The sequence below is a fragment of the Bacillus sp. AFS029533 genome (assembly GCF_002585125.1).
GTDB lineage: Bacteria > Bacillota > Bacilli > Bacillales > Bacillaceae_G > Gottfriedia > Gottfriedia luciferensis_B.
On the sequence record NZ_NUQC01000022.1, the window covers coordinates 1 to 115343 of the forward strand.

Genomic DNA, 115343 nt, shown 5'->3' on the forward strand with positions numbered 1-115343 from the left:
GCGGGGTCTCAGCCTTCCCGCATATCCCATAGGAGTCGAGCATCCCTTCTTTCCAATCAACTTATTCATCAAAAAATGACTACGATAAACCCTAATCAAATAGCCTTTACTTAGAGTAATCTAACTGTTTTATATTCATCAGATGTAGGTCAATTAAGATCGAAACTAATATTAAACTAAACAATCGAATTTGTTAAAAAAAGCTCAAAAAAAATAATTTTAACTTCTAAAAAAATCACTTCTATTGTTATTAAAATAATGAAATTGCTCTAACATATTAACTTTTAGAACCATTAAAAGGCCATACAAAAAATGCTATTTATCATAATTAAATGTTCCCTAAAAGTCCATTTTCTCTATTGAAAATTTTTATATTCCACCACTCTGTAAGACTCTCTAATTATTTTAGAGAGTCTAAAGAAGCAATCTATTTCGTTTACGACTAGTGAAAAACATACAAAGTATTACTAGTAGTTTCGAAATAAAGCCTTATTTATTCACTTTTTCAACGCATAGTTTTAATACAGCATTAAGTAAAACATTCGCACCTTTAGTACAATCTTCATATGAAGTTAACTCATCTTCACGATGACTATATCCATTTACACTTGGTACAAAAATCATAGCAGTTGGAATATATGATGCAATAAATTGAGCATCATGGCCGGCACCGCTATACATACGATTTTCTTTATATCCTAACTCTTTGCAAGCAGATTCCACAGCATTTACGACTTCTTCATCAAAGTTAACTGTGTCTCGATCCCATAGGCGTGTGGATTTGATTGGACAGCCACTTATATTTTTTGGCAGTTCTTCCACCATTCGTGTAACTTCTGCAATAACACTCGGATCCTTATGTCTCGCCTCTAAAGTAAAGATTACTTCTGAAGGAATGACCGTGTGAATATTTGGATATGCATTTATACGACCGATTGTGTAAACGAGTTCTGAATCTAGTCTTTGTAATTGCTTTTGTAAATCGACCACAACATTGGCAGCAGTGAACATTGGATCTTTGCGCATGCTAATTGGTGTCGTACCTGCATGGTTGGATTCTCCAAATACAGAGATTTCATAGCATACCATTCCTAGTACACCTTCTACTACTCCGATTTCTAAGTTTTTCCGTTCCAGTACAGGACCTTGTTCAATATGTAGTTCGATATACGCGCTAGCTTCTTTTAAGCGATTTGCATCAGAACCTTCGAAACCGCTTTCATTTAGTGATTTTTCGAATGTAATTCCATTTTTATCAGTAGAAGCAATCATTTTCTTTTTATCAAATTTACCTGATAGCACGCCAGAAGACATAAGAGATGGCTCAAATCTTGCTCCTTCTTCATTTGTAAAATTGACAACTGTAATTGGATAATCTAATTCGATCTTTTCATCTATTATTGTATAAACAGTCTCTAAAGCTGTGAGTACACCTAGTACGCCGTCGAAACGTCCTCCCTTAATAACTGAGTCTAAGTGTGAACCAATTACAATTGGAGGCAAGTTTTGTTTCCCCGGTAAAGTGGCATACATATTTCCCATATCATCATGCTTTACTGTCATTCCCACTTCTTCACATAACGCCTGAAATTTCCTCCTTGCAGCAAGATCTTCAGGAGATAATGCTAGTCTAGTTACTCCATTGTTTTCCGTTTTACCATACTCACTAAACAACTCAATTAATTTTTGAAGCCGATTAGCATTCGCCTTGATCATATGAAGGCCTCCTTTAATTATTGGGCAATTTCTTCTGCTCCTTGCTCAGCTTTTTCTCTTTCAACCAATGTGTTAGTTACTAAACTTACGCCAACACTGATGATAATATTAATGCCAATTGCTACAAATCCAATGTTAATATCATTAATTGAACTTGGAATATTAGGGAAAATATTGACTAATTTAAATGAAGTTATTGTATTAAATAATACGATAGAAACCCCTGTAATAATACCTGCAATCGCACCATACTTATTCATTAGTTTTGTGTTAAAGAAACCAAAGATCAGAGCGGGCACTAATTGAGTAATTAAACCATATGACATAATGTTTAAAACAGCCAGCGCTTCTCCGCCCGTAATAGTAAATACATACGCTACTAAAATAATAAATAAAACAAATAATTTAGATACATTCAGTTGCTGACGATCACTTGAGTTCGGCTTAATTAATTTGTAAAATCCCGTCATTAACCCTACTGCTCCTGACATAACCATTACAGATACAGGAACTAATGCAGTTAAAAGTCCTGCTCCACCAACAATTCCTACAAACCAAGGATCAAATGTTTTCATTGTAAGACGTAAAAGAGAAAGATCACCTTCAGGGCCTTGTAATCCTGGCACTTGAATGATTGCGGCAAATCCAATAAAGAAGGCAAATAAAATTAAGATTGTGTACAAAGGCAATGTGATCGCATTTTTCTTTAATGCACGTTCACTTTTAGCTGCTAATACGACACTAAAAGATTGTGGTAAAAGGTAAAAACCAAACGCATTTAGAACAATCGTCGAAATAAACCAAGTCATACTATACCCTTCAGATGCGAATGTTAAAGCTTCTGGCTTAGCTGTTTGGACAGCTTCAAATAATGGTCGAATACCACCAAAATAATGATAAGGAATATAGATCCCTAAGAATACAATGACAAATAAGATTAAAATATCTTTTAATACCGCATTCCAAGCAGATCCATGGATACCTGAGTTAATAACATAAATAGTAACAATAACTGCACCGATTGTAGAAGCAATTAATGGCGAAATCACACCATAAGAAGCTTCGGATACGATAATCCCTAATCCTTTTAACTGGATTACGATGTACGGTACAAGTGCGATTAAACCGATGAAAGCGACAACCATACCTAAAGCCTTACTATTATAGGTTTTCATAAAGTATTGGGGCTGTGAAATAACATCATTCTTCTTTGCGAAACGCCAAATTTTTGGGATAATCCAATAGGAAAGTACATATGCCAAGCAAATATATGCCGGCACATAATAAGCTGCCGCACCATTTGAATAGGCCCATCCGCTGCCACCTAAAAAAGTAAAAGTCGTATAAACTTCACCAGCAATTAATAAGAATACGAATATTGTACCGAATCCTTTATTCCCTACCGCAAACTCATTTACATTCATTTCTTTCCCGCGACTTGCACGAATCCCTAAATATAATGCAACGGCCCCAATAAAAAAGATAATCAGTAAGGCAACATTCATTCAAATTCACTTCCTTTATTGGTAGGATCTAATATATAAACGATCAACAGAACGATAGACGATAAAATCATCCATAATACAATCCAAAATAATAAGAATGGCACTCCTAAAATAAAAGGCTCTATACGATTAGCTAAAGGCAGAAGGACACACATTCCTATGAAGGGAATAATCAGTAATAATTTAAAATAATTTCTCACTTACTACCCACACTCCATTCCTCAAATTGATTTGCATACACTATTTCACCATTTAAGATTGTTGAATCTACTTTTACTTCGAGTAAATCTTCCACGTGACAATCTAAAATGGAAGTATTTAAAATTACTAAATCAGCCAATTTTCCTGGTTCTATGCTTCCTTTCGAATCTTCATCAAAGCTTGCAAATGCTCCGTTATACGTATACATTCGAATCGCATCCATTAGGGATACTTTTTGTTGTTGTCCAAAAGCTGTGTTTTGTCGCGTTAAACGAGTAACAGCTGTGTATATGCCAACTAATGGATTAACTGTCGTGATTGGAGCGTCTGAACCAGCCGCTGTAATGATGCCTTGGTTCAATAAATCACTTGCCGCGTACATATAATTGATTCTTTCACCATAGTTACGAATATAACTTTCTCCGAATTCATAAGGGAATGAAGGGTTGAGTATAGGAATGACATTTAGTGCCTTGGCTTTTTCTTGCAAATCTGGTGGACAGACTCCTAAATGTTCAACACGATGACGATGATCATCACGTGGAAATTCATTTAAGACTTTTTCTATGACACTCAAATATTGCTCAATCGCCCGGTCACCTTGAGCATGTACTGTTATTTGATAGCCATTTCGATGTGCTGGGGAAAAGATAGAATAAAGTTCTTCTTCTGTATACTGTAAATAACCGTAATTATTTCCATCGCTTGTGAATGGTTCACGAGTAGCAATTGTCGGGCCTGTACTACTGCCATCAGTGAAAAGTTTAGCTGGTCCAATTTTGAAAAAGTCATTTCCTGTATTAGTCATTACCCCAGCCGCTAACATATTTTTAGTAAAATTCTCGCAATCGTTCAAACTGCCGATTAATGCATAAACTCGAGCTTTTAATTGCTTATTATTTGAAGCAATTTGCATAATTCTAAAGCTATTTTCATCGAATCCACCAGCATCATGAACACTTGTAATACCATAAGCAAATAATTGTTCCTGCGCTTTCATTAGCGCATTATATAATTCTTCATTACTATAAGTCACATTTTGATTAAATTCTAAAAAGGCATTTTCAATGAGGCGACCAGTAAACTTGCCGTTATTATCTTTTTCAATTGTTCCGCCTTTTGGATTAGGAGTGGTTGAATCAATGTTGGCGACCTTTAAGGCAGTTGAATTAACAATTCCAATATGCCCACAAGTGCGGGTAATGACAATTGGGTGTTCCTGTGTAAGTTCATCAAGTTCTCCAATTGTAGGATATCGTTGTTCCTTTACCATTAACTCATTAAATCCAAATACACGTATTATTTGTCCATTTTTAGTATTTTGAACAATGTCAGCTAATTTATCTTTTAGCTCTTCAATCGAATTAATTGTGGGATTTTTACAGTCGAGGTGCATTAATGTATTACCGTATAAAAAAAGATGCATATGAGCATCAATAAAACCTGGTAATACAGATCTTCCATGCAAATCAATGACTTCCGTTGAGGTAGTTATATATTTTTTTATTTCTTCTGTTGTTCCTACGGCTGCAATTTTATTCTCCTCGATCAGACATGCCTCAAAGACTTCGTTTTTACTGTTTACTGTAATCACTTCACCATTTAATAAAGCCGTCTTTTTCATTCCCACACCCTCTTTATCCAAATTTTGTGAATATACAAAAAAATATACCATAGCTTTTTAATTGCTCGATATAAACATAATGTAAAAAAGTTCCCTTTGTCGTTTTACATTATGTTATATTTTCTGTATAAAGCATTGATAAACCTTTTTCTAAAGAGGAGGCTATATATTGTCTTATTCACTTAGAGTTCAAGATTTATTTGATAAAAAACATTTCAAAAAGGCTAAAATTCTAGCTGGTCATAACGGGGTTTTGAATGCTATTAAGTGGGTTCATATACTGGAGTCGAAAGAGATTGGTACCTTCATTAAAGGCAATGAATTAGTATTAACGACTGGTATACAACTAACTCACGAAAAGACGCTTTTCGAATTTGTAGAGCAACTAATTAGTAAAGAAGCAGCCGGATTATGTATTGAATTCGGTGAACATATACAAACTGTACCGAATAATGTCATCGAGTTGGCCAACTTGTATAATCTCCCAATTATCGTGTTTAAAGAAATCATCCCATTTATAGAGATCACACAAGAAATACATAGTATGTTAATTAATCAACAATACGAAATGATTAAACGGTTAGAAAACTATTCGCAAGAAATTAACAAATTAACTTTGAAAATAACTCACTACGAACATATTTTAATGAGGCTTTATAAATATTTAAACATTAACGTTGCATTTATCATTAACGGTCAGCAACCTTCCTTTATACCAAATGAAAAACAGCATATGTATATGAACTTAAGAGACAAATACGAAAAGAAAAACGAAAGAAAACATTTTGCAAAATGTGAAGTAAATATACTAGAGGAAAGCTATGGTGAGGTATGTATTTTCACCGAAAACCGTACAATAAATGAATTCGAGTTATTAGTATTAGACAGAACTGTAACCGCTTTATCTCAATATTTGTTACGCAGTCTATACATAGAGGAGAAACAAAATATATACTCCCGCGTATTATTAGAATCTTGGTTAAATGGATCATTTGAAGATTCCGTCATTACCTCCTTCTTACAAGAACAAAGCTTTCATAATTTAGTAGATTGTTCTTATTTCGTCTTAATCGATCACATAAAGAATTCAAAAAAAGAATACGATTTAAATTATTATAAATTATACTCCCGTAATGTTTTTGAAAATAAGGGCTTCGTTATATTTTTATTGGAGGAAAAACAAAGACTGATTTATATCATTGCAGATATTTACGGATACGATACAAAAAAGCGTATTTTAGACTGCATTGAAAAAATCAAGAACTTCAGAAAGAATAATAATTATATAGACTTAACTGTCACTTCTGCTGTTGGGCAGATTGTAAATGATTATAAATTAGTGCACCAAAGTTTCGAAACTGCACAGGATACATTATTAATCCGCCAAAACGCTCTTCAACTTTCTTATTTTTATGAAGATCTCTACTTACATCAATTAATTCTTCAAATGCAAAAAAATAAAGCAATTATGGATTTAGCAAAGAACTATTTATATCCCCTCTATGAATATGATGCAAAAAATAATGGAAATTTAATAGAAACCTTACAAGTTTATTTGCAATGTAATTGTTTAAAAAATGAGACTGCTAAAAAGCTGTATATTGTCCGTCAAACGTTATATCATCGCTTGTCCAAAATTGAAAGCTTAATAGGAACTGATTATATGCTTCCACCAAAACGACTCGCTGTTGAATTAATGTTGTTGGCTACTCAAGATAATTTCCAAATTACAGACTTAGAAAAACTTTCTTTGTAAAAAGATTTCAAATCCCCTTTCTTTCTCTCAAGTCAATTTAAGTTTGCTTGAATGAAAAGAAGGGGATTTTTTTACTTAACAAAGTGTCAATATGTGAAACAGGTTTTAGTTAACATTTTACATTCTGTCTGATGCTAATCGCATTAAAAAACTTCACAATAAAGACAGATAAACAAATTACTAAAGGAGTGACTCAAATGGAAAACGTTCGTATTGCTGAAAATTTGGTTACAAAAGATGAGAAATATCTATGGCATGCAATGAAGCCTTATAACCCGCAAGCTACAACCATTATTCAAAAAGCAAAAGGAGCTTGGCTAACAGATATTGATGGTAATCGCTATTTAGATGCAATGTCTGGATTATGGTGTGTAAATGTTGGCTATGGAAGAGAAGAAATTGCAAAAGCAGCATATGACCAGCTTCTAGAGAACAACTATACACCATTATCGCTTAGTCATCCTTCTGCAATTTTACTTGCCGAAAAAATCAATGAATTACTAGGCGGAGATTATGTAGTCTTCTTCTCTAATAGCGGCTCAGAGGCAAATGAAACAGCATTTAAAATTGCCCGTCAATATTTTCAGCAAAAAGGACAAGGAAATCGATATAAGTTTGTTTCGCGCTACCGCGCATATCACGGGAACACTATGGGAGCACTCGCTGCAACAGGGCAAGCCGAGCGAAAATATAAATACGAACCTTTAGCACCTGGGTTTATTCATGTGAAAGCACCGGATCAGTATCGCTACAATGAGGATGGCTTTAAGAAAGCTAGCGAATTACCTTCCGTTAAAGCGGTAGACGAAATCATGACATGGGAACACTCTGAAACAATTGCGGCTATGATTTTAGAGCCAATTATTACAGGTGGTGGTGTCATTATGCCTCCTGAAGATTACTTAAAAGGCGTCAGAGAAGTTTGCGATAAACATGGCGCACTATTAATTGTTGATGAAGTAATTTGTGGCTTTGGACGCACAGGAAAAGCCTTCGGTCATCAACATTACGGAGTGCAACCTGACATCATTACAATGGCAAAAGGACTTACGAGTGCATACATGCCCCTATCAGCAACTGCAGTAAAGAGAGAAATTTATGAAGAGTTTACTAAAAATGGAAACTATGACTATTTCCGCCATGTAAATACATTCGGGGGTTCACCAGCAGCATGCGCAGTTGCCCTAAAAAACCTAGAAATTATGGAACGTGAAAATTTATTTGAACAGTCTTCGAAAATGGGTGCGATTCTAATTGATGAATTAAAAGAGAACATTGCACACCACCCACACGTTGGCGATATTCGTGGAAAAGGCTTACTAATCGGAATCGAGTTAGTAGAAGATCACTATACAAAAAATCCTTTAAATATAGAGAAGGTCAATCAAGTAATTGCTAAATGCAAAGAACGAGGACTAATTATTGGTAAAAACGGTGTAACAGTAGCAGGATATAACAATGTATTAACGCTATCACCACCCTTAAACATTACAATGGATGAAAAAGATTTCATTCTATCTGTCTTAGCGCAAGCAATTACTGAAACTTTATAAAATCAATAGTAATCGAAGTGAACTCTAACCGTGCTTTATTGAAATGATAGCTGAACATTGAAGGGAGAACTAGAAGATGACAAACATTACTGAAGTAAAAGAACTTACACATTATATAGATGGAAAAATGATTGCTGGCAAAAGCGGTCGTTTCCAAGAAGTATTCAATCCTGCGACTGGAGAAGTTATTGCCAATGTTCCATTAGCTTCCGTAGAAGAAGTGAAATATGCAATTAAAAAAGCAGAAGCTGCCTTCCCTGCTTGGCGTGACCTTTCAGTTGCTAAACGAGCAGAAATTGTAATGGCATTTCGAAACTTGCTAATAGAAAATAAAGATAAAGTAATCGAATTAATTTGTACGGAAAGCGGAAAAACAGAAGAAGACGCATTAGGCGAAATTACTCGAGGTATTGAATCCGTAGATTTAGCAATTAATGCTCCCCACTTGATGAAAGGAGAATATTCAGTAAATGTTGGCGGACAAATTAATGCTTATTCTGCTAAATACCCACTTGGTGTAGTAGCAGCAATCTCTCCATTCAACTTTCCAATTATGGTGCCGCTGGCGCAAACATGCATGGCAGTAGCAGTTGGAAATGCTGTCATTTTAAAAGCTTCTGAGCGTGTACCTATGACAGCTTTATATATTAGTGAGTTATGGACTAAAGCTGGTCTCCCAGATGGAATTTGGACAGTAATCAATGGAGATAAAGAAGCAGTAAACGAATTACTTGAAAACCCCGCAGTACAGGCAATTTCATTCGTTGGTTCTACACCTGTCGCACGTTATATTTATGAAACAAGCGCTAAGTATGGCAAACGAGTTGTTGCTTTAGGCGGTGGTAAAAATAATATGGTCGTCATGCCAGATGCCGACTTAGAACAAGTAGCCAATGCCTTCATTAGTGCTGGATATGGAGCTGCCTCCCAACGCTGTATGGCAATTTCAACATTAATGCCTGTAGGACAAGAAACAGCTGATCGTTTAGTAGAAATTTTAGAAGAAAAGATTAATAGATTAAAAGTCGGAGCCTACACTCAGGGTGCCGATTATGGACCAGTTATCTCGCAACAAGCGAAAGAGACTATCCTAAAAGCGATTGATCGCAGTGAACAAGAAGGCGCGAAAATAGTATGTGATGGCCGTAATAAAGACATTACTAAAAATAGCAAAGGCTTCTTCCTTGCCCCAACTTTACTAGACTATGTAAAACCAGGAATGGAAATTTATGATGAAGAAGTTTTCGGCCCTGTACGTAATATTGTACGTGTGGATTCATTAGAAGAAGCAATTAAATTAATCAACCAGCATGAATTAGGAAATGGCGTAACGATTTTTACAAACAATGGTTTAGCCGCTAGGAAATTTACGACTGAAATTGATGTTGGGATGGTCGGCGTAAATGTACCAATTCCAATTCCTGTGGGATACCATAACTTCGCCGGTTTTAAAGGCTCAAAATTTGGCGACGGACAAATGTTTGGTCCTGACCAAGCGCGCTTCTATACAAAGACGAAGATGATTTCGGAGCGTTGGTTGACTCCTAGTGAAAATAGTAGTTTATCGTTTGCGTTTCCAAGTAATAAGTAACTATCTAGTTTAATAGACACAAAAAGACGCGGTCCCAGTATTTTAATTGGGACCGTTCCTTTTGTGTTTGAGGTATGAATGCTCTCCTCTAAGCTTTTACAGTCATATCGTGTGCAAACAATTTCTCTACTCCACTCCAAACCGAAAACACGAAATAGGAAAAATGCTCCCCCACTCTACTACTTCTCTAATATCATCTATTTTGATTAGTTGGTTTACAAAATCACTATTCCATAAATCTACTATCGCTTCATTTACGATTATCTCCCTTTATACTTTAGTTCCCTTAAGCACATATGAACCTTATCTTGAATTGACATTAAGTGTGTTTAATTCAGAAAATTTGTATTATTTTGCTATTTTTGATTGATTTGTGTTAATAAACAGTTATAATTATTTTGAAAACAATTTGTGCAAACGCTTGCAATAAATAAGCATTACCTACATACATATTTTTATTGCATCTTTGTATAAACGTTTTCCTAATTAAAAAAGAGAAAGGGGTTTTTTCATGAGGAGAAAACAGAGAACATTTTTATCGCTCGTCACTATATTCGGATTAATTTTCCAGATGTTTCCGGGACTTTTTACAAATGCAGCAAAAGCAGCAGAAACAACAACTAGACAAGTTGTACTTGTAGGAAGCATGCAAAAATTATTTGGAAATTCTGGGGATTGGGACCCATCCTCGCAACAAACAGAAATGGTGTATAAAGGTAATGGTCTCTATACATTTACTGGTACTTTACCGGCTGGTGAATATGAGTACAAAATCGCCATTGGTGGAAACTGGTCAGAAAATTACGGTGAAGGCGGAAATCCTGGAGGCAACAACATTAAACTAATACTATCCGAACAAAAGGCTGTCACTTTCTACTATAATGACAACACTCATTCAATTACTGATAGCACTCATTACACCCCTATAGCAGAGGAAAAACAACCTCGTCTTGTTGGAACGATCCAACCTGCAATTAATGCAGGATCAGCTTGGAGCCCAGCAGAATCAACAGCCTTTTTAAAAGATGATAATTTCAAAAATATCTATTTCTTTACCACAAAAGTGCCAAGTGGTACATATGAATACAAGATTGTACTAGGAAAAGATTGGACCGAGTCCTACCCTACTTCCAATCTGAAGTTAACTGTACTCTCTGAATCTACTATTACATTTTTCTATAATAGTGAAACAAAAGAAGTTTATACAGATTATAAACCAGCAGGCTCTGATGGCCTGATTGACCAGAATACCCTCTCTCATGATTCATGGGACGAAGTATACAAAAAGCCATTCGGGGCTGTTCCAGAAAAGACACCTGTCACCTTACGGATATCGGCTAAGAAAGGAGATTTGACAGGTGCGAGCCTTTATGTAAAAAATTATAATTCTGGCACAACAAAGGTCTTGGCTATGAAGAATGTAGGCTGGTCAAATACAAATGGCAAAGGTGACCTTGAGTATTGGGAAGCTACGTTTACGCCAACAGACAAAGGGGTTCATGGGTATAAGTTCATTGTCAGGGATCAAGATACAACAGCTGAATATGGAGAAGACACACAAGAAGGTCATACTGGAAAAGCAGTAGATAAAAATGCAAGCCTTTTCCAACTGACAGTATATGACCCTAGTTACCAAACGCCAGATTGGATGAAAGAAGCTGTAGTTTATCAAATCTTCCCCGATCGCTTTTTTAACGGAAACAAGACAAATGACAATGTAAAAGATAAAATTGGTGCTCGTGGTAATCAGCCAATCGAACATCCCGCTTCTTGGTCAAGCTTACCTGATAATCCTTATGAACAAGGAACTGGATCATATACTGGAGACGGAGAGTTTAGTAATGATTTTTATGGCGGAGACATCGCTGGAATCAAATCTAAACTTGATTACCTTCAATCACTAGGAGTTAACACACTCTATTTAAATCCGATTGCTCTTGCACCATCTAACCATAAATATGATGCAACAGATTACAAATTGGTTGACCCGATGTTCGGCTCAGAAAAAGAATTTAAGGATTTCACTAAAGAATTAGCAAAACGTAATATGCATTTAATTTTGGACGGTGTTTTTAATCACGTATCAGACGATTCCATCTACTTTGACCGCTATAACAAATACAATACCGTCGGTGCATATGAATATTGGTCTCGTATTTATGATTTGATGAATAATGAAAAATTGTCCGAGGCTACTGCCAAAGAGAAAGCGAAAAAGCAATTTATCTCCGAAGGCCAATCTTTTAGTCCGTACGGTTTTGAAAACTGGTTCCATATTGAAAATGTTAAAGTACCGAATGAAAAAGTCAACGGTGTTTCAAATGGAGAACATTACAAGTATGAAGGTTGGTGGGGCTATGACAGTCTCCCAGTATTTGAATCAAAAGAAGGTTCAAAGGTTGATCACCCTAGTGAACTTAACAACACTGCATTTGCTAACTATATAATGTATGATAAAGACTCTGTGAGCAAATCATGGATTGATCGAGGTTCTTCCGGTTGGCGTTTAGATGTAGCGAATGAAGTAGACAGCTCATTTTGGCAGGAATTTCGAAAAGAAATTAAATCCAAGACGATGACCGGTGCAGGACAAACTCTTCAAAAAGATGAAGAACCACTTATTTTGGGAGAAATTTGGGATGATGCTTCCAAATACTTCCTCGGAGATCAATATGACTCTGTAATGAATTATCGTTTCCGAGGTGCCATACTAGATTATTTAAAGAATGGTAATGCAGAAAATGCACAAAACTCACTCCTTGCAGTACAAGAGGATTATCCAAAGGAAGCTTTCTATGCTCTAATGAATTTAATGGGATCACATGATACCGCACGAGCTATATTCCTGTTAGGCAACGGGACAGATACTTATAACAGAGCTGAACAGGATCCGAACTATAACTACAATGAAGGTGTAAAACGATTAAAGCTAGCCTCTATCCTTCAAATGGGTTATCCTGGTGCACCGACCATTTATTATGGAGATGAAGCAGGGCAAACAGGTTCAAAAGATCCAGATGATCGCCGTACGTATCCATGGGGAAATGAAAACCAAGATTTGATTAAACATTATCAAACGATTGGTCAAATTCGTAGTAAAAATACCGATTTATTTAGTCATGGAGATCTTCACCATATTTATGCTAAAGACGATGTATTAGCTTACGTTCGTACTAAAGGAACAAAATCAGCTCTTATCATCATCAACAGAGGAAAAACTGCACAAACTGTTGAAGTTGACACTAAAAAAATGATTGCAAACGGAATTCGTCTAGAAGACCAACTAGATAAAAAATACGCTGCTACAGTGAAGGATGGCAAGCTGACATTGACCATACCTGCTGAATCAGGAAGAATGTTACTTTCTAGTAATGACGTGAAAAATCCACAATCAGTTAAAAATGTACTCGGTACTGTAGGCTCTAAACAAATTACTTTAAATTGGACAGGAACTGGCACAAAATTTAACGTTTATCAAACAACTGTTGCTGGCGGATTATGGACAAAAGTAAAAGAAACTAAAGACACTAATGTAACCATTTCAGATTTAAATAATGGTCGTAACTACTATTTTTCTGTAACTGCTGTAGATTCAAATGGGAATGAATCTGAACCTGCTGTCTCAGTTGGTCTCGTGCCTCATTACGATGTTAGCAAAGCTAGCGTGTCCAACATGACAGCCTTAGCTAATCAGGAGCTGAATTTAGCACTTGATTCAACTGTTAAAGCAACTTTTTACTTGCCAGGTGCAACAGAAACAGGTCCAGCTGAAGGAATTACCGCTGAGCTTCAAGTAAGAATGAAAGGCCAAACTGCTTGGGAATCATACAAAGCTCTATATAATGGTCAATCTCAGGAAAATCAAGCTAATGAGTTCCAAGGCAGCTTCACTCCATTAGAGGCTGGCATATATGAATACCGAATGGCCTTTACACCTGATTTAGGAAATACTTGGGTATACTCTGAAACAGGAGAAGTGAATTACACACGTAGCACTTTAGATACTACTCCCCCTGCTAGTAAGGTCACTTTGGAGACACCAATTCAAGAATCTGGCCAGGTTAACTTGAACTGGAAACTTACCCAGCCAGATCAGCCATATAAAACGGTCATTTACCGTGACGGTCATATCCTTACTTCAGTAAACGGGGACACTACTACCTTCCGTGATTATCAGGTCACAAACGGTACAACATATACCTACCAAATCCGCGTCTTTGATCAAGCAGGAAACTATGTGGATTCAAATAATGTAAATGTCACACCTGATATTGTCATGGTACAAGTCACATTTAAAGTACATGCACCAAGTGACACTCCATTGTCAGCACAAATGAATATACCAAACAGCTTAAATGGTTGGAATACAGGTGCATGGTCAATGAGCCGAAATGGCGCAGTTACACCGGATTGGGAATATACAGTTGAGCTTGAAGAAGGAACTGAAATTACCTATAAATATACGAGAGACAACACATGGGATCATGAAGGATTAGCAGACCATACACCATCTGACACATCAGATGATGATATCAGTTACTATGGTTACGGTGCGACTGGAACCGATATGAAAATAGTTGTTTCAAATCAAGGTGGCAACAAAATGACAGTCCAAGATACGATCTTACGCTGGATTGATAATCCACTTGTTGTAAGCCAAATTGATGTGAATGGTTCAACTCTAACTGTCAAAGGGAATGCTATTAAAGGAGCTAACCTCACAATCAATGGGGAAAAAGTAACTGTAAATAATGAGATGAATTTCACCCAATCTTTTAATCTAAAAGAAGGTCAGACACAAGTACCAGTTCACATTGAACCAACAGATACAACCAAAACCACAATTTTTAAAGGTGATGGTGGTTCGATTAATAAAAACACTAAAAACTATGTGATTGATGTTATTAATAAAACGATTAGTGAGTCCAAATAAATAGAAAGAAGAAGGTCTACCGATTTTGGTAGACCTTTTTTTGAATTATTTTTGCCGTCATTTAAATTATTCAATTAATCCTAAAAAGTTTTTTCCGAGTATGTATTCCTTTTCATTATCTGGAATTAGAAGGGATTCCACCCATCTCTTCTTGTCCGAATAGTCATATTCATTAAATGTCTTCATTCCATATGGACCATCACAGCCAAAAAGAACTTTACGGTAACCTAAAGCCTTTACTGCTTGTTTTACAATTGACGGATCGAGATAATCACTAGATGTATCAACATATACATTTGGTTGATCCTTAACGTATTTCCATAGTTTTTCCCAAAATGGAAGACCAGCATGAGCATAAATTAATTTAAGTTTAGGAAAATTTTCAGGTAGATATTTATAACTGTCAATTTCTGAAGAAAGATGAATAATCATAGGTACACCTCTTGATTCACATAAAGCAGCAACTGGTTCAAGAGCTTTAATACTATAACCATGCATGAATGGATGAGCCTTTACACCAATAAAACTAGGGTTTTTAAGATAGAATTCTATTTCTTCCATAAAATTAGGAATCATAGGGTTCACTGCTACCCAACCTAGAAAACGATCTGGAAATCTTGCAATTGCAGTAGCCACGATATCGTTGTTCGGTTTAGTAAAAATCTTATATGAGTTACCATAAAGTTTTAAATAGCCATCTTTCACAAGGCCATCGTAAATTTTATGCCCAATTTGAGGTGTATTAAGTATTAGAAAACGGAATAATTGTTGGATATGATACTGAATGGTACTATCCGATTCAAACATTGTTTCACTCATTGGGGGGATCAGAGCAGTTTTTGCTATATTATTTTGATCCATCCCCTCTATCATTTTTTCTAAAGTCAACATGGATTCATCAACATGAAAATGGCAATCAATAATTATATAAATCTCCCCTTTTCTACTCTATTATTTTCTATTTATTGCTTTATCAACTTTTAAATGATTCACTATAAACTGTTTTTACTATTATCATATATATGCTATGAAAAAACGTTATTAAATTAAAGGCTTCTGAGCAGCTTCAAGACACCTTTAACAGCAAAAGAATTGCTCTTTCTTTTTTACGAATAAATTTAGAAGCTCTCTTTAGGGGATTTTTCAGCTATTCAGTGTGGGATTAAGAATTGGGATACATAGTTTTACGAGACATTATGTACTGTGATCCAAAAAAAATCAGCAGAACCGCTAGTAGCCGAGTGAAATACAGCTACTAAAATAAGAAGTTTCGTATTTTATGAGACTAGTTCAACCCAATAGCTTAAAAAAGAAAAAGGCTTATACAATTTTTTTATAAGCCTTTTTTGTAGTTAGGTTATCTATAGTCTTTTAATTGAATTGAGTGGTATCTAGTAGTTTTACTAATTAATTTAGTACGTTTGCTTTCTGAGTATGAATAATAATTTATTTTACTCCTTTTGTAATAAGCGTCATTCTTCACATAAATTACCGCTTTTAGATATTTAGGGGTATAGTTACCAAATCCAGGGAAAACTAATATACCATTCCAAACAGCTTTTACTTTATTAATATAATAACCTCCTGGTAATCCATTAATCAGAGTAGTTTCTTTTTTGGTTTGTTTTTAATTTGTTTTTCTATCTTTCAAAAAACAAATTAAATCTGTCATCCGACACAGCTTGCATTAAAATTGTATTTCTATCAGTTTACATTTTTTTATTACTTTATTTTCTTTTTTAAATTCTTCAACAGGTCATTTGTAAACTTCAAATGCTCCAATATTGTATCAAGTTTTTCGTTCATTATAAAAGCTGTTACAGGATTATAAAGGCTAACTGAAGCTCCCTTTAATAACTTGTTTAACAGCTTCTTCTACCTTCATAACTTCTTTTAATATAATTGACTGTTCAAAACAATCCATATCTTTAGCACTAAAGGAGTCTAGAGCCACTTTCTCGATCCGTTTTATATTCATAATCGTACCCTAACAAACAACAAAGAAAAAATAGGGAAAAGGGTAGAGGTGACTACTTCAATCCCTCTACCCTTCCCCCTACTTAAGCCTACGTTCAAAACTGAACAAAAAATCGCCTTTTTTTGTTTTACATATGTTTGATGAGACTGGATAGTTCAACAGACTTTTGCGTACAACGCTTTATAGCTGAAATGATAGCTGTTCTTAAGCCTTTTTCCTCTAATATTGCTACAGCTTCTATTGACGTTCCACCTGGGGAACAAACCATGTCTTTCAATTCACCTGGATGAATTCCCGTTTCCAGTACCATTTTTGCAGAGCCTAATACAGCTTGAGCTGCGAATTTATATGCTTGATTTCTTGGCATACCATCTAATACAGCAGCATCTGCCATGGCTTCTATAAACATAAATACATATGCTGGCGAAGAACCACTTACAGATGTTACAACATCCATTAATTTTTCGTTTACTATCTCTGTTTGGCCAAAACTATTAAAAATGTTCAGTATATCCTCTAAATCTTTTTCTGTAACCATTTCATTAGGACATAACGCAGACATTCCTTCTCCAACAAGAGCCGGTGTATTAGGCATTACTCTTACAACCTTTAATTTTTTATTAAAAGCTTCCTCAGTACTTTTAATGCTTTTTCCTGCAGCGATAGTTACGACTATAACATCGTTTTTTATCTGTTCGTTTATTTCGTTAATTACTGATGAGTATAGGTCTGGTTTGATAGATAAAATTAAAATGTCAGCATTTTTAGCTACCTCATTGTTGTCAGTAGTTGTAGTTATACCATATTTTTTACTAGCATTTTTTAAATTTGAATGGTTTAAATCAGAACAAATTATTTTATCCGAAGGCACTATATTTTTGGTTATCATCCCACCAATCATAGCTATCCCCATATTTCCGCATCCAATGAATCCAATTTGTTTATCCATATTTACTCAATTTTGCTCCTTCTAAAATAAATTATATCGGTTCGAAATTATTATTCTGAAAAAACTAATAATATCCCATACAATATAAAAAACCATTTTAAGAGAGTACATTGTTTTTTGCAATATAAAAAAATATAGAAATCAGTTTTATTCTGAAAATTAATTTAACTTTAAAAATGCCTCTTGACATAAAAACGCGCTATATTGCATAATGTATAAAAATCAAATTGAAAATCGTCGAAGGGAACTAGTACATATATCTTCTTGCGAAAGAGAGTGGAATTCACCGGCTGAAAGATTCCTCGTATAGAAAGTATGGAACCTATCCCTGAGTCTTAAACGAAAGTTTAGGCGTATACCTTCGTTATAGGTGTCAAGCGGATATATATATTTATATCAATAAAGGTGGTACCGCGGAACAATGACCGTTTCGTCCTTTTTATTAAGGGCGAAGCGGTCATTTTTATTTTGCTCTTTATTGCTAAATAGCATGTTAAAAGTTTAATTTACAAAAAAATTCGCATTTAGAATAGGAGGTACAAAAGTGAAAAAACAACGAATTGTCGTGAAAATTGGAAGCAGTTCCTTGGCAGTTGATCATGGAGGTATCTCTGAGGAACAGCTTTCTGATCATGTTGCTGCTTTGGCGAAATTGAAACAGGAAGGACATGAAGTGTTGCTGGTTACATCTGGGGCAATTGCTGCAGGTTTTTCTGCTCTTGGGTATCCAAGTCGACCTGTAACAATTAAAGGGAAGCAGGCTGCCGCGGCTGTAGGACAAAGTCTGTTAATGCAGGCGTATACGGAGGAATTTCGTAAATATGGTATCGTTACCGCGCAGCTTTTGCTGACGAGAAGTGATTTTTCTAGAAAAGATCAATACAGTAATGCATATGCCACTTTAGGAGAGCTACTTAATCGTTCCGCTCTTCCAATAATCAATGAAAATGATTCAATTTCTTTAGAGGAGCTGACTTTTGGTGATAATGATATGCTGTCAGCTTTAGTGAGTGGGCTTGTTTCGGCGGATATGCTCATGATTTTTACGGATGTGAACGGCTTATATGACCAAAACCCTCAGAAAAATGCGGACGCGAAAAAGTATTATTTCCTCCCTGAGGTTACGGAAGAAATTACTTCTCTTGCTGAAGATGCGGGCTCAAAACTTGGGACTGGCGGTATGAGATCAAAAATCGATGCTGCAAAGACAGCACTATCTCTTGGAGTGAGTGTATTTATCGGAACAGGACGTGGACAGGAGAAGTTTTTAGATGTTTTGAAGGGTAAAGGTGATGGAACGTATATCGGTAATGCTCCTCAAAAAGTGATTAAGATGAACAAGCAATGGATCGCGCTACATTCACTTGTTAATGGACAAATTGAAGTAGATGCTGGGGCAGCCTCTGCCATCATTCATCATGGAAAAAGTCTTCTTCCTGCTGGTGTTACTAATGTGTCTGGATTCTTTCGAGCGGGCGAAGTTGTGGAGGTCATCACACAACAAGGACTCTTGATAGGGAAAGGTCTATGTAGATATAGTGCAGAGGAACTACAGGATATAAAAGGGATGCAGAGTCACTTCATTCAGGCTCAAGGCGTAAGACATAGCTATGAAGTCATTCATAGGGATAATTGGGTTTCATTTTAAGAAGAAAGAGGATCCGTTCACGTAAAGAGGGCGGAATCCTCCGTCCTAAATCTGATAGATTCACCTAATATCTATGTAGAAGAGTCTTGGATGATCGTTCCAAGTTATCAAAGTTAAACATGCCTCAAGTTTTTATATTTTGAATCTTTAAAAGGGGGAAATGAAGATGAATGAAGTATTAGAAAAGGGACAAAAAGCGAAAAAGATAGCTGGAGAACTTGTTCTAAAATCCACAGTTCAAAAAAACAAGGCACTTGCTGCGATTGCGGATCAATTGATAATAGAAACACCTTATATTTTGGAGGAGAACAAAAGAGATATTGAAGTAGGTAAAGCAAAAGGAATGTCCGCTTCTATTCTTGACCGCCTTACGCTGAATGAACAGCGCATTATTGATATGACAGAGGGTATCCGGCAGCTAATTGATTTGCGTGATCCTGTTGGAGAATGTGTAACCACATGGGAAAGACCGAATGGATTGTCTATTCAAGAAATGCGTGTGCCACTAGGTGTTGTCGGGATGATTTACGAAGCGCGACCGAATGTAACTGTGGATGCGGCCACAATTTGCTTGAAAACAGGAAACGCAGTTATCTTGCGTGGCAGTTCTTCCGCTACTTATTCTAACAAAGCCATCGTAGCTGTCATTCACCGAGCCCTTAAACAAACAAGCTTGCCTCCAGAAAGTGTACAGCTCATTGAAGATACGTCACGATATAGTGCAAAGCAGCTGTTTACATTAAATGAGTATTTGGATGTTCTTATCCCAAGAGGTGGCAAACAGCTAATAGATACTGTAGTTAGAGAAGCGTCTGTTCCTGTATTGGAAACAGGTGCGGGAAATTGTCACATATTCATTGATGAAACAGCGGATAAACAGATGGCATTTGATATTATTATAAATGCAAAAACACAGCGACCATCTGTATGTAATGCAATTGAAACAATTATACTTCATGAGGAGTGGGCGCACCGATTTGGTACAGAGCTCTTTTCTTCCTTAAAGGAAAAAGGAGTAGAGTTACGTGGAGATAAGAAGGCACTGGCTATCGATTCTTCTATTGTACCTGCTTCAGAAGAAGACTGGGGAACTGAATTTTTGTCTCTCACGCTGGCAGTTAAAATGGTCTCCTCTGTTGAAGAAGCTATTAACCACATCAATACTTATGGATCCATGCATTCCGAAGCGATTATTACAGAAAGGGAAGAAAGTGTGAACAAGTTTTTCACGTCCGTAGATGCCGCGGCTCTCTACCATAATGCTTCGACTCGCTTTACTGATGGTTTTGAATTCGGCTTTGGTGCAGAAATCGGCATCAGTACGCAAAAGCTACATGTAAGGGGACCAATGGGACTTCCTGCATTGACTTCTACAAAATACGTGATTCGTGGAAATGGACAAATTCGGAGATAAGGAATGTCATTTGTTCACTAATGTATTGTTCTGTGAAAATTGCCAAAAAGGAATGTGGTACAAGGCAAATCAAAAAGTGTATAGATGCGGAGGTAATATTAAGTACGGTGATCCTTTCTGTTTAAATAGAGTAGTTATCCGTGAGAAAGAGCTAAAACACATTATCCTAGAGGATCTACAGGAGTTATTCCATTCCATTCAAGATGATGAGTTTATAAAGAGTTTACACAAAAGATTGGATCAAAAGAAGGTTTCGATTTCAAACGAACTAACAAAAATCAAAAATAAAGCAAATAAATTACGTTCTAGAAAGAGAGATTACCTTGATGATATGTACGCTGACCAAATTATATCTCGAGAAGAACTGGTTGAATATAGAAAGCAGATAGACCAGGAAGTAGCTGAACTCGAAACAGCCAAGATTGAGTATCAAGAAAAGCTTGAAGAGTGCGAAAGTGAGAACTATGCAATTGATTTAGGAAAAAAGCTTAAAGACGTTTCATTACTAGATGATTTAACTCCTCAAATCTTGTACTCTTTGGTGAATAAAATAACCTGTAGCATTGAAGGTAATCTACGTATTCATTACAACTTTGTAAATCCTTTCGAAGAACAAGAATAGGCAACAACCGCAAGGGTTAGTTGCCTTCTTTTAAAATGAGTTGCGAGATACACTCCACGTCCGCAGTACGTAATTGACAATACATGAGATGATGTTGAGTTTACATCTAATCTCTAAATATAAAGGACATTCGACCGTTAGTATGAATACGAATTGGTGCCAAGTACTACAAGATCAGTTTATTGGTATCTAAATTATTAAGTACTCATACCGCTCTTCCCTAAAAGCCGTAAAGCTTTTAAATAACTGATTTATTAACTGATCTAACTCTTGGCTACATTGAATGGTATTAGAATGAAGAAATCCATACTGCTTACAAAAATTATATAATTCATTTCTCTTTTTCTCTACCTCAAGTTTTGCTTGTTGTTGTAATAAAGTAGCCATCCCTAAACCCCTCCACCCGGTTCTTGCTATCATGTAAGTCAACTAGGATCTATCAGTAGTTACACATATGATGTCAAAGCATACCAGTTGCTGTACTTGTTTCTTTTTTAGGTCAAGACCAATCAAACGAATGGAGTAATCTAAGACTTTTTCATTTGCATTCTGAATGATCGTATTGAACCTAATTTATTTTTTCACTACAACTTTTTTCGCTTTACCTGTATTCCCTGCTTTATCTTTTGCATAAACGTAAAGGACTGTTCCCACTTTTTGTTTTTTATAAGAAACAGTATAAATTCCTTTACTGTTAGCAGTACTAGAACCAATGATTACTTTTCCTTTTTTCACATAAACTTTAGCACCTGGTTCGGCTTTCCCTGTTACTTTTGTATTAGATAAACTTTTAACAGAAGGAATTGCTGGTGGTGTTATGTCTTTTATTACTACCTTTTTTGCCACTCCAACATTCCCCGATTTGTCTACTGCGTATACATTAATGATTGTTCCTACTTTTTGACTTTTGAAGGTAATAGAATAAATTCCTTTGCTGTTTACAACTGAGGAACCTATGATTAATTTGCCTGCTTTAGCGTATACTTTGGAACCTATCTCAGCTTTTCCAGATATTCCTGTATATGTCACCTTACTTACCAAAGGAATACTCGGTGCTGTTTTGTCTGGAACAGGCTTAGGAATTGGTTTGCAATTTACATATAGCTTTCCTGCTGCCGTGGAACTTAATGAATTTCCATACATATCTTCAACTTTTACCACTATTTGTGCACCGTTTAATGTAAGCTTCTTAGTTGCTGTCCAGTTGCCCTTATAGTGTCCAGTGCCATTTCCTTTTGCATCCTTTACTTCGGTCATAACTACCTCAAAGTTGTTTAAACTTGCTGTTGGCACATATACTGCACTTGTTATGCCGTTAATCGGAGCGTTAATTGTAAATACTGCCTTTTTTAATCCAGGCTCACTGTCGAACTCGACCTTTAATGTTTGATCTGCCTTTAATATTACATCACTCGATGGCATTATATTTTTAATTTCATGTATTGAGTATTTTACATTAACTGTTATGCTCTTTGCAGTTTCATTTCCTGCCTTGTCTCTAGCAACAATATTTATTACATTTTCCCCTTCCTTGGACATAAGCTTTACTGTCCAATTCCCATTTGAATCTATGTCTGTCTTTGTTCCGTTAACTTCAACATAATCTAAATAATCATCTTTAGCTGTTCCTGTTACAGTTATAACCTGATCATTTATATTTGCGTTATTTTGTGGGCTTGTAATTTCTAAAACTGGTTCTGTCTTGTCTACTATAACCTTTATCTCCTTCGAATAAGGAGTAGATCCGATTTCTGTAATAGTTTTCGCCTTTAGAATATTAACTCCCTCTTGAAGTACAGCATCAATTGAGAAACTTCCATCATCATTTGTCTTTCCATTTGCTATATCTTTATCACCGCTAAATAGATGAACGTCCATTCCTGGAGCTGCCTTACCTTTTATTGTTGCGTTTTCATTATTCAAATATGAGCTGTCCGCTGGTGATGTTATACCTGGAGCTAGTGCTTCCTGTTTAACTGTTGCTCTAATCATCATATTTCCAAAATCTTTATTTGCTAAAGTGAATGGACCACCCTTTACAAACCACCATGATCTTTGTGCTACTATTGGGTTATTTTTATCCAATGAAATTTGTGGGCTTTGAGGAGCAAACTTATCCTGTATAAAAACCATATAAAAATCACCTGTTACCACTATTTGCTCTGAGGTTAAATCAACAACTGTCCATTTTCCTGCCTCCCTAGTAGTAGTTGCACTAAATGGTCCTGCTACCATTTTTCCAGGGGCGCCATCCTGTCCACTTGCATCATAAACTGCCACCTTAAATGTATTTCCACCTGATCTTGGATCAATCATAAATAATCCAGAGGTTACTATTGCTTTGGTCTGTCCTTCCGGAAGTGACATTCTTACTGCATAGCCACCTCCTGCTTCCCATTGAGCCACTGAATATTCTGGTGTTCCATCATCATAGCCTATCTCTCCTAGGAAATTTATAAATGGTTTTAGCTGAATATCATGCGACACATGTTCATTACCCGTAATATCTACAGTAAATCTCTCATCAAAATAATTCTCAGCAATAACCTGTACTGTATATTTACCTTCATATCCAGTTATTGAGTAGTTACCCTCTGCATCAGTCGTAACTGGTGCTACTGCTGCATCCTCAATTAAGTAAATTTTTGCGTTTTTAACTGGTTTTCCCGTTTGGGCATTAATGATTTTACCTGTTACTGTTCCCTTAGGTATTGGAGCCATTGTAATGTTTGTATTTTCAAGAACTTGGTTAGCTGCTACTTGAACCTGCTTATCCTGTGGATAGTATCCATACTTTTCAGCTCTTAGTGTATACTCTCCTTCTTTAACCTTAAAACTATATGATCCGTCTTGCGGATTTGTTTTTGTTGAACGACCATTTTCAAGAATAGATACTGTAGCTGATAATGGAATTTTCGTTATCTCAGCATTTGTCTCCGCAGAATTTATTATTTGTTCTTTTGGGCTGTTGCTTAAAGCGGATGTATCACCTGATGCTGCAAACAGGTTTGTTAAACTAAACTGTTCTTTAGGTCTGCTTCTTAAAGCTGATGTGCCACCTGGTGCTAAAGATTTGTTTGTTAATCTAACATCATCTATAAACCATCCCTGCTTATTATTGGAGTCATTAGATATAAAGGCAAATGCGATATTTATTTTCTTTCCTGCGTATTCGCTAAGATTTATTTCCTCATTTGAATATCCTTCTGTCTTAGTGCCTCCATATGATGCTAATATATACCAATTATCATCGTCATCACCTTTAGCCAGAACAAACGCACGGTCATTATTTTCTTCTACATCATACCAATTTTTAAACTGTAAATAAGCACTTCCATTTGGCAGGACAATAGGAGGTGATTTTATTAGCATTCTTTCATTTTCTGAATAAGTTCCTTCAAGATTAGTAGCTAAAACTTTTTCTCCTGAGACTGCTGCATTAGGTCCTGTTGTTGGTTTTCCCCAGTTCCATTGATCCTTAAATGGAGCCTCCAAGACGTTTTCCCATCCTGTTATATTTGCTTCAAAATCATTAAAGTATCCTATTGTAATTGCAGGTTTAACAAGTATTGTATAGATATCACTTGTAACCTCGTTCTTTCCAAAGTCAACAATTCTCCATCTGTAAGATAGATTTGATACTACTCTATCAGCTGGAATTACAGCTTCATAGCTTCCTGACTTGTAGTCCCCACTCTTCCTATCAGCTGCCACTGTTGTCCACTCATCTGCAGAATTTCTATATTGAAGCTCAACTGACTCAACACTTACATTATCCTGTACATCTATTTTTAATTTTTGTTCCAATCCTTCGTATGTCACTGTAACAGGTGTATGGTTAAATGTTGGTGGAACTGTATCCTCTGCATCTTGTAATACCTGGCCTTTAATCTCAGAAATTCCTTGCATAACTGATGTTACAGCCTTAAATGCATTAATAACACCATATCCATATCCATTGTTAGGATTTGTAGGATATTCAGAGTTAGTACAAGGAGTTGCTGTTTCCTTTATTATTTTTTCAATTTCACTAACTGTTAAAGAAGAATTGGCTTGAAGTAATAATGCTACAAGTCCTGATGTATGTGGACCTGCCATCGAGGTTCCATTCCATCCACCCTCATATTTACTTCCTGGAACTGATGATCTTATATTAACTCCAGGTGCTGAAATATCTGGCTTAAGTATTCCACCATATGGTGATGGTCCCCTTAAAGAAAAGCCAGCTAAATTGTTGTTTATGTCAGTCGCTCCTGTTGCAAAGGATTCTTGATAGTTTGCAGGATTAGCGACTGATCCTGGTCCACCAGAATTGTAAGGGGTTGTATTTCCTGCTGAAAATTCCGGGAATATATCTGCTGCTCTCCAATTTGTTATAATAGTTTTATACCAATCATCTATTCCAGGACCGCCTCCCCATGAGTTATTAATTACATCAGGAGCCATTTCTGGATGTGGTACTCCATTTTTATCTTTAGGAGCAAGCATCCATTCACCAGCTTCTATTAAATCTTCATCTGTTCCACCATCTTTTGTAAATGCCTTAGCAGCAATCCACTTTGCTCCTGGTGCAACACCTATCTTATTTGTACCATTTGGTTCTGAACCAACCATAGTACCTACTGTATGGGTTCCATGACCTACATTATCGTATGGTGCTGAACCGTTATTTTCAGTTGCATCAAACCAATTGTATTCATTATTTGGATTATCTGGATTAGCTGGGTCAAATCCTCTATATTTTGTCTTTAATGCAGGGTGATCCCACTGAACTCCTGTATCTATGCTACCAACAACTATTCCTGTTCCATCTATTCCCAAACTCCAAACATCAGGCACTCCAATTTTTTCAAGGTTCCATTCTACATTATTAGCCGCTGTAATAGTAGCTTCAGTAGTTTTTGCAGGCTCAATTAACTTTGTAATTCCATTAGGTCTTATACTTTCAACCTCGGGCATATCTGCTATGTTTTTCATAACTGCCTCTGTTGCTGTAACTACCATACCATTTACTATATAAAATGAATTAAAATCCTTTACATTTCCGTTATTCTTTTCTTTTTCAATATACTTCCTCAAATTTCTCTGTGATGAATCTGCTTTAATTTTTAATTCAGAAACGATTGATGAACGTACTACTAACTCTTTTTTCACATTTGATAGATTTTTATTCTTAGCCTTAACTTCCTTAGCGACCTTTACTGTATCTACCTGATCCTTAAATTTTACAAGAAAGGTAGTTTGAGAGTTATTCGCAAATTCTTTTATAAGTTCTGGACTTATTTTATTCTCTATTACTTCTTTAGCTTCGGGGTTATAGCTTGTCTCAATATTGTCCTTTGCATAAGCTTTAATATAATTTCCAGCTGGTGCAGCAAATGAACTTACGGTAACTATTAAAGCTGTCGACAATGTAAGCAATTTTTTGGTGATTTTTATCATGTTTATCCCTCCATATTTAGATTGAATTTACATAAATAATCCTTTAGTCTCCTTTCCATTAACTTTAAAATAGGTTTTGCGATGGGTATTACAACATTAACTGCATTTTCATCAATTAGTGAAGCAAGGATAGCCGTGGATCATGTTGCAGCTAGTAACGTCTTCAATTTCTTTTTTTACCAAACATCCTCTTAGTGGATATAAATTAAGATACAAATGGTAAGAAATATCTTAAAATATGATTCATAGTTGAATAGGGTAAATTAAAAGATTGCTAACAAGATGAAAAGGGCACCTCCTATACCAATTACCGATTCTGTATTAGAGTTATGTAGTTTCTAGCTGTGTACTAAATGAATAGGTAACATTGAATTTAAAAGAATTATATATTTGCTAGATTGGGATGACAAATGGGGTTTTTACGAGGGAACCGTCCTATATTTTTACAATTTTTTACAATTTTTTAATCTTTTTAATATTTCGACAAATAATGACATTGCAAATCTATATTCAGCGTACGATTAATATAGATTTTGACTTAGGGCTATAATTTAATAGATTGACTTGGGGTTTTAAATCAGTTTGTTGACAATTAAGGTATTTTGTGATTAAGGGTATAAGAAGTGTAAATATGGAGCAATGGAAAGTATAAAAAAGAAGAGGATGCTTTTTTCTGCGTGAAAAACATATTCTCCTCATAAACGAATGTATAAGTGTTGTTACCACCTATTATTAAATCTTTCCGTGCCGTTTCATGAAGAGAACGATTTCGCTTTTCTTTAGGCTCTTTTTGCATTAATAATTGTTTTTGACTATATAGTTTGTCCGCTGATTTCAACTACAGGCAATTACTTTCCACAGGGAGGGATAGAGTTCCTCAGTGCTACCGTCTGCGGGGTTTAATGATCCCTTACGTGAATCATTTAACTAGGTTTCCCATTTCCCGAAGGAGTAAAGTGCCTACGCTACAATCAACTCCCATGATTAAAGCTACAAACTTTTCGAAAACAGCCTTTCTTTAAAATGTACGTAGTAACATGACTTCCTTAAAAGGTATTAGTTTAAAAATCAAGCAAATTTATCGTTTCTACGGTATTTTTCCACGAGATACGCTGCGTATTGATTTGCTTCTTCGACATTGCCTTTTTCCATATGATAGTCGAACAACTTTATCCCATAATGTTCAATCAAGCGAACATGTTCCATTTTCTGGTAATAAGGAAATGCTTCTTTTTCAAGGTAATGGTAGTAAAGCTCTTTTTCGTTTTGAATATTATATTTATGTAAATAAAAGAAATGTATATAGATTGGATCGCTTATTTCTTCAGAAAGAGCAATACCCTTTTCGACCAATTGGAGCAATTCTTCGGTTGATTTCGATCCTTGTTTCGTTAATGCATTTATATAGCCTTCCAAAGAGGCTATATGAAGGGCTGTATGAGGATCTTTTATGTCCATAGATTGTTTATAGTATTCACAAGCTTTATCATAATTTCCTTGGCGAACTTTCTGGTATGCAAGATTGTGAGACAGCATTGCTCTTTGATGGTCTAATCCAATGTTTTCGGTCATCTCGATTAATCTTTGGTATTCCGTATTTTTTGGATCGTAAAACTCGTCCTGCTCTACTTGTATCAGCATAAGCAATTCTGCTTCAATCATTCGCGTAAGACTGCGCACTTCTGTGAAAAAGCGCAGGGACTTTTCGGCAAAATAATAAGCCAATACTCGTGAATTCAGAGAATGATAGGCAAAAGCCAAATGATAATAGTACTCTTGGTTGTTGTAATAGGTTATATCGATTCCTTGAAAATATGAAATTGCCTTATAATATTCCTTATTCATCAATGCATTGATCCCTTTAATGTGAAGAAGCATGTTTGTTTCATATGGTGAAAGATTAGACCATTTGTCCATTTCATCAATTTGAGACTTAGCTTCATGCCCCTGCCCTATCAATAAATAATATCTTGTGAGTACGAGCGTATAGGAACGATAAATAACCGGCATTTGTAGAAGAGCAATAGCCTCTAATTGTTTCTTAATTCTATCAGCCTTTTTATTCAATTTTAAAATAATCGATTCATGCCATTTTTTTAAAAGGGAATCTAGACCAATGTAAGTTTTAATTTCTGTTTCCATATCAATACAAAGGCGCTTTGACAGCAAGTTTATCGTTTCTTTAGAAACTTCTGTTAATCCCCGTTCAATTTTGCTAATATGTGTACTCGAACAGATTCCAATTCCTAAATCCTTCTGCATCATGCTCTGACGTTCACGATAGAATTTGATTATTTGTCCCTCAAGCATGGTGATCACCTCACTTAATCCCATCAATATTAATTTTTTTGGTTTTATTTTATTAAAGAAAACCCCACTCAAAATAATACATTTGAGTCTCTATGATTAAAATAACACAAAGAGAAACGACTGCGACTTACCATTTTCTTCCAATTAACAACTTCAGACTGAAGTAGTCCAATGCTTGATTAACATCATAGATACCATCTATTTATTTCTCTAGACAGAATTAATTAAGCAAATCGTAGGTTTCACTATTGGATAATGAGTAACTGGTAGAGCTTAAGAGTTTGTCTGTTTCTGTTTTGCTGAGCTCAGGGGGAAAAGGAAAGGACTATAATGGTATTCTTCCCTGGTCAGTAGTTTATGTTTTGGATATAAATATTCAGCAAGAAAATACTGCCATTCGATCTGTGAAAGTTGCAGGAATAGAATTTATTTGATTCAAATATACGTGAACAAAGCCACACTCTTCCGTTCCCATATTTCCTATTCAATATAAAACCTTGCTACAAAACCCGCTTTTTCTCATTTTTCATTCTACTTTTTTTAGCAAATTATTATTTTTCGAATAAAGTCTTGATAAATAAAAAAAGGAAAAGGCTTGAGGTGACTGCGATTGTCCCTTTTTCCTTTTCCCTGTTCGTGCCTTTTGTCAGTTGTCTATTCTGATTTTGGCAAAGGCTTTTTATTTTAATACAAGCTCAGCCACACATTCAACATGTATAGTCTGCAATTGGCACTACATGAGATGATGATGAGTTTACGTATAATCACTAAATACTAGAATAAAGTTACTTCAATTTGTAAGAAAAACATCAAAAGAAGCCTTTACAATTGATAAATTTTGTATATAGGTTGGCTTAAAACCACATCCCAACATGCCTTTCTTTGAATAACTGATTTAATAACTTATCTAGCTCTTGACTACATTGAATGGTTTTGGAATGAAGTAATCCATACCGCTTATTAATATCAAATAATTCATATCTCTTTTCTTCTATCTCTTTTGTTATCTGTTGTAATAAAGTAGCCACCCCTATACCCCTCCATCCAAATAACTCTCCAGTAAGAATTCTATCTTGATATGACTGCCGAATTTAGCTGCCCCGTTATTATCTTTTGCATATGTTACAGTGTAATTGGCAAGTAGATGAACGTCCTTGATTTTTAAAGTAATTTTATGATTAATTGGAAGCCGCGCTCCATTGTGCCACTTTGCTTAATTTCGTCAACTCTCATCACAACTGCTGGTCGACGCTCAAATCCAAAGTATCATCTGCAACCCCTTTTCTCCGCTTATTCCTAAAGAATAGAAATATAAAGCGTAAAAAACCAGCAACGTCATAATGAAGCGTCACCGGTTCTTGGGAATCATGAAATTATCTAGGATCTAACTATAGTTTGCACAACAGAGGTTTTTACGTACCATTTGCTGTACCTGCTTATGATCATTACATTACTCGTATAAAGCACATCGTCTTTTTGTTTAGCTATTACAGATAGATTAGCAGAGTATGTTACACCTTGATAATCATTTGTTGCTGACTCATCATGCTTTACGCCAAACGAAATATCAATGTATTCATTTTTTTCTAAATTCCAGAATTTGTTGCCTTTCCTGATTCTTGCACCATCACCCAACAGAGTTTGTTTTTCGCCGACAGCTGAAGCAACTTAACTACTATAGAAGTAGCTGACTTTGCTGCTACAAAAGCATTCAGGAAGCCAGTTACTATTTCTATACCTTCTGTACCAACTGCTCCTTTCTTAAAATTCTGAATTTTCCATACCGACCATACCTCATTTTTAGAGTAATATTATCCATATGTCCAAGAGTTAGAGATTCATTGCAAGTGCTTTGAAGTTCTGCACAAGAACCAAATAAATAATATAAGCTGCTAAAATTAGTGTTCTTGGCTACTGCATCTTATATTAAAACTTTAAATTTTTACACGTTTTTTGTAAAATCATGAAATATTATGGTAATCATAACATTATTTTATTGATATTCAGCACAATACTAATCTGCACAATCCAAAAAATCTGGTTATATTACAAGTGGTCTGGCAACATACGAAAAAGCTAAGTTTTTTTTCAAAAAAGCGCTTGGCTGATTTGGCATCCCTCACTAAGGAAAAAGTCAATGGTATTTCCTCTTGAATTGACTGCACGATGTAAATACATCCATTATCCTTGTTTGAGTTGACGAAAGATTCTCTTATTCAGTTCAGGACAGTATTGATGTTCCCATCGCATAATAATTGTGTGAGTAATGGATAGGCCTCGTTCCCCATCATTTCCACCTAATCACGAAAACCGTAGATAGCATCTCACCGTTAAAAAATAATGTCAGCTTGAATACTTCCATTTGAAAAAAATTTTGTTTTTCCATACCAATTACCCAGCATTTTAGAATAATTGTATCAGTATGTTCAAGAGTTAAAGATTCATAGCAATTGTTCTAAAGTTATTGCATCCGTTCCGTTCCACTTGTCATAACTCAACTACTTCCCCAGTAATATCAGTGTTATATCACAACTAAATGAATAGCGTTAGGCTTTTTTACCCAATTGTAGAAATGCTGTTCCAATTTTTTTGAATTAAATTAATAAAAGATTGAATTATTACTAAATTTTCTTTTTCCTTCAACGAAATGATAGAGGTTTTTATTTTCACCTTTTTATTAGTAACTAAGATTGGGATTAAATCACCATTACTAATTTCTTTTTTTATGCACCCATTGGTTCCCAGCCCTACTCCAATATTATTTAATACGGCCTTTTTGATCCCGTCTAAACTTCCAAATTCTATAACATTTTGCTGTGAGAGTTTCAATTGTCTCAAATATTTCTCTATCATAGATTCATAATATCCGTCATCTCGATATTTAATTAAAGGAAATTTCGTCAGTAATTGGTCCTCCGGATAATTATCATATAAATCTTTAGAAGCCACTAAAACTATGTCTTCCTCAGCAATCACGATATTTGAAAATCCATTTTTACTTAGTTCACCTGAAATAATCCCTATATCGTATTTTTTGGATTCTACCCCTTTTATAACTTCATCCCTTTTACAGGAAATCAATTTTATTTGTACATGTGGGTATAGCTTTAAATATTCAGAAATAACATAGGGAAAATAATTTGTGCAATAGCTTTCACCAGCAGCAATCGTTACACTTTCAGACGAATTTGAAAGTTCAGCGAATGATGATTGAATCTCCTCTACTATGGAAAAAAGCTGATCCGCATATGTTTTAAGGATTTCACCTTCAGGCGTTAAAAAAGTCTTTTTTCCTATTCGTATAAATAACTCCCGTTTCAATTCTTGTTCCAGCGTCTGAATTTGTGCGGTTACAGCAGGTTGTGTGAAGTTTAACTGTTGCGCAGCCTTTGTAAAATTTAAGTGCTCTGCTACGAATTTGAAACTTTTCAGATGTCTTAATTCCATAATAGCTACTCTCCATCTATCAAAATTTTTCGTACTGGTAAAATAAGATAATGTTACGGTTACCATAATGTCTTTTAATTTTACAAAAAGTCCCCTTTAAAGGTTCAACAACGTGAGTTTCTTTTCCATTTCTGTATCAGAGTTTTGTAGTTTCTAGCTGTATATGAAATGAATGGGTAACATTGAATTTTAAAAGAATTATATATTTGTTAGACTAGGATGACAAATGGGGTTTTGTAAGGGGGAGCGACCTATTTTTTTACAATTTTTTATATTTTTAATAATTTTTAATATGATTACATTGTAAATCTATCAATCAACTATTAATATAGATTTTGACTTGGATTTATAAATGAATCTATTGACAATTAAGATATTATGTAATAATGGGTTTATAAGAAGTATCAAAAAAGGCATATTTATCATGCATTTTCAGGAGCTATGTAACTGCTTTTTATTAAATTGAACTACCCGTTAGGGTAATAAAAAAAACCGCTTTAGCAGTCATTGTAATTCATCTAACGTTTGCGTTAGTTGCATAAGAAAGCCTTTTAACTAATTTCAAAATCTCTCCATAACCCAACTCCATAAACTTCATATTTTTCCTTTTTCACTCGTTTAACCATCAATTCATTTGCATTTATTATCTTTTTGCCAGAAGCAGATTTTTTGTATTTTGCATATTAGTATAGTGCCGAATATCAATAAAATATTGTTATGGTTACCATAATATTTCATGATTTTACAATAAACTCGTAAAACCATAAAGTTTTTAATATAAGATGCAGTAGCCAAGAACTTGAACTAAAGCAGCTTATCAACACTTGCAATGAATCTCTAAATCTTAGACTTACTGAAACTATTACTCTAATAAGAGGCAAAATCAGTATGGGAAATTCAAAATTTTAAGAAAGGATAGTTGATTACTAGTATTCTGAAAAGTTTATCAAAATTATTCATTAATGAAGAAAGCAACTTCTATGGCATTTTTCAGCAGCCTCAATATTCATTCGGTACTTTCCACTAAAGTAATAGCAAAAGAGCAAAAAGATATACAAATCTATTAAATTCGATGTTACCAATTTATTTCATATACAGCTAGAAACTACATATCTCTGATACAGAATCGGTAATTGGTCCAGAAGGTGTTTCTTTTAACCTGTTAGGAATCTCTTAATGTACACTATTCAATTCTACTTTAAGATATTTCTCAACATTTGTAACATATTCATATCTACTAGGAGGATGTATGATGAAAAAAATGAAATTGAATACGTTTTTAGCTGCCTCTTTATCTACGGTTGTTTTTGCTTCTTCGTCTTATAACGTAAAAGCCTATGATAAATCGTCATTAGACAAAACACTTAATAGTGCTGCCCTTGTTAACGCTTTGAGCGGTTCCGACGAGCATACCATTACCTTAATTACGGGTGACGTCGTTAAGGTTAAAATGATTGAAGACGGTAAAAGAGCTATAGACGTGGAACCTGCCGATCCGAACGCAGGCGTACAAATGTATACAATTGGTGAAGATTCGTATGTCATACCAGATTCAGCTATACCTTATCTGGCTGCTGACAAACTGGACGAGGATTTGTTTAATGTAACGAAATTAATAGCGGAAGGCTATGATGATAAAAGTCTCTCTTCCCTGCCAATTATCGTAGAATACACAAAGTCCACAGCGAGCTCCGTCCAAACAAAGAAGGAATACACAGAGTCCACAGCAAGCTCCGTCCAAACAAAGAAGGCCCCAAAAGGAGCAAAAAAGGTTCGAGTGTTAGAAAGTATTAATGGTGCCGCTCTTGCAACATCTAAAAAAGAAGCGGAGACGTTCTGGAAGGATATCACACCTGAGGCTACCCAAAACCCAAATTCTAAATCAGTATTATTTGATGAGGGTATTGAAAAGATCTGGCTTGATGGTCGTGTGGAAGCCACATTAGAACAAAGCGTACCTCAAATTGGTGCCCCAACGGCATGGGAATCCGGTTATACAGGTAAGGGGGTTAAGGTAGCAGTGCTTGATTCAGGCATCGATCTTAATCATCCCGATCTTGTAAATCAAATAGAAGAGGCAAAAAGCTTTGTACCTGGAGAAACGGTTGATGATTTTCACGGGCATGGTACACACGTTGCTTCAACGGTATTAGGGACAGGTGCTGCTTCTGATGGCAAGAACAAAGGAGTTGCTCCTGAAGCACGTTTGCTTGTAGGTAAAGTGTTAGACAAAGGAGGACGCGGTTTCGAATCATGGATTCTTGACGGTATGGAATGGGCTGCACACAACGCCAAGATTGTAAGCATGAGTTTGGGAGGCGGGAAAAGTGACGGAACAGACCCGATGTCCCAAGCCGTAAATAACCTAAGTGAAGAAACAGGTGCACTATTTGTTATTGCAGCCGGTAACGATGGTAGCGAAGGATCCATCGGTTCACCAGGAGCTGCAGATGCTGCTTTAACGATCGGTGCTGTGGATAAGGCAGACAAAATTGCTCCTTACTCATCAAGAGGACCTCGTCTTGGAGATGGTGGATTGAAACCTGACCTATCTGCACCAGGTACTGGGATTGTTGCTGCTCGATCTGGACTAACAAAAGGAAGCGGATCTTACATAAGTATGAGTGGTACATCCATGGCAACCCCACATGTGGCGGGTGCTGCTGCGATCCTTCTTCAGAAGCATCCTGAGTGGAATGGCACTCAGCTAAAAGAAGCGTTGATGAATACCTCTAAAAGATTAGATTACTCGCCTTATCATATCGGTACGGGTCGATTGGATATACCTGCAGCTCTAAACAGCACTGTTCGTGCAACGGGTTCTCTGTCGTTCGGCTTCCTTCAGTGGCCATACGATCATGCGCAGCCTATACAAAAAACAGTCACGTATACAAACGACAGTGACTCCGCTGTCACTCTAGATCTTCAAGCGGAATTTAAGAGTACAAAAGGTGATGCTGTACCAAATGGTATGTTAACCATTTCTGAGAGCAAGATCACGGTTCCAGCTAATGGTACAAAGACAATAACAGTTACAGTAGATCCGAAGCTTGGTAACTGGGGTCGTTATGAGGGGCACCTAACAGCAACTGATTCTGAAGGCAAGCAAGTGACTCATACTTCAATGGGAATAGAGAAAGAAGATGAGAAGTATCCGCTAACGTTTAACGCTAAGGACTTTAATGGAGAGCAAAAATATGCGAGAGTCGGAATCGTTGGCGAAAACATGGAACCTACATTTATAGATGTATACGGAACAGAAACAATTCGTGTATCACCTGGTACGTATTCAGCCATGGCCTTCCTAGCAGTAGGCGGTGGTACCGATGATGTTAGTCAAGTATTAGTCGGTAATCCTGAATTCAAGGTAGACGGTCCTCAAACCGTGGAACTTGATGCACGAAATGCAAAAGAAATTTCAGCTGAAGTACCGAAGAAGACAGAATCAAAATTTCGTCGCGTTCAATACCACCGTATCATTGGTGACAATGAAATGACCGCTTCATATATGGTTGGTTTTAACGTTAATAAAATATATGCTGTCCCAACAGAGGAAGTTAAGACAGGAGAATTCGAATTTCTGACTCGCTGGCATTTAATAAAACCTCAACTTGAGATCCAATTTAAAGAAAAAGTGTTGGATGATATGCTGGAGTATGGAACTACACCTCTTGAAGGTAAATATAACTTAGAAACGGTTTATGCGGGAAAAGGAACACCAGCCGACTATGAGGGTCTGGACGCAAATGGCAAAGTAGTTGTCGTCGATCGTAGCACGAAAGGTAAGCCTTCAGAGTATATCCCTGAGACACAAGCACAGGCCACTACGGCAATTGCCGCTGGTGCAAAACTGATGATTATCGTAAACTATGAAGATACGGAATTCCAACCGTTAATGTCAAATTCACCAGGAAATCCAAGTGGCACGAACATCCCACTTACCGTTACTGGAATCAGTAAGAGTAAAGGCGATGAAGTGATTGCAGCAGCACGTTCCGGTAACCTGCACCTGCTTGTTGAAGGTGTACCATATTCACCATATGTATATGATTTGGTGGATGTTCACCAAGGCCAGATTCCAGAGAATTTAAAATATAAACCGTCTAACAATGAACTCGTTAAGATCGACATGAGTTACAAATCAGATAGTGGTACAGTTGCTGAAGATGTCCGTTATGATTTACGTCCGTATCAAAAGGACACTTGGAATATAATGTATAAAGACTTACTGCAGTTGCCTTCTAATCGAACAGAGTGGGTTTCAGCAGTGAAGGATACAAGCTGGTCTCACACAGCCAGAGTACTACAAGCATATCCATTCCGTCCATGGCAAATTCAGCCTTTAGTTACTTATGAAAAAGGACAAAAACTTCAGGAAGACTGGATTCTCCAATAGTTCGTCCGCGTTTGGGTCAAGGCTATTGGACATACCGCCAAGGGAACAATTTACAATTTGATATTCCTGCTTCGGCAGATTCAGGAAATGGCTCTACAGGTCGGGTCACATCTGCGGAATCTGTAAAAAATTTCAAACACTTAAATTATACCAAGGAAATACTCTTCTTATAGAAGTAAAAGGACAAACTATTTTAAATAAACGAGTCCCAGAAGAAAAAACACAATACCGTCTAGTAAGTGAGGCGAAGCGAGATCCGAATCGCTGGAAAACATCATTAAGTATGCATCATACCTCTTTGACTTATTAAACTTGGTTTGCCGATCGGGTTTAAGTAGATCAAGGAGGTTTTATTTTTTTCATGGGTATATAAGCCTTTTAACATTACATTTAATCAAGCTACCCATTGGGCTAAGCAATTTTTCTTCGAATCATGTCAACCACCAACAACAGCAAGGGAATCCCTAGCTCATAGACGGGAAATGCAATTGGGATCACGAAAAACATGTAATAATAATGGGTAAATATCTGGATATTTTTAATCGACACAGCCATGATTAACGAAATAGGAGCAACAAACCAAGCTACTTTTCGCCAATCCTTTAGGTGAAACATTTGTGCTGTTCCATAACAAGCGAGAAACATATATAACGCCAGTTTAACAAAAATACTGAAGAACCAAATAATAACAATCAGAATATCCACATTTTGAATGAATCCCATTACAGATATGTACCGACTCAAATCGTAAACTGGATAAAGAAACCTTGAAGGCAAATTCGGACCGAATGTTAAAATCACTGCTAATGTTCCAATTGTTACAATGAAAACTGCCAGTCCTACTCCCCACATCGCTCTTGATGACGCTTTGTCCGGTTTGTCCATAAAGAAGACGAACATTGTCATCATGACAGACTCTCCAAAAAAAGCGGCTACAGGGGTATAGGATCCTTTAAGGATTGGAAGCCATCCAGAATCTTGATAAATAGGTAGCATATAATGCCAATTCATATTGCTAAGATTCAAAATGATTACAGACAATATCATTAAAAGCACCATCGGTCCAAAGATTTCACTTAAGCGTCCAATGCCTTCCACACCACCTTGGTATATGATAAAAATAAGCAGTAACATGGCAGGAAAGACAATGACCCACAGAGGTGTATTATGAAACAACGATGTAATAATAAAATCACCAAATTCACGGACTGTTATCCCATTAATCCAGTACCATGTAAGTAAATAGGGAATCACCATCAGCTTTCCTAGCCATTTGCCGAGAAGTGTTTGACTAAATTCAATCATGGTTTGATTCGGATAAAGCGAACTGAGTTTGGTTGCTAGAAAAGTAATGGCAATCCCAGCAAGCCCTGCAATCACCATCGAGATCCACGCATCTTGTTTGACAGTACGAATCGTAGATGGGATGATCAGAAGAATTGTTTGTCCCACTTCTAATGTGAACATCATCCAAAAAATTTGCGTGCCAGAGATTTTCATTGAATTTCTCACAATCCATTTGCCTCCTTATTTTTTTATTTCATTTTGCTTTACCTGCAAAGATGGCCCGGTCAGACCTACTCGCCGAATAGTCAGTTTTGCATGGACAGAGACCTGTACTTTTGAAAACTGTTTGTCCCACTCCTTCTTTAGTACTTTCCATTTGGATGGATTACTTTGATGAATAGCTTCTCCCAAGCCAAAGATATCGGTTCCGAATTGTTTTTGAACCTTTCCGATTGTCTGGAGAGCTTGTTTTTCGACCTTTTTTTCCAATACATGTTCTAAAAAGGTAAGGTTTTTAGGCTGCGTAATATCTAAATTCGTATTGTTCTCCTGAATGGTTCCTTCACCAGAAAGAACAATGTCACACTTGATGGTGTTCCCGTGAATACTGGGCTTTATTTTACTAGCAATTTTTGTCATATATAAACTGGCATTTCCATTCCCCTGTGGGACAGTTTCTGTAATAGTCTGTTTACTTAAACGATTAGCCACCCAAAGTGTGATTGATTCTTCCTGATTATTTAAATATCCTATCAATTTAAGGTCTTTATTAAAAACCGCTCCACCTACATATTGAAATTCTTTGACACCCGGTTGATCTTGGTCATTAGAACTAGAGATCAATTTAATAACGGGTAGGATAGGGTTGATTCCATCACTAGCACCGGCAATAAGAAAATTTACTAAAGAACTGTCTCCTAATCCACCCGATTGCGCATGTTCTTTTTGTGCCCCAATTGCCGGGATATTTTCTAAAGGGGAAGATGCTTCCAGAAACTCTTTTGCAGAACTTCCTTTTACTACGAGCGCATCTGCTCGTAATCTAATATCAGGATCGCGGCTATAGTTATCTAATACATTAGCAAGACCTTGTCTAGCTAATGGTTCTCCAATCAAAATCACACGATGATGCCCTCGAAAGACTTCTCTTGACAATTTTGTTTGCATCTTTTGTACAGCTTCAAGTGTGTCTCTTCCAGTACCCGATTCTATAAAAAACGGTTTTCCTGAATCACTTCTTCCACTCTGGCCCATCCCCATCATTGAAGGTATGATAAATTGAGCGCTGACTTCAAGCTTGTTATTTTTCGCTTGATCAAGCCCCAAACCTAACTCTATTGCCAGGTCGTTTAACTCGGTACGATCCCAACAGCCCGTCAAGAAAAATAAAGAAACGATCAACATCATACAAAGTAACTTGTGCTTGCTCATTCTGTCTCTTTCCCCCGTTTTGGACCTGGTTGTTGTCCATCTGGAATACGCGTTTTATCCTCACCCGAAATCATTAATGGACGACGAGTCATATTCCACCGAGGTGTTCGGAGTAAAACGTCCTTCAAATCGCGAGTAATCTGAGGAGCAACCGGACTTAGATAAGGAATACCAAAAGAACGAATGTTTGTAAGATGGATCACAATCGCAATGGTGCTTATAGCAATGCCATACAGCCCAAGCATCCCTGCCAATAGCAGCATCGGAAAGCGTAACATACGATAGGCTGTTCCCAAGTTGTAGCGTGGAAAAGCAAACGACGCAATACCAGTTGTAGCCACAACAATGACCAATGGTGCCGAAATAATGCCTGCTTGCACGGCAGCTTGTCCGATGACAAGTGCTCCCACGATACTAACTGCTGATCCAATCGGCTTTGGCAATCGAACGCCTGCTTCCCTCAAACCCTCAAACAAAAATTCCATCATCAGTGCTTCTATGACAGCCGGGAAAGGTATGCTTTCTCGCGCCGATGCAATACTAATAAGTAGATTTGTTGGGATCAATTTCGGATGAAAGGTTGTAATCGCAACGTAGAGGGAAGGAAGAAATAAAGAAACATTGATTAAAATAAAACGTATCCATCGAACAAAGGTTGTGTAAATGGATCGTTCATAATAATCCTCCGCTGCTTGTAGACCTGTCCAGAATGTCATAGGAACGATCAGAACGAATGGTGTGTTATCTACTAAAATAGCGATTTTCCCTTCTAATAGGCTTGCACACACTACATCCGGCCGCTCGGTATTCTGAATTTGAGGAAAGGGAGAAAAAGGTTGGTCCTCGATAAACTCTTCAATGAAGGCTGACTCTAATACCCCATCAATTTTAATTCGCTCGACCCTTTGTCGTACTTCCTCCAATACCGAATCTGGAGCAATTCCTTCAATGTAAGCAATAACCACATCTGTCTGAGATAAATCCCCAATCGTATAGGGTTCCATTTTTAGTCTTGGGCTCCGAATTCTTCGACGAATAAGACTCGTATTGACTCTTAACGTTTCTGTAAAACCATCACGAGGCCCACGAACAGAGATTTCGGCAGATGGTTCTTCAATACTACGTTTTTCAAACCCTTTTAAATCAGCAACTAGAGCTTGATTCTCCCCGTATGTTAGAACGACGATATTAGCTTTCATTATTTCATCTATAACCTCACGAACCTTTGAAACCGTCTTTATTTGAGAAACAGCGATAAGCCGATCATGCATGATATCCCCTATTGAGTCCACACTCTTTAGTCCATTAGGCATTCCTTCGTACATCATTGGTTTTAAAACAACCTGATCCAATGTTTTTGTATCCACTAATCCATCTATATAAATTAGAAGCATTTTGGTTTGCCCATTTACGAGGATTGGACGAAAAACAATATCGGAACAATTCTCAAAAACTTGTTTCAAAAGCTCTTCATTCACGTATATATTCTGTTCGAGTTCACAATCTTGACCATTTTGGAGCAGTATGTCGGAGGACTCAAGTTCTTGAATATCCTTTTTTAAACGCTTTATATTACGATTTTTTTTCATCATACCACCTCAAGACATATGTTTTATAAAGGATGTCTTCTTATTTTGCTATTTTGAATATGTTAGTTGATTACAACTCCAGGTGGCTCTTTAAAGGTAAAATTATTTATTTAAAAAATTTCAACAAGAAAATACACCCTAGACATCCTTCTTATTGTCCCCACCTACACAAGAAAATTATTCAAGTATTTCTGTAAGTTAGTTACCTACAAATTGGGAACCTAACCTTGCTGTTTCTTTAATTTAAGTAACTTTGAAATAGTGTTTGGTCAACTTTTTATAATGTCCTAAACAACAAATAAACCACCTTTCCTTAGGTGGCTAAAACATATCTTTCGATTAGTATTCTTCTCTTCATAACTAAACAAAACAGCATTACTCTCACTCTGCTACCCAAAATGAACAGCATTACCTTTTCAACATACTTTATTTAGGGCCTGCTGCCTTTTTTTTGTTCAGAAATAATAAACTCTTGCTATTTATCCACCCTCTCACCTTTTTAGCAAAACATCATAATTTTCAGAGTAAAGGATTGTTAAAAAATAGGGAAAAGGATTGAGGTGACTACGTACGCCCCTTTTTCCTTTTCCCAACTCTTTCCTTTTATCAGATGTTTATTCTGATTTTAGCAAAGAATTATTTAATCTATCAAAAATTTTTTTGTTGGTTATAACTTTAAAGTGAGTTGTGCCACGCACTCAACGTGCGCAGTATGCGGAAACATATCAACAGGCTGTAAATACTTCACATCATAATTCTTACTCAATACCTTTAAATCCCTAGCTAAAGTAGAAGGATTACAAGAAACATATACTAATTTCTTCGGTTTAATCTTTAATACAGTATTTAAGAACTCCTCATCACAGCCAGTTCTCGGTGGATCAGTTATGATAACATCTGGTTTCCAGCCTTCGTTTAACCATTTCGGTAATACTTGTTCAGCTTTACCTGCTTCGTAATGAGTATTTGTAAATCCATGGCTTAGGGCATTTGTTTTCGCATCGATGATTGCTTCTTTCGTTACGTCCATGCCTCGAACTTCTTTTGCGTCTTTCGCTAGCCATAGTCCGATTGTCCCTACTCCACAATAAGCATCTACGACTTTTTCTGTTCCAGTAAGTGCCGCTGCTTTTTTGACTTCATCATATAGCTTAACTGTTTGTTCAGGATTTAATTGGAAAAACGCTCTTGCTGAAAGTTCGAATGATAAATCTCCAAGCTTTTCTTCAATTACTTCTTCACCTGATAAATAGACAGTTTCACGCCCAAAGATTACTGAAGTCATTTGATTATTAATGTTTTGCATTAAGCTTGTTACTTCAGGAATTCGCTTTTTAATTTCACTGATTAGTTCATTTTTCTGAGGAAAATCTTTCGTTCCAGTTACTAGTACTAATTGGATTTGACCTGTACGTAAACCAACACGCGCAACGATTGTTCGGATTACCCCTTTATTTTTTCGTTCATTATAAACAGGGATATTTAAACGAGTTAAAATTTTCTTCACTTTACCTGTGATTTTATTTAAATCCTCATGTTGAATTGGGCAATGGCCAATATCAACAACATTATGAGAGTTTTGTGTATATAATCCAGCGATGATTTTATTTTTTTCAAGCCCAGCTTGTAGCTGACTTTTGTTACGATAGTTCCATGGATTTTCCATACCGATCGTTTCTTTAATTGGTGTTTTTTCTAGTAAATCTTTTGCATACTTTTCCATTGCTTGGATGACAATGTCGCGTTTATATCGAAGTTGTCCTTCATAAGAAGCATGCTGAATTTGACAGCCACCACATTTTTCGTAGATTTTACAAGTCGGCTCTACACGATCAGGTGATGCTTTTCGAATACGTTGAATTTTCCCTTCAGCAAAGCCGTTGCGAACATTTGTTACCTCTGCAACTACTTCCTCTCCAGGTAATGCACCTTTAATAAATACTACTTGTCTTTTGAAGTAACCAACACCTTCACCATTAATCCCAATACGTTTAATTGTTATAGGAAAGGATTGGCCTACTTCTAATTTATTTTCTAACTGATTGCTCATATATACAACTCCATTATTCTATGCTCTTCCAAAGATAAAGGGCAGCGTAGCTTCCAAACGGAGAAACTTGCTCTTTTACATAATCCATTATTTCTTTCGAAGGCTTTTCATCTAAATTTAAAAGCTTTTGAAGTGCGATTTGAATGCCAACATCACCAACTGGGAAAATATCTTTTCGACCTAGACCAAATAATAAGAAGTTTTCAACTGTCCAAGGACCGACTCCCTTAAGCTTGATTAACTCCTTTGAAATGTCCTCCGAAGATAATGTCCGATAATCTTGATGACTTAAAACTCCTTCACTCCAAGCTTTAGCAATTCCAATCATATATTCAGCTTTTCTCGTACTAAGCTGCAAATCTCTTAACTCATCTATAGTTAAATTAGCAATTATTTCAGGAGATGGAAAAAACCATGAATTACCAATTCTTTCACCATACATTCGAACAAATCGTTTTGTTACTTGGATTGCAAATGTACGCTGTATTTGTTGATGAATAATACATGTAATTAAACAGGCAAAAGGATCATTTGAAACGGTAATTGGTGTATGTCCAAAAAGGTCAATAAGAGGAGAAATTGTAGTTTGTCTTAAATGATGATGTAGTTCTTCAAATTCTGTTTGCCATTGCAAAATAGTAGCAACTTCTTCGAGAATTTTCTCTTTATTTTCATGTTCACTAATGACTTCAAACTGCACTGGAACATCATTTATTTTCTTAACCTTTACAACTACTTGATCCCCATCAATATACAGTGGAATGCTTAATCGCTTTTCAGCAGAATGCACTGTAAATGTTGGCTCATGCTCTAATCTCTTTAAAACTTCTTCCCATTGATATGGTGTTTCTAAAGCAACCTCTTCCTTCCACATTCACCCGTTCCTCCTTAATTACTCTGAAGTGTATTATAGCATAACAAGTACCGCTTAATAAAATTTGTGACAAATGCAAAAAAACTAGAGAATGATCTCTAGTTAAGGTCTGAAACAAAAATTTTAAAATTTGATTTTCAGACTGATTGCAAGCGCATGTCAAAGGTCCGAAAAACGCAAAAAAAGCTTGGGGACTAGTCAAGCTTTCTTTGACACATTAAATTTTAAGGGAATGGGGAAACTTTCAAGTCCAATCAGGTTTCAAAACTTATCAAATATCGCAACAGCTGTGTTGATATTTGCTATACTTAAATGATAACGATTATCATTATCAAAGTCAAGGTGTTGAATAAAAATAATTTTAATCTTTTTCTATCATTAATTTATATACTCTCTTCTCCCTTAAAATCTCTATAAATAATTAGAGATAGCAGTATAAAGACCAATAACTAAAAACTTGATGATCAGACTGATTGCGGGCGCTTGGCGGGCAGTCTGATATCTCCATAAATAATTGGAGATAATACAAGTACGATACCTACTTACCATTCGTAAATTATGTTCAAGAAGACGCATTGGGTTATAATTTATGATAAACTATTTAATTGAAAGTAGAGACTAGTGAGGTAAGACTATAATGGAAAAAGCCAAAGTTAGTGTAGTCGTTGTTGCACATAATCATGAAGATGTCTTAAAAGATTGCCTAAACAGTTTACAAGGTCAATCATTAACTGATATTGAAACGATTATTATAGACAACGGTTCATCTGATAATAGTAAAAAAATAATAGAAGAATACTCGAATTCACATAAAAATATTCGCTTTATATCATTAGAGCTAATGTCAAAAAACAAAGCACGAAACATAGGTTTACATGAAGCTACTGGAGAATTTGTGGCGTTTATCGATGCGGATGATATTGTAAATCCATCAACCTATGAACATTTATATAACAGTGCAATAAAGGATCATACTGATATTGCTTTAGGAAATATACAATTATTCAATGGTACAAGAAAATGGGAGCACCATGAATTAAAATCAATCATAAAAAAAGATTTACCAACATTACGTGAGTTTCATAAACATCCAGAACTTCTGTTAAATCCTTCTATTAAAAATATGATGATTAAAAGAAGTTTAATAATCGACAATCAATTGCAATTCAATGAGCTTTTAACAGAACAACAAGATTTATTATTTACTCAACAATGTTTTATTTGTTCAAATAAAGTTTACGTAACAACAGATATCGTCATAAAAGTGAGAGATTTAACAAACAGTGATGTTATTAAACAAACTAGTACTTTAGAATTTTTTGATAATCTTCTCGTTACTCAAACTGAATTAATAAACTATTATAATCTGAAAGATATCACATCTCATTACTCGCATGTTGAGAAAAAATTATGGGATTATTATTTAACGTCTTTACTGACAAAGGCATATTATTTCCCTTCTGAAAAATACAATGATCTTCTAAGGATTTCATCTGATTTTGCTAAAAACTTATCTGAAAATCTAATGGAAAATAATACTTCTAAAATTAGTAAAGTATTTTATACTATTTTTCTTAATCAAAATCCAGAAGAATTTCATTTATTGATGAATCTATTATCAGATCGTTCCTTACAAAAAGGAGCAGTGATGATAGAGGGAAAATATTATCATTATTTTGCAAAGTATTTTCCGAAATATAAAGAATACCTAGAAATTAAGGAATTTAATTTGCATCAAAAAATCGAAATCCTTTCGTTACGAGGTGACCGCTTACAAGTTGGTGGCTTCGCATTTATCGAGGAAATTGATAATTTAGCTTCTGTTAAGGAATTGCAGTTTAAAAACAAATCAAATGGGCAACTAATATCAGTTACACTCGAAACGCTTGAGCGTTCTGATTTATCTTATCTTTTCTCAAAAAATAGTATTAATTATAGCGATGGGGGCTATAAAACAACTACATTTGAGCTAAGTAAAATATTACCTGATGGCGATTATGAAGTGTTTATTTCAGTAAAAGTTGGAGATATTTCATTAAAAAAACCACTTCATATTTTCTATTTTTCAACAAAGGCAAATTCAAAACCAGCAACAACTAAAACACATAGTATCGTACCCTATTTTCCAAAGAAAAATTTACACATTCGAATCAAAAAAACAGGCCTACTTGGAAAATTAAAAACAAAGATCCAAAAATCATTCCGTGATATCGTTTATGAATTTGGGTTACTTGTACTAAGAAGAGAATGGAAGTCATTCCTTATTTTTTACCTTTACCGTTTAACCCAAAGATACTATCGAAATAAACATATTTGGTTAATTGGAGAACGAAAAGATACGGCACAAGATAATTCATACCATTTATTCAAGTACATTCAAAAAAATAAAATAAGAGATAACTGTTATTACTTGATTGATAAAAAGGCCAAGGATTATGAATATATAAAAGAATACGGAAACATTGTACAATATGGAAGTTTAAAGCATACACTCTACTTATTAACTTGTGATAAAACAATTAATGCCTATTCAGAGCGTGCTAACATGTACACACACGAGTACTTACAAGTTTTAAAATGTCATCCTGAGTGGCAGCAAAATCAAAAAATCCTTATTCAACATGGCGTTATTGGAGTTAGTCGTGTAAATCATGTACTGAATAAAAATCGAATGGGCTATTCATTGTTTATCGTTTCATCTGATTTTGAAAAAGATCATATTGTTAACGAATTCGGTTATGCTGAAAACGAAGTGGCCGTGACTGGATTAGCTAGATGGGATGCGCTTGAAAATACAGGAAATGGCAAAACCATTTTAATCATGCCTACATGGAGAAACTGGAATAAAAGTACTCAGCAATTAATGAACTCTGAATACTTTAACCGTTATTTTTCTTTACTTAGTAATCCTGAGTTACATCAAATCTTAGAAAAAAATGACTTAAATATCATTTTCTATCCGCACTACCAGACTCAAATTTATATGAAGGATGTTCCTGATTTCCATAAAAGAATAAAAACGATCCGTCAAGGTGAAGAGACTGTCCAATCTCTATTAAAAAGATCAGATTTATTAATCACTGATTACTCAACAGTTTCATTTGATTTTTCATATATGGAAAAACCAGTTATTTTCTATCAGTTTGACTATAAGCGATTTTATTATGAGCATTACAACCAAGGACCAATTACACAAGACTTACTTTTTGGAGAAGTTGTAACGGAAGAAGAGCAAGTTCTAAACGGAATAAAAAAATTCGCTAATAAAGATAAACAATTCTTAGAAAATACAGTCGAGAACCCATTTGTTATCAAAACACCTAAGCAACATGCTAAACTAAATTACGAAGCAATCGCAAACCGATAAAGAAAACTCGTCCTTTAAAGTGTAAAAAAGCTAATGATTTAAGCAGTTAATAAAACTACTTAATCATTAGCTTTTTATTTTTTAGGTAGATAAAAGCTCGGATCAAATCCGCTTCTCTCCATCATTAAGTCATCTAAACTTTTAAATTGATACCCTCGTTTATGTAGGCCAGTAATAATCGCATCCATCGCTTCTGCATTATCCTTCGATACTGTATGCATTAATATAACTGCCCCAGGATGAATCATTTTCATCACATTATCATAAGCATATTTCCAACCTCTTTGTTGATCAACCTTCCAATCAACATATGCCAATGACCAGAAAATATTTTCATATCCTTGTTTATTAACTAGTTGCAAAGTACGTTCGCTAAAAACACCTCTTGCAGGTCTGAAATATTTCATTTCTGTTTTCCCAGTCAATTCCTGGTATGCCATTTTAACTTGTTCCAATTCCTCAACAATCTTTTGATCACCTATCGTTGTCATATCAGGATGACTCCATGAATGGTTTCCGACTATATGCCCCTCATTAACCATTCGTTTCACTAATTCAGGATTTTCCTTAATGTAATGCCCGGTTATAAAAAAAGTCCCGTGAACACCATGCTTCTTTAAAACATCCAAAAACTTTGGTGTAAAGCCATTTTCATACCCATTGTCAAAAGTTAAATAAACATCTTTTTTTGTAGTATCCCCTAAATAAACTGACCCCGTATTTGATAATAATTTATTAAGTTGCTCACCTGCATCAGGTGGAGTCTCATTTTTCGCAGGAACAATCCCCCAGCCATGTGGCGCATTACTATAAGCAAATGTTGTACTAGGAAATACTAAGAAGAAAGTAAGAATATATACAATAATTTTTTTCAATTCATTCACCTCACTTTAAAAATAGTATCTGTAAATAAATTAGAAATATGAAAAGAATTGGTGTAATTTTGATATAAAACTAAATTTTTCTAACAAGGATTTTTGATGAAAAAAGATGCGGATTCGCTGCTCGATTTGATTTGAATTTTTTTGACCTTAGGACCATTAATTTACCCTAAAATGAAACTTTTTCTTCATGATTTAACTACTTATTTGCGCACTTGGCGGGGTTTATTTGCAGTTTTCATTTATTTAATTGCAGATATGTCTTTTTTAATTGCAGGGTTGGAACGTTTATTTGCACTAACCAATTTTTTATTTGCGGGTCTGATCTCTTTAATTGCAGGATTGGGACACTTATTTGCAGCTGTGTTCTTATTTGCAGAATCAGGACGCTTATTTGCAATAACCACATGTTTATTTGCAGATTTCATTCCTTTATTTGCAGCTCTCATTCCTCTACTTGTTCTCTACACCCCAAAAAAACAAAAAAAAGCAATGCCAAAAAAAATGACATTGCCCTTAAAACCCAATAATTAAAATACCTTCTCAGCCATAGTAGCCAATTTCTCAAGTGAACTCTTATCTACATCTTTATGCAATGAATTACCATGAGAATCCATTGTTACTACTGCTTTGAAGTCTTCAACTTGTAAGTGCCACATAGCTTCAGGAATACCAAACTCTAGGTAGTTTACGTCTTTTACTTCTTTAATACATTGTGAGTAGTATTGTGCTGCTCCACCAATTGCATTTAAATAAACACCGCCGTGTTCTTCTAGAGCTTTTAATGTTTTTGCACCCATTCCGCCTTTTCCGATTACAGCGCGAATGCCGAATTTTTTCATGATATCGCCTTGGTATGGCTCCTCACGAATACTTGTTGTTGGACCAGCTGCTTTAATGTGATATTTGCCTTCTTCATCTTTTAATACTACAGGTCCACAGTGATAAATAATTTGTCCATTTAAATCAACTGGACAATCGTGGTCTTTTAAATGATGGTGGATTGCGTCGCGTCCTGTGTACATCATGCCACTAATTGAAACTACATCTCCAACTTTTAAATCACGAATTTGTTCTTCTGTAATTGGAGCTACTAATTTCACTTCGCGAGGTGCTTCAGTTGTTTCATCAGTTTCATTTGTAAAGCTAATTTCTTCGCCTTCCTTATATAACCATTCTGAAATATCACCAGTTTCAGGATTGATTTTCATTCCTAAACGGCGGAATGCCCAGCAGTTATACGCTACTGAAACGAAGAAGCTCGCAGGTAGACGGTTCATTACACCGATTTTACAGCCAAGTAGAGTTGTTTCTCCACCAAAGCCCATTGTTCCTACGCCAAGCTTGTTAGCATTTTCCATAATGTAATCTTCCATTGCTTTAAGCTCTGGAATTGAATTTTCATCATCAGATAAACGGAATAATTGATCCTTTGCAAGTTCATAACCGCTAGTACGGTCTCCACCAATACCAACACCGATGAAACCTGCGCTACAGCCTTGTCCTTGTGCTTGATATACGCTGTGTAAAATACATTTACGGATCCCATCTAAATCACGACCTGCTTTTCCAAGTCCTTCAAGTTCGCATGGTAAGCTGTATTGGATGTTTTTATTTTCACAGCCGCCACCTTTTAAAATTAGGCGAATATCGATATAGTCACCCTCGTGTTGCTCAAATTTAACAACAGGAGTACCTGGGCCTAAGTTATTTCCGCTGTTTTTACCAAATAAAGAATCTACAGAGTTAGAACGAAGCTTACCATCTTTTGTAGCTTGTTCAATTGCTGCATAAATTGCTTCTTTTATCACAAGTTGGTTTACCCCAACTGGCGTTTTCACTTTAAAAGTTGGCATACCAGTATCTTGGCAAATAGGTGAAACATCGCCTTCAGCCATCATGATATTGTTTGTAATCGTTTCCAATGCGATGGCACTTCTTGTACCTGCTGTTTCACTTGCTTTAGCTTGTCTGATTGCTTTACGTACGTCTTTTGGTAGATTTGTTGAAGTTTCTACAATTAATTGATAAATACTTTCCTGTATGTGTTGCATTCATGCTCCCCCTTAAAACCCTTTATAAAAATACTGAATGTTCCCCTCTTCATTATAATACAATTTTTAATAAACGGAATAAAAAAAGCCCTTCAGAATTAGTTTCTGATTTGGGCAAATATTTAGCTACTTCTATTGTTAACAATTAAACAATGTGCACTTTCCAATAAAAAAAGCCCATTACAATGGACTCAATCTAGGCGATTAACTTCACGACATTTACTTTCTAAGTCATCTAGAACTGATAATAATTGATCTAGCTCTTCTAAGCTTACTTCTTCAGCTTCTAATGATTCGATTGTTTCCATTACTGAATTAAAACGTTCTTTAATATAGGATAATTGTTCTGTGTTTGACATGAAATGATCGTCCTTTCTAATACAATTGCTAATTATATTATACCCTTATTCTCCTATATATCGTAAACTTTCGACATTTTTTTAAATTTTAGGAAGTTATTCCTATACAAGGTTTCACTTTCTTTCTTATAATAGTTGAGGAAAATTAAATTAGTCTAATACTTATGGGTACAGTTGTGTGCCTAAAGGAGTAATCAAATGAAAAAATTATTACAACAAATAACACCTACATATGATCCTTGGGAAGCATATTTAGATGTTGAAGAGTATGGTAAGAACATGCTGACAAATGTAGAGTTTACGACTACAACGATTTGTAATATGCGCTGTGAGCATTGTGCTGTCGGATATACTTTACAACCTAAGGATCCAAATCCACTTCCTATTGAATTAGTTTTAAATCGCTTAGAAGAGATTGAAAAGCTTCGTTGTATTAGTATCACTGGTGGAGAACCGATGCTTTCAAATAAAATGTTGAACGGTTATGTTGTGCCTTTATTGAAATATGCACATGAACGTGGCGTACGTACTCAAATTAATTCAAATCTAACATTAGATTTTGAAAGATACGAAAAAATAATTCCTTATTTAGACGTGTTACATATCTCTCATAACTGGGGAACTGTTGATGAATTTGTAGAAGCAGGTTTTGCGATGATGGAACGTAAACCGACATATGCACAGCGCGCGAAATTATTTGAAAACATGATTGAAAATAGCCGACGCCTTGCTGATGCTGGTGTTATGGTATCCGCTGAAACAATGTTAAACAAACGTACTCTTCCATACTTAGAAAAAATCCATCGACAAATTATAGAAGAAATGAAATGTCAGAGGCACGAAGTTCACCCGATGTATGCCAGTGATTTCGCTAGTACATTAGAAGTCCTAACTAAATCAGAGCTTCGCGAAGCAATCTCAACTTTACTTGATGTACGTGATGAAAATATTTGGATGTTATTTGGTACTCTACCATTTTATCCATGTAGCGATGATCAAAACGATTTAGACATCATTCAGAGATTATATAATAGTAAAAATGTAACATTACGAAATGACCCTGATGGTCGTTCTCGCTTAAATGTAAATGTATTTGATGGTAGCATCATCGTTACTGACTTTGGTGATGTCCCTCATCTAGGAAATATTCAAACCCATACATTACAAGAAGCATATGATACTTGGACATTATCAAAAACTGCAAATGAACTTAGCTGTCATTGTCCAGCAGTTAAATGCTTAGGACCTAATATTCTTGTAAAAAACAGCTATTATCCAGAAACTGATTTTTCGAATAGAAGTACTAAGATTTTAAAGGGAAATTAAATACTTAATAAAGAGCATGTCAAATTTATGGCATGTTTTTTTTGTATATACAACGCTTAGTATTTGCCCAAAACAAAAACCACAAGGAAAATGATTTACCCTTGTGGATTTCTCTATTATCTAGGGTGTGGCGAAGCGAAATAACCAAATGAAACATAATCCTGAACAGGGATCCATGCACCTACACCTTGTGATACTACATTTTTAACTTGTAGAGTTCTTTTATTACCTTTTAAGATGAGGTACACTTCTCCAAATGTAACTTTTCCTTTTTCGTTAACTGCAGGAGCATAAGCATATAGATAGCCGAGTTGCTTTGGTGGTACATTATATACTCTTTCGTTTTTAGTTCCAGCTCCGACTACTGTTTGGAATGCTAGTGGGAGAGTTGTTTTTTCTGATGCATCATGCATCATTAAATTAATCACGTCATCCGCATTTCTTACTTTAGCAGTTAAACCACCTTTAACGATCTGTTGCGAATTTTGGTAGTATTTTATTCGTCTGTACGCTTTTTCTCCTCTATTATCTAGAAAGTTTGTATTTATTTTTTTATATTGCCAATTAATTGTTGTCTCATTTGATTCGTAATTTAAAGGCCAAACTCCTAAGAAAATTTTCGCATTATATCCTACTGCAAACGGTGCTTTGCTGACATAGGATTCATTAAACATACGAATTAGATTTGGATTCTCAATTTTTACATTTGATGAATTTAATAACTGCTTTGCTAATCCCCCTGGTTGAAGTTCTGGCAGGTCCTGAGTTGGATTAGGGTAAGTATTCTCTTTTGTCACATTTGCAGCCGAACGTGGGACTTTAATATCTGTATTAGCTGCAAAAGTTGTTTGTCCATTATTTAAAGAAATAATTAAAATAGCTATATTAACAAGAACGAATGGCTTAAACCATTTAGACATATTCATGCCCCTTTCACAAATAAGGAAATTATTACTCTTAGCATGAACATTTTATGTAAATATATGTATTCCTTAAAATGAAAAATTTTGCTATGAACTCAGCTTAATATATAGTTTCTCAATTGGACCTCTTAGCTTCTGCAAAATAGGTCCAATACTGAATGTAATTAAGACGGTTCCGATTCCAATTGGACCTTTAAGAAGAAAGGCCAATACTAACGCAAACACTTCACCAATCGTTTTTGCCACACCTAAACTTACTCCGAACCGCTTATTTAGCGAGATCATTAAATCATCTATTGGACTTAACGGAAACTTAGCTTGCAAATAAATCGCAATACCTATAGTCATACTTAAAATAGCTAGTACTAATTGAATATATCTAGTGACCATATTTGAATCAAATAAATGTTCCGACTCGACAGTTAGCCAAAAATCAAGAAATCGTCCAATTAAAATAAACGTAATCGCAGCAAGCCAATCCGGTCTTTTCTTTTGTAAAAAAGCATTAACAAACAACAGTATTGACGAGTTAATGATAATCCAATTTCCAACAGATAAGCCAAAGGTTTTCGACTCACCAACAGCTAATGCATCCCAAGCACTAGCTCCTAGTCCAGCTTTAATCGCTAAACTAATTCCTAAAGTTAAAAATAGTAATCCAATTAAATAAAATAGAATCCTTATTATTATTTTCAAGTATTACCACCTTCAATTTTTTTGTTTTTATAATAAGTAGAAACCGATCCCCATAATTAAATATGCAGCTAATAAGGTTAACCCTTCAAACCAGTTTGTATCTCCGTCATTCATAATCGCAATTGTTAAAAATACAGAAGTGATCATCGAAATTAATTCCGGCATGGAAAATATTAATGGCATTCTTTCTCCAATAAACAATGAACAAATCACTAAAACTGGCGCTACGAACATGGCAATTTGTAATGATGAACCAACAGCAATTTCGACGGAAACCCCTACTTTATTTTTATATGCCATCACAATTGCAGACGCATGTTCAGCAGCGTTACCAACGATTGCTACAACGATAATACCGATAAATAATTCAGTCCATCCGAACTTATCTCCCACAGTCGTAAACGTATGAACTAGCTTCTCTGAAACATATCCAACCGCTACAGTCGCTAACGCTAAAATAATCATGGCTTTCCCTGTTTTCCACTCAGCTTCTTCATGCTCTTCTACGATCTCTTGATTTTTAGCTACGTAAACCCCTCGATGTGTAACTAATTTGAAGTAAAGTGCAGCTAAGTATAAAACCATTAAAACAATCGAAACACCTACACTAAGTGTCATCTTATCATTTGCGGTCATTTTAACTGAAAAAATTTCGGGAATGACAAAGGCTAGTACCACCGCAAAAATCAACAATCCTGAATTATGTCTCGCATCGTAAACATTAAAGCTTTGACGTTTATATTTTAATCCACCAATAAAAAAGGATAGTCCACCTACAAGTAGTAAGTTTCCTATTACAGAACCTGTTAGTGATGCTAACACTACTTCCGATAAGCCATTTTGCAATGCAAAAATCGCGATAATTAACTCTACCGCATTCCCGAATGTTGCATTTAAAAGTCCCCCAATTCTCGGGCCAGCTGCAATCGCTAAACTTTCAGTAGCTCTTCCCATAATGCCAGCTAATGAAATAATCGTTAAACAGTAAATGATAAATAATAAAATCTCGCTCCAATGCATCAAGCTCCCAATTACCGATAATGGTACACCGATAAATGTAACAATAAAAAATAAACGATGAGCCATAATAACCTCCTAATTAAATATCCTTATAAATATCATATGCAAAAGACTTAAAAAAATAGGTTTAAATGTAAAACAATTAACAAACACTTAAAGTGTTGATGGCAAAATCATCGTTCCATTGGATAAAAGTTTCGTTTTTGCTTATATTGCTCAAAGGATTATGACCTTGAGAACTAGAATAACTTATGTTGGAGATTCGGTTGGTAGAAAAGTTTTCTACCTCCTCTTCTTCTGAACTAGGAAGGAGTTAATAAAAATGATTCAACAAAATATTATGAAAGTGCTTAAAGCGAAACAATTAGGTTTATTTACAACCATTCGTGAAGACTTTCCGCATAGCTGTTATATGGTATTTTTCTTTAAAGGCCTAACACCTTATATCGCTACAAATAAAAATTCTCAAAAAGTAGAAGATATAAAAAAGAATTCAAACGTACATATCCTACTTGGTCATGATGGTGACCGATTAGATGATAACTTTGTTGAGATGTTTGCAAGAGCTGAAGTTATTGAAAATGCAGGTCCTGAAGAGAAAGTTTGGACTGAGGAATTGTCTAGATGGCTTGAAGGTCCCGAGGATCCTAACTATGTATTGATTCAAATGACTCCAGTTAAAATTGGTTATGTTGAGAAAGCAGGTACAGAACCTACTTTTATAAAGCTGTGACAAATGAAATCTTATCTAAATGAATTTAGGTAAGATTTTTTTGGTGAAAAATAATCCTTGCATTTAGTAATTAGATTTTCGTAAAAGGAGTAGAGTGATGTTGATTTCCACTACGGTATGCTCGCTTTCCATGGGGCGAGACCTTAGCCTCCTCGGCGCGCCTGCGGGGTCTCAGCCTTCCCGCTAATCCCATAGGAGTCGAGCATCCCTCCGTTCCAATCAACTTATTCATTAAAATAAGTCTCCATTAAAAAGCTTCTTAATATCTTTTACTTAGAGTAACAAAAGTTCATTAACCAGTTTTACTTCAATTAAGTCGAAAATTAACTTATAAACTAATCATTTGAACTTTTTTCAAAAAATTAGTTCTTTATGGTTAAAATTCCTAAGTTATAAAATGTTTTTATCATTAATAATGTTCACTTAATTTACGCTTTCACTATTAACCCTTAATATTTCATCACTTTGAAATGTTTTGTCTTTATAACGTCTTTCTTACTACCGTTTATGATTTCATACAAAAAAATCCATTCGATTAAACTCGAATGGATTTTTGAACTTTTGCTTTAAGCTTCTTACTTATTAATAAAAATAAAGATGCTCCTATTAGTGCTCCGATCGAATCGATTACTACGTCTTGAACTAGCGGAGTTCGGTTTGCAGTGAAGGATTGGTGAAATTCATCAGAAGCTGCATATAGGATTGAAAAAATCACGCCTATTAAAAAGGCTCTGTTTACATAAAGCTTTGCTAATCTTGTAGCAAAAAAGGCAAGTAAAAGATAGATTGAAAAATGGCATAGTTTACGAATAAAGAACTCTGTAAATCCTGCTACTCCAAGTTCTTTTATACTTACTATATGTCCAGCATAGTTAAAGTGGACAAAGGTGAAATGCTTCATTAGATCATATAAAAATGTAAAATGACTTATTTCTGGTCTTATATCTTGTTTTTCATACGGGGTTGCTGATGAATAAAAGATAATGCCAGCTATAAGGATAACAGGTATCCAATAACCAATAAAAATTCTAAATTTACTTTTGGATTCCATAATATTCCTTTCCAATACAACTTTTGTATAGATAAAACTCTATTAAAATAGACACTATTATGAAAAAAAATCTATTTCATAAAGTGTCTATTTACATTATTGATTTACATGCATGTTCTTTTCACGGTCTGCTGCACGTTCTGCAGGCGTTAATTTATTATAATCAGTTAGGAAATTTTGGTAGTTATCGCATACTTCATTAATTTCACCATACTCAACTAATTTTCCATAATGAATCCATAAGCCTTTTGTACAGAAGCTTCTAACCTGACCTAATGAGTGACTAATAAAGAAGATTGTTTTACCTTGTTCTTTAAAATCATTCATTTTATCTAAACAACGTTTTGTAAAAGTAGGATCACCAACAGATAATGCTTCATCGATTACCATGATGTCTGGGTCGATATTTACAGAGATCGCAAACCCAAGTCTTGATCTCATACCACTTGAATATGATTTTACTGGTTGATTAATAAATTTTCCAATTTCGGCAAATTCAATAATATCAGGAGTGATTTTTTCAATTTGCTTAATCGTAAGACCCATCATCAAACCTTTTAATCTAATATTTTCTAAACCAGTTAATCGGTTATCTAATCCAGCTTGAATGGCAATTAGTGAAGCAACTCCATTTACTTCAACTTCGCCATCATTTGGCATTGTAACACCAGCAATTAAATTAGACATTGTACTTTTACCTGAACCATTTAAACCAATGATCCCTACAATTTCACCTTGTTCAATTTCGAATGAAATGTTTTTTAACGCATGAAAATATTCTCCGCCTCTACCACCAAAGAATAAATCCTTTAGCTTGTCAGTCGGTTTATTATAAATTTTAAATTTCTTTGTAACATTTTTAAAGACAACTTTTTTTGTCATTCAGTTCACCTTCTATAGGAAATCAACAAACTGCTTCCTGAATTTAACATGAAAAATAGAGCCGATAATGAAAAAGGCTAGCAATACACACCAAAAATAAATAGTTATTTTAGAAAAAATCAAATTAGAATGTCCATATAATAAAGCGCCACGATATCCTTCTATAATATAGTAGAGAGGATTTAGCTTCATTAATTTAGTTAAAATATTTGCACCCTTAGGCTCCCATAAAATAGGTGATAAATATAATAGCATTCTAGTTAATGATTGAATTAATAAATGAACATCCCTAACCATCGTTGATAAAGTAGATGTAAGTAATGCAAGTGCGATATTAAACAGTAAGCCCACAATCATAAAATAAATTAGTGCAAAAATATTTATATGTTCGATTCCTCGATTTACAATTACACCAATTAATAAGATGAGCATCATAAATACATGTGTATTAAACCTAGATAAAACTACATATGATGGGATAATACTTAATGGAAAGTTCATTTTAGATACTGTTCCGATTCGGTTAAAAATCGAACTTGATCCTTGCATAATTGCTGCACTAATAAAGAACCACGGTATTAAACCACAAAGCATCCAAATAATAAACGGGATACCATTTACTGGAGCTCCATTTCTTATTCCCGTTCCGAAAGTTACCCAGTAAACAGCTATTTGAAAAAGCGGGTTTAAAAATACCCAAATTACGCCAAGTTGGCTATCTGCATATTCTTTACGTGTCTCATAAGATGAAAGACGAAAAATTAATGATAAGTTTTTAGCATGTTCTTGTAAAACTGTTTTTATACTACTCATAAATCAACCACATTCTTTTTAATTTCTTTATATAAATTTCCGTAATTAACAAATTTCATATCAGAATCATTTGAAGTTGGTACACAATTACGTGTATCAAATAGTACTGCTTGCTTCATTTGTTTAGCAAGTTTATTATAGTCCATTGTTTTAAATTCATTGTGATCTGTTAATACAAGAATTAAGCTTGCATCTTCCACAGCTTCCTCAGCAGATAAAACATCAATTTTCTCAGAAGTTACATGAGGATCGTGAATTGTGACATTTAGTCCCTCTTCGTTCAATAACTCAATAATTTCCATTGCAGGACTTTCTCTCATATCATCTACATTACCTTTGTATGTCACACCAAATGCTGCAATCTTAGGATTTTCTATACCTGAAACTAGTTCTTTTACTGAATCAACAACATATTTAGGCATAGATACATTTGTATCACGAGATAATTTGATCATACCAGCTAATTCAGGAGTTTTAGCTACAATAAAGTATGGGTCAACAGCAAGACAGTGACCTCCAACACCTGGTCCTGGTGAATGAATGTTTACACGTGGATGTTTGTTTGCCATTTGAATAACATCTAATACGTTGATTTCTAATGAGTTACAAATCTTTGTTAGTTCATTTGCCAACGCAATATTTACATCACGGAATGTATTTTCCATTAGTTTAGACATTTCAGCAGTTTTTGCATCTGTTTGAATAATTTCGCCTTCAACAAATGTACGATACACTTTTGCTCCAGCTTCACTACATGCAGCTGTAATCCCGCCTACAATACGATTATTATGAATTAATTCGTGTAAAATTTGGCCTGGTAATACACGTTCTGGACAATGAACAAGATAAATATCTTCACCTACAGTAAATCCAGCTTGTTCTACTAGTGGTTTTACAAAGTCATCCATACTTCTAGGTGCGATTGTTGATTCAACGATTAATACATTCCCTTTTTTTAAGAAAGGAATTACTTTATGAACTGCGTCTAATACATATGATAAATCACAAGATTTATTCTCATCATCATTATTAGGTGTTGGTACTGCAACAATAAATGCGTCAGCCTCTTCTGGTGTTAAAGATGCTCTGAAAAATCCTTTTTCTACAACTTCTTTAACCATTTCGCCTAATCCAGGCTCTTCTATATGAATTTCTCCAGAATTTAATTTATCTACAACGCTTTTTTGTACGTCTACACCTACAACACTTGCGCCATATTTCGCAAACATCGCAGAAGTTGGTAATCCTATATACCCTAGTCCAATTGTGCAAATTTTCATTTTACTATAACCTCTTTCAGAAATTTTACTAATTTCTACTCTTTTGCTTTACTAATAGTTTACTGATATTTAGATTATAGTAAACGTCTTATTAGTAAACTTTTTGGATAATTGGATAAAACTTAAATCACTATAACTTACCTTTTCTATTAAAGAAACGTATAAATTAGAAAAAGCACCAATCATCATTTTAAATTAGTAGAAATTATATTTCAATAAATATCTATTTATTGTTTTAATTAATCTTACAATTAATTTTCATGATTCGACTCTATTTTACATTAAATTAACTAAGATTTAACAAACTTGTATCTTAAAGAAAATAGTGAAAGAAGGTAAACTACTTTTCTTAACTTACTATTCGTCATTTTAGGGTTTGATTTTAAGGATAAATAAATTTTTAAACCTCTTTTATCATTTAATCGTAAAGTCTCAGCAACAAACTTTGGAACAACACTTAGCTCATTTTTAATCGATTCATTTCGAATTGTTTTCATAAATTCATTCCCAACAGATGCAAGATTCAACTTCTCATCATTTGGTAGTTTATTTGCCTTTAGATTAATTGAGTTAATAAAGAATTTAAGTTGTCTTCTTTCGATATGTATTAATTCTTTTGTAAAACCATTTTCTTCATAATAAGATCGTAGCTCTTTTTGTAGCACAACTAATTGTTTAAAAAATTGTATTGTTCCAGATTTGATTAAACTATTTTCTGGATCTTCAATTCGATAACCAATTACATCTACATCGCATACGACTGTGCAGTTTGATTTCAACAATGATTTCTCCGTAAAAAATAAATCTTCGCCGACTCGAAGTTCATCATGAAATCGAATATCCTCGCGTTCTAGTAGTTCTTTTTTAAATAATTTATTACTTGCAGATGGTGTAAGATGTAATTCTGGGTTCTTTAGAATCTGTCTATTTTCAGGTAAACCTTCTTTGAAAATTTCTTTCATATAATTTAAACGCCAAGTTTTTTCGCCGTTAAAACATAAAATATTACCTACTGCCGTATCAGCGTTATATTTTTTTGCTAAAGAATATAATTGGCCATATGCATCGGGGTAAGCAATGTCATCTCCATCTAAAAATGCAATATATTCGCCACTTGCATGAGATAAACCTGTATTTCTTGCAGCACTTGGTCCCTTATTTTCTTGCTTTATAAACTTTGCATTTTGATATTTTTTTGTGAATTCTTCAGCTAAAACACTACTTTTATCAGTCGATCCATCATCGACAACAATCAGTTCAATATTTTCTAATGACTGATCCATGACAGATTGTAAACTTTCCTCAATAAATTTCTCTTTGTTATAGTTAATGACTACAACACTTAACTTATAATTGGTCATTTTAGCTACCTCTCTATGCATAGAAAGGTAAAAAGAAATATGGCATAATCCCTAGTTCTTTTTACCTTCTCTACTAAAATATTCACATAATCAAACTCTTTTAGCTTACCATTGTTGCTTTTTCACCGTATAAAACTTTTTCGTAAATTCCGATGAAAACTTTCTTCTCATTATTCCAATTGTATTTATGTCTTGCTTTTAAACAATTTTTGCTCATTTCGTCACGAACTTCAGGGTTGTCTAATAAATAGTTCACACCTTCAGCGATTGAATTGATATCGTGGGAGTCTACACATACACCAGTATATTCACCTTCAACTACCTTCTGAATTTCTGGGAAGCTACAAGCAACAACTGGTACACCGCTCATCATGTACTCAAATAATTTATTCGAAGACGCTGAATAATGATTGAAATTGATATTATTTAATACTTGAAATCCTAAATAAGCATTTCTTGTATAATTTAGTAATTCATCTACTGGCACTTTATCAATAAATTTCACTCGATTTTGTAGTTGTAACTCTTCTACTAAATTTAAGAGAGTAGGCTTTATCTTTCCATCACCAATAAAAACAATGATCCCTCTTTTATATAAAGGTGCAGCTTTTACAATTAATTCTAATCCACGCCCTTTTTGTATACCACCTTGATAAAGAAGTATTGGTTCATCTTCACTAATTCCTAGTTTTTCATGAAGATTAATCGCTTTACTTTCTTCCGGCTTAGACACAAATGGGTAATTATGAATTACCTCAGGATAGTCAATATCATATAAATCTTGAGTATATTTTGCCCTAGTATTATTTTCGTGAATCATCACATCAATATATTTAATTAAAAACTTCTCAATCTTTCCGAAAATCGGATTCTCATAACCAGATCTACTAGATTGAACTTCATGTGAATCATAAACTAATTTACTTTTTTTGAATACTTTTGCACAAATGATACCTTGAGGTAAAGTATTTAAATCATTCGCATGATAAATATCGTAATCCCTTTTAAGCCCATGATAGATCATTTGTAAAATATTATAGCCTCTAGTTAATAGTACTTTCATATAACGATTACCAAAAAGAACGATCACAGCAGCAATAATAATCGTTGCAACTGCATTTAAAAATAACCCAAGTAAAATCAATAAAATAGCAACTAGTTTCATTAATAAACTACTTTTTACTAAATTAAAGATCTTTGCACAATAATGAACAAGATGATAGATTCCAAATGGTAAACGATTGTTTACTCGGATTACATTAAATCCTTCTTCCATACGTTCTCTTTTTGGTAATTCTTTTGAATCATCATGTAAAGCAATTAAATCAACATCATATCCGACTTCTGCTAAAGCAGAGCATTCACGCAGTACGCGTGCATCATTCGTAAAATGATTAAATACAAACGCACAAACCTTTTTATTCATGGATATCCTCCATCACTTTTAATAACACATTAATATTCGTTTTCCAACGTAGATTTTTGTATGCATATTGATAGCCATTTTCTCCATAATTTTTTCGGAGATTTGGATCATTTGCAAGTTTATATATATTTTCAACCAATTCTTCAGGCGTATCTTCTTTTAAGATCATTCCACAGTTTGCTTCATGAATAATTTCACTTGCATACCCTGCTACATCTCCAATGATTGGTTTCTTAACACACATATAATCAATTATTTTTCCTGGTAAGACGGTTTTAAACACCTCTTGGTTTACTAAGCTTACATAAGCAATATCAGCACTTGCTACAAGTTTTAAAGTTTCGTTTCGGGATTTTGCAGTATGTAATGTTACATTCGATAATCCATTCGATTCAATATAATTTTTAACTTCATTTGTATTTTTTCCATAACCAATAATTGAAAAATTAATTGAAGTATTTTCCTTTAATAATGCAGCTGTTTTCATAAACTTATGCAAATCCTGTGCTAAGCCTAAATTCCCAGTATAAATAACGGTAATATTTTCTTTTTCTAATTGGGCCTCTTTATATGCTAATTCACTTTCAGTTAATGAATTAGGTAGAAATGTAATTTTATCCTTATTTACATTTTTATTTGTCATATATTCAATAAAACTTCGGCTATTAACGATTATTTTCGTTGCTTTTTTATATAATATTTCTTCTACTTTATATGCAGTTTTTAAGATTAATGGATTAGAGAAAACTTGTACGCCGGTTAGAGACTCTGGCCATAAATCTCTTATATCTAATATTAGTGGAGCTTTTAACTTCCATTTAGCAATTAAACCTGCCACACCTACAAATATTGGCGGAGATGTCACAAAAATATAATCAAATTCAGCCTTTTGTTTAAAAATAGTACCGATAAATCGAACCATAACTTCCAGATATAAATATAATCTCTTTAAAATACTTCCAGAGTGTTTTTTTATAGAAGGATCAATTCGAATGATATCCTTTTCGTCGATTAGTGGTTCATTCCAAAATTGTTTATCTTCATATAGTTCACGACTTGGATATCTAGGCTCTAATGTTAGTACCTTTACATCAAACCCCTTTTCCTTCAACTCTATATAAATATTTTTCATACGGTTTGCTGCACTACCTATTTCTGGATAAAAGTGTTGCGAAATAAGTAAAATCTTCTTTTTATGTAAACCCAAGAATGTCTTACCTCCTGAATAGAATTAATCATCAATTCTAACTTGACAAAATATACGATATTTTACCATAAACCTTCCTTTTTTACCATTTTTCTAATAGTCAATCATTTAATTTGAAGCTACTTGTACTATAGCATCGAATAATATAGTATAATGTCGACTAATTATTTTTTATTTGATATTATTATACTTATGTAAATTCAACAATTGACGAAATGTAATTTTTTTGTATACTTTGGGTATTTTATTAAAATATCCTTACTTGACATATTAATTCCAAAATAAAAAAGCAGGTGAAATGAATGATTTATGCAGAAATATTAGCGGGTGGAAAAGGTACTCGCATGGGAAATGTTAGTATGCCAAAACAATTTCTTGCACTGAATAACCGTCCAATTATTATCCATACAATAGAAAAATTCATCTTAAATGACGACTTTAAAAAGATTTTAGTTGTAACGCCAAAAGAATGGATTCAACATACAAAAGATATTATCAAAAAATATATCGGTACGAATGACCGTATAGCTGTTGTTGAGGGTGGTAGCGACCGTAATGAATCAATTATGAGTGGTATTCGCTATTTACAACAAAACTTTGAAATCACTGATGAAGATATTATCGTAACGCATGACGCTGTTAGACCGTTCTTAACTCATCGAATTATAGAAGAAAATATTGATGCTGCTCTAACATATGGAGCTGTTGATACTGTTATTGAGGCTGTTGATACAATCATTCAATCTTCTAATCACGATACGATTACAGATATCCCAGTAAGAAATACAATGTATCAAGGACAAACTCCTCAGAGTTTTAATATTAATCTACTTACAAAACACTATTCTGAATTAGATTCAGAACAAAAAGCAATCTTAACTGACGCTTGTAAAATTTGTCTTCTTAAAGGTGTAGACGTAAAGCTAGTTAAAGGTGAAGTTTTTAATATGAAGATTACGACTCCGTATGACTTAAAAGTAGCAAATGCACTTTTAAAGGATCAGGTGACGGCAAAATGATTAATCAAATCTATCGTTTAGTTTCAACAAAACAAATTGAGATCACTTATAAAGAACAATCTCTAGAAGGTGACTATATCGTTGTACGTCCAACACATTTATCAATCTGTGCTGCTGATCAACGATACTATACTGGTACTCGTGGCAAAGAAGCCATGGCAAAAAAATTACCAATGGCACTGATCCATGAAGGTGTCGGAAAAGTTGTTTATGATCCAAAAGGTGATTTCAAAACAGGCTCTCATGTCGTGATGATTCCAAATACACCTACTCAGGTTGATGATGTCATTGCTGAAAATTATTTAAAAACGAGTAAGTTTCGTTCAAGTGGCTATGATGGTTTCATGCAAGACTATGTATTCCTTGAAAGAGACCGTGTAGTAGGATTATCTGAAGACATTAACTTGCAGGTTGCAGCGTTTTCTGAATTGATCAGTGTAAGTATGCATGCAGTTGTCCGATTTGAAGAACGTGCACATCAACGTCGTGATGTTTTAGGCGTTTGGGGTGATGGAAACTTAGGATTTATAACTGCTCTAATCCTAAAAAAGCGTTATCCAGAAAGTAAAGTATATGTATTTGGTAAAAACCATTCAAAGTTAAGCTACTTCTCATTTGCAGATGAAACGTATCAAATTGATGAAGTTCCTGAAGATGTAACAGTCGACCATGCTTTTGAATGTGTAGGTGGTATTGGTAGTCAATACGCTGTAGAACAAATTATTAACCACATTCAACCAGAAGGCTCGATTCCATTACTTGGCGTATCTGAATATCCTGTTGAAATCAATACGCGAATGATCCTTGAAAGAGGAATTACTTTAATAGGTAGCAGTCGAAGCGGACGCTCTGACTTCGTTGAAACTGTTAATTTCCTTCATGAGAATCCTGAAGTAGTCGAATACTTAGAGACTCTAATTGGAGATGTAAATGAAATTCGTAGTATTGATGATATTCATAATGCATTCGAACGTGATTTAACAACTAACTGGGGAAAATCAGTTATGGAATGGAAAATATAATATAAAATTAGAGGGGATACTGCTCTCCTCTTTTTTATGTTAATCATATAACTCATACACTATTTTAATAATGAGGAGAAATTACCTAAAATGAATTTTGAAGTAGTAAGACCATCTAAAATAGATCAACCTAAGGTTAGTATCATTATTCCTGTATATAATGTAGAAAATTATATTAAAGAGACAATTGAATCACTTGCCAAACAAACATTAAGTCCGATTGAAATTATATTAGTTGATGATGGTTCAACTGATCAGACGCCAAACATCATTAATGACCTTTTAAACTTATATCCAAATATACTGTATGCAATTCAGAAAAACGCTGGTCCTGGTGTTGCAAGAAATAATGGATTGACTTTGGCTAAAGGTGAATACATTAGTTTTGTTGATTCAGATGATTTATTACCTGAGGATGCATTAGAAACTATGTATCTAGCAGCAAAAACTGAGGATGCTGAAGTAGTTACAGGAGCTTCTCTAAGCTTTAATAGTACTCGTTCTTGGTATATTGCTAGTCATGTCAACAATGGTGTATATACTCCTGGTACGAAGTCACTTGTTGCAAATAAAGGACTATTATATTCATTAGGTCCTTGTAACAAAATGTTTAAAGCGACTCTAATTAAAGATATGTCATTCCCAACTGATATTAGAGTAACAGAAGACCATCCATTTATTATTGAAGCTTATTTAAAAGCAAATAAAATTTTTACAGTTGATAAAGTAATCTATCATTACCGTAATCGAGAAGAAGAGTCAAATCTTTCTCTTTCACAAGTAGTACGTGTTGATTCAGTTAAGGTTTTACGTGATATCTTAAAAAGTTTGAGCTATTCTAATCAATTATGGAATAATTTAATACCGAACGAGCTAGAGCGTTTAGATGTAATGGGTGTTTATTACCATCGTATCGTTACAGCTGATTTATGGCCTGCTATTATGAGCGCGGTTCGTTCAAAAAATGCTTCAATCCAAGAAGAAGCATTTCAATTAATTTATGATTGGCTAAAGACCATTGACTTTAAGTTATATAATAAAGTACCTGCTTTAACTAGAATCACTTCATACGAATTGGTTCCTCATTATAGCTTATTATCGCAAAAGGCAAAGGAACTGCATTTAAACTGGTTAAAAGAATGGATAAAACTTAGTAACCCAGGTACTATGCATACATTGAAAAACTCTAATAGAAAATTTGATACACAGTTGTGTTTAAAAGCATTACAAAAAAATTCGATCAAGCCAATTCAGAGTCATATTAGCAAACGAGATCGCAGAAAACGTATTAATAAAATTAAGAGCCGTTTTAAGAGTGCATTTGCACGTCGAGTAGTTTTTAAGTTTGCTAGTTTACTACCTGCAGATAATACAATCGTTTTTGCATCAAATAAATCGAAAGGTCTGGATGATTCATATCCTTTCATTTACGAGCAAATTAGAACGAAGCGCCCACAATATAAAGTAGTTGATGACTTCTTTAAGAAACGAGAGTTCGCTGATTTATGTAAAACATACTACCAATTTGGCCGTGCTAAATATATTATTCTAAACGATTATCACCGCCAAATTTATAAAATGAATTTTAGAAAAGAAACAGAAGTAATTCAAATGTGGCATGCTTGTGGTGCATTTAAAAAGTTTGGACATAGTGCAGTAGGTTTTGCAGATAGTAATCCAAAACAGTTTGAAACAAATGCTCACAAACCTTATACAAAAGTTGTTGTTTCAACGAATGAAGTTGTACCTCATTACGCTGAAGCATTTGATATTGATCAAAAAAATGTTTTACCTTTAGGACTACCTAGAACTGACCTTTTCTTTGACGATGAAACAAAGGAGTATGTTCGTAGAAAATTCCTTAATAGGTTTTCAAAGTTAAAAGATAAAAAAATTATTACTTATGCTCCAACATTCCGTGGAAACCCAAGAGATCGAAAAACGTTCCATTTGGAACTTGATTTAGCTGCAATGCAAGAAAAATTAGGGGAAAATTACGTACTTGTACTAAAATTGCATCCAGCAGTTACGAATAATGTAAAAATCCCTGAATCTGCTCGTGATTTTGTATTGAATTTAGGTAATGAAAATATTAATGAAGTATTATTAATGACAGATATTTTAATAAGCGACTATTCTTCTTTATTATTTGAGTATACATTACTTGAAAGACCTGTTATTTTCTTTGCATATGATTATGAGAACTACATGAAAGAAAGAAGTTTCTTCTATGATTATCATGATTTTGTACCAGGTCCAATTACTTCAACTACAAATGAGATTATCGATTTAATTCAAAAAGATCAGTTTGATTTAAATAAAGTGAAAGAATTCAACCAACGTTTCAATGAAATAGCTGACGGACGAGCTTCAGAAAGATTCGTAGAAACGCTAATTAAATAATTCGTTAAAGGTAAGTAAGCATTTAAATCCGAGGATTTATCTGTTTACTTGCCTTTTCTTTTGCTTAACCTATGCATAAATCATTTAAGATGGAATAATTTCCAATATTTTTGACAAAATTACTTTTAACTAATAAATAAACTTTTATTTAATCGTTTGAAATGAGGAAAAATTGATGAGTTTTGAATTAATAATCAACCCTGATTTAAAGGACGTTAAAGTTAGTTTAATCATCCCTGTATACAATGTAGAGGAATATATTGAAGTAACCTGTTCATCCTTAGTGAATCAATCACTTAAAAATATAGAAATTATATTTATAGACGATGGTTCAAGTGATCAAAGTGTTGAATTAATAAAACAATATGCAAAAGATTACCCTAATATTGTATTAGGTATTCAAGATAATAGCGGACCTGGTGTAGCTAGAAATAATGGAAAGAAGATTGCTAGAGGTGAGTATATCGGCTTTGTCGATTCTGATGATTTATTACCTCATGATGCGATTGAAGCAATGTACCAAGCAGCTCTTGATGAAAATGCAGATGTTGTTACAGGGCAATCGTTAAGCTTTAATAGTACTCATAAATGGTTTATTGGTAGTCATGTTAGTAATGGAGTAAATATACCTGGAGAAAAGTCCTTAATCTCAACTCCTGGACTACTCTATTCTCTTGGACCATGTAATAAACTTTTTAAAGCTACCCACGTCAAAAATATCAATTTTCCTAAAAACATTAAAGTAACCGAGGACCACCCTTTTATAATAGAAGCATACTTAAAGGCTAATCGAATTTTCACCGTTGATAAAGTTATTTATTACTATCGTTCTAGAGAAGCTGAAGACAATATTTCTTTATCTCAAATTGTCAGAGTTAATTCTGTTAAGGTCTTAAATGATATCTTAAAGAGTCTTTCAATTTCCGATCCTCTTTGGGATCAATACATTGTAAACAAATTTGAACGCAATCAATTAAAATCGCATTACTACCAAAGAATCGTAATGGCAGATATATGGCCGGCAGTTAACAGTGCGATTCGAAGTATGGAGACAGAAACCCAAGTTGAGAGTTTAAAACTATTTTTGGAATTCGTAAATACAATTGATATTCATCTATATAACAAAATCCCAGCTATATCTCGGATTCTATCCTATGAAATCGTTAATCGTTATCATTTTATGAGTCCAGAAGCAAAACGAATTCATTTAGATTTACTAAAAGTTTGGGAAGCACGATTAAATCCAGAAATGGCTCATCAATTAATAACTTCTATACATAAATTAGAGGTTAATTCTTGTTTGGCAGCCGTCAGAAAAAATAGTTTAACTCCTATTAATAGCCTGGTCAGAAGGAAAGCAAATAAAAAAAGGAAAAACAAATTCTCAAGTCGGTTAAAAAGTGCCTTCGCTAGACGGGTTGTTCTAAATTTTGCAAGAATGCTCCCAATGAAAGATGAGATTATATTTGCTTCAAATAAATCAACTGGACTTCAAGACTCTTATTATTTTATCTACGAAGAACTGATTAAAACTAAACCAGAGTACAAAATTATTGGCCATTTTATTCGAAAGCGTAATTTCTCTGAGCTATGTAAAATGTATTATGATTTTGGACGTGCTAAATATGTAATACTGAATGATTATCACAGACCTCTATATAATGTAAATTTACGAAAAGATACGAAAGTCATTCAAGTATGGCATGCATGTGGAGCCTTCAAAAAATTTGGACTTAGCGCAGTAGGCTATAAAGATAGTAATAGTAAGGAATTTGAAATAAAAGCTCATACTTCCTATTCCAATGTGATCGTTTCTTGCGATGAAATTATTCCTTTTTATGCAGAGGCATTTAACGTTCCTGAATCGAGGGTTTTAGCTTTAGGCTTACCAAGAACTGACTTTTTTTATAATGAAGAGATGTTAGAGTCAGTAAAAAATAGATATTTTAATAAGTATCCAATGTTGAAAGGCAAAAAAATTATTACTTATGCTCCTACATTTAGAGGTAGCCCTAAAGAGCGAAAGAATTTTAATTTACAATTAGATTTAATCCAAATGGCTAATAAACTCCAAGATGAGTATGTACTAGTACTAAAACTACATCCTGCTGTGAAAAAAGGGACTGTCATTCCACAAGAAGCAAAAGATTTTGTCATTGACCTAGGCAATCATGATATGAATGAAGTACTTTATCTTACAGATATACTAATCAGTGATTACTCATCCCTTGTATTTGAGTATGCAATTTTGGAACGACCAATGATCTTTTATGCATATGACCTTGAAGAATACTTAGATGAAAGAAGCTTTTTCTATGATTATGATGAGTTTGTTCCAGGACCGATTGTCAGAACAACGGATGAAATCATTAACATTATAAAAGAAGGTAACTATGATCTTCAAAAAGTAGCTGAATTTAATCATCGATTTAACAAATATCAAGACGGTCAATCAGCTAAACGATTAATTCAAACTTTAATTAAATAATGAAAGCTCTTCAAGTACTAGTTATTTTACATGGTCTAGTTTGTATTACTATGGTAAAATTAATATCATAATTTTAGTTAATATATAAGGAAATCTATGATTGCTAGTCCATTATTTAAGGAGAAGTTTTATGAAAAAGATCTTAATTACAGGCGGTGCTGGTTTTATTGGTTCGAATCTTGTAAAAATGTATATAGACAAAGGTTACCAAGTTGTAGTTGTAGATGATCTTTCAAGTGGAAACATAGCTACTCTTCCACCAAATGTTACTTTTTACGAAGAAAGTATTTGTAATTCTAAATTTATTGATATTGTACTAAAAGAAAAACCAGATATAATCAATCATCACGCTGCACAAATCGATGTTCAATTTTCAATCCAACATCCTTTAGAAGACGCAAAAATTAATATTTTAGGTACACTCAATTTATTAGAGGCTGTACGCAAACTAAAAGAAGAAAAAGAAGTAGTACTTGTCTATGCTTCTTCAGCAGCTGTTTATGGTAATCCGGTTTATTTAGGAGTGGATGAGAACCATCAAAAACACCCTATTTCTTATTATGGCATTTCAAAATTAACACCTGAATATTACATAAATGTATACCATCAATTATATGAAATCCCTTTTACTATTCTTAGATATGCCAATGTTTATGGTATTGGCCAAGATCCAAAAGGTGAAGGTGGAGTTATTAGTATTCTGATGGATAAAATCATATCAAATTCTACTTTTACTGTTTTCGGAGACGGCGAGCAAACTAGAGATTATATCTACGTAGAAGATATTGCTTCAGCAAACTTTAATGCAGGAGAACAACCAGCAAATGATGTATGTAATGTTGGTACAAACATAAAAACATCTTTAAATACATTATTAGAGGTTACTGAACAAATTCTTAACCGAAAAATTGAAGTTCAATACCAAGATGAACGTAGTGGCGATATTCGTGATAGCTATTTAACAAATGAAAAAATACACTCATTATTAAATTGGCAGCCAGCCTACACTTTGTATGAAGGTCTTGAAAAAACATTGAACTATTACATTCAACAAGCTAACAAGGATGTTGAATGATTAAGGAATTAAAACCATATCGAAAAAAACGACTAAACTTTGTTTTCCTATAACAAAAGGTTTAGTCGTTTTTATTTGTAATGATTAAAGTTGAACTTCTACTGAAAGAATCTTTTTTAAATAGTTAATCAAATCTTCTCTTATTTCTTCTTTCTTTAATGCAAATTCAATGTTTGTTTTTATAAATCCTAGTTTTTCACCTACATCATATCTTGTTCCTTCAAAATCATAAGCGAATACACGTTGAATTCGATTTAATTTTTGAATTGCATCAGTTAATTGAATTTCTCCGCCAGCACCAATATTTTGTTCTTCTAAGAACATAAAAATTTCTGGTGTCAGTACATATCTACCCAAAATGGCTAAATTTGAATCAATCGTTCCAGGAGCTGGTTTTTCAACAAAATTCTTTACTTCGTATCTCCTACCATTTTGTAATAATGGGTCAACTATACCGTATCGATGAGTCTCTTCACTAGCTACAGATTGAACACCAATGACCGATGAATAGGTTGTATTATATTGATCAATTAATTGTTTTAAAGCTGGAATTTCTCCATCAACGATATCATCACCAAGTAAAACCGCAAATGGTTCATCTCCAATAAAATTACGAGCACACCAAACTGCGTGACCTAATCCTCTTGGTTCTTTTTGACGTATATAATGAATCTCAATATTTGAAGGAATTTTTACTTCTTCTAAAAGAGAGTACTTTTCTTTCTCATATAAAGTTTGTTCTAACTCAAATGCTCGATCAAAATGGTCTTCAATCGCGCGCTTTCCTTTACCAGTTACAATGATAATATCTTCTATACCCGATTCAATCGCTTCTTCAACGATGTATTGAATCGTTGGCTTATCTACAATCGGTAACATTTCTTTCGGCATTGCTTTTGTTGCAGGTAAAAATCGTGTACCAAGGCCCGCAGCTGGAATAATCGCTTTTCTTACTTTCTTCATATTAATCACTCCTAGAGTTTAATCATTAGACCCCTTTATTGAATGGCTAAACCATTATATTAGAAATGAAAGACTATAAATCTATTTTACTTTAAAAACGAATAAATGCCTATTAATCTTGTGATTAATGAATACAGTACAGTATAGAATATGTTTGCAAATTTTTTACTTCTATTTTTCTATTTAATTGTTTTTGAGTTTTCTTCCCAATTAGAAAAAAGGGATGCATAAAGAATTTTCTCTTATGACATCCCTTTTCAATTGTCCCACCCGGAAGATACATTGTATTTATTGATTTTCTCCTTGACCAGGATGATCAAAATTTGTTAATGTCGGTGTTACATAAATAGAATTAACATTATTCATAATGACTACATCATCTATTTTAAACTTTTTAATATAATCAATGATAGGCATTTTATTATAATATCTCAAGTCAAGAACCCTTGTTTCTTTATAATGGTTAACAAAAAATTGTATACTTGCATTTGCATAAGAATCTTTAATAATCAATAATTTTCGATTCTTTACTTTATCGTTATAAATCGCTGTTTCAGGATGATCCCCACCCATGTAAGTAACATATCGATTTGTATAGAGACTAACATTTTTCAATGGTTCTTCTGCATATAAACCTCTATTACATATAGCATTGTAACAGACATTTAAATCCTGTTTTTCCTTACTTTTTACGACAGTTATTGTATCTGTTTTCGTTACATTTGCTCTCGTCGTTTTACGAGCATCCGAACCGTAAAAAGGTAAGCCTTCTTCTTTCCAAATGAAATCATCCGCGTTCATTGCTTTTCCAACTTCATTTGAATTCATATAAATTGTATTAATGATTGTTTGATATGAATAAAATGCAGCCTTTGCCTTCCAATGATGATCAGTAAAAGGATATAAATTGGGTTCATTTTTATGTTTATTCATTGTAATTCTGAGATCTAAAGGGTGTGCAATCGGATCAATATAACTAAAAAGATAATCTGACGCCTCATTCCCATAACTAGGAAAGTATGAAGGGAATTGGTCTTCAAATGTCACTGATTTATTTGGTGCTAGACTAAAATAAGTGTTCACTCCAAGTTTTGATGCTTGTAGTGCAAATTTATTAATTCTATTTGCAATGACTTTTGCACTTTCTTTTGTTTGTTTAGGCACAGTAGATAATAATAAACCATTATTGGCAACATATACATCTTGTACAACATTCTGACCTAATAAATCTTTATTGATTGTTGCATTCGCTTCAATTAATTTCAATCTACCAGGAAATTGATCATTAAAATAAAGCTCAAATTCTTTTGAATATTCTCCTGAAGCTAACTTTTTTAAACTCATTTTTGGCATTTGTGCAAGTTCTCTATTTTCAATCGTAGAATACTTCAAATCACCTTTAACCCAAACATAAATAGCCCCAGCAAAAATGATAAATAGGAAACTTATAACTAAGAAATTATTAACCTGAAATCGATTACTTTGCATTTTAAACCTCCAACTTACTAGAAACGGAAATAGATAAATGGATTGAATGTGTTAGAAACAACACAAATAATTGAAATACCAAGAACTAATAAATAATAACCTGTTAACCCAATATTACGACCGAAAATTCTTACAGCAAAACTGGATTCTGACTGAATCATGATTTTATCTGCGAAGATTTTCAATAAAGGAGTTGCCCCAATTATAGCTAGTCCTATTAGAACACCATATTCAACAAAATAATATGCTGCATTTGAATCCCAAACAACTGTATGATTTAAACCGAACATTGTTTTAATATAATCAAACGCATAACTAAATGTTTCTGAACGAAAAAATACCCATCCAATTACGACTAGGAATGTAGCGTAAATATGCTGAATTGCATTAGGCAACTTTCGTAAAATATCACCGAGGAAAGCTTTTTCTAGCATGATTAGTATACCGTAATAAATACCCCATGCGATAAATGTCCAACTTGCTCCATGCCAAAAACCTGTAGCAAACCACACAATAAAAAGATTAATATACGTTCGTAAAGGAGAAATACGATTTCCACCTAACGGGATATATAGATAGTCCCTGAACCATGTTCCTAATGAAATGTGCCATCTTCTCCAAAACTCAGTTACTGATTTTGAAATATACGGGTAGTTGAAATTTTCTAGAAAATCAAATCCGAACATTTTTCCTAAACCAATCGCCATATCTGAATAACCGGAAAAATCAAAGTAAATTTGTAAAGAATAAGCAATAATGCCAATCCAAGCTAAACCAATGGACATGTCATGTGGATTTTGTGCAAAAATTTGATCTGCGACCCAACCGCAATTATTAGCCAAAAACATTTTCTTACCTAATCCAATAATAAATCGCTTCGTTCCATAAGCAAATTTCTCTAAAGTTTCTTTTCGATCTGTAATTTGATGTGAAACAGTTTGATAACGAACAATCGGACCTGCAATTAATTGTGGAAATAATGTTTTATAGGTAGCCATATTCAATGGATTTCTTTGTAGAGCACCATCTTTTCGATAAACATCGACTACATAACTAATTCCTTGGAAAGTAAAAAAAGAAATTCCCAACGGTAAAGGTATTAGAGGAATCGTAATATTTGTGTTAAACAATAAATTTATATTATCAACAAAGAAGTTGGAGTATTTGAAGAAACATAATAATCCCAAATTGGCCACAAGCATCGCTGCCATAATCCACTTTATTTTCGTTTTCTTATTTCGATTTGCATCAACAATTAACGCAAATACATAATTGATAATAATTGAAAGGAACATAACCAATACAAACCTTGGCTCTCCCCATGCATAAAAAACTAAACTAGATACTAACAACCATGCGTTTCGAAAAATACGTGGTAGTACAAAATATACTAGTAAAACGATAGGTAGAAATACAAACAAAAATACAGTTGAACTGAAAAGCATAATCTAGTCCTTTCTATTGTTGAATTTATCACTAACAAACATAAATTTTATCAACAGACACAATTATCATATAGTTAACTTTAGAGATTTAATTTAAATTTATTCAAAATGTAACAAAATAAATAACTTTTTAAATATAGTAATACTCATTCAAACTAAAAACCTAATACACAGAAAAAATCCCTTTTAATCGTATCTATCTTTATTTAGGAAAAGTACTTAATTAAAAGGGGTTATTTTTAATCACGATCTTTTTCCACTTAAAATAGTTAAAAATAAAAAAGACTATCTTTGAAAATTTTTCAAAGATAGTCTTTCCTTACATATGATTACTTTGTTTTATTTTTAAAATGTTGAATAATCACTTCAACAATTCTTCTAGAAGCTTCGCCATCTCCATACGGATTAGATGCCTTTGACATTTTTGCATGTGCCTCATCATCTGACAACAGTTCATCAGCTAACGAGAAAATCACTTCTTCGTCAGTTCCAGCAAGCTTTAATGTACCAGCATCAATTCCTTCAGGGCGTTCTGTCGTATCACGTAAAACAAGAACTGGTACGCCTAATGAAGGTGCCTCTTCTTGTACACCACCAGAATCAGTTAGGATTAAATGCGATCTTGCCGCAAAGTTGTGGAAATCAATGACATCCAGTGGTTCGATTAAATGGATTCGATTATCATTTCCTAAAACTTCATTTGCAATTTCACGAACAACAGGATTCATGTGTACAGGATACACAACTTGAATATCATTATGTTTTTCGACTAAGCGCTTAATCGCTTTAAACATATTTCTCATTGGTTCTCCTAAATTTTCACGACGATGAGCAGTCATTAAGACTAATCTGTCATTACCAATTTGATCAAGAACAGGATGAGTATACTCTTCTTTTACTGTTGTTTTAAGTGCATCAATCGCAGTATTACCAGTAATAAAAATTGTTTCTTCCTTTTTATTTTCAGCTAACAAATTTTGTGCTGATTTTGTCGTAGGAGAAAAATGTAAATCAGTCATGACACCAGTTAATTGACGGTTCATTTCTTCTGGGTAAGGTGAATACTTGTCCCAAGTACGTAAACCAGCTTCAACATGACCAATTGCAATTTGATTATAAAAAGCTGCAAGACTAGCAATAAAAGTAGTTGTCGTATCACCATGAACTAATACAATATCCGGCTTTACTTCTTGCATAATCTTATTTAAACCTTCCAAACCTCGCGTTGTTACATCGATTAAAGTTTGGCGATCCTTCATTATATTTAAATCATAATCAGGTGTGATTTTAAAAATTTCGAGAACTTGATCCAACATTTGACGATGCTGGGCTGTAACCGTCACAATGGATTCTATTTGATCAGGATGCTTAGCTAGCTCAAGCACTAGTGGCGCCATCTTAATCGCTTCTGGTCTTGTTCCAAAAATTGTCATTACTTTAACAGTCAAAATTCTTTCCCCTTTCAAAACAAATCGGCTTATTGAAATATGTATCTATCTATTGTATCTTAACTGAGGAAATAAAGACATTTTTTACCATGAAAAATAACGTTTATTCCTCTATCTACAGGACTAATTTTAAAAGTTAATCGTCTTAATCCCTAAAATGTTCTTTAACTAGTAATTATTTAATTCTATACACTTAGTTTCCCACATTTTGAAATCATTCATACTCGCTGTAATAATAATAGAAGAAAAAAGCACAGTTCCTTCTACTTAAGAATTCACTGTGCTCTTTCGAAATACTTAATGAACTAATTTTACTTGTAACTCATCAATTAGACTCAAAATCTCTGAACACATTTTATCCATACAGTAATTTTCCTTCACAAATTCAACTAGTTCTTTCCTAGATCCTTTTCTATTATCCGCGATGTACTGCGCTGCTTGATCGAGTGATTCAAAAATATACTCATCAGGGAATATCGTTCGAGCTCCTTCACGATTTAATACAATTGGCACAGCACAAGAAGCCATCCCTTCAACGGGTGCTAAGTGAAAACTTTCATAATCGCTAACTGATAAGACATAACCAATCGACTCAAGCCATTCCGCTGAATCTCCCCACTCTTCAAACTGAACTTGATTACGATAGTGGGATTTCTCTATTTTTCTAAATAAACTTGTATAATAATCCTGCTCTTGTTGATTATTCCAGACCCATGGAAACTCTTTCGGATGCTTTCCTTTTATCGAAAGAGTATATCGGTTGTCTTTTTCGTATAACTTTTCAAATATCTCAAGCGCTCGATCTAATCGTTTTAACTTCGGTACATAACCAAGTAATCCAATTCGAAAATCCGCATCATATTGCTTAGGTAAATGGAATCGATCTACATCAACACCATTTTGAATGACAATCATCTTTTCTCTAGGAATCTTTGCAACTCGATGGAATTCCTCAAATATATAAGAAGAAATGGCAATAATCTTATCAATTTTCGTGAAATCAAATTTTTCCGGGAAAGGCGTATTCATTTCAAAACGATGCATTCTAACAATTAATATTTGATGATCTTTTTTATGCTCCTGATACCAAAGTACATTTCCAAGTCCCCACTCGCAAAAAAGAACATCCGCCCAATTAACGATTTCCAAGCTTTTGCCAACTTGATGAATTGTATGGCCTTCCCATAAATCTATTTTTATTTCAATGTCACTTCTAGCTTCAAACCTCTTAATCGCTTCGTTAATAAATTTTAAATCATGCCCTATAACCGCCAGTTTCATAAAAACAGCTCCTTATACTAAAATACTCTCAATTTTGTCTCGGCTAACGGCTTGTTCATAGGCATCTCGATAAAAATTAAACTCATCAATTTCAAAAAATTGAACGCCAGCTTTTGAGAAATGGCCAATTGTTGATTTGTTGTCTAAAAGACTGATAAACTCACTTGGACGAATAAATCTTGTCGCCTTTTTACAAATCAATGCTTCATCAATATGGCAATCATTTACGTAGTTATAGCTATTTCCATTGCCTTTCGCAATAATCGTATCATTCGTATACTTAGTCGCTAACATCATGTCTCTTAAATAATTCTCTCCATAATAATGATCTAGATTAATTGGAGCAATATAATACGAATCAACGAGATCATTCAAACTAAAATAATGATGGCAGTAATCAATAAGGTAAGTTTTTATATCCCCGTGATTGTTTTGATTAAAAATCTCTAAATAGCCATCAAATAAATCGAGTAAGATTACTAGCTTTTTTTGTTTAATTCCTTGTCTATTGTAAATCGCGATTAACTTTTCATAATCAGCTTTACTTCTAACGATCCCTACTAACGTAGCACTTTCTGCATATTTCTCATATGGCAGATTGATAATATTTAATAAATCTTCCACTCGATTCGTATAAGTGTGTTCTTCTAATACTTTTCGCAATGTGAGTAAACGATTTTTCTTATAGAAGGTCTCATCTGCATAATAGTTTGAAAGTCGTTGCTTCATCAGTTTTTCATCATCTGTAGCCGTTACAATGTCTCCAAACATTCTATGAATCCCCTCTGAATGAGAGCTAATGATTGGGGTATTGCTTGCTAACAACTCAAATACTCTCCGGGCAAACATTGTCGGAGATTTCGTAATACTATTTACGTTTAGTGCTACTTTATATCCTTTATAGGCAATATCGATTTCATTTTGTTTTAAGTTTCCAACAATAAATGGCTTATACTCATCTGGAAATTGATTAGGACTTGATGGATTATGATAGTTTCGGTCATAAATATCTAGTCCATATTCCTTCGAAGAATTTACTAGCTTCTCCATAGCACTCGTACGCTCGGGAAACTTTTTACCGTAATATGCTCCAGCGAAAACTACTTTCTCTTTACGTGGAATATATTCAATTGGATTGTGAATTTTTGGTTGAGCTGCAAAAGGTAAGCAATAAACATTTTCGCAGCCTTCTGCTACATAGTTCTGTACTGATTCAAAATCAGTCGTGAACACATAGTTAAAATGCTTAGCAGTATCGATAAAAGCTTGGTAATGGAACGGATCTTCTTTATTCCAAAAAACGGTGGGGATATAGTGTTCTTTACACCAATAAACTAGTTTTAATAACTTAGTGTGATTTCTGTGATTTTTCGTACCGATCTTATCCTTCCAAGCTCCTTCGTTTCCAAGCCATGCAGACTCACAAAAGAAGAAATCAATTCGATGCTTTTTAAACTCATCTAACCAATTCTCAGGAGTGACTTTTACAAGTTGAAATTCATAATCGAAGCATCGCGTTGTAAATTCATCGGCAATAAACCCAACTCGAAAGTCCTTAATTTCTTTCTTTTGTTTAATTAAATGAATATTTTCGCTTTCATTCTTTTTATATGAACCCATTAATTTAGCATGGAATAAATGAAGCGTTGCAGCACCTGTCATGTAAATCGAAAAAGAAACCGATTGAATCCCTTTTTGACTAAATTCAGATAGATCAATTACCTCGTCTATCTGAAAACTTAATGTACTTGAGTTGTTTTCGTAATCTACTAGTCGTAACTCACAAACAACCTCACTTTTACCGCTGACAAAGCCTGTGATCGCAAATCTAGTAAATAATTTACTTCTACCTTCATTAAAAAGTAAATTCCTTAATTTTGTTTCATCTATATAATCAATGACAACAGTCTGCCTAACTAGTTTATTATTAAATAGAACTTCCTTTTCCTTCTGAAATTTTTGAACGCCCTTACTAACTATAAAATCATCCGCTGAAAAAGAAAGTAACTCATGGTTTCTAAAATAGAAGGGTTCATCCACATTCATTAATTCTTGCAGCATCATTTTTGTATCATACTTTTCATTACGTAATCGAGTAATTTGTTTTTCTATTGATTCTTTTAACATGAATGTCCCCTCATTTTCTTTTTAAATACTTCAACAACTTCCAATACTTTCTTGCCAATTTTCCAAACTTCGAGTTCCTAAACGTTTCATAATTTAATTGCAGCTTTTGATATTCCTCCTGCAATTTTTCATATTCATACGAACCAAACGACTGTTTTACTTCGTTTACAAGAACATAATCATCGAGCCCCATCATAAACTCCTCATGCTCCACAATTAAATCCAACTGCCGAAATAATTGCTCTTCCATTCTTTTTTCCAATTCCATTACCTTATCAGATAGGAACTGGTTTTGTTTCATTAACAATTCATTTTGTCGTTCAAGATTCGCATCGAAATCCTCATTCGAAACCTCTATTAAATTTGGTTTAAAATTTACAGTTGTTGAATCTACATGACTACTATTCAATAATTCACTATTCTTCATTTCAAACCTCCAGATCAGGATAAACACTCTATTAATAAAGACGTGTTTATTAAAAAAAGAAAATTTTATTAATTAAAGATTAACGATTTTTTGTGAATTTACATGAGTATCCATGTTAAAAGTATGTAAAAAGTATAATGATATGATTTTCCAAATTATTAGTGCATCAGAATGTTTTAAAATATAAAAAATCCCCAACTGTAATGTTCTTTTCCTATGGTAAGAGAATGCAATCACCGAAGTGTAGCTTCTTGTAATATATGATTCTTAGAAAATAATCTTAAATTCTTGTTAACATTCTTATAGGTAATTATTAAAAAAACTATTGTCTTGTTTAATAATAATAATCATAATGTTAATGTTAATATCTGTTAGCGTTTCGTAAATTTTTTTACGAATTCAAAAAATATTTTAATTAAATGGGATGGGCGGCTTTATGCTAAAAAAAATTGAATACTTAAAAGATGGGATTAGACTTTACATAGAAGATACAAACGGGGTTTTAAATGAATCCTCCTCATTAGTCTTAAAACAAAGGCCAAATAAATATATGAAAGTAAGTAGTGAAATATTGCAAAGCTTAAACAAAAAGATTGATAATCAATATATAGTAGATATTAACTTTTCAGATATAAAAAATATCAAATTATATCCAATTGAGATTTTTGATTTATATTTAGCTAAAGATGCTGAATTATTACCATTAGAAATTAATTGTAATCTTGAAATGCCAACTAAATATATGAGCTCAAAACTTCTAAACATTTATTATGTAAAGACATATATAACAAGTGATAATCGTATTGCTCTTTACTTAACACAAGATAAATTACATTTTAATCTAGTTAAAGCAGATTGTTATGAAGATTTTGTCCAACTTTCTATTACTAATCAAAAACAATTCAATCAAATCAAAACCGAACTAGCGATTAATACTCATTCATATAGTACACATATTGGAAATAACAATGAAATTTTGTGTTCAACCTTTAATGTATTTGATTTATTAAATAGCTATCTTGAATCTACCGACTTAGAACTTTTTGTACAAATTACATTAAACAAAAATATTATAGTTTTAATTAACTTATTAACTGAGAATGAAGCTAATCATCAAACTAAACATTTTTCTCTTTTATTAAATAAGAACATTATTTCTATAAAAAGCAATGAAAAGAAATTAAAAATCGCTGCATTCGGATCTTGTGTTACACGAGATAATTTTAATAGTAAATTTAACTTAAATTATAGAAATCATTTTGAAGTACTTCGCTATCAAAATCAATCGTCAATCATTAGTTTAATGAGTAATCCGATTCCATATAATAGAGAGAAAATTGACAACTTAAATGAATATGAGCAAAATGATGTTTTCGATGACTTAGAAAAGAACTTTTTAAATGATTTAATCAGTAAGCAGCCTGAAGCTCTCATTCTTGATTTCTTTGGGGATGTATATTTTGGTTGTTTAAAGACGAATAGTTCATATATTACTAATAATCGTTGGAAAATCACTAAAACATCATTTTATAGAGAATTAAACGAAGTCAATACATTTAATTTGAATACTAACCTTAGCGAATATTTTACACTTTGGAAGCAAACAATTGATCAATTTTTACAAATTATTAATAGAGAACTTCCGAATTGTAAAATAATACTTCACAAAGCTAGATTTACTGGTATGTACTATGATAAGGACCATAGCATTAAGAAAATTATTTCTAACACTGATATCGATTTATTAAATGCCTTTTGGGACCAATTGGATGACTACGTGGTTTCAAATTACGAGGTTTCAACAATAAATGTAAAACAAAACTATATTTCTATTGCAGATCATGCTTGGGGTATTTTCCACTTGCATTTTGAACCAAATTATTATAAGAATTTTATTGCTCAATTAATAAAATTAACGAAATAAAAAAAGAGGGTGATATTCAATCACCCTCTTTTTGATTTATTTAATGTTCTTCTTAGTTTTGAAATTGTGATAAGACGTTTCAATTGCTTCAAATATTCTCTTTGAATTATTTGTGTCTTTATATTTAAATATTTTTCTCGAATTTTGTTGATATACTTGATCTGCTGTAAAATCCCTATTTGAGATTTTAATGATTTCATCAAGCAACTTTTCTTCATTATTAACTATAATTCCTAGATCACTATATTTAATTTGTTCAGTAGGTGCATGATGATTTTTATGTGGATCAAATTGATAAAATACTACTGGTTTATTCATATAAAAGAAATCACTTGAAACTGATGAGTAATCAGTCAATAATAACTTCGATTCTTTTAGTAGATCTGAAACTTTGGCATCTTTTTTTAATAAGAATTCAATATTTGGATGTTCTACAATAAAGTTTTCCAAGAACCGTTGCATCTGATGATGAATATAGAATTTAACCTGAATATTTTCCTTACTAATAAAATCTTGAAACTTTTTATTTGATATTAACTTTTTATACGTCTTAAAGTATTCCGAATTAGAGAATTGTTTTTTATTTATTTTAAATAAATGACGTCTCCAAGTTGGCATAATTAATATTTGTCTTTTCGTAATCGCATCATGTAAATTATCAAATCTAGCTAAACCGGTTACTTCAACTTCATCGCTTGGATAGTTTAGAGTTTCCATAATAATTTCTTTTTCAAATTCTGAACTAGCTATAATTAAATTTTGTTGATACTTTTTCTTGGATAAATACGGAGAAATATTATGAATAATAACGCCATGCTGGATACATACTTGAAACTTGTTCTTTAATTGCTCTCTAAATCTTGAGGTGAAATATTTTGAAGGATTTGGAAAACCACTTTCACTAAATGTCCAAGCACTAACATATACATCCGCTAATAGTGTGTAAATTTTATGTTTAAAGGAAGAGTGATGAATAATATTTCCTAATTTAGCTACTTTATCATAATGCGGAGAATTTTTTTCAATTATATAATAGATTTTCCTATTTGGATATTGCTCTCTACAATACTTAAAAAAGAAATATCCATTATCTTCAGCTTGATCGGCTCTTTCACAAACTAACCAAACCACTTTATTTAAATATAGAAGTTTATAGAAAGATACAATTAGAAGTAATAAATATTTAAATATTAATCCTTTTACTTTGCGCATTGCAGGTTTTACTATACGTAATGGTTTCGTCATTTTCCATGTTAAGTCTTCACTGGGATCGCCTGGATGCTTCTCTAAATAGTTACTATATTTATTAGCCGTATGATATTGGTATCTCTTACTCCGGAACAACTTCATATAACTAATGGCTTCAGTATATTTGTTCATGTTTAAGATTGCAAAAAATCCTTTATAGCCTTCTAGTTTTATATTCTTTAAGGTTTCAGGTAAATTTACTTCTTTTATTATTAATTGTAATAGTTCTAATAATTGAATTTGAATCTCTTCATCTATTTCATCGACAAATATCTTTTTATCAACTAAAAATATTAGTTGCTTAATTAATATACTATATGCAAATTTTTGAAGATCTTTATCGGATTCTTCTCTTATTTTTACAAACAAATAGTTAATTTCTTGAAATTGATTATGAATATACTCGTCATTAATCTCAGTATTTTTAATTGCTAATACATCATTCGTTCCAATATTTTTATTTGTAAAATATTGCCTTAATTGAAAATACTTTAATTCAAAATAATTAAACTCTTGAATTTTATTTTTTACAAAATAGTCCTTTAAGGTAATAGTTCTCATTAAATTCATACTCATTAGATCTGAATAAGTAAAATCATTCATATTTACTGGCTTCACTTCTAATTTTTTTGTATTTTCAGTAGGAAAAATGCAATCATATTTACCAGAATCAGCTATTCTTAAAAGTACTTCTAATAACTGCTTATTTATTTTAGTTTTTCGATCATAAATGAAGACATATTTGCCATTTAGGTCATTTGGCTTCAATTTTGTATTTATTACACTTAGGTCATTAAACTGATGAGTTAATGTTTTCTCAGTCTCTTCATTCAGTACTTCATTTTCAGTATTAAAAAGGATTAATTCAATTTGATTTTGTTTAATACTTTGATCCTTAACTGAATTAATACAATCAAGAGTTTGATTGATTTCCTCTTTTACAAATGGAATTATGATGCTAATTTGCAACTTACGACACCCTCTTCACAAGTCTGATAACTTTTCTTAATGGACTGGTCACTTTCCAAAAATTACTATTTCTTATTTTTGATGACTTTTTATAATCTTTCTCTAGTTCTTTGCTTATTTTAAACCACCATCTTCTAGAAATTAATAAAAGATTATAATCTAAAGCTTCCACGATATGACCAGAGCTAATTAAACTAATAATTGGTTCCTCTACTTCCATATATTCCTTAGTTATATCTGAATCATATCCTACCGCTACATCTTTTATTAAATTTAATAGATAATGTTGTTGATCTTTTGTTAACTTCTTAAAATCCGCATCTCCAATTTTCCAAAAAATAGATCTAAACACATTTATTTGAAAATATTTAAATTCTTTTTGTGTAAGTAAAGGTTTAATAATTAAAGCCGATTTTACATCGTTTTCTACAGTACTAATAATATCTCTTTGTGTTAGAGATAAATTTTTCTCATCATTTCTTGCTCGATATAAATAAATTACTTCAGGAATATAACTGAACTTTTTGGCTTTAGAGAATAATTGAATGTCATAATATTTGTCTTCACCATTTTTCATACCTTCAATAAAATTTATTTTATTTTTTAATAAAAACTCAGTTTTAACTAACTTTAAAATAATTGCTGTTTTAACTTGATAGAAAAATGGAACATTATCAATATTTACATCTATATATTTCTTTTGTAATTGGTATTGCTTAAATGTAACGTGTTCATGCCTACGTTTAGTTTCATCATCAAAACTTTGCATCTTACCCATTACAAAATCAGACTCACTATTTTCAATTACGTTAATTAATCTTTCATATGCATCCGCAGGTACAATGTCATCCGGGTCTAAAAAGATTGTATACTTACCTGTGGCATTTTCTATTCCAACATTCCTTGGTTTACCTGGAGCACCAGAATTCTCTGTGAAATGAATTACTTTAAAATTTTCATATTTCGCAGCATATTCATCAATAATGATAGGGGTACGATCTGTAGAGCTATCGTTCACCATAATTACTTCTAAATTTTCATAACCAATCGTTTGGTTTAATAATGAATTTAAGCATTCATGAATATAATTTTCGACATTATAAATAGGTAAAATTACCGAGATTAACGGTTGATTCATCCCTTATCCTCCTTGAATTAAAATTTAATTTCTCATTAAAATAAGCAGTTTTTTTTAATCAGTTTTTAATGATATAACTAGTAATCTACGACATTATATTTTTCTGAAAAAACATAACATTAAGAATTATATTTGAGCATAAAAAAATTGTAAATTTCGCATAAAAAAAAACTTACAATTTTGTAATAGAATTGTCATTTATTGATATAAAATGTATTATAACATAAAAAAATGTTACTTATAAACGGTAAATAAAATTATAGTTAGAAAATGATTAAAAGAATCTTATTTAGGGATATTTACCAAAACATTAGAAAAAAATTGGAATTAACTAAGCTATTAGTTCTAGTTAAAATTACTCATAAACCACATATATAAAGAAGCCTAAATTACTATACTCTGAAATAAAAAAAGACGTTTTCAAATGAAAAGAAAACGTCTAAATTACTCTTATTATTTATAATGAAATTTCCTCATCAAGTTCATTTCTATTTATTTACCATATTGTTTTTCAAAATACTGTTTATACTCACCTGAAACAATCATTTCCCACCATTCCTTATTATCTACAAACCATTGAACAGTTTGAACAATACCGGTATCAAAATTATAAGTTGGTTTCCAGCCTAGTCTTTCTAGTTTACTTGGATCAATCGCATATCTTTTGTCATGACCTAAGCGATCTTGTACAAATTGGATTAATTCTTCAGATTTTCCAAGAGTAGATATGATTGTTTTAACAACCTCTAAATTTGTCCGTTCATTATGGCCACCTACATTGTAAACTTCTCCATTTTCTCCTTTATGCATTACTAGATCAATAGCTGAGCAATGATCAAGAACATGTAACCAGTCACGAATATTTTCACCAGTACCATAAACAGGAACTTTTTGGTCATTTAAAACTCGTGAAATTGTTAATGGAATTAACTTCTCAGGGAAGTGATAGGGTCCGTAATTATTTGAACAACGTGTGATATTCATAGGAAAGCCATATGTTTCATGATAGGCACGAACTAGTAAATCAGATGATGCTTTACTTGCAGAGTAAGGGCTATTCGGTTGTAGAGGTGTATCTTCTGTAAAAAAGGTTGTAGGGTCAAAATCTAGATCACCGTACACTTCATCTGTAGATACATGTACAAATTTTTTAACGTTTATCGCTTTTGAAGCATCTAGTAAAACTTGAGTTCCTAAAACATTTGTTGTCACGAATATACCTGGGTCTGTAATTGAGCGATCAACATGACTTTCTGCTGCGAAGTGAATGACATAGTCGAACTTTTCTTTTTTAAATAATGTCATGATTTCTTCACGGTTTGAAATATCAATTTTTGTAAAATGATAGTTTTCATTTTGTTCGATGTTTTTATGCTTTGTTAAGTCACCTGCATAGGTTAATGCATCTAGATTATATATAGAATAGGATGGGTATTTATTGATCATGTATTGAACAAAGTTTCCACCGATAAATCCGGCACCGCCTGTAACAGCTACTTTCATGTTTTACTGTACCTCGTCTCTTTTATTTAATTGAACTAAATATCTAGCTAATGCATCTTGCCATGAAGGTAAGGATTGAAAGCCATTCTCTACTAGCTTTTGATTTGATAATCTCGAATTTTTCGGTCTAGCTGCTCGAGTAGGATAATCTTCGGAGGCAATCGATTTTACTAAAGTTTTACTGTCGGTTTGTTTGAATATTTCTTCTGCAAAATCAGCCCAACTAGTAAAGCCTTCATTTGTTGCGTGATAGATTCCATATTTATCGGATTTAACTAATTCTACTATTAGTCTAGACAAATCAACTGTATAGGTTGGAGAACCGATTTGATCTCCGACTATATTTAATTCATCTCTAGTTTCTGATAACCTTAGCATTGTTTTAATAAAATTATTCCCATTAACCCCAAATACCCACGAAATACGAATGATAAAATAGTTTTCAATTAATGATTGAACAACTTTTTCGCCTTCATACTTTGTTAATCCATAATAACCGATTGGATCCGGTTGGTCATCTTCATTAAAAGGACTTTCACCTTTCCCATTAAATACATAGTCCGTACTAATATAAATGAACTTGGAATGATGATTTTTCGCAGCTTCAACTAAATATCTCGTTCCTTCAACATTTACATTCCAGCAATTCTCTTTATCATCTTCAGCTTTGTCTACCGCTGTATAGGCAGCACAGTGGATAATAACATCTGGTTCATATGAATCTACTAAAGAAAAAACTGATTCACTATTAGTAATATCAAGCTCTTGTCGATTGTAACCCTTAACATTTAAACCATGTCGTTCACACTCTCGAACGACATCATAGCCTAATTGCCCACCGTAACCAGTTACTAAAACCTTCATATATATTACTCCTTATAGAAAAAATTATTTTCAGCATCTTTTAATAATGGTGCGATTTTGTCTTTTGCGGATAATAATGGAGAAATATTAATTGGCCATTTCACCTGAATTACAGGGTCATTCCAAACAATGCCACGATCACATTCAGGTGAATATAGCTCATCAACTTTATATTGGACTTCCACATCATCTGTTAAAGTCATAAAACCGTGAGCAAACCCTTTTGGAATCAATAATTGTTTTTTATTTTCAGCACTTAAGTCGATACCGAACCATTTTCCGTAAGTCGGACTCCCTTTCCGAATATCGACAGCCACATCAAAAATGGAACCCCTTGTACAACGAACTAATTTCGTTTGTGCTTTTGGAGACAACTGATAATGTAACCCACGCAATGTTCCCTTCAATGCAGAAAATGATTGATTATCTTGAACAAAATTTAAATCGACTCCATAATCCTTCATTTTAGAATCATTATATGTTTCCATAAACCAACCACGGTGATCACCAAAAACAGTCGGTTCAATAACTACAATTCCTTTTATAAAAGTTTCTGTAATTTTCATTGATAATGACTCCTTAAGCTAATATTTAATCTCTCCATTTGCAACTTTTCGTAAATAGTTACCATAACTTGTTTTACTAAGCGATTCGCTTAAATGTAATAATTGTTCTTTGTTAATCCACCCATTAATATAAGCGACCTCTTCTGGAGCAGATATTTTAATTCCTTGATGCTCTTCAATTGTTTTGACAAAGTTTGTGGCCGACACTAAACTTTCATGTGTTCCAGTATCTAACCACGTGTAACCGCGACCAAGTAACTCCACTTCTAATTCACCCAAATTTAAATAAGCTTCATTTACAGAAGTAATCTCCAACTCACCACGATTGGATGGTTTTACGTTTTTAGCAATCTCAATGACACGATTATCATAAAAATACAATCCAGTTACTGCATAATTTGATTTCGGAGCTACTGGCTTTTCTTCAATGCTCAAAACTTTCCCAGACTCATCAAATTCTACAACACCAAATCGCTCTGGATCTTGTACATGGTAACCGAACACAGTTGCCCCATTTTCTTTCATCGCCGCTTTCTTTAAAATACTGCGTAACCCGCTGCCATAATAAATATTGTCACCTAATATCATCGCAACAGAGTCGTTTCCTATAAACTCTTCACCAATAATAAACGCTTGAGCCAACCCATCCGGACTAGGTTGTACTTTATATTTCAACGAAACTCCAAACTGAGAACCATCACCTAATAACGCCTCAAAACGTGGCAAATCCTCTGGAGTCGATATAATTAAAATCTCTCTAATACCTGCCAGCATTAAAGTAGATAACGGATAATAAATCATTGGTTTATCATACACAGGCAATAGCTGCTTACTAGTCACCATCGTTAATGGATAAAGTCGAGTACCACTACCACCTGCAAGTATAATCCCTTTTATCGCAAAGACCTCCTAAACATTTAGGAATATATATATTATTATGATGGTGGTTAAAGGGTTGTGTAGGTTAAATTCTTAGTTGATTTGAATGAAATGGTGAATTCAGTTGAAATCTTCGTAGAGGGAAAGTAGATTCCTAGGTGGAAAAAAGACATAAAAAAAGAACCACCGTTAAAAAGTCATCTTTTAACGGTGGTTCTTGAGAATTAGCTGTTATTTTGTTTCTGAAGGTAATTCTAAGTGCTGACGAAGATCATTCGATATTTTATCTTTTTCTTCTTTCGGAACAATAAAATAATAAATTTTATCAATCATCTTGCCTTCACCTTTAACTTGGGTCTTACTAATATTTTGCGCCGCCTGACGGTAATCCTTTTGAATCGAAACCATATCACCTAGAGTAATATTCGTCACAACATTCTTTTGGATTGCTTGTAAAATCGATTGATAGTTTGTTAAAGAAGAAATTGAAGCTCCCTTTTTAATAACCGCTTCAAGAATTTCTCTTTGTCGAAGCTCTCGACCAAAGTCTCCACGTGGATCTAACTTACGCATACGAGAGAACTTTAAGGCATCATCACCATTTAAATGAAGTGGTCCTTTCGTAAAATGTACACCACCATAAGTAAAGTCTAAGTCATTATTTACATCAACTCCACCTACTGCTTCAACAATATCCTTAAAGCCTTCCATATTAACTTCAAGATAATAATCAATTGGAATATTCAAGAAGTTTTCAACTGTATCAACAGACATTTGAATTCCACCAAATGCATAGGCATGGTTAATTTTATCTTCTTTACCTTTTCCAACAATCTCAGTTCTAGTATCACGTGGAATACTTACCATTTTTGTTGTATTTGTATTCGGATTAACCGTTAACACAATCATAGAATCCGAACGACCTTTATCACCAGGACGATGATCCACCCCTAATAGTAAAATAGAGAAAGGTTCTTTCTTTTCAACATTTACTTCTTCTTTTCGTTTATCTGTTTTCTTTATGTCTTTATAAATTGCGTCTGATGTTTTATTTACATTGTGGTAGATTGAATATGCATAACCGCCTATTCCTAAACCGATTAGGACTAGTACACTTAGTACGATTAATATTACTTTTTTTGCTGTGGACATTTTTTTAGATGAGCTTTTTTCTGATCTGGACAAGATTTTTCTCCTTTAATTAGGAATTAAATTTGTGAAAATTTAGCATTATTAATTTCTATCTTACTTGATTAGATATGTATTTGCATAATTTTTTTTTGTTAGTTTTTAGAAAAATAAAAAACACAACCTCCGAAAGAAGGTCATGTTAACTTCAGTTCATAATAAATTGTTTATATCCATTTGGATTCTTTTGATGCCATTTCCAAGCTGTTTCAATAATTTGCTCTAAAGAATATTTCGTCTCCCAACCTAATTCTTCATAGATTTTTTGAGATGAAGCAATTAGTTGAGCTGGGTCACCTTCACGACGGTCAGTAAAGATCACATTTGCATTTTTATCTGCAATTCGTTCACACGTTTGAATTATTTCATTAACAGAAAATCCTTTTCCATTCCCTAAATTGTATGTGTTATTTAGCTCACCATTTTCTAGTAAACTTGCTAGAGCTAAAATATGTGCTGATGCCAAGTCAGTAATATGGATATAATCGCGGATACATGTGCCATCTGGAGTCGGGTAATCACTTCCAAATACGCTGATTGATTCACGTTGGCCAAGTAAATGTTGAAGTACTAGTGGAATTAAATGTGTTTCAGGAGTGTGATCCTCTCCAATTAATCCAGTAGCATGTGCTCCCGCTGCATTGAAGTAACGTAGAACAACATAGCCTAAATCATATGCTTTATGGAAATCAGCCAGTATTTTTTCAATCATTAATTTTGATTGTCCATATGGATTGATTGGATTCGTTACTGTTTCTTCTGTAATAATATCAACTTCGGGAATACCATATGTTGCTGCAGTAGAAGAGAAGATAAATTTCTTTACGTCAAACTTTATCATATTGTCTAGTAATGTTAACGTCGCACCAACATTATTTTGATAATATTTTAATGGATTTGTAACGGATTCTCCTACTAAACTATAAGCAGCAAAATGCATTACGGCATCAATATTATAAGTTAAGAAAATAGTTTCTAAAATAGTTGCATCCCCTAAATCACCTTCAACAAAGATCGCTCGCTCATCTACTGCTTCACGGTGACCAGTAGTTAGATTATCTAATACAACTACTCCATAGTTTTGATCGACTAGTTCTTTAACTGTGTGACTACCTATGTATCCTGCTCCGCCAACGACTAGAATCATGAAAATCTCTCCTTTTTAGTTTCTTCTATAATAAGTGTAAGCCTAACCTCTAAGTCTCACAAAATAAAAAAAGCACAGGATCTTCATTTAAGATTATCCTGTGCACCAATTTTCTTACTTGTCAAAACGACTTAATAAATCTTTTTTCATTGCCTCTAATTTTTCAACGCTATTTGTTAACGAATTTCCTTTTACTCCGATATAGAATTTAATTTTCGGCTCAGTACCTGATGGTCGTAATGCACACCATGATTCATCAGATAGAATATATTTTAGTACATTCGATTTAGGAAGATTGATTTCAACAGTCGTTCCATCTTCAAGAATTGTTTTAGTACTTTCCTTATAGTCTTCAATTACTGCTACTTCAAGACTAGCAAACTCTTTCGGTGGGTTCATACGAAACTCATTCATCATTTGTTGAATTTGCTCTGCTCCGTCCTTCCCCCTCAATGTCATAGAAACTAAGTCTTCTTTAAAGAAACCATATTTTTCAAAGATTTCTAGTAAACCATCATATAATGTTTTACCTTGAGATTTATAATATGCAGCTACTTCACAAGCTAAAATAACAGATTGAACTGCATCTTTATCTCTAACAAAATCACGAACTAAATAGCCATAGCTTTCTTCATAGCCAAATTGGAACTTGTATTCACCTGTTTGTTCATATTCTTTAATTTTCTCACCAATAAACTTAAAGCCAGTAAGTGTATCAATCGTATCAATACCATAGTTTTGTGCTATTACTCGTCCAATTTCAGATGTAACGATTGTTTTTAACACAACGCCATTTTTAGGTAATATACCAAGTGCTTTCTTTTGAGATAATAAATATTCAAGCATTAATGCACCAGTTTGATTACCAGTTAGAATTGTAAACTCACCTTCAGAGTTGCGTACAGCAACACCTAAACGGTCTGCATCCGGATCAGTTGTAATTAATACATCGGCATTCACTTGCTCACCATACTGAATACTTAGTTCAAATGCCGCGTGCTCTTCTGGGTTTGGAGATTTTACAGTTGTAAAGTTTGGGTCTGGAAGCTCCTGCTCTTTGACTACAGTTACATGCGTGTAACCTAACATACTTAAACCATTACGAACAGGAATATTAGATGTTCCATGTAATGGTGAGAAAACAATTTTTAAATCTTTCGCATGTTTTCCAACAATTTCTGAATTTATAACTACGGTTTCTAGCTCTTCTAAATAAGCTGAGTCTACTTTTTCGCCAATCATTTCTAGTAAACCATTAAATAGTAAATCTTCTTTTGAAGCTACTTCTACTAATAATTCATCTTCAACTTGATCTACGAAGCTAGTTAATGCATCTGCTTCTACGGGAGGTAATTGTCCACCATCAGGACCGTATACTTTGTATCCGTTATATTCTGGTGGGTTATGACTTGCTGTTAGTACGATTCCACTGAATGCACCTAAATAACGAACTGCAAAAGATAAAACTGGAGTTGGGCGTAAGCTTTCGAATACATATGTTTTGATTCCATGTGCACCTAGAGTTGTTGCTGCTTCCATTGCGAATTCAGGAGATTTGTGGCGAGAATCGTAGGCAATTACTACACCTTGATGTTTTGCTTCTTCGCCTTGGTTCTCAATGAAACGAGCTAGTCCTTCTGATGCTTTTCTTACTGTGTAAATGTTAAGACGGTTTGTTCCAGCGCCTAGTTCTCCTCGCATTCCGCCTGTGCCGAATTCTAGGTTTTTATAGAAGCTGTCTTCTATTAGTTTTTCATTTGGTTTCATTTGTTCTAGTAATGATTTTATTTCATTGTCTAATGATGGATGGTTGTACCAATTGTTAAAGTGATTTTTGTAATTCATCTATATTTCCCTCTTCTATTTAAATAAAAAAGATCAATTGCCAACTCATTATAGAAGGACAATTGATTACTTGTATACTAGCTAGATTCATTATGATTAAAACATATTTTCTTTCAACTTAAGTAAGATTTACTTCCCTTGAAGCTCTTTTGGTATAAATCCCATTTTTTTCTTTAACTTTATAAATATTAAATTATTTATCACATTATAAAGATAACTATATTCATCAGTTCTACGGAAAAGTAACCAAAAAATTACATTAGGAACAACTAAACATACTATTAATTGAATTATAAAGTTAATAATAGTTATATTTCTAAAAACATTAGTTAGCGCCAATGTAATTATGCCAGTTAAAATAGTAATAATAGTGTATAAAATATATCTTCTAAAAAAGGGTAGTACAGAAGATTTAAAACCATATTTATAAAGAACATATGGCTCCACCCATAGACAAGTAGTCACGGTGCTAATTGTTGTCCCCATAAAAACTCCAAGCATTCCATATTGTTTTACTAACAATAATGAACCAACAAGATTAATGATTGATTCAAATATAGGTTTGTGTCTATCATACCAGTATATCCCCAATGCGTCTCGGAAAGTTAGAACTCCCTGTCTCATACCTGACAAATAAAAATTTAGAATTAATACTAGTACTATACTTGTTTTTAAAACAAAATGTTTACCAATCCATAGTTCTATAAATGGATTAATTAGAACCACTAAACAAATGGATATGAAACCAAAAATCCAAAAATTCATAAAAAATACCACATTAAATATGTGTATTTTTTTATCATTTGTCTCAGTAGCTCCTAAGTTTCCGACACTAGCAATTATAGACGTAAACACTTGTGATGTTACTAAATTTAAAGCATTAATAATAAGTTGATAATTTGAGTATAACCCAACTCCTACCAGCCCAACGAATTTTGAAATAATCAGACTGTCCGTGGAATTTACAACTACTCCACCTAATTTATGTGCAACCATAGCGCGAATGTTTCTAGTAATTTGATCAAATGTTGGTCGATCAACTTTTTGAATTTTTTTCTCTTTTAAATAAGGATACAGTTTATCAGCTTTTTTTGATACAACTACATTTTCAACAAAAGTAGCAATTAACTGACAAATTAGAAACAAGAGAAAGTTATGTGATAAATACAGGATTATAATCTGTACAATATTTAAGAGAATAAAAAAAGAATACCTATATATTGTTGCTATATAACGTTTTTGGTCAGTTATGATTAATGAACGCTTATAAGAATAAAAATAAGAGATTGATGTATTTATAACAAAAAGCAAGAAAATTAAATGTATATGTGGTATATTTGGAATTTTTTTAATAAATATTTCCAAAAATGACGTTAAACTAAAACCTATTAATAAAACTATTATTCCAATACAAATGTATGCTTTTTTATATAATCCCATTAAACTCTTTACTTTTTCAGTGTCTTTCTCCGCAAGCGGTTTGTATAGACTAAAAGTCATTGCTGGTCCTATACCAAGCTCAACCAAAGAAAGTATACTTAAAATGTTCGTAAAAAGACCGTTAAGACCTAAATATTCAGTTCCTAATACTTGAATAAAAACTATTCTAGCAAAAAAACTAACTAATAAACCTACAATTTGTCCTCCCATTGCAAAAATCAAATTTATTATTGAACTTCTTATACGCATATTTATATTTCCTTTAATATTATTTCAAAATTCAGTGTACAAATTTACTAAAATTATGAGAATAATTTACTTACTTTTAATAATATTAAAATATATTCAAAAAAGTCTAAAACAAAAATTTTATAGTTGATTCTCAGACATAAAATATGCAATATACACCTTTCTCTTTACTTAGTATCAATAGTCTCAATCAACACTATATAAAAAAGAAAAACTGCTAGTATTATAGCGGTCAAACAATTAACTGTCCAAAGCTAATGTTTAGAGTAGGAAAAAACAATCATACCTTCGAACCCTTTTATTTTTCAACAAAAAAACTTATCTAATGTTTATTAACAATTGCAGCTAATCAGCCAACTAATATACTTAGCATACTGCAAGAAGATAGAAAAAAAATCTACTTTCTTTACCGAATTTTAATATTAAAAACATAGATATCATATCTAATCTATAATAGTTCTAAACTTAAAATGAATTCATTTTTAATAGTCTTTTTATCTATTTAATCATTCGACATTATTATTCTCATTTAGGTACCAAGCATCAAAAGAATGATGTGTTATCTGTTTTTCTTTAGGTGGCAATTTCATGTAATCTCCATATAGTCCTGACAAAACCCCATCAAATCCAACCGGTGCTCTAAAAAATCTATCTTCAAAGGGTAACATAACATAACTTGAAAAATAATCTTTTTGCATGATTTCACCTTTACCATAAGTAAATGTTACATAGACACCACAATATTTACTTTTATTTATTTTTAAGGACGTTGCATCGGTATTAATCGATCTGATTATTTGACTTCTTTTATTAAAAACAGTAATTCCTTTCAATAAATACAATAGGCAACGCTTTAATATGCTCATCTTAAATTTTTTAGTATAATTTTTTACATTCAATAACTTTCTCCGAAGATCGGTAATCCTATTTTTTCGCATAATAAATTCGATATCATCACCTAAATCATCCAATGGAAAAATATCAATGTACACTCCTGCGTCGTAAGGATACGTGTAATTTTCTCTGATTTTTGTTCTTGTATCAATAATTTTTGCAAAAGCATACGGATAATTTTCTGTATTTTCAGAGTGTATTATTTTGTAATGGCTATTGTTACGATTAAAATTTTTCAACATATACTCATAACATTCTCTTGGAACAACTATATCTATATCATCATCCCATGGAATAAATCCTCTATGTCTTACTGCCCCTAATAACGTCCCAGCTGTTATAAAATACTTTAAATCGTTATCGGTACAATATTTATCTACATATTGTAATATATCTAATTCTAATTTTTTAACCTCGTCCAAACTAATTTTTCTCATCAGTAATCTCTTAATCTCCTTTGCAGTGCAAATCTAATAAGCTTTTCATCTTGGTAAAGCAGCTTTTTAATGGCAAAATTCCCCTCTTAACTCTCACTCCCAAAAAAATTCATAAGGGACTGTTCCATATAGTTCTGATGCACTTTTAAATCCAATCCAAATGAAAGCAACGAAGATAAAAATATAACATGACGATTTAATGAGAAATTTTAAATATCGATCAGGTATATTTTTTAACACTAGTGGAACATAAATATAAAACAGTGGAAGAAAATAGTAGCCAACTCGTGAAATTATATTTGACCTTAATGAAAACAATCTCAGAATGCTCAAAATGAGACAGGCATACATTAAAAAGTCATTACTGTATATCGAATAACTTTTATCATCAGGTAAACTTGTTCCTCTATTGGCTATGTTCTTTTTTATTACTACTATAAAAAGGTATCCTAATATAAACATCCCTAAGGGAAATGCAACACCATAGATACTTGTAGGGGTCAAATATCCCTCTGTTGTAGAATAAAGTGATAAATAATCTTTATGCTGTCCCAGTAGTTTTGAAAAAATTATAAAAATTTGATTATATGTCGCAGCAATAATTCCAGTGACGATTACAGTAATAAATAGCTGTATCCCTTTAAATTTTAATTTATCTATTGCAATAAATAAGAGTGCCAGAATAGCAGTATTATGAAAACTAGTAGCTAAAAAGACAAAAAACAAAAATATAACATAACGCTTCCATTTTAAATTTTTATTTTTTAGAAATTCCAATCCAATTAAAACAATACTTACTGCAATCGCTTGTCTAATTATATTAAGGTACATGAACCACATATTATTAGCAATTACTAGGAACGTGCTCATAAGGACATCTTCTGAATTTTTATAAATAAACCACCCTATAATTGCAAAAGATAAAACCGAAGTAACGATAATAATAGATTGTGGATTACTAGAGAATATCGCAATAGCTTTGTTGAAATAGAAATATCCAGCTTCATAGATACTATTGTCAGCAGAATCCCAACTCCAGGTCTGATATTTAATAAAGTTATTATAATAGTGGTCTGACAAATCAATTCCAACAGTATACTTTCTAAGCATAGAAATAACGGTTATTAATCCAAAAGAAAAAATAATAAAATACTTTCTTCTTTTTAAACTTCTATTCGGTTTTAATGCTATGCCCGCTAACATAATGAAAAATAGACTTAATATATAAATCGTCATCTTTGTTTCTCTTTTCTAACTTTTATAAAATTGAATTATAATATTGCAATAACTGACCTCTATGAGTTGACAAATTGTATGGGGAATCAAAAGCTTTTTTCTTTGCCTCTAATCTTTCATGAGGGATATCAGCTGTTAAATGTATTTTTTTTGACCACTCATTAGCTGAATACTCTAAGCTTAAATAATATATATTCGATGTAATTTTCACATCAGATGGTACTCTATCTGATGCAAAACATATTAATCCATTAGCCTGCGCTTCAACAAAAACTAATCCTAAGCCTTCGTACAATGAAGGTAAAAGAAATACATCCATTGCAGAATACAACTCATTTACATCGCTTTGATCTCCCATAAAAATGACCTTTTCAGAAATCCCAATTTTATTACAATACTGTATTACACTTTCCATCAAAGGCCCTGTTCCAATCCAAAGTAATTTGGTATTAGAACGGATATTATTTAATTGCGCAAAAATATCAACTAGAAAATATGGGTTTTTTTGTTCTGCCTGTCTACATACTGTACCAATTACAAAATCATCCTGAATGTTTAATTTTCTCCTAATCGAATTACGCAAATCAATATTAAAGCCATATTTTTTAACATCTATTGCATTAGTTAATATTTTAAATTGTCTTCTTTTAAAAATAGATTCACCGGCACTTTTGGAACAAGCTAAGTAATTATTTGCAAATTTAACACAAAGTGGATCAAAAATATTTGATCTAATCTTGCTTTTAAATGAAGTTGTTTCTTTTGGATTATGTGCATGATAAATTCTAATTTTCACATTTGATACTAATGCACTCCACAAAGCAATACATGCAAATGGTCCTGTTGTATTTACATGAATGATAGAGTAATTATTTTGCTTAAACAACTCTAAACAAAACTTTATATTAACATGACTTACTTTTCGGTTTACATCTGGCATAATGTAAATATTACCTTTATTATCTTGTATTTTTTCAAAATAAGGAGAATCGAAACTACTTAAAAGCAAAAAATCAACATAATAGCCATTTTTGATTAACTCATCATAGTGATTCATTATTACAGATGTAACTCCATTGCTTAATCTTAAATTTGGAACAACAAATAATAACGATTTACGCATATATAATCCTTCTTTTACTAATGTAATGTGGTAGAAATCCAGTTGGTGAACTTAAATCCAAAAAAAGTAGAGCATAAAGCTAATTTAACTTTTTTTCTTGCTTTTCTATCCTTCAGAACTTTAAGTCTATTAATTAAAATTTCTTTTTCAATTAATTTTCTATACGCTGAATGTTGATTATCCTTTGGTATAAATTTTAAAATTACAAAGCACAAATTTACATATCTACATAGTGCGGCATTTGATATTTGGTTACTTTCAAGAGATATCTCATTACAAAGTTTTTTCATTTCTGAGATAGTATTTATCATTCTTATGTTAAATTCCCCGCGCATTGCGCTATTTTTTCGAATTGTATAGTACATCAGATTCTGGTCTATATAATATACATTTTTGCTTTTATCAATTAGTCTGTATTTCATTTCTACGTCTTCAGCCACTATCATATTTTCGTTAAACTTTAAGTTTTTAAACAGACTCTTTTTATACAAACATCCAAAAATTGCACTTATATCTACACTGAAACTCATATAAAATAAATATTCTTTCATTTTTTTGGTTTCAATATGGGTAAACTGGCCAGTCTCTTTTGCTCGATGCAATGGATGTCCTTGTTCATCTACATATACATAGTTACAAAACACTAAATCAGATTGCTTTTCTTGCGCTACTCGTAATAGTACATCGATATAATTCTCATCAATGTAATCATCAGAATCGATGAAGGTTACATATTCCCCACTAGCGATTTTTAAACCTAAATTTCTAGCAGAAGATACGCCTCCATTATTTTTATGATAAACACTTACACGCTTATCAGACATAAATGATTCACATATTTTGCCGCCATTGTCAGGCGACCCATCGTTTATTAAAATGACTTCTATATTTGTATATGATTGGTTAAGTACACTTTCAATACATCTAAGTAACATCGATTCCTCAACCTTATATACGGGAATAATAATACTTACTTTATTCATAAATAATCACTCTTCTCTCTGAATGATCAATTTTTATCGTTTCATAATCGTAATTCAATTTTACGATTGAATTGGGAGCAATTTTTTTCGCAATCACACAACCTGCGCCAATAACACAATTATCACCTATTTCTGCACCTTTCAAAATTGTAACATTACTTCCAATCCAGCAATGCTTCCCTATTTTGATATCGCTAACAGAAAATCCTTGCTCCTTGATTTTCTTTGATGAATCTCTGAACCTATGATTATGATCATATATTTTAACGTTTTCACCAAAAATTGTATCTTCACCTATACTTACACTCTTTAAACTTGTAATGGAGCAATTATTATTAAAAAAACATCCCTTTCCTATACTGATTTTCCCCTTCTCTTCAATCAATAGATAAAAATGCCTTCTAAACGTTACATTGTTACTTATATCGAGTCTTTCTCCAAATATAAGTTTATAAAATTTTGTTTTAAATAGAGCCATTATATGGAAATAAATTTTTAAAACTCGCATTATTTCGTCCTCACACAACTTTCATTTATATAACCAATATCAAAGGATTCATTAGAAAATTAATCAAAGTAGCATTTTTTGTAAGAATTAATCATTTTGTTTAAGGTAAATTCCTTTTGAATCCTCAAATGGGAATTTTCACCATATTTGCTTATTAACTCAATATTTTCTGATAGTTCTTTAATATAGTTTTGAGCTTCAGTTATATCATTGAAAATACAACCATTGTATCCCTCTCTAACTAAATCTATATTACCAACAGAGTTGTTAACTATTAAAGGTTTACCAAGATACATAGCTTCTAAGACTGCAATTGGGAGTCCTTCCCATAGAGAAGTTTGAATATAAATATCAAAATCGGAGATCTGCTTTAAAGCTTGGCTCCTTGTTACCCAACCTGTGGTTCGGATATTCTTACTTTTTAACTCATGCTTCAAGGTTCCGTCCCCAATCCAAACAAAGTTAATGTTTGGAAAATTTTCAGCTAATTGATTAAACAGAATCGGATTCTTTTGAAACTCAACTCTTCCTACAGTACCAATCGTGATTTGTTTACCTTTTTCTTTGTAGGGATGAATTGTAAATAATTCTTTTTCAAGTGTTTCTGTGTCGATACCATTATTTATATTGATTACCTTCCGCGTAAGTTTTTGAACTTCTTTTTTTTCAGACTCGGATACTGCTATCACTACTCCTCCTAGTTTTGCAAGGCAAAATTCTGACAATCTAAATATTTCACGAAATACTTTTGATAAATCGAGCCTTAAAAACGAAAGACCATGGGGGTTGTAAAAAAGTTTCCCTTTGTACCTCCCTACAGTTGTAGCTAAACGACCTACAAATCCAGCTTTTGAAGAATGTAAATGAACTATATCCGGTTTCTTCTCTTTTAAGATTTTACTTAGTATCTTAATAGAACTAACTGACTTTTTTAAACTCATATCTAGTTTTATAAAATTAATCATGGGATTAAAATCATTTTCAAAATTTTTAGGAGTTTCTTTTCTTTCAGAATAAATAATAGTAACTTCATGATTTTTTGCCATTTCATTGCATAAATCTACTAAGAAACTATAAACACCGCCCCCAAATGATTCAACCACTTGATATATCTTCAAAATACTGAACCCCTTTCTAAAACAAAAAAGAATCTATCATCCTATCGAATATATTAATTCCTAAGCACCGCAGAATACTTTTATCATTAATAATCACTGATAAATATATAAAAGCGCATTTTGATTTTATCTCACTTAATCTTTTAATACGCACCTTTCCGCATCAATACATGCAAAACTGTTAAAAATAAAATTTTAATATCTAAATAGAGAGACTTATTTAGTACGTAGTACAACTCTAGATCTACCCTCTCAGGATACCCTACATTACTTCTACCACTTATCTGCCAATAACCTGTTGCACCTGGCTTTACAGACAAAAATTCACTAGCCTTTTTTCCATACTCTAGTAATTCCTCTTGAACTACTGGTCTTGGACCAACCAGACTCATTTCACCTTTTAGTATATTTATAAACTGTGGAATTTCATCTAAGCTTGTTTTTCTAAGAAATCCACCTATCTTTGTAATCCGAGGATCTTCATGCGGTTCTAGCTTGTAATTATTTAATAAATATTTCTTATACAAATTTTCATTAGATTTCAATTTATTTTCAGCATCCGTTACCATAGAACGAAACTTATAAATGTGAAATACTTTTCCATTTTGACCTACTCTCTTTTGCTTAAAAATTGCAGGTCCATTCCAATCTTCTAATTTAATAATAATAGCAATTACTAAAAATACTGGTAGTAGTAAGAAAATCCCACTTAACGCACCTAATATATCCATTAACCTTTTTATGACTAGGTATTTTTTGTTTGTAGACCTTTCTGTAGTTTGAATTACAGAGAAATCTTGATTTACATTTTCCTTTACAACTTCTCTACTTAATTGCAAACAACTTACCCCGTTTCTTTTATTGTTTTACTTTCTGATTGTCGAGAATCATGTCCATAAATTCCAAAAGATCGGACTTTAAATCTTCATGTTTTAAAGCAAACTCAATTGTTGTTTTTATAAACCCTAATTTCTCTCCAACGTCATGGCGTTTCCCTTCAAAGTCATATGCAAACACACGTTGAATTGAATTTAATTTTTGAATAGCATCTGTTAATTGAATTTCACCACCTGCACCAATATTTTGTTCTTCTAAATACATAAAAATTTCAGGTGTAAATACATAACGACCCATGATTGCTAAATTAGAAGGCGCTGTTCCTGGTGCTGGCTTTTCAACAAAGTTTTTTACTTCGTATCTTCTACCCTCTTGCATAATCGGTTCAACAATGCCATATCGATGTGTTTCTTCTTCTGGTACTGTTTGAACACCAATTACTGAAGAATATGTATTGTCATATTGGTCCATTAACTGCTTTAATCCTGGTGTTTTAGCTTCAACAATGTCATCACCAAGTAAAACTGCAAATGGTTCATTCCCAATAAAATTACGAGCACACCATACTGCATGACCTAATCCTTTTGGTTCTTTTTGTCGAATATAATGAATGTCGATATTAGATGGAGCTTTAACCTGTTCTAATAAGGCATATTTTTCTTTTTCTAATAAATTTTGTTCTAACTCAAATGAATAATCAAAATGATCTTCAATTGCGCGTTTTCCTTTACCTGTTACAATAATGATGTCCTCAATACCTGATTCAATTGCTTCTTCAACAATGTATTGAATTGTTGGTTTGTCTACAATTGGTAGCATTTCTTTCGGCATTGCTTTTGTTGCAGGTAAAAAGCGTGTCCCTAAACCCGCTGCTGGTATAATTGCTTTTCTTACTTTCTTCATTATCTAAGTCCCTCCATTGCTTTCCCCAAATTAATAAAGTTTCCACTTCTAAATTCATGTGAATAAATACACAAGAAGAAACTCTATTTTCATTTAAATTAAATATAATTTAGGGCATCTAACCCCTCCTCACACTATACCTTTGACGACAAGCGTCTAAGCAGATCATTTCAAATTTGTCATTCCTTTTCTCGAATACACATAGCCCTTTAGTTTGAGTTATTTCATGGGATCTATTTGTGCACTAAGATAAACAGAAAACTAATCAATTTAATCATCTACCACAATATAACCGAGTACCCCCATTGATAACGGTAAGGAGATATCACCTATCATTTATTAGATTCCTAGTAAACGAACAAAAATATTTTGTTTTAATTTAAGAGGTTCTTCTGGATAAAGAATGTCTCCATTCACAATTGATTGAGCATTTTCCCTCATTTGAAACTCAGTATCGATTCCAAATTTTTCTCGGATGATTTCATACGCCCCAATTAATTCAAAATTCCGATTTTTCGTGTTGTGTGCATCTGATGCAATAGTATGTACCCAATTTGCCTCAATACATTTAAAAGCAAACTTTTGAATTTTTTTACCAAAATTACCAGTTATTGAAGAAGCAGTTAGTTGAGTTAATATACCTTTTTGGACAAGGTCAAAAAGAATATATGGTTCGTTTATAAGAACCTTGTTTCGTTCGGGATGAACAAGAATTGGTGTAATGCGGTTTGATTGCATCTCATAAAATAACCGATTTGCAAAATGCGGTATATGGGATGATGGAAGCTCGCATAATACATACCTTCTTCCATCATTAATTGAAACAATTCGATTTAACTCAAAGTCTTGAATCAATTCACCATATAGCCTTACCTCTTGTCCAGGTAGAATTGTTAAAGGTATATCTTTTTGTTTTAATATACGATTTAACTCTTCTACCTTTTCAAGTATTGTTTTTCTGTCTGTATTGTAACGTCCGTTCTGATGATGAGGTGATGCAACAATTGTATGAATTCCATTGTCCACAGCAGCTCGAGCCATATTAATACTATCTTCCATTGTAATTGGACCATCATCTAGGCCAGGTAAAATATGACAGTGAAGATCAATCATTTTTCGCTACCATAATAATCGTAATAACCGTCTTTATCCTGTTCCGCTCGGTTTAATACAACACCTAGGATATTTGCGTTTACTAGTGTTAATAGCTCTTTTGCTTTTTTAATTTTTTCTTTTGCCGAGTATCCTCTGCGGACAACTAAAATCGTTCCATCACATACTTGTGAAATGATTTGAGCATCAGTAACTGCTAACAATGGAGGAGCATCAAAAAGAATCACATCATATTGTTCATACATTTGTGCAATCAATTTCTTCATTTTCTCTGAAGATAATAACTCAGATGGATTTGGTGGAATAGGACCCGAAGTTAGAATTGATAGATTACTAATATCAGTTTTTTGGATAACGTCCTTTAAGGACTTTTCTTGCGCAATTGCAGTTGTTAAACCTTTAAAATTCTCTAATTTAAAATCAGAATGCAATTGCGGTTTACGTAGATCTGCATCTACTAAAAGTACTTTCTTTTCTTGCTGAGCATACGTAATAGCAAGATTGGCAATTGTTGTTGTTTTACCTTCTGATGGTTCAGAAGATGTCACTAAAATTGATTTTATTTTTTTATCGATCGAAGAAAATTGAATGTTCGTACGAACTGTTCGATATTGCTCTGCAAATGGTGATTTAGGGTTTGTTAATGTAATAAGAAATCTTTTTAATTTTTCTTTAGTCGTTTTTTTAACCATTTTACGCACCCTTTCCCAATTTTAAATTTATTTTTGGAGTGATCTTTCCCTTTGTTACTTCAGAAATAACACCTAGAATCGGTAACTCCAATAATTCTTCAAGCTGTTTTTCAGTCTTAACTGTGTTATCTAAAAACTCAAGTAAGAATGCAATACCAACCGAAATCATTAACCCAACTGCAAATCCAATCACAATATTTAATTTCTTATTTGGTTTAATCGGATTTTCACTTAAATCTGCTTTTGCTAAAACAGTTACATTATCTACACTCATAATTGTTTTAATATTAGCCTGAAATACACTTGCTATCGTATTCACAATCTTTTGCGCCTGCTCTGGATTAGGATCTTGTACAGAAACCGTAAATACTTGTGAATTTGCTTCGCTTGCAACTGTGATATTTTTAGTTAGTTCTGCAACCGTATAATCTAAATTTAATTGATTAATAACTTCGTCTAAAATAGCTGGACTCTTAATAACGACATTGTATGTATTAATTAATTGAACATTTGTTTGTACCTGGTTATTCTGATAAATCGAAGAATCTTTTGTTTCCTTTTGGTTAACTAATAATTGAGTTGAAGATTGATAAATCGGGGTTAAAAATAAATAGCTAATGACTCCTGTAACCACTGTGGCTACAACTGTAATACTAATTATCATGATTAGACGTTTCTTAATAACGCCGAACAATTCCTGTAAACTAATCGTCTCTTCCATCATTTCCTCCTAATAATCTAACTGTTTATTATTCTATTAAAATATCCCCACATATTCAACAGTGCCTAGTATAACAATTACTTAACAAAAAGTTAAGTAAAAATTAATCTAGATATAGGGAAATTTGGTTAAATTTCCCATAAAACAAGGTATTTTGTCGGATTAATTACCCACATTATGGAAACCCTTACAAACCTGTCTAGTTATGTTACATTCATTAATGAAAATTGTAATATTAGATATTATTTCAGAATAATTAATGAGCTGTAAATTGAATAATAATCAATGAAAATATAAAAATAATTTTTTCCTTATTTAGTAAAAATTCACTAGCACATTTTGCTTTTTCTGTTATATAATAAAATATAAATAAATACACTGTATTAATACAGAGTTAAAACAAATTAATCATTAATTTAAATCAAAGGGAGTGTTGTTAATGATGAGTAGAGAAGAGCGTAAAAACATGGTTCAATTTTTGGAATTAACAAAAGGATTTTCAACTGAGGACTTAGTTTTCATGACGGATGCTGATTTAGAGCACCTTTACGACACAGCTTATACGTATATGTTACATCACGCTGAGTAAGATCTTACAACTTTGGTTTACTGCACTTATAAAATAAAAAGCTAGGTGAACATCCTAATTTGGATTCACCTAGCTTTTTCATTTGCCAATTTTTCTATCGTTAATGCTGTATCCAATTACTTATATTTCCTCTTTTTTGTTAAAACAAAAGACAACAAAATTCCTACTTCTCTGACTATTCCCCTCAACTTGAGATACAACAATTTTAAAAGAGTATTTACTATGCATCTTTTTGTTATATCGAAATTTTAATTTTTCCAATATATGGTAAATATACAGATTAACCTTTTTTGTTGTTTAGTGATAAAAATTGTATACAATTTGTACTTTTTTTCTAGCCATTTTGTCTAATAGGGTTTGTACAAAAAAAATTTTTTTTATTTAATTTTTAATAAAAAAATTTGTCTATTTTTTAATTAAAAACAACAAAAGTGTATTTCTCTATCCAAACCTTTGCCTTATAAAAATAAAAAAGCTAAAATGCATCCTTTAAAAGAATTCATCTAGCTTTTTAATTACACTTTATTCAATTAACTAGCGTTTCAAACCGATAGCATTTTTCCTTTATCGTTTAATATATTTAGGATAATTTGGCAGTTCCTCTATTTTATATTGTAAACTATGAATATAAATATCGATTAATCTTCTATTTTTATATTTGAATTGTAGTGACCCCATAAAGTTAGACTGGTTACTTCAATTAGGCAGCTTGTTGGGCATGAACTCGGTATTATTCTGGGCTCATGCCTTTTAATTTTGCCTTAATTCGTTTGTTATTGTAGTAATCTATATATTTAGCTAGTGCTTGTTTAAAGTGTTCGACACTGTTAAATTCTTTTAGATAAAGTAGTTCAGATTTCATGATACTAAAGAAACTTTCTATTACTGCGTTATCGTAACAGTTTCCTTTTCGTGATACTCTGCGTGATGCCATGTTTAATTAGGGTAGTACGATATTTTTTCATTTGATAGTGCCAGCCTTGATCTGAATGAATTAGTAGTATATCGGAATCTGTTAAACGTTCAAAAGGCTGCTCTAACACAGTTGATACAAGTGAATAAGTTAGACGTGAACCAATTGTATAAGCGATTATTTCACCGTTATATAAGTCCAACATAGATGAAAAATATAGCTCCTCTCCAAATAATTTAAATTCAGTAATATCTGTAACCCATTTCTCATTTGGTTTATCTGCTTGGAAATTTCTATCTAAAATATTCGGGGCAACCTTACCCACTTCACCTTTGTAAGAGCGATATTTCTTTACTTTTACAAGTGATTTTATCCCTAGTACTTTCATGAGTCGTTGAACTTTTTTATGATTTATTTTATAACCACGATTAGTAAGCTCGTCTCGAATTTTACGATAGCCATAACGACCTTCATGTTCCTCGTAAATTTCTTTTATCATTACTTTATCTCTGTGTCTGGATCAGGACGCTCTAGATTTTTCATCCAATAATAGTACGTACTACCCGGAATACTGGCGAGCAGTAGAAGTTTTTGTAACGAAAACTCATGCCTATGGGACGTTCCAAATAACTTACCAATAGAATGAAAACTTTCCTTACCTTCTAAATATCCTTTAACTACCGCTAATTTATGATCAATAGTAAATTTTGTCATAAAAAATGCACCTCCAAATGTTAGTCGTGTCTAACATTTGGGGTGCACTTCAAATGTGGAAAGCTTTTAAATAGATTCATATACCGGTTAATCGGCATTTCTGGTATATGGACTTTCTTATTGTTTCATTGTTTTTCATTTTAGTTAGGCAAAAATTAGGCACGTATCAATCATAAGCCTCACCGTCATTATTTGTTAATTTCCTTCAACACTTTCTTAATTTCATCTTGAGTCAACTGTTTCCATGGTTCCGCATCATCATTAGCCAGGGGTTTTTCAGGATTTTCATCTTTGTTCCACCATTTTGCCTCATACGGGATGCCATTAAACATTACCCGATCACCACCATTATAGACTTGTCCTTCTTCCCATTGCTGATAGGTTCCTTTCGGCAAGCTAACTATTGGCAATGGTTTTTCTCCAGGCAATACCGGACCAACAAGTTCCCAAGGAATTGTATTTTCATCCAAGATAGGTGCATCAGGAGCATCTCCTTTTGTCCACCATTTTGCTCTATATACATTGTGTCTCCAGACAACACGAGTACCTTTTAAATAGGTTGTCGATTCACTCCATATCTCATATGGGGAAGTTTTCGGATCATCCGGCTTATTCAAATCTACGTTCGTTACATCTGACTTGGTTGTCCGTTTTGCATCACCAGAAACACTACCATTCATATTCTCTTTCAAGATCGTTGCAAACTCTTGATTGCTTTGTCTAACACCACTGTAAAAGTTAGAAACACTTTGAATTCCAACACTATTCTCACTTGACTTCCTGTCACGGTTTGCTGACCACATAGACAATCGTCCTAAACCATTATCTACGGCAAATTTATTCAGCTTAGCAGCATCTTCTAAACTAAAAACTTCACCTTGGATATCATTTTGGCCAATCATTGGTGTTGCGCCTAGTTTTCTCCATAACGCTTTATCACTCAAGTTAACCCCTTGTTTTTGATAAATAATCCTTAGTTGGCGATGAGTTTTTTTCAAGGCATTAATCGAATTGTCTGCCATAGAAAGTGCTGAATTACGACTTTCTCCATAATTCATTGTCATAATATTGACGCCAGCTAAGTCTACTCCAGCTTTCAATAATGCTGTTACAGCATCCGTACCATCCTCAGTCAAACCTTGCGGGGTTACTGGTAATGTTACCCAAATAGCTAAGTCTTTTTTATCTTTCTTTCGTTCTTGCTGCAATTTTGCCAAAGCTTCCCCACGAAGTTTAGCGGCATGCTTATTTGTCAATCCTTCTTGCTCTAAATCCACATCAATCGTATTCAGATCATAACGCTTTACTACTTTTGCATATGCATTTTTCATTTTTCCAACATCTGTTGTTGTAATTCCTAATTCCGAATTGGATAAGCCACCAAATGAAACAATGACTTCCCCACCTTTTTGTCGTAGGCGAGCAATTCTACGGTCCATATCTAAATCCTCAGATGCCTGATCCAACGAATAGGCGCCTCCCCAACTAGGAACAGCACTATTTTTATTCTCACCTACTATGAAACCAAGCACAACATTACCATCGACTTTTTCAAATTCATATTGCGGTGTCAGTGTAGCATCGACATAAGCGGCAAACCAAGGGCTCGATTCTACTGCTGTTTTTTCTGTTTTTTTTGTTTTTTCTATTTTACTAACTACGACTATATTATCTCGATAAAAATAACTTGCTCCTACAGCTACCACAACTAAACATACCAACATTAAACGCGGTATAGACAATTTCTTTTTATTTTGCATAATCTTTAATCATCCTATTTTTTTATTGCTGAAATTAAGTTTATCTTCAACTTCAGTTGTCTCTGTATTTTCCATTTTGCCAAGTGAAATACTTAATGGGACTTCTGTTCGACCTTTATCATCACCATAGTATAAAACCGATTGCCAATTGATTTCTGATTGATTTTGTTCAACTTTTTCAGTTTGCTTAGGTTTTACTTCTACGAATATCCATTCTTTAAAGTTATGAACTAAATCCACAAGCATATTGACAGGTCCGATAAATATTAATGCAGCCCACCCACAAGTAAAGGCATTAAAAAAGGAAAATAAAGCATTTGGCCAATTTCCGAGCATGAAAGAGCGATAGCAAATAAAAATAGAATAAGCAATAATAATGATTGGCGCTAAGATATAAAGTGTTGGCGTGCCAGTCCGGTCATTAACCTTCGGTGTTCGTGCAAAAGGAATTTTTTCACTTGTTAATAACTGTTGGATTGACTTTAGTACTCCAGCCAAATTAACAGCCAACAAGATTAAATTCAGACCATAAATTCGGAAGATGTCCATTCGTTTATAACGATTGTATTTTAAATCACTCGCCATAGCAGTAAAGTAAGGGACAGCTGCTCCAACAATAAAAATACTCAATAAACGATCGTCAAAGGGATAAGCTAACAGGAAGATTAAGCCAAAACTAGCCCAAGCAATAGATGCCATGTAATTGACTCGCAACAAGATTTCCATTAACTTGATTGGATTCCCTTCTTGACGGCGTTGGCGAATAGTAGCAAATAGTTTCGACATAATGATTAATCCACCATTTGCCCAACGACGACGTTGGATAACTAAAGAACCGAAATCTGGTGGAGTTGCTGAGTAACTCATACGCTCCGGATAATTCGCCAAAGTCCAACCATTTTTTTCTAAATCAATACTAGACTCCGTATCCTCAATTACTGTACGGTCTTGGATAAAACGGCGAATTTTAAATCCATTTACATATTCTGTTTCAGCAATTTCCTCGATTGCACGTTTACGAATAACCGCGTTCGCCCCTACCCAAAAAGTCGCGCCATAATACGTTGTTCCTTGGTGTAAGGTATGTTGAATATCTGTTGTAGCACCAGCAATTCGTTCAATTCGAGTTGGACATCCACGGAAAGAAGAATAAGGAGTTTGTGTTACAGCTACATTTTCATTTCCTTCTTGATTCAATAGATAGACCAGACGTAAACAATACTCTCTTAGCAGAATAGAATCGGCATCAAGCGTTAGTAAAAATTCAGTATCTGGAATTACTAAATCTGCTTCTGCCTCTGAAGATACTCTCTGCAATACTTTACCAGCTGGTGTTTGGAGAATCTTGTAGCTCCCTCCCATTAAATCAATATAAGAGTTAAGATTCATAGCTTTATTGGCTTCATCAGATAAAGAAACAAACTGTTTTCGTTGGAAATACCCTACTTTTCCGGTAAAAATCCATACTAATCGAGAATAAAACTGATAGATCCGTTCATAGCTCATGTAATAATTTTCTTTTGTAGATTTCTCTAATGCTACTGCTGTTACATCTAATTCATCAGCTAAAGCTCTTAAAACTTGATTATTAAAGAAATCATCTACATGAGTCTCCGAAGGTTCTTCATCAGCAAATTTATTAATCCATTTGGCAGCATATTTATATTGCTTTATTAAATCATTTAAAGTAGAAGAAGTGATTTCTCCTGTTTTGTTATATGTATTTTCAAAATCGTCACGAGCTTTTGCTAGTTTTGTATAAGGGACTTCCAAAAGCTCTGTTATTTCTTTTGCAAGATTCATAGTTGCTTGCAATTTTTCCCTTTTTTGCGGATCTGTTGGATTCGGCTTATCATCAATCAAAAGTTGTACATTAATTTCCGGATATTCTTGTAAAACAGCTGATAGTAATGTTTTGCGAATAACGTCAATCTCTTCATCATACGAAGGAACCAAAACAGTAATTCCTGGTTGATTCTCAGAAAAATAAGCAGATAAGGTTTCCCGTGGGACCCGAGTATGCTCTTTAAATCGGATCAATGCCCCTTGTCTAGAATAAAGATACATCAATGCGGAAAAACATAGTGTCGTAACAATCAAAATATATAATCCCGCTTCAACGACTTGTTTAAAACTACCATTCCCATTATGCAGTTGATCAAAAATTGTGGATGCTACATAAAGTAGCCAAAATCCAATCGTAAACAAAATATAGATTCGATTCAATGTCAATTTTGCAGTGGATGGTTTTTCATGCACTCTTGGTAATGGTTCCAAATTGCTTTCAGTGTTAAATTGTCTTTTCATTTTGTTCATCCCTCTTGTTAGTCAACTCCCTATTTTAGGGTAAATAAAAAAATACAATGTTTTAACTATTTATGGGTGGGCAGATTAATTTGTCACGTCAAAAATCTCCCATCCTATTCAGAATAAACTCTTTTCCATTTTTACCGGAGTTTAAAAAAAGAAAATTGGACCTTTAGGATCTTCTAACTTTAAAATAATATCAATAATAATATGAACTGGTAATAGTAGTATAAGACCCAAAAAAGCGCCAGATAAATCCACTAAGCGCTTAGTAAATAAATAGATCCTTCTTTTTTCAATTGTTTCTTTCGATAAGAGTGGCTTTAGAAGCATATTCTGATTGTTCAAATCTCATTGCTTTCAAACTAATCTTCCATCCTTATTTAATATTTACTGTTAACATATCGTGTAAATACTTCAATAAATCTTCTCTAAGTTCTTCATTCTTTAATGCAAAATCAATTGTCGTTTTAATAAACCCTAATTTCTCTCCAACATCATGGCGTTTCCCTTCAAAATCATATGCAAACACACGTTGAATTGAATTTAATTTTTGAATTGCGTCTGTTAATTGAATTTCGCCACCTGCACCGATATTTTGTTCTTCTAAATACATAAAAATTTCAGGTGTAAATACATAACGACCCATGATTGCTAAATTAGAAGGTGCTGTACCTGGTGCTGGCTTTTCGACAAAGTTTTTTACTTCGTATCTTCTACCCTCTTGCACAATTGGTTCAACAATGCCATATCGATGTGTTTCTTCTTCTGGTACTGTTTGAACACCAATTACTGAAGAATATGTATTATCATATTGGTCCATTAGCTGCTTTAAACCTGGTGTTTGTGCTTCAACAATGTCATCACCTAGTAATACTGCAAATGGTTCGTTGCCGATAAAATTACGCGCACACCATACAGCATGACCTAATCCTTTAGGTTCTTTTTGTCTTATGTAATGAATGTCGATATTAGATGGAGCTTTAACTTGTTCTAATAACGCATATTTTTCTTTTTCTAATAAATTTTGTTCTAGCTCAAATGAATAATCAAAATGATCTTCAATTGCGCGTTTTCCTTTACCTGTTACGATAATGATATCTTCAATTCCTGATGCAATTGCTTCTTCAACAATGTATTGAATTGTTGGTTTGTCTACGATTGGTAGCATTTCTTTCGGCATTGCTTTTGTTGCAGGTAAAAAGCGTGTCCCTAAACCCGCTGCTGGTATAATCGCTTTTCTTACTTTTTTCATTTACAAATTCCCTTCATTGCTTTCTTTCCCCAAATTAATAAAGTTTCCACTTCTATATTCATGTGAGTAAATGAACAAGAAGAAACTCTATTTTCTTTTAAAATAAATATGATTTAGAGCATCGAACCCGTACTGATATACAAATCATTTCACAAGTGTGTGATGACTTGTAATGATCTGCTTAGACGCTAGTTGTCAAAGGTATTAAGGAGCATCAAACAGAATCTCATCATATTGTTCATGCTTTTGTACAATTTAAATTTAATTGATTAATAACTTCGTCGAAAATAGATGGACTCCTAATAACGACATTGTATGTTGATCAATTGAATATTTGTATGCATTTGATTATTCTGACAAATGAAAGAATCTTTTTGTTTCTTTTTGGTTAACTAATAATTGAGTTGAAGATTGATAAATTGGGGTTATAAATAAATAGCTAATGACTCCTGTAATCCGTTTATTATTCTATTAAAATATACCCTCAGATTCAACAATGCCAAGTATAACAATTACTTAACAAAAAGTTAAGTAAAAATTAACCTATAAATAGAAAGTTTTAGTTAAATTTACCATAAAACAAAACTTTTTGTCGATTTTTTTACTAATTTATGGAAACCCTTGTAAACCGGTCTATCATTTTTGTTACATTCATTAATGAAAATTGTAACAATAGATATTTTTCTAGAATAATTAATACGTTATAATTTGAATAATAATTAATGAAATGATTAAATTATCTTTTTTACTTTTTCAGTAAAAATCTCTAGCATATTTCAACTTTTTTGTTATACGATAATTAGCATATAAATGCACTGTATTAAAACAGATAAAAACAAATTAGTCAGTCATTTAAATCAAAAGGAGTATTGTTAATAATTAGTCGAGAAGAGCGTAAAAACATGATTCAACTTTTGGAATTAATAAAAAGATTTTCAACTGAGGACTTATTTTTCCTGATTTAGAGCACCTTTACGACACAGATTATACGTTTATGTTACATCACGCTGAGTTGATTTTATAACTTTGGTTTACTGAACTTATAAAATAAAAAGCTAAGTGTACATCCTTATTTGGATTCACATAGCTTTTTCATTTGCCAATTTTTCGAACGTTAATGCTATGTCTAATTACTTATATACCCTCTTTTTTTCAAATTTACAAAAAACAACAAAAGTCCTACTCCTTCGACTATATTCCTCAAATTGAGACAAAAAAATTAAAAAAGATTATATACGATGCATCATTTTGTTATATTAAAATCTTAATATTACCATAATATGGTAAATAAACAAATTAGGTATTTTTGTTGTTTAAGTTGCGAAAGCGTATAAATCCACCCGCTTTTAACTTAGTTTTTTGGTCTATTTGGGTTTATACATAAAAAAATTTTTTTCTA

General features: G+C 33.3%; 81 protein-coding genes, 3 pseudogenes and 1 other annotated feature. Of the genes and pseudogenes, 19 read left to right on the forward strand and 65 right to left on the reverse strand.

Annotated elements, in window-relative coordinates; all coding sequences use genetic code 11:
- Nucleotides 1-489 precede the first annotated feature (489 nt).
- From COE53_RS13290 to COE53_RS13305, 4 genes are read right to left on the reverse strand one after another with little or no spacing between them, the layout of a single operon-like run.
- The gene (locus COE53_RS13290; protein WP_098948235.1) at nt 490-1716 is read right to left on the reverse strand and encodes a Zn-dependent hydrolase; all 1227 of its coding nucleotides are present in this window, start codon (nt 1714-1716) and stop codon (nt 490-492) included.
- A 17-nt stretch (nt 1717-1733) separates the two neighbouring features.
- Nucleotides 1734-3221, reverse strand: a complete 1488-nt coding sequence (locus COE53_RS13295; RefSeq protein WP_098948236.1) for a sodium:solute symporter family protein — start codon at nt 3219-3221, stop codon at nt 1734-1736.
- Nucleotides 3218-3421, reverse strand: a complete 204-nt coding sequence (locus COE53_RS13300) for a DUF3311 domain-containing protein (RefSeq protein ID WP_286143759.1) — start codon at nt 3419-3421, stop codon at nt 3218-3220. Before COE53_RS13300 ends, COE53_RS13295 begins: the two co-directional genes overlap by 4 nt.
- Nucleotides 3418-5046 (reverse strand): amidohydrolase, encoded by a 1629-nt coding sequence (locus COE53_RS13305; RefSeq protein WP_098948237.1) that lies wholly within the window; start codon nt 5044-5046, stop codon nt 3418-3420. The genes COE53_RS13300 and COE53_RS13305 overlap by 4 nt, the downstream gene beginning before the upstream one ends.
- A 169-nt stretch (nt 5047-5215) precedes the next feature.
- Here COE53_RS13305 and COE53_RS13310 point away from each other — a divergent pair, with 169 nt between their 5' ends.
- The 4 genes from COE53_RS13310 (at nt 5216) to COE53_RS13325 (ending at nt 14879) form a co-directional block, all read left to right on the forward strand.
- Complete coding sequence (locus COE53_RS13310; RefSeq protein ID WP_098948238.1) at nt 5216-6802, forward strand: PucR family transcriptional regulator; 1587 nt, start codon at nt 5216-5218, stop codon at nt 6800-6802.
- Nucleotides 6803-6999: 197 nt separating this feature from the next.
- Nucleotides 7000-8355, forward strand: coding sequence for an aspartate aminotransferase family protein (locus COE53_RS13315; protein WP_098948239.1), 1356 nt, complete (start codon nt 7000-7002; stop codon nt 8353-8355).
- A 76-nt stretch (nt 8356-8431) separates the two neighbouring features.
- Nucleotides 8432-9946 carry a CoA-acylating methylmalonate-semialdehyde dehydrogenase gene (locus COE53_RS13320; RefSeq protein WP_091023057.1) on the forward strand — a complete coding sequence of 505 codons (1515 nt, stop codon included), beginning with the start codon at nt 8432-8434 and terminating at the stop codon, nt 9944-9946.
- Nucleotides 9947-10457: 511 nt separating this feature from the next.
- Nucleotides 10458-14879, forward strand: coding sequence for a pullulanase X25 domain-containing protein (locus tag COE53_RS13325; RefSeq protein ID WP_098948240.1), 4422 nt, complete (start codon nt 10458-10460; stop codon nt 14877-14879).
- Nucleotides 14880-14945: 66 nt separating this feature from the next.
- Here the strand turns inward: COE53_RS13325 and COE53_RS13330 are convergent, their stop codons facing one another.
- The 3 genes from COE53_RS13330 to proC form a co-directional block, all read right to left on the reverse strand.
- Entirely contained in the window at nt 14946-15740 is a 795-nt protein-coding gene (locus COE53_RS13330; protein ID WP_180242430.1) for an amidohydrolase family protein, read from the reverse strand.
- 973 nt (nt 15741-16713) lie between these two features.
- The gene (locus COE53_RS23990) at nt 16714-16857 is read right to left on the reverse strand and encodes a hypothetical protein (RefSeq protein ID WP_175495611.1); all 144 of its coding nucleotides are present in this window, start codon (nt 16855-16857) and stop codon (nt 16714-16716) included.
- Between the two features lie 127 nt (nt 16858-16984).
- Nucleotides 16985-17806, reverse strand: coding sequence for a pyrroline-5-carboxylate reductase (proC, locus tag COE53_RS13335; RefSeq protein ID WP_091023051.1), 822 nt, complete (start codon nt 17804-17806; stop codon nt 16985-16987).
- A 228-nt stretch (nt 17807-18034) separates the two neighbouring features.
- Nucleotides 18035-18247, forward strand: a binding site (T-box leader).
- Between the two features lie 103 nt (nt 18248-18350).
- On the opposite strand from proC, the gene proB reads away from it, so the two are divergent.
- From proB to COE53_RS13350, 3 genes are all read left to right on the forward strand, one after another.
- Nucleotides 18351-19454, forward strand: coding sequence for a glutamate 5-kinase (gene proB, locus COE53_RS13340; protein ID WP_098948242.1), 1104 nt, complete (start codon nt 18351-18353; stop codon nt 19452-19454).
- Between the two features lie 166 nt (nt 19455-19620).
- A complete protein-coding gene (locus COE53_RS13345; RefSeq protein ID WP_098231558.1) occupies nt 19621-20868 on the forward strand; it encodes a glutamate-5-semialdehyde dehydrogenase in 1248 nt (415 codons plus the stop codon).
- On the forward strand, nt 20849-21490 hold the full coding sequence (locus COE53_RS13350) for a recombinase zinc ribbon domain-containing protein (RefSeq protein ID WP_069035379.1): 642 nt from the start codon (nt 20849-20851) through the stop codon (nt 21488-21490). The genes COE53_RS13345 and COE53_RS13350 overlap by 20 nt, the downstream gene beginning before the upstream one ends.
- Nucleotides 21491-21679: 189 nt before the next feature.
- Here COE53_RS13350 and COE53_RS13355 read toward each other — a convergent pair whose 3' ends face one another.
- From COE53_RS13355 to COE53_RS24380, 8 genes and pseudogenes are all read right to left on the reverse strand, one after another.
- The gene (locus COE53_RS13355) at nt 21680-21877 is read right to left on the reverse strand and encodes an aspartyl-phosphate phosphatase Spo0E family protein (protein ID WP_069035380.1); all 198 of its coding nucleotides are present in this window, start codon (nt 21875-21877) and stop codon (nt 21680-21682) included.
- Between the two features lie 186 nt (nt 21878-22063).
- On the reverse strand, nt 22064-26932 hold the full coding sequence (locus COE53_RS13360) for a S8 family serine peptidase (RefSeq protein ID WP_098948243.1): 4869 nt from the start codon (nt 26930-26932) through the stop codon (nt 22064-22066).
- 1068 nt (nt 26933-28000) lie between these two features.
- A complete protein-coding gene (locus tag COE53_RS13365; protein ID WP_098948244.1) occupies nt 28001-29242 on the reverse strand; it encodes a helix-turn-helix domain-containing protein in 1242 nt (413 codons plus the stop codon).
- A gap of 854 nt (nt 29243-30096) precedes the next feature.
- The gene (locus COE53_RS13370; RefSeq protein ID WP_254664642.1) at nt 30097-30270 is read right to left on the reverse strand and encodes an aspartyl-phosphate phosphatase Spo0E family protein; all 174 of its coding nucleotides are present in this window, start codon (nt 30268-30270) and stop codon (nt 30097-30099) included.
- A 2-nt stretch (nt 30271-30272) separates the two neighbouring features.
- On the reverse strand, nt 30273-30425 hold the full coding sequence (locus COE53_RS24370) for a TasA family protein (protein ID WP_353616544.1): 153 nt from the start codon (nt 30423-30425) through the stop codon (nt 30273-30275).
- Between the two features lie 886 nt (nt 30426-31311).
- Nucleotides 31312-31633 (reverse strand): annotated as a pseudogene (locus tag COE53_RS24375) (DDE-type integrase/transposase/recombinase); the annotation flags it as partial.
- Between the two features lie 165 nt (nt 31634-31798).
- Nucleotides 31799-32689: a LysR family transcriptional regulator gene (locus tag COE53_RS13390; RefSeq protein WP_098948245.1), complete on the reverse strand. Its 891-nt coding sequence runs from the start codon at nt 32687-32689 to the stop codon at nt 31799-31801.
- A gap of 1335 nt (nt 32690-34024) precedes the next feature.
- Nucleotides 34025-34234 (reverse strand): hypothetical protein, encoded by a 210-nt coding sequence (locus tag COE53_RS24380; RefSeq protein ID WP_254664643.1) that lies wholly within the window; start codon nt 34232-34234, stop codon nt 34025-34027.
- A 475-nt stretch (nt 34235-34709) separates the two neighbouring features.
- Between COE53_RS24380 and COE53_RS13395 the strand changes: the two genes are divergently transcribed.
- Complete coding sequence (locus COE53_RS13395; RefSeq protein ID WP_254664644.1) at nt 34710-37085, forward strand: S8 family peptidase; 2376 nt, start codon at nt 34710-34712, stop codon at nt 37083-37085.
- 411 nt (nt 37086-37496) lie between these two features.
- On the opposite strand, the gene COE53_RS13400 is transcribed toward COE53_RS13395, so the two are convergent.
- The 5 genes from COE53_RS13400 to COE53_RS13420 all read right to left on the reverse strand — a co-directional run bounded on the left by COE53_RS13400 (nt 37497) and on the right by COE53_RS13420 (nt 44316).
- Nucleotides 37497-38585: a GerAB/ArcD/ProY family transporter gene (locus tag COE53_RS13400; RefSeq protein ID WP_069035431.1), complete on the reverse strand. Its 1089-nt coding sequence runs from the start codon at nt 38583-38585 to the stop codon at nt 37497-37499.
- Nucleotides 38586-38612: 27 nt separating this feature from the next.
- On the reverse strand, nt 38613-39803 hold the full coding sequence (locus COE53_RS13405; RefSeq protein ID WP_069035385.1) for a Ger(x)C family spore germination protein: 1191 nt from the start codon (nt 39801-39803) through the stop codon (nt 38613-38615).
- Nucleotides 39800-41395 carry a spore germination protein gene (locus COE53_RS13410; protein ID WP_098948246.1) on the reverse strand — a complete coding sequence of 532 codons (1596 nt, stop codon included), beginning with the start codon at nt 41393-41395 and terminating at the stop codon, nt 39800-39802. The genes COE53_RS13405 and COE53_RS13410 overlap by 4 nt, the downstream gene beginning before the upstream one ends.
- 664 nt (nt 41396-42059) lie before the next feature.
- Nucleotides 42060-43442, reverse strand: a complete 1383-nt coding sequence (gene rlmD, locus COE53_RS13415) for a 23S rRNA (uracil(1939)-C(5))-methyltransferase RlmD (RefSeq protein WP_069035387.1) — start codon at nt 43440-43442, stop codon at nt 42060-42062.
- 13 nt (nt 43443-43455) lie between these two features.
- On the reverse strand, nt 43456-44316 hold the full coding sequence (locus tag COE53_RS13420) for a DNA-3-methyladenine glycosylase family protein (protein ID WP_069035388.1): 861 nt from the start codon (nt 44314-44316) through the stop codon (nt 43456-43458).
- A gap of 637 nt (nt 44317-44953) precedes the next feature.
- Here COE53_RS13420 and COE53_RS13425 point away from each other — a divergent pair.
- Entirely contained in the window at nt 44954-47683 is a 2730-nt protein-coding gene (locus COE53_RS13425; protein WP_091023032.1) for a bifunctional glycosyltransferase/CDP-glycerol:glycerophosphate glycerophosphotransferase, read from the forward strand.
- A gap of 74 nt (nt 47684-47757) precedes the next feature.
- Here the strand turns inward: COE53_RS13425 and pdaA are convergent, their stop codons facing one another.
- On the reverse strand, nt 47758-48558 hold the full coding sequence (gene pdaA / locus COE53_RS13430; protein WP_091023030.1) for a delta-lactam-biosynthetic de-N-acetylase: 801 nt from the start codon (nt 48556-48558) through the stop codon (nt 47758-47760).
- Nucleotides 48559-48708: 150 nt separating this feature from the next.
- Between pdaA and COE53_RS13435 the strand changes: the two genes are divergently transcribed.
- Nucleotides 48709-49098, forward strand: coding sequence for a hypothetical protein (locus COE53_RS13435; protein ID WP_098948247.1), 390 nt, complete (start codon nt 48709-48711; stop codon nt 49096-49098).
- Here COE53_RS13435 and COE53_RS13440 read toward each other — a convergent pair.
- The gene (locus COE53_RS13440) at nt 49095-50618 is read right to left on the reverse strand and encodes a fumarate hydratase (RefSeq protein ID WP_069035392.1); all 1524 of its coding nucleotides are present in this window, start codon (nt 50616-50618) and stop codon (nt 49095-49097) included. The genes COE53_RS13435 and COE53_RS13440 overlap by 4 nt on opposite strands.
- A gap of 191 nt (nt 50619-50809) precedes the next feature.
- The gene (locus tag COE53_RS23995; RefSeq protein ID WP_097973332.1) at nt 50810-50977 is read right to left on the reverse strand and encodes an SE1561 family protein; all 168 of its coding nucleotides are present in this window, start codon (nt 50975-50977) and stop codon (nt 50810-50812) included.
- A 198-nt stretch (nt 50978-51175) separates the two neighbouring features.
- Between COE53_RS23995 and yfkAB the strand changes: the two genes are divergently transcribed.
- Nucleotides 51176-52303 (forward strand): radical SAM/CxCxxxxC motif protein YfkAB, encoded by a 1128-nt coding sequence (yfkAB, locus tag COE53_RS13450; protein WP_069035393.1) that lies wholly within the window; start codon nt 51176-51178, stop codon nt 52301-52303.
- 116 nt (nt 52304-52419) lie between these two features.
- Here the strand turns inward: yfkAB and COE53_RS13455 are convergent, their stop codons facing one another.
- The 3 genes from COE53_RS13455 to cax all read right to left on the reverse strand — a co-directional run bounded on the left by COE53_RS13455 (nt 52420) and on the right by cax (nt 55008).
- Nucleotides 52420-53223, reverse strand: a complete 804-nt coding sequence (locus COE53_RS13455) for a YfkD famly protein (protein WP_069035394.1) — start codon at nt 53221-53223, stop codon at nt 52420-52422.
- A 90-nt stretch (nt 53224-53313) separates the two neighbouring features.
- Nucleotides 53314-53922 (reverse strand): YczE/YyaS/YitT family protein, encoded by a 609-nt coding sequence (locus COE53_RS13460; RefSeq protein ID WP_353615545.1) that lies wholly within the window; start codon nt 53920-53922, stop codon nt 53314-53316.
- Between the two features lie 27 nt (nt 53923-53949).
- Entirely contained in the window at nt 53950-55008 is a 1059-nt protein-coding gene (gene cax / locus COE53_RS13465) for a calcium/proton exchanger (RefSeq protein WP_069035395.1), read from the reverse strand.
- Between the two features lie 256 nt (nt 55009-55264).
- On the opposite strand from cax, the gene COE53_RS13470 reads away from it, so the two are divergent.
- Nucleotides 55265-55675, forward strand: coding sequence for a pyridoxamine 5'-phosphate oxidase family protein (locus COE53_RS13470; RefSeq protein ID WP_098948248.1), 411 nt, complete (start codon nt 55265-55267; stop codon nt 55673-55675).
- A 535-nt stretch (nt 55676-56210) separates the two neighbouring features.
- Here COE53_RS13470 and COE53_RS13475 read toward each other — a convergent pair.
- From COE53_RS13475 to COE53_RS13505, 7 genes and pseudogenes are all read right to left on the reverse strand, one after another.
- Nucleotides 56211-56726, reverse strand: coding sequence for a VanZ family protein (locus COE53_RS13475; protein WP_069035398.1), 516 nt, complete (start codon nt 56724-56726; stop codon nt 56211-56213).
- A 111-nt stretch (nt 56727-56837) separates the two neighbouring features.
- Nucleotides 56838-57608, reverse strand: a pseudogene (tagH, locus tag COE53_RS13480) (teichoic acids export ABC transporter ATP-binding subunit TagH); the annotation flags it as partial.
- A 12-nt stretch (nt 57609-57620) separates the two neighbouring features.
- Nucleotides 57621-58421: an ABC transporter permease gene (locus COE53_RS13485; RefSeq protein ID WP_069035400.1), complete on the reverse strand. Its 801-nt coding sequence runs from the start codon at nt 58419-58421 to the stop codon at nt 57621-57623.
- Nucleotides 58418-59701: a nucleotide sugar dehydrogenase gene (locus tag COE53_RS13490; RefSeq protein ID WP_069035401.1), complete on the reverse strand. Its 1284-nt coding sequence runs from the start codon at nt 59699-59701 to the stop codon at nt 58418-58420. Before COE53_RS13490 ends, COE53_RS13485 begins: the two co-directional genes overlap by 4 nt.
- Before the next feature lie 290 nt (nt 59702-59991).
- A complete protein-coding gene (locus tag COE53_RS13495) occupies nt 59992-61062 on the reverse strand; it encodes a glycosyltransferase family 2 protein (protein ID WP_069035402.1) in 1071 nt (356 codons plus the stop codon).
- A 100-nt stretch (nt 61063-61162) separates the two neighbouring features.
- Complete coding sequence (locus COE53_RS13500) at nt 61163-62488, reverse strand: glycosyltransferase (protein WP_069035403.1); 1326 nt, start codon at nt 62486-62488, stop codon at nt 61163-61165.
- Entirely contained in the window at nt 62481-63695 is a 1215-nt protein-coding gene (locus tag COE53_RS13505) for a glycosyltransferase family 4 protein (RefSeq protein WP_069035404.1), read from the reverse strand. Before COE53_RS13505 ends, COE53_RS13500 begins: the two co-directional genes overlap by 8 nt.
- A gap of 302 nt (nt 63696-63997) precedes the next feature.
- Between COE53_RS13505 and COE53_RS13510 the strand changes: the two genes are divergently transcribed.
- The 5 genes from COE53_RS13510 (at nt 63998) to COE53_RS13530 (ending at nt 71702) form a co-directional block, all read left to right on the forward strand.
- Complete coding sequence (locus COE53_RS13510; RefSeq protein ID WP_069035405.1) at nt 63998-64714, forward strand: IspD/TarI family cytidylyltransferase; 717 nt, start codon at nt 63998-64000, stop codon at nt 64712-64714.
- On the forward strand, nt 64711-65736 hold the full coding sequence (locus COE53_RS13515) for a ribitol-5-phosphate dehydrogenase (RefSeq protein WP_069035406.1): 1026 nt from the start codon (nt 64711-64713) through the stop codon (nt 65734-65736). Before COE53_RS13510 ends, COE53_RS13515 begins: the two co-directional genes overlap by 4 nt.
- 90 nt (nt 65737-65826) lie before the next feature.
- A complete protein-coding gene (locus COE53_RS13520; protein ID WP_098948249.1) occupies nt 65827-68139 on the forward strand; it encodes a bifunctional glycosyltransferase/CDP-glycerol:glycerophosphate glycerophosphotransferase in 2313 nt (770 codons plus the stop codon).
- A gap of 175 nt (nt 68140-68314) precedes the next feature.
- The gene (locus COE53_RS13525) at nt 68315-70627 is read left to right on the forward strand and encodes a bifunctional glycosyltransferase/CDP-glycerol:glycerophosphate glycerophosphotransferase (RefSeq protein ID WP_098948250.1); all 2313 of its coding nucleotides are present in this window, start codon (nt 68315-68317) and stop codon (nt 70625-70627) included.
- Nucleotides 70628-70757: 130 nt separating this feature from the next.
- Nucleotides 70758-71702 (forward strand): GDP-mannose 4,6-dehydratase, encoded by a 945-nt coding sequence (locus COE53_RS13530; RefSeq protein WP_098948251.1) that lies wholly within the window; start codon nt 70758-70760, stop codon nt 71700-71702.
- A gap of 84 nt (nt 71703-71786) precedes the next feature.
- On the opposite strand, the gene galU (COE53_RS13535) is transcribed toward COE53_RS13530, so the two are convergent.
- The 7 genes from galU (COE53_RS13535) to COE53_RS13565 all read right to left on the reverse strand — a co-directional run bounded on the left by galU (COE53_RS13535) (nt 71787) and on the right by COE53_RS13565 (nt 80881).
- The gene (gene galU, locus COE53_RS13535; protein WP_069035410.1) at nt 71787-72665 is read right to left on the reverse strand and encodes a UTP--glucose-1-phosphate uridylyltransferase GalU; all 879 of its coding nucleotides are present in this window, start codon (nt 72663-72665) and stop codon (nt 71787-71789) included.
- 288 nt (nt 72666-72953) lie between these two features.
- Complete coding sequence (locus tag COE53_RS13540) at nt 72954-74153, reverse strand: DHHW family protein (RefSeq protein WP_098948252.1); 1200 nt, start codon at nt 74151-74153, stop codon at nt 72954-72956.
- A gap of 17 nt (nt 74154-74170) precedes the next feature.
- Nucleotides 74171-75598 carry an MBOAT family O-acyltransferase gene (locus tag COE53_RS13545; protein WP_069035412.1) on the reverse strand — a complete coding sequence of 476 codons (1428 nt, stop codon included), beginning with the start codon at nt 75596-75598 and terminating at the stop codon, nt 74171-74173.
- Between the two features lie 329 nt (nt 75599-75927).
- On the reverse strand, nt 75928-77031 hold the full coding sequence (gene wecB, locus COE53_RS13550; RefSeq protein ID WP_483295434.1) for a non-hydrolyzing UDP-N-acetylglucosamine 2-epimerase: 1104 nt from the start codon (nt 77029-77031) through the stop codon (nt 75928-75930).
- Nucleotides 77032-77343: 312 nt separating this feature from the next.
- Nucleotides 77344-78327 (reverse strand): glycosyltransferase, encoded by a 984-nt coding sequence (locus COE53_RS13555; RefSeq protein WP_098948254.1) that lies wholly within the window; start codon nt 78325-78327, stop codon nt 77344-77346.
- A 12-nt stretch (nt 78328-78339) separates the two neighbouring features.
- A complete protein-coding gene (locus COE53_RS13560; protein WP_098948255.1) occupies nt 78340-80454 on the reverse strand; it encodes a CgeB family protein in 2115 nt (704 codons plus the stop codon).
- A 10-nt stretch (nt 80455-80464) separates the two neighbouring features.
- Complete coding sequence (locus tag COE53_RS13565; RefSeq protein ID WP_069035416.1) at nt 80465-80881, reverse strand: hypothetical protein; 417 nt, start codon at nt 80879-80881, stop codon at nt 80465-80467.
- 436 nt (nt 80882-81317) lie between these two features.
- On the opposite strand from COE53_RS13565, the gene COE53_RS13570 reads away from it, so the two are divergent.
- Nucleotides 81318-82805 carry a DUF6270 domain-containing protein gene (locus COE53_RS13570; RefSeq protein WP_098948256.1) on the forward strand — a complete coding sequence of 496 codons (1488 nt, stop codon included), beginning with the start codon at nt 81318-81320 and terminating at the stop codon, nt 82803-82805.
- 36 nt (nt 82806-82841) lie between these two features.
- Here the strand turns inward: COE53_RS13570 and COE53_RS13575 are convergent, their stop codons facing one another.
- The 21 genes from COE53_RS13575 to COE53_RS13675 form a co-directional block, all read right to left on the reverse strand.
- Nucleotides 82842-85022, reverse strand: a complete 2181-nt coding sequence (locus COE53_RS13575) for a CDP-glycerol glycerophosphotransferase family protein (protein ID WP_069035417.1) — start codon at nt 85020-85022, stop codon at nt 82842-82844.
- 1 nt (nt 85023) lies between these two features.
- A complete protein-coding gene (locus COE53_RS13580; protein ID WP_098948257.1) occupies nt 85024-86160 on the reverse strand; it encodes a glycosyltransferase family 2 protein in 1137 nt (378 codons plus the stop codon).
- A gap of 492 nt (nt 86161-86652) precedes the next feature.
- Nucleotides 86653-87663, reverse strand: a complete 1011-nt coding sequence (gene rfbB, locus COE53_RS13585; protein ID WP_098948258.1) for a dTDP-glucose 4,6-dehydratase — start codon at nt 87661-87663, stop codon at nt 86653-86655.
- Between the two features lie 3 nt (nt 87664-87666).
- Nucleotides 87667-88527, reverse strand: a complete 861-nt coding sequence (rfbD, locus tag COE53_RS13590; RefSeq protein ID WP_098948259.1) for a dTDP-4-dehydrorhamnose reductase — start codon at nt 88525-88527, stop codon at nt 87667-87669.
- 5 nt (nt 88528-88532) lie between these two features.
- Nucleotides 88533-89093, reverse strand: a complete 561-nt coding sequence (gene rfbC / locus COE53_RS13595; RefSeq protein WP_098948260.1) for a dTDP-4-dehydrorhamnose 3,5-epimerase — start codon at nt 89091-89093, stop codon at nt 88533-88535.
- An 18-nt stretch (nt 89094-89111) separates the two neighbouring features.
- Nucleotides 89112-89990 (reverse strand): glucose-1-phosphate thymidylyltransferase RfbA, encoded by an 879-nt coding sequence (gene rfbA, locus COE53_RS13600; protein ID WP_069035422.1) that lies wholly within the window; start codon nt 89988-89990, stop codon nt 89112-89114.
- A gap of 213 nt (nt 89991-90203) precedes the next feature.
- The gene (gene tagU, locus COE53_RS13605; protein WP_483295433.1) at nt 90204-91157 is read right to left on the reverse strand and encodes a polyisoprenyl-teichoic acid--peptidoglycan teichoic acid transferase TagU; all 954 of its coding nucleotides are present in this window, start codon (nt 91155-91157) and stop codon (nt 90204-90206) included.
- Between the two features lie 151 nt (nt 91158-91308).
- The gene (gene galE / locus COE53_RS13610; protein WP_098948261.1) at nt 91309-92307 is read right to left on the reverse strand and encodes a UDP-glucose 4-epimerase GalE; all 999 of its coding nucleotides are present in this window, start codon (nt 92305-92307) and stop codon (nt 91309-91311) included.
- A gap of 114 nt (nt 92308-92421) precedes the next feature.
- Nucleotides 92422-94152 (reverse strand): phospho-sugar mutase, encoded by a 1731-nt coding sequence (locus COE53_RS13615; RefSeq protein ID WP_098948262.1) that lies wholly within the window; start codon nt 94150-94152, stop codon nt 92422-92424.
- 129 nt (nt 94153-94281) lie between these two features.
- Entirely contained in the window at nt 94282-95841 is a 1560-nt protein-coding gene (locus tag COE53_RS13620) for a lipopolysaccharide biosynthesis protein (protein WP_098948263.1), read from the reverse strand.
- A gap of 506 nt (nt 95842-96347) precedes the next feature.
- Nucleotides 96348-97172, reverse strand: a complete 825-nt coding sequence (locus COE53_RS13625) for a LicD family protein (protein ID WP_098948264.1) — start codon at nt 97170-97172, stop codon at nt 96348-96350.
- Nucleotides 97173-97265: 93 nt separating this feature from the next.
- Nucleotides 97266-98408 carry an EpsG family protein gene (locus tag COE53_RS13630; RefSeq protein ID WP_098948265.1) on the reverse strand — a complete coding sequence of 381 codons (1143 nt, stop codon included), beginning with the start codon at nt 98406-98408 and terminating at the stop codon, nt 97266-97268.
- 22 nt (nt 98409-98430) lie between these two features.
- Nucleotides 98431-99531, reverse strand: a complete 1101-nt coding sequence (locus tag COE53_RS13635; protein WP_098948266.1) for a glycosyltransferase — start codon at nt 99529-99531, stop codon at nt 98431-98433.
- A 17-nt stretch (nt 99532-99548) separates the two neighbouring features.
- A complete protein-coding gene (locus COE53_RS13640) occupies nt 99549-100514 on the reverse strand; it encodes a glycosyltransferase family 2 protein (RefSeq protein WP_098948267.1) in 966 nt (321 codons plus the stop codon).
- Complete coding sequence (locus tag COE53_RS13645; RefSeq protein ID WP_098948268.1) at nt 100507-101022, reverse strand: acyltransferase; 516 nt, start codon at nt 101020-101022, stop codon at nt 100507-100509. The genes COE53_RS13640 and COE53_RS13645 overlap by 8 nt, the downstream gene beginning before the upstream one ends.
- A 59-nt stretch (nt 101023-101081) precedes the next feature.
- A complete protein-coding gene (locus tag COE53_RS13650) occupies nt 101082-102140 on the reverse strand; it encodes a glycosyltransferase (RefSeq protein ID WP_098948269.1) in 1059 nt (352 codons plus the stop codon).
- Nucleotides 102141-102283: 143 nt separating this feature from the next.
- On the reverse strand, nt 102284-102925 hold the full coding sequence (locus COE53_RS13655; protein WP_286162577.1) for a sugar transferase: 642 nt from the start codon (nt 102923-102925) through the stop codon (nt 102284-102286).
- 73 nt (nt 102926-102998) lie between these two features.
- A complete protein-coding gene (gene galU / locus COE53_RS13660) occupies nt 102999-103880 on the reverse strand; it encodes a UTP--glucose-1-phosphate uridylyltransferase GalU (protein WP_098948271.1) in 882 nt (293 codons plus the stop codon).
- A 339-nt stretch (nt 103881-104219) separates the two neighbouring features.
- Nucleotides 104220-104993, reverse strand: coding sequence for a tyrosine-protein phosphatase (locus tag COE53_RS13665; RefSeq protein WP_098948272.1), 774 nt, complete (start codon nt 104991-104993; stop codon nt 104220-104222).
- Nucleotides 104990-105685, reverse strand: a complete 696-nt coding sequence (locus COE53_RS13670) for a CpsD/CapB family tyrosine-protein kinase (RefSeq protein ID WP_098948273.1) — start codon at nt 105683-105685, stop codon at nt 104990-104992. The genes COE53_RS13665 and COE53_RS13670 overlap by 4 nt, the downstream gene beginning before the upstream one ends.
- 1 nt (nt 105686) lies before the next feature.
- Complete coding sequence (locus COE53_RS13675; protein WP_098948274.1) at nt 105687-106406, reverse strand: YveK family protein; 720 nt, start codon at nt 106404-106406, stop codon at nt 105687-105689.
- 439 nt (nt 106407-106845) lie between these two features.
- On the opposite strand from COE53_RS13675, the gene COE53_RS13680 reads away from it, so the two are divergent.
- A complete protein-coding gene (locus tag COE53_RS13680; protein WP_175403455.1) occupies nt 106846-106995 on the forward strand; it encodes a BH0509 family protein in 150 nt (49 codons plus the stop codon).
- A gap of 730 nt (nt 106996-107725) precedes the next feature.
- On the opposite strand, the pseudogene COE53_RS13685 reads toward COE53_RS13680, so the two are convergent.
- The 4 genes and pseudogenes from COE53_RS13685 to galU (COE53_RS13705) all read right to left on the reverse strand — a co-directional run.
- Nucleotides 107726-108520 (reverse strand): annotated as a pseudogene (locus tag COE53_RS13685) (IS3 family transposase); the annotation flags it as partial.
- A gap of 290 nt (nt 108521-108810) precedes the next feature.
- A complete protein-coding gene (locus COE53_RS13690; protein WP_286162575.1) occupies nt 108811-110328 on the reverse strand; it encodes a chitinase in 1518 nt (505 codons plus the stop codon).
- A 63-nt stretch (nt 110329-110391) separates the two neighbouring features.
- Nucleotides 110392-112689, reverse strand: a complete 2298-nt coding sequence (locus COE53_RS13695; protein ID WP_091022946.1) for a glycosyltransferase family 2 protein — start codon at nt 112687-112689, stop codon at nt 110392-110394.
- Nucleotides 112690-113068: 379 nt separating this feature from the next.
- On the reverse strand, nt 113069-113944 hold the full coding sequence (gene galU, locus COE53_RS13705) for a UTP--glucose-1-phosphate uridylyltransferase GalU (RefSeq protein ID WP_098948277.1): 876 nt from the start codon (nt 113942-113944) through the stop codon (nt 113069-113071).
- Nucleotides 113945-115343 lie beyond the last annotated feature (1399 nt).

Bases quoted from the DNA above. Each gene is read 5' to 3' on its own strand.
- COE53_RS13665 (WP_098948272.1), bottom strand. From the start codon at position 104,993: ATGATTGATCTTCACTGTCATATTTTACCTGGCCTAGATGATGGTCCA.
- galU (WP_098948271.1), bottom strand. From the start codon at position 103,880: ATGAAGAAAGTAAGAAAAGCAATTATACCAGCAGCGGGTTTAGGGACA.
- galU (WP_069035410.1), bottom strand. From the start codon at position 72,665: ATGAAGAAAGTAAGAAAAGCGATTATTCCAGCTGCGGGCCTTGGTACA.
- COE53_RS13615 (WP_098948262.1), bottom strand. From the start codon at position 94,152: ATGAATTACAAAAATCACTTTAACAATTGGTACAACCATCCATCATTA.
- COE53_RS13545 (WP_069035412.1), bottom strand. From the start codon at position 75,598: ATGCTTTTCAGTTCAACTGTATTTTTGTTTGTATTTCTACCTATCGTT.
- COE53_RS13525 (WP_098948250.1), top strand. From the start codon at position 68,315: ATGAGTTTTGAATTAATAATCAACCCTGATTTAAAGGACGTTAAAGTT.
- COE53_RS13495 (WP_069035402.1), bottom strand. From the start codon at position 61,062: ATGACCAATTATAAGTTAAGTGTTGTAGTCATTAACTATAACAAAGAG.
- COE53_RS13425 (WP_091023032.1), top strand. From the start codon at position 44,954: ATGGAAAAAGCCAAAGTTAGTGTAGTCGTTGTTGCACATAATCATGAA.
- COE53_RS13680 (WP_175403455.1), top strand. From the start codon at position 106,846: ATGATGAGTAGAGAAGAGCGTAAAAACATGGTTCAATTTTTGGAATTA.
- rlmD (WP_069035387.1), bottom strand. From the start codon at position 43,442: ATGAGCAATCAGTTAGAAAATAAATTAGAAGTAGGCCAATCCTTTCCT.
- COE53_RS13670 (WP_098948273.1), bottom strand. From the start codon at position 105,685: ATGGTTAAAAAAACGACTAAAGAAAAATTAAAAAGATTTCTTATTACA.
- COE53_RS13470 (WP_098948248.1), top strand. From the start codon at position 55,265: ATGATTCAACAAAATATTATGAAAGTGCTTAAAGCGAAACAATTAGGT.
- COE53_RS13675 (WP_098948274.1), bottom strand. From the start codon at position 106,406: ATGGAAGAGACGATTAGTTTACAGGAATTGTTCGGCGTTATTAAGAAA.
- COE53_RS13620 (WP_098948263.1), bottom strand. From the start codon at position 95,841: ATGCGTATAAGAAGTTCAATAATAAATTTGATTTTTGCAATGGGAGGA.
- COE53_RS13630 (WP_098948265.1), bottom strand. From the start codon at position 98,408: ATGACGATTTATATATTAAGTCTATTTTTCATTATGTTAGCGGGCATA.
- COE53_RS13530 (WP_098948251.1), top strand. From the start codon at position 70,758: ATGAAAAAGATCTTAATTACAGGCGGTGCTGGTTTTATTGGTTCGAAT.
- COE53_RS13390 (WP_098948245.1), bottom strand. From the start codon at position 32,689: ATGGAATTAAGACATCTGAAAAGTTTCAAATTCGTAGCAGAGCACTTA.
- COE53_RS13640 (WP_098948267.1), bottom strand. From the start codon at position 100,514: ATGAATAAAGTAAGTATTATTATTCCCGTATATAAGGTTGAGGAATCG.
- COE53_RS24380 (WP_254664643.1), bottom strand. From the start codon at position 34,234: ATGACATACGAATCTTCACCAATTGTATACATTTGTACGCCTGCGTTC.
- COE53_RS13325 (WP_098948240.1), top strand. From the start codon at position 10,458: ATGAGGAGAAAACAGAGAACATTTTTATCGCTCGTCACTATATTCGGA.
- COE53_RS13295 (WP_098948236.1), bottom strand. From the start codon at position 3,221: ATGAATGTTGCCTTACTGATTATCTTTTTTATTGGGGCCGTTGCATTA.
- rfbD (WP_098948259.1), bottom strand. From the start codon at position 88,527: ATGAAGGTTTTAGTAACTGGTTACGGTGGGCAATTAGGCTATGATGTC.
- COE53_RS13315 (WP_098948239.1), top strand. From the start codon at position 7,000: ATGGAAAACGTTCGTATTGCTGAAAATTTGGTTACAAAAGATGAGAAA.
- COE53_RS13565 (WP_069035416.1), bottom strand. From the start codon at position 80,881: ATGAAGAATAGTGAATTATTGAATAGTAGTCATGTAGATTCAACAACT.
- COE53_RS13570 (WP_098948256.1), top strand. From the start codon at position 81,318: ATGCTAAAAAAAATTGAATACTTAAAAGATGGGATTAGACTTTACATA.
- COE53_RS13560 (WP_098948255.1), bottom strand. From the start codon at position 80,454: ATGTTAAAAGAATCAATAGAAAAACAAATTACTCGATTACGTAATGAA.
- COE53_RS13475 (WP_069035398.1), bottom strand. From the start codon at position 56,726: ATGGAATCCAAAAGTAAATTTAGAATTTTTATTGGTTATTGGATACCT.
- COE53_RS23990 (WP_175495611.1), bottom strand. From the start codon at position 16,857: ATGAATATAAAACGGATCGAGAAAGTGGCTCTAGACTCCTTTAGTGCT.
- COE53_RS13695 (WP_091022946.1), bottom strand. From the start codon at position 112,689: ATGAAAAGACAATTTAACACTGAAAGCAATTTGGAACCATTACCAAGA.
- COE53_RS13330 (WP_180242430.1), bottom strand. From the start codon at position 15,740: ATGGATCAAAATAATATAGCAAAAACTGCTCTGATCCCCCCAATGAGT.
- COE53_RS13320 (WP_091023057.1), top strand. From the start codon at position 8,432: ATGACAAACATTACTGAAGTAAAAGAACTTACACATTATATAGATGGA.
- COE53_RS13580 (WP_098948257.1), bottom strand. From the start codon at position 86,160: ATGAATCAACCGTTAATCTCGGTAATTTTACCTATTTATAATGTCGAA.
- cax (WP_069035395.1), bottom strand. From the start codon at position 55,008: ATGGCTCATCGTTTATTTTTTATTGTTACATTTATCGGTGTACCATTA.
- COE53_RS13290 (WP_098948235.1), bottom strand. From the start codon at position 1,716: ATGATCAAGGCGAATGCTAATCGGCTTCAAAAATTAATTGAGTTGTTT.
- wecB (WP_483295434.1), bottom strand. From the start codon at position 77,031: ATGACAATTTTTGGAACAAGACCAGAAGCGATTAAGATGGCGCCACTA.
- COE53_RS13500 (WP_069035403.1), bottom strand. From the start codon at position 62,488: ATGAATAAAAAGGTTTGTGCGTTTGTATTTAATCATTTTACGAATGAT.
- yfkAB (WP_069035393.1), top strand. From the start codon at position 51,176: ATGAAAAAATTATTACAACAAATAACACCTACATATGATCCTTGGGAA.
- COE53_RS13360 (WP_098948243.1), bottom strand. From the start codon at position 26,932: ATGATAAAAATCACCAAAAAATTGCTTACATTGTCGACAGCTTTAATA.
- COE53_RS13625 (WP_098948264.1), bottom strand. From the start codon at position 97,172: ATGAGAAAAATTAGTTTGGACGAGGTTAAAAAATTAGAATTAGATATA.
- COE53_RS23995 (WP_097973332.1), bottom strand. From the start codon at position 50,977: ATGTCAAACACAGAACAATTATCCTATATTAAAGAACGTTTTAATTCA.
- galU (WP_098948277.1), bottom strand. From the start codon at position 113,944: ATGAAAAAAGTAAGAAAAGCGATTATACCAGCAGCGGGTTTAGGGACA.
- COE53_RS13345 (WP_098231558.1), top strand. From the start codon at position 19,621: ATGAATGAAGTATTAGAAAAGGGACAAAAAGCGAAAAAGATAGCTGGA.
- COE53_RS13555 (WP_098948254.1), bottom strand. From the start codon at position 78,327: ATGAAACTGGCGGTTATAGGGCATGATTTAAAATTTATTAACGAAGCG.
- proC (WP_091023051.1), bottom strand. From the start codon at position 17,806: ATGGATAAACAAATTGGATTCATTGGATGCGGAAATATGGGGATAGCT.
- rfbB (WP_098948258.1), bottom strand. From the start codon at position 87,663: ATGAAAGTAGCTGTTACAGGCGGTGCCGGATTTATCGGTGGAAACTTT.
- COE53_RS13440 (WP_069035392.1), bottom strand. From the start codon at position 50,618: ATGCAACACATACAGGAAAGTATTTATCAATTAATTGTAGAAACTTCA.
- COE53_RS13400 (WP_069035431.1), bottom strand. From the start codon at position 38,585: ATGAAAATCTCTGGCACGCAAATTTTTTGGATGATGTTCACATTAGAA.
- COE53_RS13410 (WP_098948246.1), bottom strand. From the start codon at position 41,395: ATGATGAAAAAAAATCGTAATATAAAGCGTTTAAAAAAGGATATTCAA.
- COE53_RS13515 (WP_069035406.1), top strand. From the start codon at position 64,711: ATGATTAATCAAATCTATCGTTTAGTTTCAACAAAACAAATTGAGATC.
- COE53_RS13510 (WP_069035405.1), top strand. From the start codon at position 63,998: ATGATTTATGCAGAAATATTAGCGGGTGGAAAAGGTACTCGCATGGGA.
- COE53_RS13645 (WP_098948268.1), bottom strand. From the start codon at position 101,022: ATGCGAGTTTTAAAAATTTATTTCCATATAATGGCTCTATTTAAAACA.
- COE53_RS13405 (WP_069035385.1), bottom strand. From the start codon at position 39,803: ATGAGCAAGCACAAGTTACTTTGTATGATGTTGATCGTTTCTTTATTT.
- COE53_RS13420 (WP_069035388.1), bottom strand. From the start codon at position 44,316: ATGTGGAAGGAAGAGGTTGCTTTAGAAACACCATATCAATGGGAAGAA.
- galE (WP_098948261.1), bottom strand. From the start codon at position 92,307: ATGATTCTAGTCGTTGGCGGAGCAGGATACATAGGTAGTCACACAGTT.
- COE53_RS13355 (WP_069035380.1), bottom strand. From the start codon at position 21,877: ATGGCTACTTTATTACAACAACAAGCAAAACTTGAGGTAGAGAAAAAG.
- COE53_RS13455 (WP_069035394.1), bottom strand. From the start codon at position 53,223: ATGTCTAAATGGTTTAAGCCATTCGTTCTTGTTAATATAGCTATTTTA.
- rfbC (WP_098948260.1), bottom strand. From the start codon at position 89,093: ATGAAAATTACAGAAACTTTTATAAAAGGAATTGTAGTTATTGAACCG.
- COE53_RS13540 (WP_098948252.1), bottom strand. From the start codon at position 74,153: ATGCAAAGTAATCGATTTCAGGTTAATAATTTCTTAGTTATAAGTTTC.
- COE53_RS13305 (WP_098948237.1), bottom strand. From the start codon at position 5,046: ATGAAAAAGACGGCTTTATTAAATGGTGAAGTGATTACAGTAAACAGT.
- COE53_RS13350 (WP_069035379.1), top strand. From the start codon at position 20,849: ATGGACAAATTCGGAGATAAGGAATGTCATTTGTTCACTAATGTATTG.
- COE53_RS13485 (WP_069035400.1), bottom strand. From the start codon at position 58,421: ATGAGTAGTATAAAAACAGTTTTACAAGAACATGCTAAAAACTTATCA.
- COE53_RS13490 (WP_069035401.1), bottom strand. From the start codon at position 59,701: ATGAAAATTTGCACAATTGGACTAGGGTATATAGGATTACCAACTTCT.
- COE53_RS13520 (WP_098948249.1), top strand. From the start codon at position 65,827: ATGAATTTTGAAGTAGTAAGACCATCTAAAATAGATCAACCTAAGGTT.
- COE53_RS13635 (WP_098948266.1), bottom strand. From the start codon at position 99,531: ATGCGTAAATCGTTATTATTTGTTGTTCCAAATTTAAGATTAAGCAAT.
- COE53_RS13365 (WP_098948244.1), bottom strand. From the start codon at position 29,242: ATGCTTGAGGGACAAATAATCAAATTCTATCGTGAACGTCAGAGCATG.